The sequence below is a fragment of the Microbacterium hydrocarbonoxydans genome, assembly GCF_900105205.1.
Classification (GTDB): domain Bacteria; phylum Actinomycetota; class Actinomycetes; order Actinomycetales; family Microbacteriaceae; genus Microbacterium; species Microbacterium hydrocarbonoxydans.
Map to the genome: position 1 here is coordinate 56,699 of NZ_FNSQ01000005.1, position 114,292 is coordinate 170,990.

The following is a 114,292-nucleotide window of genomic DNA, read 5'->3' on the forward strand; positions in this document are numbered from 1 at the left end:
CCGTCGCCCTCATCGAACGGGCACAGCAGGACGACGGCTACCTCGACTCCGCCTACCTCGCGCGTGACGACCGCCGGCCATGGAGCGACTTCGCCCAGGGCCATGAGCTCTACTGCCTCGGCCACCTGATCCAGGCCGCCGTCGGTGCGCACCGCGCGATCGGCGATGACCGCCTGCTGCGGGTCGCCGAGCGGTTCGTCGAACACGCCATCGCTCGGCTCGGCGCCGACGACGCGGTCGAGTACTGCGGGCATCCGCTCATCGAGGCCGCGCTCGTCGAGCTGCACCGCACGACCGGAGCCGACGCGCCTCTCGCGCTCGCCGACGCGTTCGTGCGCCGACGCGGCGCGGGATTCCTCGGCGGAGTGATCTTCGGCGCGGAGTACTACCAGGACGAGCAGCCCGCCCTGGAGGCCACGAAGATGCGCGGCCATGCGGTGCGCGCCCTCTACCTGAACCAGGGCATCACCGACCTGTACCTCGAGACCGGCGACCCCACGATGCTCGATGCGATGCGCACCCAGTGGGACGACCTGATCTCGCGCCGCATGTACCTCACCGGGGGCACCGGCGCCCGCCACGAGGACGAGGCGTTCGGCGAGGCGTTCGAGCTGCCGCCCGACCGCGCGTACGCCGAGACCTGCGCGGGAGTCGCCCTCTTCGGCTGGGCCTGGCGCATGTACCTCGCGACCGGCGACGCCGCATGCATGGATGTCGCCGAGACCGCCCTCTACAACGTCGTCGCCGCAGGCATCTCGACCCGCGGAGACTCGTTCACCTACGTCAATCCGCTGCAGGTGCGCGACGAACGACCCTACGGCGGAGCGGAACCCGCCGGGCGACGACGCTGGTTCAGCTGCGCGTGCTGCCCGCCGAACCTCATGCGCACGTTCGCAGCCCTCGAGCACCACGTCGCGGCGGAGCGCCCGGACGGCCTCGACCTCGTTCTCTACGCTTCGGCAACCGTGCAGGCGCACGGCGCATCGGTCACGATCGACACCGCATACCCGGCTGAGGGCAGCATCCGCATCGTCGTGAGTGGAGACGCCGCCGCGGGGCGTCGACGACTGGCCCTTCGCGTGCCGGAATGGGTGTCAGGCCGCACGGTCACGCTGCTCCGCGACGGCGAGACCGTGGATGCGGTCGTCGACGACGGGTGGATCCTGATCGACGACGCGCTCGTCGACGGCGCCGAGATCGAGCTGCGGCTGCCGGTGGAAGTCGACGTCATCCACCCGCATCCGCTCATCGACGCCGTGCGGGGAACCGTCGCCGTCCGACGCGGACCGGTCGTCTACTGCGCGGTCGGTGACGCCGATGATCTGATGGTCGACGCGGACGCTCTGGCCGCCAGGCCTGTCGCGCGGACGGGAGGCGCTGCGGGTGGCCTTCTCGGACCGCGGATCACCGTCGCGGCGCACCGGGTGCGAACCGGCGGTGCGCAGGCGCTGTATGCACGCGGGGTCGACCGCGCAACATCCGACGAGATCGTGGTCGAGCTGCGGCCGTTCGCGGAGTTCGACGGCGGCACGGCAATGCGGGTGTGGATGCCGACGTCGGGGCGCTGAGCAGCCCGGCCGGGGGCGTGGCCGGGCCCGAGCGCGGGCGGGGTCAAAGACGCACCCGAAACCGGGCACGGGCGGGGTGCGGGGTCACAAACGCACCCGAAACGGGCGCCAGCGATGCGAAAGTGACCACCCACCGTGGGCACAAGCGGTGCAGGGCCAGGAACGCAGGGATGCGGAGCGGGGGCCGACCTGAGATCGGCCCCCGCTCCGTGCATCAGGGCTGGATGAGGATGCCATCGACCCGGCGCGCGATGCCGAGAGGGTTCGCCTCTTTGAGGGCATCCGGCAGCAGGCTCTCGGGAACGTTCTGGTAGGCAACGGGCCGCAGGAACCGGGTGATCGCCGCCATTCCCACCGAGGTCGAGCCGACGGCTGTCGTCGCCGGGTACGGGCCGCCGTGCTGCTGCGCCCAGGTCACCGACACTCCGGTGGGCCACTGGTTCCAGAGCACGCGTCCCGCCCGCTCCGACAGCTTGGGAAGAAGGTCGACGGCGATCTCGTCGTCGTCTTCGCCGATGATCGTGGCGGTCAGCTGCCCCTCGAGGCTGTCGGCGATGTCGAGCAGCTCGTTCTCGTCGTCGTAGGTCACCACCAGCGCCGCAGGACCGAACATCTCGCTCATGAGCGTGTGCATCTCGTCGCGCAGAGTCGCGATCGACGTCTCGAGCAGCACGGGAGACGGAGCACCGGCATCCGCATCCGCATCCGCCTCCGACCTCGCACCGGCGGAGAGCGTGCGCACGCCCGCGACTCCCCGGGTCGAGGCGAGCGAGTCGCGGAAGCCGCTCTCGATCCCACCGTTCAGCAGTGCGGATGCGGCCGGGAGCCGCTGGCCCTCGAGCTCCGCGACGATCGACGATCCCGCGGGCACGAACAGCACTCCTGGCTTGGTGCAGAGCTGTCCGGCGCTGCCGGTGACGGAGGCGACGAAGTCGCGGGCGATGCCGGCGGCATCCCTCTCGGCGGCCCGCCGCGTCACGAACGCGGGGTTCGTGCTGCCGAGCTCTCCGTAGAAGGGAATCGGCTCGGGGCGGCTCGACGCGATGTCGAACAGGGCGCGTCCGCCTCGCACCGATCCGGTGAACGCCGCGGCCTTGATGCCGGATGCTCGCAGCGCGCGCACTCCCGCCTCGGTGCCGTGGATCGTCTGGAAGAGGCCTTCGGGCGCCCCGGCCGAGGCGAGGGCATCGATCACGACGGCAGCCGTCGCGTCGGACAGCTCGGGGTGTCCGTGATGCGCCTTGAGCACCACGGCGTTGCCCGCGGCGAGCGCACTCGCGGTGTCTCCCCCTGCGACGGAGAACGCGAAGGGGAAGTTGCTCGCGGCGAAGACGAGCGTCGCGCCGATGGGCTCGAGCTGACGGCGCAGATCGGGGCGTGGGGCGCCCATCGGCCACTCGGCGTCGGCGTGGTCGATGCGGGCGTCGAGCCAGAGGCCCTCGGGCAGCATCTCGGCGAACATGCGCAGCTGGAAGCTCGTGCGACGCAGCTCGCCCCGCAGTCGCGGCTCGGCCAGATGCGTCTCGCGCTGCGCGATCGGGATCAGCTCGTCGGCATGCTGGTCGAGGGCATCCGCCACCGCGACGAGCGCACGGCTGCGCTCGTCGATGCCGGCGCGCTTCCACTGCTCGGATGCGCGCACCGCGCGATCGATGATCTGGTCGACGCTGTCGTCTGACGTGTCGTGCATGGTCATGACTCCTCCTGGTTCGGGTGGTGCGGCACGAGCGCGGCGAGGTCGCCGAGCGACACGGGCACGCCCACCTGTCGATTGGTCAAGGATTCGAGGGCGGGGGCGTCGACGACGCCTCCGGTGCCGGTGGCGACGAGCTTGGAGAGGGCGAATCCGCACACCCGCCCCTGGCAGAGCCCCATGCCGGGGCGGGCGGTGACCCGCACGTCTCTGGCGTCGTCGGCGCGGAGCCCGTCGACCGCGTCGGTCACCTCGGCCGCGGTCACCTCTTCGCAGCGGCAGATGTGGGTCTCGGGGGTCAGCCACTCATTCCACGCGTCGGGAACGGGGCTGGCTCGGTGCATGCCGATCGCGAAGCGCCGCCCCCGACGCAGACGCCGGCGATGCCGTGCCATCCGTCGGGCGTCGGTCGAGACGCCGAGATCCTGTGCGACCGCGGATCCCGCGAGCTCGCCCTCGGCGCACGATGCGATGGCTCCGCCGATGCCGGTGACCTCCCCCGCGGCGAAGACGAGCGGATCGGATGCGCGCAGGTCGTCGTCGACGTCGATCACGAGCGATCCGTCGACATCGATGCGGGTGCGCAGGCCCAGTCCGACGGCCAGCTCGAGCTGCGGGGTGAAGCCCCAGCCGAAGGCGACGAGGTCGGCGGCCACGGTGCGCGTCGAGCCGGGACGCACGCGCCCCTTGCCGTCGACGCGGGCCAGCTCGACCTCGGACGCCCGCCCGGTGCCGCGCACCGCCGTGACGACAGTCCGCGTGCGCAGGGGCACTCGGTGACGCAGGAAGGTGGTGGCGTACTGCACGCCCTCCCACAGCTTGCCCGGCTCCTGCAGCGCACGCAGCGGAGTGGCCGCCCAGCGCGACAGCGCATTGGCGTCGACGACCTCGACCACCTCGACCCCGGCCTCGGCGAGTCCCGCGGCGACCGACAGCAGGAAGGGCCCGGTGCCCGCCACCACGGCGCGACGCCCGGCTCGCACCTGGTTGGCCTTGAGCATCGCCTGCACGCCGCCGGCGGCCATGACCCCGGGCAGCGTCCATCCGGGCACGGGCAGCTGTCGGTCGTAGGCGCCGGTCGCGATCACGAGCCGTCGCGCCCACGTGGTGCGCTCGGCGAGGGGCAGAGCGTCGGCGCCGCTCACTGCGCTGGTGCGCAGCGCCACCCTGTCGTCGAAGCCGTCGGTGCGCCACACCTGGCGTCCGGCGAGATGGCGGATGCGACCTGATGCCACGGATGCCGCGAGCCGGTCGCGCAGGTCGGTGTAGTGGTTCCAGTGGTGGTGGCCGGTGCTCTCGGGCGCGACGAAGGCGTCACGATGACGCTCGTCGGGGTGACGCCAGTACTGTCCGCCGGTCTGGCGCCCCGCGTCGATCAACACGACCTGCAGGCCGTGTTCGGCGGCGACGACCGCCGCGCTCAGCCCCGCGGGGCCGGCGCCGACGACCGCGACGTCGGCGAGAGGCTGATCGGATGCCGGGATGCTCTGCTCAGACATGAGGCTCCTGTGCGCTCGGGCCGGCGGACTGCGTCGACTCGGACGCCTCGGACTGCTCGGACGCCCCGGACGACAGCTCCGACAGCGACAGCGGCTCGTCGGGGTCGGAGCTCTGCACGACCTGCCCCGCGCACGCCTCGACCAGGCAGGCGCGCTGGCTGCGCACGCCGTCGACGGTCACGAGGCAGTCGAAGCACACTCCGATGCCGCAGAAGAGTCCGCGTGGGGCGTGGTCGCGGCGGGTCGTGCGCCACGAGACGATGCCGGCCCCGGCGAGGGCACCGCCGATCGTCTGCCCCGGAGTGAACGGCACCGGTGTGCCGTCGAACTCGATGCCGGTGGCGGGTTCGATGTCGTCTGTGCGCGTGCGGGTCATGCGGCGACGAGTCCTTCGAGTCGTTCGGGGCGGAAGGGAGTCAGGTCGAGGTCGGTCGGCTGCGATCGCAGGGCCTGCGAGAGCAGCTTGCCGGTGCCGACCGAGAGGCCGACGCCCGCGCCCTCGTGCCCGGCGGCGTGCCAGAGCCCTGGCAGTCGAGCATCCTCTCCGATCGCCGGAAGGTGATCGGGGCAGTACGGGCGGAACCCCGAGTACGCGCGCTGCACCCCCACGTCGCGCAGGGCCGGGAACAGCCCCAGCCCGCTCGCGGCGATGCGCGCGACCGCCTCGGCCGAGAACGATCGGTCGAAGCCGACGCGCTCGCGGCTGGCGCCGAGCAGGATCGTGCCGCTCGGGGTCCCCTCGACGACCGGTGAGACCTGCAGACCGGCATCCGAGCTCGCGACATCTCCGACGTACTCGGCGGCGTAGACCTTGTGGTGCACCGTGATCGGCACCGGCTCGGTGACCAGCACGAAACCGCGTCGAGGCAGGACGGGCAGGTGCACTCCGGCGAGCGCCGCGACCTCGCCGCTCCAGGGACCCGCGCAGTTGACCACGGCACCGGCCGAGATGCGGCCGAGAGACGTGTCGACTCCGACCGCGCGGCCGTGGTCGGTGAGGATGCTGTGGACCGAGGTTCTGGTGTGCAGCTCGGCGCCATGCGCGATCGCGAGCTTCAGCAGGTGATGGGTGGCCAGCAGCGGCTGCACCTGCGCGTCGTCGGGGTAGAACGCGCCGCCGACGAGTGCGGGGTTGATGTACGGCTCGACCTCGCGCAGCCCGGCGTTGCCGTCGATCATCTCGGCACGGATGCCCAGCTCGCGCTGGTGCTCGACGAGTGCGGCCAGCCCCGCCATGCTGCCTGCGCTGCCGGCGACGACGAGACCGCCCTTGGATTCGAACTCCCACAGATGCGCGTGCTCGGCGAGATCCTCCCGCCACACGCGCTGCGAATAGAGCGACAGCTCGAGTTCGGGGCCCACCTCTTTGTCGGATACGAGGATGTTGCCTTCGCAGCGACTGCTCGTCCCCGAGGCGATCGACCCGCGCTCGACGACGATGGTGCGGAGCCCGGATGCCGCGGCGAAGTACGCCGTCGCGGCACCGACGACTCCCGCCCCGACGATCACGACGTCGGCGCGTGCTGTCGATCGAGCCACTAGCCGTTCGCCTCCGCGGGGTGGGGCTCGCCCACCGTGTGCCCCGACCAGTCGCCGCGCACGTGCTCGATGTGCGAGAACACGAGGTCGCGCGCCTTCACCGCGTCGCGCGCCTCGATCGCATCCATGATGGTGTGGTGCTCTTTGGCGGAGCTGGTGAGGTGACCCCGCTCATAGAGCTCGGCGAGCCCGAACAGACGGGTCTGCGAACGCAGCGACTGGATGAGCTGGGTGAGCCTGGCGTTGCCCGCATACTGCAGGATCGCGAGGTGGAAGTCGCTGTCGGCGCTGAGGTACTCCACGAGGTCGCCGCGGTCGGCGGCGATGACGATCTCCTCAGCCTTGCCGCGGAGATCGGCGAACGCGGATTCGGGGATCAACGGCGTCGCCTTCTCGACCGCGGGCGGCTCGAGGAAAAGGCGCAGCTCGGTGACCTCGGCCAGGTCGTGCGACGACACCTCGGTCACGCGGAAGCCGCGGTTGGGCATCGCGACGACGAGTCCTTCGCGCACCAGGTCGAGCATCGCCTCGCGGATCGGAGTGGCCGACGTGCCGAACTCCTCGCCCAGGCTCGGCGCCGAATACACGCGGCCCGGCTGCATCTCGCCGCTGATGATCGCCGATCGCAGGGCACGGGTGACCGTGTCCCGAACGCTGGGCTGCTTGCTGAGCCGTACGAGGCTGCGCGTGTCAGTTCCGGACATCTGTGTTCCCCCTCTGAGGCGATGCATCGACGCCGAGCGCCGACTTCAGGATCTGCGCCACCACAGCGAGATCCTCCCAGCTCATTCCGACGCCCGTATAGACAGCGGGTCGAGCCTCACGGCGCACGAACGCACCCGCCACCAACTCTCGCAGATTCGTCACGGACTGCGCACCTGCCTGCCAGTCGGCGAGACCTCGGGCCTGCAGCAGGTTGCCGTTCTCGCGCAAGGCCGATGCCCGCGCCTCGACGACCAGATCGGCATCGTTCACCAGGTCGGCGGCCAGCTCGCGATGCGCGGTGCCGTGCGAGCCGATCGCCGCGACCACGGCGTGATCGCCGACGTCGCCGCGGCTCAGCACCGGGGTGCTCGACGAGGTGGCGGTGATGACGACATCGCAGGCGCGCAGCGCGCCTGCGCCTGCGCTTGCCTCTGCCGCGACTGCCTCTGCCCGGATGCCGTCGGCGCGAAGCCGTTCGACGAGTTCGGCCGTGCGGCTCGGCGTGCGACCCACGATGCTCACCTCGCCCACCGGCATGAGGTCGACGAGCGTGCGCACATGCGCCTCGGCCTGCGGTCCCGAGCCGAGAACCGCGAGAGAGTCGATGCCCTGCCTGGCTCCCCGCGGATCGGCCTGCAGCATCCCCCTGATCGCGACCGCCGTGACCGCGGGCGTGCGCAGAGTGGTGAGGTGGGCGCCCTCGAGGATCGCGAGGGGGCTCAGCGTCTCGGCGTCGAAGACCAGATACCAGGCCTGGATCTTCGGCAGCCCCCGTTCGGTGTTGCGCGGCGCGATGGTGACGACCTTGATGCCCGCGTGCTCGGGCGACTGCGTCGGCATGAGCAGGAATTCGCCGCTGTCGAGCGGGCTGAACAGGCGCGGGGCGTCGGACTCGATGTCGACCCCGTCGCGCAGCGCCTGGGCGATGGCCTCGACCGCACCCCGCCGGTCGATCGCCGCGTCGATCTCGTCGACGCCGATCACGGGAACGGAAGGCACAGGAACCGTCGTCACAGCACGAAACCCTGCGGGAAGGGATCGCTCGGGTCGAGCATGTACTGCGCGGTTCCCGTCACCCAGGCCCGGCCGGTGATGGTCGGGATGACGGCGGGAATGCCGGCGACCTCGGTCGTCTCGACGAGGCGGCCGGTGAAGCTCGTGCCGATGAACGACTCGTTGATGAAGTCCTGGTCGAGCGGCAGCTCGCCGCGGGCGTGCAGCTGCGCCATGCGGGCGCTCGTACCGGTGCCGCACGGCGAGCGGTCGAACCATCCTGGGTAGATCGCCATGGCGTGCCGCGAGTGCAGCGCGGTGGATCCCGGCGCCTTCAGATACACGTGGTGGCACCCGCGGATCGTCGGGTCGACCGGATGCACCGGCTCGCCCTGCGCCTCGATCGCCTGCATGATCGCGAGTCCAGCCGAGAGCAGCTGATCCTTGTGCGCGCGGTCGAACGGCAGACCGATCTGCTCGAGAGAGACGATCGCATAGAAGTTGCCGCCGAAGGCGAGGTCGTACTCGACGGCGCCGAGCCCCGGCACGTCGACGATCTGATCGAGCGCCACGACGAACGAGGGCACGTTGCGCAGCGTGACGCTGTCGGCGTGCCCGTCCGAGACGTGCACCTCGGCGATCACGAGACCCGCAGGCGTGTCGAGACGGATCGTGGTGACCGGCTCGACGATCGGGACCATGCCCGTCTCGACGAGCACGGTCGCCACTCCGATCGTGCCGTGCCCGCACATGGGCAGGCATCCGGACACCTCTATGTAGAGCACGCCGAAGTCGGCATCCGGTCGCGTCGGCGGCTGCAGGATCGCTCCGCTCATGGCGCTGTGACCGCGGGGCTCGTTCATGAGCAGCAGACGAAGGTCATCGCTGTTGGCCATGAACCACTGCCGGCGCTCCTCCATGGTCGATCCCGGCATCACTCCGACGCCGCCGACGATCACGCGCGTCGGCATCCCCTCGGTATGGGAGTCGACGGCGTGGAAGATGCGTTGTGCTCGCATGGGTGTCTCCGGATCAGCGGTAGCCCTTGGCCAGAACGGCCTCGGTGTCGGCGATGATACGCGTGCGCACCTCGTCGGGAAGCGGCAGGCGGGGCGGGCGCGTCGTGATGCCTGCGGGGGCGACACCGGCGACCTCCTGCGAGAGCTTGATCGCCTGCACGAACCAGGTCTTCGAGTCCCAGCGCAGCAACGGGTGCAGGTCGCGGTACATCTCGTGCGCCTTGGCCCAGCTGGCGGGGTCGCCCGAGGTCGACAGGTTGTAGAGCTCGACGGTCGATGCCGGGATGGCGTTGGGGTAGCCGGCGACCCAGCCGACGGCGCCGTTGATGCCGAGCTCGAGCACGACGTCGTCGGAGCCGATCGAGATGTCGAGGCCCGGTGCGAGCTCGCGGATCGCGTAGGCGTTGCGCACGTCGCCCGAGAACTCCTTGACCGAGACGATGAGTCCCTCGTCGAACAGGCGCGCGAGCAGCTCGGGGCGCAGGTCGATCTTGGTGTCGATGGGGTTGTTGTACGCGAGGATCGGCAGGCCCACGGCGGCGACGCGACGGTAGTGGTCGACGACCTCGTCGTCGCTCGCCCGGTAGGCGTTCGGGGGAAGCAGCATCACGGCCGGCGCGCCGTGCTCGGCGGCGTGCTCGGTGAAGCGCACGCTCTCCATCGCGCCGTATGCACCCACTCCAGGGATCACGGCGACGCCCTCGGGCGACGCCTCGACGGCGGTGAGGTAGACCTGCTTGCGCTCCTCTTCGGTGAGCGTCTGGTACTCACCGAGCGAGCCGTTGGGGATGATGCCCGTCACGCCGTTGTCGGTGGTGAAGCGGATGTGCTCGGCATACGCGTCGTAGTTGACGGAGAGATCGGGATTGATCGGCAGGGTCGTGGCGAGGTTGACGCCGTGCCACGGCTTCTTTTCGGTCATGAGTCAGAACTCCTGTGCTGTCGGCGCCCCTCGGCACCAGAGTAGATGATGAGTACAATTGCAATGTTAGTCGGCGAAGCCGATCCTGTCCATGACCCGCCGGCATCCGTCACGAGACGTCTCCGCGAGCAGGCAGAATCAGCCGCTGACGGGGCTCTTCGTTGCCCGCCCTGTCGGTGGCCGCGAACTCGATGACCTGCTCGTCGTCGGAGAGCGCACGCACGAAGGCTTCCTGGAACGTCGCCCAGAACGTGCCTGGCCCCTCCCATTGGATGCGCTCGACACCCGACACCTCGTCGGTGGCGGTCAGCGTGATCTCGACGCTGGATCCGAGCCGCCGCACGGTCGCCTTCGAGACCGGTGCTCCCGTGTCGACAGCGATGTCGCGGGCTGCGTGACCCACAGCGCCCGAGGTATCGGTCGCCCGCGCCCGCACGCGATGCTCGCCGTCGCCCGGCAGCGGGAACGGCGCCGTGTACGGCATCCACTCCCCGTCGCCCAGCGACACCTCGACGTTCAGGCCGCCGACTCCCGAGAGGTCGTCGGCGGTCACGGCGATCGTGGGAACTTCGGTGAACCAGCCCGACGGAGCGGGCAGCATTCCGGTGGTGATCGCGACCGAGGGCGCGATCGGCGCATCGGCGAGTGCGCGGGGCACGAGCCACTCGACCAGGCGGATGCCTTCGGCGTCGGCGCTCTCGCGCCAGGTCACGGCCTGCGTCGCGGTCGCGGAGCCTGTCTCAACCTCGGCGTCGGCGTCGGTCTCGATGACCGTGCCGCCCGGATGCCGACCGAGGCCGTCGACGTCGGCCGTGGCCGCCGCGCGGAGCACCTCGACGAGCTCCCCGTGCGAGAGCAGTCCGTCGCGGCGGGCGGCGGACGCCGTCTGGCCGACGCGGTCGAGGAAGTCGGCCCGGGTCACGGGGGCGGGTTCGCGCCAGATGTCGTCGAGCAGTGAGGTGCCGTCGTGGCGCACACGCACCGGCACGCCGGTCTCGGCGCCGACGAATCCGATCTCGGCTCCGGATGCCCGCACGTACATGTGGTACCGCTCATCGCTGCCGGTCCAGACGGGTTCGAACCGCACTCCGGCGATGTGCACGGCGCCCTCGGATCGCAGAGCGGCCTCGACCGCCTCCGCCGCATCGGCGCCCCGAATGGAGCTGCTGCCGTCGGCGCGCACCGAGCCGTCGAGCCGGCGTCGCTGGGCGAGCGCGAGGTCGAGGGTGGTGGTCGCATCCGACCGGGCGACCAGTACCGACGGGCCGAACTCGATCGACTGCAGCGCGGGGTCGTCTGGCGTGGGCACGGCGCGCAGCGCGGCGCGGCTCTCGATGCGCAGCACCTCGCCGGCCGACCACGGCCGCCGCACGACCAGGTATCCGTCGTCGACCGGAGCGGTGATCGTCTCGGTCGTCCCGCCTGCCGTCTCGCTTCTCACACTGAGCGTCGGCGTCTCGACGGCCCAGTCCGGCACACGGATGCGCAGGGTCAGCGTGGCGCCGTCGATGAAGTCGTCGCCGTCGACGCGCAGCTCGGTGAGGCCGCCGAGCGGCTGCGTGCTCTGCATCCGCACCGTCGCGCGCTGCTCTCGCCAGTCGAGCGTCGCCGGCGTGAACAGGTTGACCCACAGCTCCGCATCCGCATCCGCATCCGCATCCGCATGCACCGACGTGAAGAAGATCGTGTCCTGGTATTTGACGTGGTTCTCGAGCCCCGTGCCCCCGCAGCAGGTGCCGATGTTGTCGTATTCGGCGACCGTGCCCGGGTTCACGGGGAACATGTAGGCGACCTCGGGACTCGTGTCGGAGTCGACGTCTCGTCGCGAGGCGAGGATGTGGTTCAGCACTCCCCGCTCGTAGTACGCCATGAACCGCGCATCGCGGGTGAGGGCGAACAGGTGCCGCGCGATCTTGAGCAGGTTGTAGGTGGCGCAGGTCTCAGCGTTGCGGTGTCCGATATCGCCCGCGACCGTGCCGGGAGGTCCCCAGAGCTCGCTCTCGCCCGTGCCGCCGTGTGCGAACGTGCGACCGGGCACGATCTGGTCCCACAGGCCCAGCACCGCGTCGAGGTATCGGCGCTCGCCCGTCAGGTCGTACTCGTGCAGGTAGCCGATCAGCTGCGGCAGATGCTGGTTGGCGTGCATGTCGGTGAGCACGTCGCGACGGTCGACGCCGGCCGCGATCAGGTCGTCCTGGTCGAAGAGCCGCGCGACCTCGAGGAAGAGCGGCTCGTCGGCGACGACGCTCAGCCGCGCCATCGTCTCGTTCATGCCGCCGTACTCGCCGGCGATGTACAGCGACCACATGCGCTGGTTGCGCTCGTGGTCGAGCCGGGTCAGGCGGTGGGCGACCCAGTGCCCCATCGACACCGCGATGTCGCGCGCCTCGACGCTGCCCGCCAGCTCGTAGGCGTCGAGCAGCCCGGCCATGATCTTGTGGGTCGTGTAATACGGCGCCCAGATCTCGCCGTAGGGCGCGAAGTGCTCGAGGCGCGAGAACTGCCACTCGCCATAGGCGGCGAGAAAACCGGGGTGCGAGTAGCGGCCGGTCGCGGCGAGCGCGCGCTGCACCTCGCCGAGCCCGGCGACGAACTCGTCGACCTTGGCGCGCAGCGCCTCGTCGCGCTCCCCTGCGTAGGCGAGCGAGAGCATCGACAGGAAATGACCGGCATAGTGGCCGCGCAGCAGGTTGGCCGTCTGCGCGTTCTCACGACCCGGGTAGTCGTGCTCGCCCCACGCCTGCTCGCGCGGGTGACCGAAGTCTTCCCAGTTGCCGGGAGCCAGAGCGCCCCGGGTGTCGAGTCCGGCGTTCGCGCGGAAGACCGCGAGCAGCCGATCGACCGGATACACGCGGGCGAGGTGCAGCATCTGGTTCTTCGCACGCGCGAAGACGCTGTCGTCGCCGATCTGCACGCGATCGAGCGGGAAGGGCCGCAGCTGAGCCGACGAGAGGATGCCGGAGGCTGACATCGTCGTCTCGCGCGCGGTCATCGTGCCTCACTCTGTGTCGCTGTCCACTGCCGCCGGGTCCACTCCTCGATGCCCGCGGCATCGATGGGGAGCGCGTCGGAGAGCACGTCGGATCCGGTCGGCGTGACGAGGATGTCGTCTTCGAGTCGCACGCCGATGCCGCGCAGCTCGGGCGGCAGGGTCAGGTCGTGGGCGTGGAAGTAGAGGCCCGGCTCGACCGTCATCACGACGCCCGGCTCGAGGTCGGCACCCATGTAGTCCTCGTAGTGCGCCTGACTGCAGTCGTGCACGTCGAGGCCGAGGTGGTGGCCGATGCCGCATGCGAGGTACCGGCGATGCTGCTGCCCCTCGGGTGACAGCGCCTCGTCGACCGACACCGGCAGCAGGCCCCAGTCGTGCAGCCCCTGCGCGACGACCTGCATCGAGGCGAAGTGGAAGTCGAGGTAGGGCGTGCCGGGGCGGATCTGCGCGAGGCCCGCGCGGTGCGCCTTCTCGACCAGGTCGTGCACCTCGCGCTGCGCCGCGCTGAACGTGCCCTCGGCGGGCACCGTGCGCGTGACGTCGGCGGTGTAGAGCGAGCGGGCCTCGACGCCCATGTCGAGCAGCAGCGCCTGGTCGGGGTGGATCGGGCCGTCGCAGCGCACCCAGTGCAGGATCGGCGCGTGCGAGCCCGAGCCGACGATCGTCGAATACCCGGGTCCGTTGCCGTGCGTGCGGGCATGCCGGTCGAACGTGCCCTGCAGCCAGCGCTCGCCCAGGCCGTCGGCGATGGCGCGCGGGATCTCGGCGGCCACGGCGGCGAAGCCCGAGACCGTCGCGTCGATCGCGAGCCGCAGCTGACCGATCTCCCACTCGTCCTTGATCATGCGCAGGCGTGACAGCGTGCGTTCGAGGTCGGCAGAGATCTCGAGGTCGTGCGCGGCGGCGAGCGCGGAGGCCGAACGGGCGGCGAGCGCACCGCGCAGGTCGGCGGCGCGGGCGGGAAGCGCCTCGATCGGCTCGACCGCGACTTGCAGCTCGTCGGCCCATTCCGCAAGGCCCGCCGAGGGACCGACCCACAGTTCGCCGTGCAGCGCGTTGCTGAAGAAGCCGTCGTCGCCGGGGCGGAACGGGGCAGGCATGTAGAGCACGGCGTCGTGGCCGCCGGGGCGCGCCCACATCACGAGGGTGGCGTCTTCGGTCTGGCATCCGGTCGCCCACACGAAGCTGCTGTCGGCACGGAAGCCGTACGACGAGTCGTCGTTGCGCACCGGGGCGATGCCCGAGCTCAGCACCAGGGTCTGACCGGGCATCGCTGCGCTCAGTCGCTCGCGGTGCGCGGCGGAGGCCTGCGCGGTGCCGACCGGCAGGTCGGGGCGCGTGGGCACGTCGTCCCAGCCCTGCGCGATGAACTCGCGGAAGGCGGGGATCTGCGCCAGTTTGGGGTAGCGGGTTCCCGCATAGGGCGGGCGTGCTCCGGTGGTCGTGTCGCTCATGCGCGCTCTCCTCCGCGGTCTCTGACGAGTTCTCTCAGGCGCGTCAGCGTGCGGCCCGATCCGATCCCGTCGTGTTCGTATTCGTTGGTCACCCAGTACTGCGAGTTGCCGACGCCCTTCAGCGTCTCGAGCTGCAGTCCGGCGTCGACGTACATGTCGTCGAAGTAGACGACCGCGGCCACCGGCACCTCGTTGCTCTGCAGAGCTGCGCGGTCGTAGAGCGGCGACCAGTCGGTCTTGGCGGCGAGCTGGTCGACCGCGGTGCGGAAGCCGCGCAGCAGTCGCACCTCGTCGAACATCCACGAGAACGCCATCTCGCCGGTGAACAGCAGCGGCCGGCGGGTCTCGTCGAACTGCGCACGCTGCTCGCGCTCGGCCTGCGCCGCCCACGCGGTCGGGCCGCTGTGCTCGTCGCCGTAGATGGATTCCTGCAGCGTCCAGAACAGCGGGTTGCCGGCGCTCGACGACAGGGTCATCACGTCCTGCAGGAACGCCGGCGACAGCCGATCGTTCTCGATGAAGGCCTTCTCGACGAGCCAGTGCAGGCGCTCGAAACCGGGCTTCATGCCGAAGTCGATGCCGAGGGACTGCCAGCGGCGCACCGTCAGCACGTCGCCGTCGGGGAGGCGCACGTCACCCGCAGCCAGCCGATCGGCGATGCGCGCGACCGCGGCCTCGTCGTCGGGATAGCGGCGGTAGAACTCGGCCGTCTTGGCCTCGACGCGGTCGAACGTGCGGCGGTAGACCTCGCTCGCGCGGGGCGGCATGCCTGGCACCCCGCCGCACACATAGCTCGCCGTCAGGCCCTCGGGCGCGAACGACAGATACGTCATGGTGATCCAGCCGCCGAAGCTCTGCGCGAGAGTCGCCCAGCGGCGGCCGTCATAGAGAGAGGTGCGGACGTGCTCGAGGTCGCGCACGATCGAGTCGGCACGGAAGCACGCGAGGAACTCGCCTCCCGTGTCGCCGCGCTCGGCGACGATCTCGGCATCCACCGGGGTGCTGCCGCCGGTGCCGCGCTGATCGACGAGCACCACGCGGTAGTCGCGCAGCGCCTCGTCGATCCAGCCGTCACGGCCGAGCGGACGCGGGTTCGCACCGCCCGGGCCGCCCTGCAGGTAGGTCAGCAACGGGCGCTCGGCGGTGTCGGATGCCGGGTCGACCAGCTCGCGCACGAACAGCTCGATGGTCTCGCCGTCGGGGGTGTGCCAGTCGAGCGGCACCGTGGTGCGGTACTCACGCACCCGGATGCCGGGCAGCATGTACTGCGCGGTCGGCGTACGGGTCGCCTCGGCGGTCATCGGCTCTCCTCCGTGCTCGACGCGGCGGCGACAGCATCCGGTGCAGTGTCAGCACCCGACGTGCCGGCATCCGACGCGGCATCCGGGTTCCGGCCCGCTCGCGCGGCCTCGGCCTTCTTGCGCTTGCGGTCCCACTCGGGGTTGATGCGCGGAACCGCCTGCAGCAGCGTCCTGGTGTATTCGTGCTCGGGGCGCTCGAAGATCTCGTCGCGCATGCCCGTCTCGACGATCGCGCCCTGCGACATCACGGCGACCCGGGTGGCGATCTGACGCACCACGGCCAGGTCGTGCGCGATGAAGAGGTAGCCGAAGCCCTCGTCGGACTGCAGGTCGCGCAGCAGGTTGATGACCTGCGCCTGCACCGAGACGTCGAGGGCCGAGACCGCTTCGTCGCAGATGACGAGCTTGGGCCGCACCGCCAGCGCCCTGGCGATGCCGATGCGCTGTGCCTGCCCGCCCGAGAACTGCGAGGCGTAGCGCTCGGAGTGCATCGGGTCGAGGCCGACGCGCTCCATGAGCTCGCGGGTGAACGCGCGTGCGCCGCCCGGGATCTTGCGCCCCTGATAGACCAGCGGCGCCGTCACCAGGCGTTCGACCGTGTGCTTCGGGTTCAGCGACGAGTACGGGTCCTGGAAGATCACCTGCACCGCGCCGCGGAACTCGCGCAGCTCCGAGCCCTTCGCACGGGTCACATCGGCGCCCTCGAACTCGAGTTTGCCGCTGGTGGCATCCATCAGTCGGGCGACGAGTCGTGCGGTGGTCGACTTGCCTGATCCCGACTCGCCCACCACGGCGAGCGTCTCACCGCGGTGCACCTCGAGAGAGACGTTGTCGACGGCTCGGAAGGTCTTCGACTTTCCGAGCACACCGGCAGAGCCCGTGGCGAACTCCTTGACCAGATCCGTGCCGCGGAACAGGGGCGTCTGAGTGTTCGGCGCGTTCATCGTGCGCTCCTCCCGTCGTTCGGCACAGTGATCTCGGTCGTGCGCAGCACGCCGATCTCGTCGTCGATGCGCGGCACCGCGTCGAGCAGGCGGCGGGTGTAGTCGGCCTGCGGGTCGCTGAAGACCTGCTCGACGTCGCCGCGCTCGACGGTCTCGCCCGCGCGCATGACGACGATCTGGTCGGTGACCTCGCTCACGACCGCGAGGTCGTGGGTGATGAGGATGAGGCCAGCGCCTGTCTCGCCGCGGATCTCGTCGAGCAGGTCGAGGATCTGCGCCTGCACCGTCACGTCGAGCGCGGTGGTCGGCTCGTCGGCGATGATCAGGTCGGGTTCCATGCTCAGCGCCATCGCGATCATGATGCGCTGGCGCATGCCGCCCGAGAACTGGTGCGGGTAGTGGTCGACGCGGCGGGCGGCGTCGCGGATGTGCACCCGCTCCATCGCCTCGATCGCGACCGCCCGAGCCTGCTTGCGCGAGACGCCGCTGCGGTGCGACAGATACGCCTCGGCGATCTGCGTGCCGACCTTGTAATAGGGGTTCAGCGACGACAGCGGGTCTTGGAAGATCATCGCGATGCGGTCGCCGCGCACGCGACGCTTCTCTCGCTCGGGCATGCCGAGCAGTTCGGCGCCGTCGAACATCACCGACCCCGTGGCCGTGCCACCCTTGGGCAGCAGGCCCATGATCGCCAGGCTCGTCATCGACTTGCCCGATCCCGATTCGCCGACGATGCCGAGCGCGCCGCCTCGCGGCACGTCGAACTCGAGGTTCTTCACGACGCTGACAGGGCCCTGGGCCGTGCGGAACGAGACGGTGAGGTCTCGCACCGACAGCAGGGGCGCCGCATCCGGCATCCTGCCCTCCGTGCTGTTCTCGGTGCCGCTCATGCGGTGGCCCCCGTTCTGACGCGCGGATCGATCGCGGTGTACAGCAGGTCGACCACCATGTTGCCGATGATCACGAAGAACGCCGACAGCAGGGTGACGGCCATGATGACGGGCTGGTCGTTGGCGGTGATCGAGTCGGCGGTGAGCTTGCCGACGCCGTTCAGGCCGAAGACCGTCTCGGTGATCACGGCGCCGCCGAGCAGGCCCGCGACATCCATCCCGAAGATCGTGACGATCGGGGTCAGCGCCGGGCGCAGCGCGTGGCGCCGCCAGACGAGACCCGGCTGCAGACCCTTCGCCCGCGCGGTGCGCACGAAGTTCTCCTGCAGGGTGTCGATCACGTTGGCGCGGGTGAGGCGCGTGTAGACCGCGGCATAGCCGACCGCCAGGACGATCCACGGGAGGATGAAGTTGAGGAACCACTGCACCGGATCGTCCGAGAACTTCACGGCCTGCGGGAACGGCAGCCAGCCGAGCGCCACCACGAAGATGAACTGCAGCGCCAGGGCGAGCACGTAGTTCGGGATCGACATCGAGCCGAGCGTGAGGCCCGCGAAGAAGCGATCGAGGAACTTGCCCTCCTTGACCGCGCTGAGCACACCGGCGAGGACGCCACCGAGCAGCCAGAGGATCGCCGCGCCGATCGCGATGGTCGCGGTGATGGGCAGCCGCTGCACGATCATGTCGCCCACGAGCTGGCTGGTCTGGAACGAGTAGCCCAGGCACGGAGCCGCGCACTCGACCGCAGCACCGGCGACCATGAAGGTGCGGCCGGTGAACAGCCCGCCGACGTAGCCCCAGAACTGGGTCCAGAACGGCTGGTCGAGGCCGAGGTTGAGACGGATCTGCTCGATGCGCTCGGGCGTGCAGTTCTTGCCGCAGATCTGCACGGCGGGGTCTGCCGAGAGCAGGAAGAAGATCGCATAGGTGAACAGCGTCACCAGGAACAGCACGACGAGCATGCCGAGCAGACGTGAGCCGACGATGCGGATCATGAGCGGGCCTCCCCACTGGTGGCGATGGTGCGGATGCGGTCACCCAGGGTCGTGAACGACAGCACCAGGAGGAAGAGGAACGCGCCGGGGATCACGAAGTACATCGGGTCGACCGCGTACCAGGGAGTCGCGGCGGCGATCATCTGACCCCAGCTGGGAGTCGGCGGAACCACGCCGACGCCGAGGAACGAGAGTCCCGCCTCGGTGCCGATGTAGCCCGGCACCGCGAGGGTCGCCATGACGATGATCGTGGATTGCAGGTTGGGCAGGATCTCGCGGAAGATGATGCGCACGCTGGTCGCTCCGGATGCCTTGGCGGCTTCGACGAACTCGCGCTCCTTGAGCGAGAGCGTCTGCGAGCGCACGATGCGGGCGAGGTAGGGCCAGCCGAACAGCGAGATCACGACCACGAGCAGGAAGACGCGGTTGTCGGCGGGGAGGGCCGAGAGGATCGCGATCATGAAGATGAGGGCGGGGAACGCCATCAGGAACTCCATGACGCGGGAGATCACGAGGTCGATGAGTCCGCCGAAGTAGCCGGCGAGCAGGCCCATCACGACGCCGATCACCGTGGTGAGCAGTGTCGCCGAGAGCGCGACCGTCATCGAGACGCGTGCACCGTAGGCGATGCGGGCGAAGATGTCGCGACCGCTCCCGGGCTCGACGCCGAACCAGTGCTCGGCGCTGATGCCGCCGAAGGGTCCGATCGGGATGGCGCCGAGGTTCGGGTCGATGGCCGACTGGTCGAACTGGTAGGGACCCCATCCGCTCAGCATCGTCAGCAGCGGCGCGAAGATCGCCATCAGGATGATGAGCAGGATGTAGGCGCTGGAGAGCATGGCTCCCCAGTCGGTCAGGAACGCGCGAAGCAGCCGCCGGCCAGAGGCCGGGGGTGACTCCAGTGTCGTTTCGAAACTGGAGTCACCCGCCGGCGTGGCTTCGGACTCGAGCGATGTCGAGCTGAAGGTCATGCTCAGCCCTTCGAGGGGTCCTTGAGACCGATGATCGTCAGGTCCGTCAGGTTGGTGCTCGGGTAGTAGCCGGCGATGTTCTCACCCGGCAGGAAGATGCCCTTGCTGAACACGAGCGGCGCGATGGGCGAGAGGCCCATGATCTGCTCGTCGAGGTCGCCCCACGCGGTCTTCGCCTCGTCGACGTCGGTCATCGCGGTGATCTCGTCGATGCGGTCGTTGATGGCCGGATCGTTGATCTGGGCGAGGTTGGAGTTGCCCTTCTCGAAGATGTTCCGACCGTCGAACAGCGGCGGGATGATCGTGCTGGCGCTCGAGGCCCAGTCCGGGCACCAGCCGGTGATCGCGGCGTCGTGCTGCTGCGAGGGGGTGCCGATCGTCTCGTAGTAGATCGAGGTGTCGATCACGTTGAGGTTGACCGTGACGCCGAGCGGCTCGAGAGCCTGCTGGATAGCCTCGGCCTGACCCTGCATGAGCGGCTGCGAGCGGATGTCGAGCGTGAACTCGAAGCCGTCGGAGAGACCGGCCTCGTCGAGCAGCTCCTGAGCCTTCTCGGTGTCGCCCTTGTCGCCCTCGGACTCCCACAGGTTGAAGTCCTTGAAGCTCGAGACCACCGGCGGGATGATCGTGTACGCCGGGTCGGCGAGCTGCGTGCCGCCCGAGGCGTTGACCAGGGCGGAGCGGTCGATGGCCCAGTTGATCGCGTCGCGCACCTTGGCGTCGTCGAACGGCGCCTTGGTGGTGTTCATCGACATGTAGGTGGTGCAGAAGGCATCCGCGGTGATCGCGCGATCCTTGAGCTGCGGGGTCTGCAGACGCGGCAGGGTGGCCGCGCTGACGGTGCCGGCGATCGCGTTCTGGTCGTCGCTCTGACCGGCGATCATGCGCTCGTCGATCGTGGCCGCGTCGATGCCGATCTCGAACTCCCAGCTGTCGGGGTAGGCCTTGCGCACGTCATCGGTCGATTCGTCCCAGTACTCGTTGCGCTCGAGCACGATCGAGCTGCCGGGGGTGTACTCGGCCAGCGTGTAGGGACCCGAGGCGATCACGTCTTTGATGAACTCGTCGCCGGCGCCGGTGCCCTCGGGGAACGGCACGGCGTTGGGCTGCGCGAGCACGTTGTCGAACTCGGGGAACGGCTTCTTCAGGTGGAAGACGATCGTCTTGTCGTCGGGCGTCTCGATCGTGGGCAGGTCGCCCGAGACGTAGGGGCCCTGGTAGTCGGCGGGAGCGTCGATCACCTGACGCAGGTAGGGCGAGCCGATGCCGACCTGGGGGTCCCACGAGCGCGAGATGCCGAACTTCATGGCCTCGGAGGTGATGGGGGTGCCGTCGTCGAAGAAGATGTCGTCCTTGAGCGTGTAGGTCCACGTCAGGCCGTCTTCCGACGCCTCACCGAGCTTCTCGGCCAGGTCGGGAACGATCTTGTTCGGGTCCTCGGCGTCGCCGGCTGCCTGCATGGTGAGGCCGCGGTAGATGAGGCGGTAGAACGCGTTGACGCCGCCGTCGAACCCACGGGAGGGATCGAGGTACGAGAAGTCGGCGTTCTGGAGCATGTGCACGGTGCCGCCCTTCTCGGGCGTGCCACCCGTGCCGGGCTGGGAGGCGTCGGGTGCGCCTCCGCCGGCAGAGCAGCCGGTGATGAGCAGAGCGGATGCGGCAGCCGCGGCGATGAATGCGGGGAGCCTCTTAGATGCGGTCACGAGACCAGACCTTTCTGTCGATTGCGCCATTGCGAATGGTTTCCATAGAACCCCATGACAGTGCAATGTACAACTGTACTGGTCAGACTTTTCTAGCCGAGGAAGCGACAGATCCGTGATCTCGTAACAAGATCGTCACTCGACGTGGTGACGCTCGTGGCGGTGCTTTTCAGATTTGACCAGCGATATCTTGCGTTTCGAGTGGTCAGGCGCTCGAGAGGAGACGTCCGACCGCACAGCGAGAACGATGAGGCGTGTGTCAGTCGATCGCGGCTTGGATCTGCTCCGCCAGCTTCTCGACGGCCTTGCGGTTCTTCTTGCCGTCGAGCAGCGCCGGCGGACGGTTGTGGTGCACGTCGAGCGACAGGTGCACGTCGGAACCGGATGCCGCGGGCGTGGTGATCGCGCGGCCGAGGAGCTCCCAGTTCAGCAGCGTCTTGCGGGTCTGGAAGTCGATCTGCGTGCCGTCGGGGCTCTGACCGATCACCTTCGCCTTGTTCTCGGCGAGGACGCGCTGCACCGCCGCGGCGGTCGTGGCGGCATCCGCGTTCGAGTGGAAAGTGGTGGTCGCTTCAGATGACATCGTGATCCCTCCAGGTCATGGTGTGTGTCGCCACCCTAGCGAAGCGCGCCTCGATGGGCGGAGACCTCCCCGATGGGCGGATGCTTCCGCGACGACGATCCGCCCAAGACGGAGAAGTCCGCCCGACACGGAGGACGCAAACCAACCAGCACTCGCCCCTCCATCGCAGGGGGACCGCACGCGGCCCGCCTCAGCGCCCGCCGTCGTCGCCAGGGCCGAGGATGGAGAGAAAACCCGCTTCCAGCGAGTCCGCCACCGCGGCGGAGTCGCCGAGATAGCCATTGACCATCGCGCCGTCGCGGAGAATCATGAGCTGCTGCGCCACCGATTCCACGTCGCTCGCTCCAGCCTGTGCGGCGATCTCGGCGAAGAACTCGAGGATCCAGGCGCGGTGCACGTCCACGGCGACCCGAACCGGGTCCTGCGTGTCGGGATACTCCGCCGCGGCGTTGATGAACGCACACCCGCGGAACCCCGGACTGCAGCTCGCCGCCCCGATGCCGGCAGCGATCGCGCGTGCCGTCTCGAGCGGGTCACCATCGTGAACGGTGCTCCTGATCCACCCCTGCTCGGCAGCCGACTGCTGCTGCAGGTAGGCGACCACGAGGTCGCTCTTCGTGCGGAAGTGCCGATAGAAGGTGACCTTGGTGAGACCGACCTGCTCGATGATCCGGTCGGCGCTCGTCGCGCGGATGCCGTGGTTGTAGAACAGCTCGTTGGCAGCGTCGAGAATCCGCTGCCGAGTCTGGGAACCGCCAGAGGCCTTCGCCACAGGGGCGGTCTTCTCGTCGTGCACTTCGGGCTCCGGTCGGGATGGGTCAGGTCGCATCAGCGCTTCCAGGATTTCATGGTTTCCCGCCCACTCCCGCGGCGGCGAGCGCGGCATCGACGTGGATCGCCGTCGTCGGGAAGACGGGGACCGTCGCATCCGCCGAGGAGACCAGCAGCTCGATCTCGGTGCAGCCGAGAATGACGCCTTCAGCGCCCTGAGACACGAGGTCCTCGATCACCTCGCGATAGAACGCCCGCGATTCGGGGCGGATGATGCCGTGCACCAGCTCGTCGTAGATGACCGTATGCACCCCGGCACGCTGTTCGGCGTTCGGGACGAGCACCTCGATCCCCTGGGTCTCGAGCCGTTCACGGTAGAAGGGCTTCTCCATCGTGAACGCCGTGCCCAGCAGTCCCACGGTGCGGACGCCGGCGTCGAGCACCGCCGCGGCCGTGGTGTCGGCGATGTGGAGGAACGGGATGCCGATCGCGTCTTCGATCCGAGCGGCGACGAGGTGCATCGTGTTGGTGCACAGCACGATGAGGTCTGCGCCTGCACGCTCGAGACCGCGGGCATGATCCGCGAGCAGTGCTCCCGCAGAATCCCAGTCGCCTCGGGCCTGCAGTTCTTCCACCTCGGCGAAGTCCAGCGAATCCAGGAGGATGCGCGCGGAATGGTGTCCACCCAGCTGATCTCGCACACGTTCGTTCGCCAGTCGGTACCACTCGAGCGAGGACTCCCAGCTCATCCCGCCGAGAACGCCGACCGTCTTCATGAGCGTCCCTCGACGCGAGCGTGGGTCGGAGAAGAAGCGGAGCGCATGCACCGAATGTACCTCCCTGGGTTGAGGATGCCGCTTGCGTTCAAGACGAAGGCGGGCTAGCGTCCATGTAGACGTACTAGTAACTCTACCAGTCTGAACCTCACCGAAAGAAATGTCGAGCATGTCTCTCACCACTTCCGCACCCGCCCTGGGCGCCGCATTGCGCCGCCTGTACTTCGTCCGCTTCGGCTTCACCGTGATCTGGGCAGCCCTGCTGTTCTTGACCGGCGGAGCTGCTGGCCCCTTCCTCACGATCCTGTTGATCGTGTACCCGCTGTTCGACGCAGTATCCGTGTACTGGCAGATCCGCTCCGAAGGTGACGGCCGTAGCGCGAAGGTCTCCGAATGGATCAACGTCATCGTCAGCGTGCTCGTGGCGATCGCCCTGGGCTGGGCGTCGACGGTGTCGGCATCCACTGCGCTGACCGTCTGGGGCGTGTGGGCGATCGCCGCAGGCCTTCCCCAGCTGATCACCGCCATCCGCAACCGTCGCACCGGCGGCCAGGTGCCGCAGATGCTCTCCGGCGGCATCTCCCTCTTCGCCGGCGGAGCATTCGTCGCGCAGGGCCTTCAGGGCAGCGGGATGATCGTGGGAGTGGCGGGCTACGCACTTCTGGGCGCGATCTTCTTCCTGGTCTCCGCCATCCGCCTGTCCATCGTGCTGCGCAAGAAGGTCGCAGCATGACCGCGCACGCCATTGCACACGACGTCACCGCACACGACACCCCGGCGTACGACTACGGCCTGATCGTCATCGGCGGCGGACCGGTCGGCGAGAACGTCGCCGACTATGCGACCAAGCGCGGCGTCCGCGTCGCGATCGTCGAGTCCGAGCTCGTGGGAGGCGAGTGCTCCTACTGGGCATGCATGCCCTCGAAGACCCTCCTGCGCAGCGGACACGCGATCCGTGCTGCGCGCCGCCTGGCGGGAGCGCGAGAGGCGGTCTCCGATCACCTCGATGCCGCCGCCGTGCTCGCTCGGCGCACGTCGTTCACGGACGACTGGAAGGACGACGGTCAGGTCTCCTGGCTCGACTCCGCCGGGATCGATCTGATCCGCGGGCACGGCCACATCACCGGCACCGGACAGGTCACCGTCGGCGATCGCGTCTACACGGCCAAGGCCGTCGCCATCGCGACCGGCTCCGTTCCTGTGCTACCTCCGATTGCCGGGCTCGCCGAGGCCGCACCGTGGGGCACCAGGGAGGCCACCTCGGCCGACCGCGTTCCTCCCCGGCTCGCGATCATCGGCGGCGGCGTCGCCGGCACCGAACTCGCCTTCGCGTTCTCGTCCCTCGGCTCGCAGGTCACACTGCTCTCCCGGGGCCGCCTGCTCGAGCGCGAAGAGCCGTTCGTGGGCGAGTACGTGGCCGCTGCGCTGATCGCCGAAGGCGTGACAGTCGACACCGCAGCAAGCCCCACCAGGGTCCACCGCGATGCAGACGGCACCGTCACGATCACGCTCGGCGATGGCACCACCGTCAGCGCGGACGAGCTCCTCGTATCGACGGGGCGACGGCCGGCCACCGACGACCTCGGTCTCGAAGCGCTGGGACTGGACGTCAGCCGCGGAATCTCCGTCGACGACACCATGCTCGTGGACGGCACCGATTGGCTGTACGCCGTCGGCGACGTGAACGGTCGTGCACTGCTCACCCATCAGGGCAAGTACCAGGCACGCGCCGCGGGCGAGGCGATCGCGGCTCGACTCGACGGATCGCCCGTCGCGACCGAGAAGTGGGGTCAGCACGTCGCCACGGCCGACCACTCCGCGGTGCCGCGCGTCGTGTTCACCGACCCCGAGGTCGCCGCTGTCGGACTCACCGAGGAAGGCGCCACGCAGAAGCAGCTCAACTACCGGGCGGTGGAATACGACCTCGGCTGGGTCGGCGGAGCAAAGCTCCATGCCGACGGGTACACCGGGCGGGCGAAGCTCATCGTCGACGAGGACCGGCAGGTGATCGTCGGCGCCACGTTCGTCGGGCAGGACGTCGCCGAGCTCGTGCACGCGGCGACCATCGCGATTGTCGGAGAGGTGCCGATGGAGCGGCTCTGGCACGCGATTCCCGCGTATCCGACCATCAGCGAGGTCTGGCTCCGGCTCCTCGAGACCTACGGCCGACCGGCCTGACCGCACGTTCCCATCAGCAAGAAGAGAGAGATCATGCCCACGAAGATCACCATCGTCATCGAGAACCCGGCCGACCCGGCCGAGTTCGAGAACGTCTATCCGGATATCGCCGACCTCGCCGCGCAGCTCCCCGGGCTGCAGCGGATCGAGTCAGCGAAGGTCTGGCCCAAGGAGGACGGAACCCCGACGCCCGCGCACCGCACGCTCGACCTGCACTTCGAGAGTTACGAAGCCGCCTCGGCGGCCGTCTCCACCCCGCCCGCGGGGGAGTTCTTCCAACGGTTGGTCGGCACCGGAGTGCCGTTCATCGGCCTGTTCTCAGACATCAAGAGGGTCTGACGGGTGTGGGCGGCGCAGAGATCGGACTGCGTCGCCCGCGCACACTTTCGGTCCGCTTCAGGGCCAGCACCGGATGCCCCAACGGGCGTATCCGATCATTCGAGCACACGCGCGGCGCGGAGCGCTGTGCGCAGACCGTCGACGCCGGTAAAGTGATGTGTCGGCATCCCGAGCGTCGCCGCGCCCGCCAGCTTGCTCGCGGAATCGTCGGTGAAGAACACCTCGGCGGGTGCGAGCTGCATCCGATCGAGTACGTGCTGGAACGCCCGCACGTCGGGTTTCGTCCAGCCGATCTCTGCAGAGTTGAAGACGGCTTCGAAGCGGTCGGTGAGGTCGAGCGAGGCGAGCTCGGCCGGAATCGTGTCGGTCCCGTTGGTGAGGATCGCGGTGCGGATGCCGTGGGCTCTCAGCTCGTCGACGAGGCCGAGGACCTGCTGGTCAGCGCGGAACGGTTGGCGACCCCAGTCCTCCGCGGCGTCGGCGTTGCCGATCTCGATTCCGATCAGGCGAACCCACTCATGGCGTGAGATGCGACCTGTCGTCACCTGTTCCAGGAGGTGGGGAGCGAAAGCGACGGACTCGATCGCACCGGCGGCCAGGCCGTGCTGGCGCTCGATGCGCGCGACGTTCTCGGGATCGAAGTGCCGGACGACGCCGTCGAGGTCGAAGAGGACTGCGCGGATCGGAGGCATCGGATCAGGGTAGCGAGGTGCTCGGACGCTACCCGAGCGAACGTCCGCGAGTCACGCGAGAAGCCCCGCCCAGCATGAGCTGAACGGGGCTTCTCGGCAGTGCGGACGGTGGGGTTACGGCTTGATGAAGACCTCGTCGGCGAGGATGCCGGGGGTCACGCGGATCAGGAAGGTCTCGCCGTCGGGGACGACGAACGCCTGCGATCCGGTGGCGGAGGCATCCTTGTAGAGCTCGTCGAGGCCGAAACCGTCGGTGAGCACGGCGAGGCTGTCGTATCCGTTGACGACGTTGCCCGACTCGGTCACGATGTCGACCGAGACCTCGGCGGCGTAGCTCGAGTCGCCGCCCTTGTAGGTGACGGTGGTGTTCACGATGACGTAGTGCGATCCGGCGGGCGCAGGCTCGTTGAACTGGTTGGCCTCAGAGACCACCGCGTTGCCGTCGGGGTTGACCGAGTTCACGACGACGGACCAGTTGCTGTTGCTGATCTCGGAGCCCAGCGGGTACGGGTTCTCGCGGGTGCCCTGGGCGTCGGCGGCGGGGGCTTCCTCCTCGGTCGCCTCCTCCTCATCGCCGGAGTCGCCGGAGTCGGACGGCTGCGACACGGTGGTGTCGCCATCGCCGAATGCATCATCGACCGACGTCGCGACGACGCCGATGAAGACCATGACACCGACGATGGTGCCGACGATGGAGAGGATGAGGCCGACGATGCCGAGCCACTTCTTGTCGCCCTTGAGGAACAGAGACACGATGCTGAGCACGAAGGCGATCGGCAGGAGGATCCAGCCGAGGATCAGTGCGCCAGGGATGCAGGCGAAGATGAAGCCGACGGCCGCGACGATCGCGGACACGAGGGCGAGCACGTTGAGCTTCTTCGGCGAAGCGGAGTCGGGGGATGCGGAGGTTGCGGTCGCCAGGGGAGCTGGTGCGTTGGCCTCATCGGCGAAGTTCCCCCACTGCTGACCGTCCCACCAGCGCTGCCGGCCGGAGCCGTCGTCATACCAGCCGGCGGGAGTGTCATTCGGTGTTGTCATGCGCTCATCCTGACAGAACGCTGGGAGCCGAAAGCCCGGTGTTGCAGGTTCGTTACGAGGGTGCCGTTCGCGGCTGGGACCTGGCGCGTTTTCTGGACTCTGACCAGTAGTTCGTGGGGAACGTCGTCGTCGCACAGGTGGCCTGTACGCCATGATCAGAGCATGGAAGCATCGCCGATTCTCACGTGGACCCTGCAACAGGAGATCCCCGTCCCGCCCGACGTCCACACACTCCTCGTGGAGGGCGAGCAGCCGATCACGTCGTTCAAGACATTCCGCGACTCCGCGACGTTCACGACGAAGCGGCTGATCGTCCGGGACGCTCAGGGCATCACCGGCAAGAAGGTCGAGATCTACTCGCTGCCGTACAGCGCGATCAACATGTGGTCGTCCGAGAACGCCGGCACCCTCGATTGGAACTCCGAGATCGAGCTCTGGACGCGGGCCGGGCACATCAAGGTCAAGCTCTCGAAGGGCGCGGATGTGCGGAGGATCGACAGCCTGATTGCCTGGGCTGTGCTGCAGGCGCACTGATCATCCGTCCGATACGAGCCAGGCCGCCCGGACCAGACGCTGCGGCGCTGCCCTCGGGCCGCCGTTGATCGCGCGATAGGCGTTCATCGGCGACGGGGTCCCGAACTTCGGTGACCTCGTCAGCACAACAGGTTGCCGGCCTCATCGTCGCGACCGGCGAGCATCACCGCCGCTATCGTCGATGCTCGCCGAGCCCGAAAGAGCGCCGACCAACGCCATGTCGTCGTCGAGCCTCGCCGCGAGGGGTGACACGTACGACCTAGTCACACGCATGACGCGGCTTCATCCCTCTGCGCCGTAAAGGTGTGATGGCTGACTCAAAAAAGCGATCCGGTTGGCGATCTCTAATGCGGCGCACTATCTATGTCCCCGGCGTGTTCGAACGCTTGACGAGGGCGGTTACGACATCAAGCAACTGAGTCGCTCCGACACTGTCGTCCGACGTGTTGCCTGATCTCTCAGGGGGCGCAGTCAGTACGCGGCGTGCGAGAAGCGCGTACATTTCAGCCTGCTGCTCGTACGCGAGTGGTTCGATGAACGCGGGAAAAGACTGAAGTTGGACCTCCATGCTTCGCGCCCAGTTGGCCATGCGACGGTGCTGTCCGGATTGGCGCGCTAGGTATGCGGCGATGCCTCCGATCCCAATCGCGCCGGCCGCTTTGAAGGCGAGCGCGGTCCATTCGTTCTCGAACGTGAGGACACTGTTCGCCCCGTTGCCGAAGATCAGCGCAAACGACAAGGCCGCAGCGAAGCCAACTAGCGCCGAAACGCGGAACATATTCGCAGCCCGCTCTTCGTCGTCAGCGTACCTACCGAAATGAGTCGCCAGCGAAGCTGCTCCGATGATGCCAGCGGCGTCTTTGGCTTTGGCTGCGGAATCCTGCAGTTCCGCATTGAGTTCGATCGTCGCCGCTCTCAAGGTTGCCTGGTCCTGCAGCGTCGAGGCTTGCTGGCTGAGGGCTCGCGACCTAGTCGCAATGAAGCTGGCTTCATCGTCCTCGGGGCCTGTTGTCGCCAGAAGATTAAAGTGCTGCGTAATATCGCGGCTAACCTGCTTCACCCAACTCAGGACACCCTCGTCAGATCCCTGGGCGAGCGCATCGCGCAGGCCATCGAGCACCTTGTCGCCGAGCGTCGACAACCCGCCGGAGAATGAGTGAGGGTCGCCGATCCGCGCGAGGTAGTCGTCAGTCGCCTCGAATACTGAAAGCTGTTCCAGAGCGAGTTCTTGAGTCGTCTCTGAGAATGAGTCCGCCTCGAGCAGATGCTTGGTGAACGTTTCGACGCGGTCCTCGAACATGGGCCTCCCTTGATTGAATTCACCCTAGCGGCCGGCCCAATGCTCGGTGGCGGTAGCGGAGACGAAGGCATCACTCCCCGCCGAAAGTCGTTCAGCAGAATGCGGCGCGTGACCTCCAGAGTGAGCGTTCCGCTGTCCACAAGCGAGACGAGCTCGGCGAGCTTCTCGGCGTCGCTCCGAACGAACACGACCAGTGAACGCACATCGCGGTCGGCATCATCAGTCGCCGCCATCCAGGCGGTGGTGCTCACGACGTCTCCCCCATCGCGCACGAGTCGCACCAGGGCGGTGAACTCGTCCGGCTCGATGGGAGCCAGGTTGAGCAGGAGGTCGACCTACTCGGTGACTGCATTCAGGACGTCGGTCTCGGTGGTGCCGCCGGACTCCATGTCGAAGGGGGCTTTCGTTTATCCGGGTAGGTCGACGAACCTAGATTTTCCAGATCACGTCGTGCGCCATGACTGCCATCGCGTCAGTATGCGACCGTACGGTGTCGGGATTCCATACCTCTGTATACGCTAGGGCCCGAGGAACGCTGTAGTGTCCTGCGGACAGAATATTCTTTTTCTCGGCGAACGACTTGTTGGCAAGCTCGCCATTCTTCTTCGGGTCGAGCAGGAATAGGTTGCCCAGTTGACCGACGTTTGCTTCGCTCCAAGAATCGGTTCCGATCAGAGCCTGGGGCGCGACGTGCTCGATGGTCAGATCATCCCAGTCGCCAGCAAACTTAAACTCGTCCTGCTCAGCGAACTTCCGCAGGATGTATCGCACGAGAGGCTTCTGCTTTGTCGTCGAGTTCGTGAAGATAACGTCGCGGAAGCCGAGAGTCACTTCCTCAACGGAAGGCCGTCGTTCTCTCAGCTTCTGAATGAAACTCTTTATCTCCATACCAGCTTGGTTCGAATCTTCGGCCTCAAACAGCTTCCGACCGAACGACGAGTACATCCCCGAGATTCCGCCAGACGATCGCGAGGACGTGATGGCAGTGAACGTGAAGTGGAATCGTTCGATCGCTTCCACCGCTTCGATCAGCTTGGCGAGCTTGATCTTTCCGTCCTTGTACGCGCGCACGAGCGACAGCAGCGCCGGGGTGGGCTGGACAACGCGAAACACCTGAATCGCGCGGAGCGAGGCGGCGACTCGCTTTTCGTTCTTAGTCCACATGAAAGACGGCTCATGAATGGCACGATAGAACTCAACATCACGAACGAGAGCGTCAAGATACGAACGCGCGTTCTTCGCATCGACTCGTTTCTTTACGACCGAGTACAGCTTCTTCACGGGAGAAGACTCGTGCCGTGAGGCCCAGAAGTGATATAGGAATGCATCTGAGGTGATATCCGCCGCCGACTCGTAGATTGACTCCAGGATTCCGCCCCACTTGAGCTTCACGGAGTCCACGGCGCCCTTACTTTTGAGCAATTTCGTGAAGTGGTTTTTCACGAGGTCCGTGACGGCTAGATCCTTGCCGCGGGTGTTCAGTGTCTCGAAGATGAGATAGGCGTCGTCCTCATTCTCAAGTTTGACGAAGATCACCTTCAAGTTCAGCACCGATTCACGGAGCTTGATTAATCGGTCGACCTTGACGCCATGTTTGTCGTCATCGGTGATCGAGGCGTCAATGTCGATCGCTTGGACAAGGGAACTCACTTTCTCAGTGAGCAGTTTCATCGCACGCTTCAGCGCCTGCTCTTCAACCAGTTCCGGGAGGGTCGAAATCTCCGGATCACCAAACTTGAGAATTTTCTCTTGCAGATACGGAAACGAAGTCTCCGTTCTCAGCACGTACTCGTTCTTGTTCGAGCGGTTCTTCCGCTCGACGAGCTGATGGATTCCCTCCGCGAGGTCGGTCTCCCCGAGGACGGCGAAAGCGTCTCGCATGGCGCAGAGAAGCAGAGTGATAGTGGTTAGGCGCTGTTGCCCGTCGACAACACTGAACTCCTGCTTGCCTTCTCGATACACCACCATCGAACCAATGAAGTAGTCCTCTCCCTTCGCGCCCATGACGTCGTCCCAGAGGTCTTGGATGTTCTCGTCATCCCACGAGTAGGGGCGCTGAAAACGAGGGATGTTGAAGAACCGGCCCGCGAGCAGGTTCTCGATGTCAATATCTTCAGACTCAATCTTCACGTTCTACCTCCAAACGCAGAGTCTGGCAGACAGTACGACGATCAGTCCATGGACGCGCTACCCCGGGTCGTTCGTACTCGCTCTCACGACGCTTCGCCTAGAGACTACAAATGGGCACCCTGACGTCGACAGACCTCGTCGAACTCCTCGGCGAGGTCCGTGATCGCTCCGAGGTCAGCCGGTGAGAGCAATCTGTGGAAACGTTGACGGCGCCGCGCCGTCAACGTCTAGAGCCCCGGCGAGCCTTGTCCGCTAGAGCCCGCCGTCCCAAGCGCGCGACTCCCGATCGCGTCTGTCGAGTACGCTCCGCCCAGAGTGCGCCGCCATCATTTCGGCTATCTACCAACCATGGCGCAACACAGCACCAAGAATCGGCGACACCTGCGGCGCGCCCACCGCCCGTGCTCAATGCCTAGGTTGATGCTCATTCAGTTTCGGCACACTCAGCACCAGCAACTGCTCGTCTAGTGACCGAGTTCTTCTATGGTGTCGCGCCACCTATCATCGACCTGTTGCTTCGTGGCGAGAAAGCCAGGGTACTTCGAGTGCTCAGTGAGTTGCGATGTTCGTACAAATTTGAACGTCCAACTGCCAGTCACAGAGAACAGGCATGCAGCAACGACGTCGAACGCGTCCACCCTGTACAACCGGGCGGTCGGATCGTTCTTGCTGTTACGAGTCCTTTGCGTTTCTACCTGCACAGTCCCGTCTGCAAGGAGGCTCGGACTCACGTTTTTGCACTCGACGACGTAGGCGCGGCCGTCCTTGAGCTGAACGTCGAAGTCCGCGCTGCGGTCGTCAGTTCGACGAGTGATGCGCTCGATCGATGGATGCACACTCATTTGCTCCTCGAGGTGAGCCTCTGCGACCCCGCCCTTCACGGCTGTCGTCAGCATCCGGCGCTCTGCGATCAGATCGAGAATCCTGGCTGCGTCCAGACCAAACTGCTCCTCGAGTGGATGCGTGCTTCTGGCGGCTCGATCTGCAAATGACCGGTCGCGGAACTGCTGACCTAGTTTCACGCGGAGCGCTGTATCTAGTCCCAGCTCGGAGGCACGTCGCTCAAAGCGAGCGAAGTCGAGGAACCGCTCCGGCGTGAAGGCGACGCGCGACTCGAATCCCTCCGGGGTCCGCGCCTCGTTTCGCGCCCCACCTCGAGTATCGACCTCCCACGCATGCCACCCCTCCGCTCCCATTTCGTGAAAGTCACCATCCGCTGCGTAAAACGAGACACCGAGAGGCATTGGGTTCCACAGCGCGGGGTCGAGTCCGACAAACCGCCGCTCGGTAGCGTTGATTCCAAGGAACAGGGTCGTGTCGACGCCCGCCACATCGAAGGCAATCGGGTGAACCTCGGATCTCCACTGCGACGGGTTACCAAATTTCACCTGGGCGTGGTGCTCCCCCTTGGGGCGGTTCTTCGTTGGGACGTTCGTAAGCCTGACTGGATAAATCAGAAGCCCGAGGCGCTCGCCCACGTTCGTCTGAACCCCAAAGAAGAACGGCACCCGGGTGTGAGGACTTTCGGACACAACTCGCCCCCCGCTTCGCGCGATCGCATCCTTGATCAGAGCGTGCAGGTCTCGGCGTCCGCTCGCTTTGTAGACCCGCGCGTAGACACGACCAGCGAGTTCCTCGTGAACATCCGTACTCAACGTCACTCCTAGGTCTCGGGACCGCCCCTGCCGTCAGCACGATCGCATGTCGGAGGCCTGTTCGAGAATGGTCTCGACGATACTTGTAGTTGGGCGAGCGGCGGATCCAAACCGCGCGCCATACACGAAGCAGAGGTGGCAGATGGGCGAACAGCTCCCAGTCGTGAGCTTGTTCTCAGGCGCAGGCGGGCTTGACCTCGCTGTAGAGCGCGCAGATGCAGACCCGCTTGCGACCGCAGACCTCGGCAGTGGCCTGCTTCGTGTCTCAGTCGCGACCGACTACAACGAGCCGGCACTCGAAACGCTGCGCGCGAACTTCGATGGAACGGCGACACTGTCCGGTGACATTCGCAGCGTTTCGACCGAACAGATCTTGTCAAGGGCTGGCCTGAACTCCTCCGAGCCCACGCTGGTTGTGGGCGGGCCACCGTGCACCCCGTTCAGTAAGTCAGGGTTTTGGCTTGAGCAGAAGCGAGAAAGCCGCGACCCGAACGCGTCTCTGCTCGACGAGTATGTACGCGTAGTGAGAGAGACACGGCCGGAAGCGTTCGTACTAGAAAACGTGCAGGGACTCACGTATCGAACGCATAAAGCCCAGTTCGATCGCCTCCTCAAAGCGCTGAGCGAACTCGGGTACAATCCGCAATGGAAAGTGCTGCTCGCTGCAGACTACGGAGTCCCTCAACTACGTCGACGCGTTTTCGTCGTCGGGAGAAGGGACGGGAAGAAGTTTGAGTTCCCAGAACCCACGCACTCTGGATGGAGTGAGCGTGATCGAAAGATTGACACTTCCAAGGTTCCCCACGTGAGTTCGGGACAAGCGTTCGCCGGTCTACCGCCGGTGTTGCACACAACTGCCGACGAGATCGTCGCGGGTCAATACGCTGATCTCGCCGCTGAAGTCCCGCCCGGCCAGAATTATCTTTGGCATACAGATCGATACGGCGGCCGGAATCACTTCGAGTGGCGCAGCCGATACTGGACGTTCCTTCTTCGCCTCGACCCCAATCGACCGTCGACGACGCTACAGGCACAGCCCGGCCCATGGGTGGGACCGTTCCACTGGGAGAACGTGAGAAATCTCGAAGGCATTGAGCGCGCCCGAAGGCTCCGGATTCCAGAGATGCTGAGGCTGATGTCGTTCCCCGACGACTTCAAGATCGCCGGAAGCCGAGCCGATGTGCAACGTCAGCTGGGCAACGCTGTACCGCTTGAACTTGGAAAAGCGGTGATTCGAGCACTGATGGAACAGCTCGGCTACATCAGGGTTCCCCCCGCACGACACTCGATCGCGATATAGCTTCCGGACAACCTGCTAGCGTCCTCGCATGCCGTCTCCGCAAGTATTAGCCAGCCTTCGTGCGTTTGTAGCAGAGCGCGACTGGGACCAGTTTCACTCGCCCGAGAACCTCGCGAAGAGCATCGCCATCGAAGCAGGCGAGTTGCTTGAGTGTTACCAGTGGAGCAGCGCTCCCGACCAGAATCGGGTCGAAGACGAACTCGCGGACGTCGTCACGTACTGCATCCACCTGGCGAACAAGCTCGGCGTCGACCTCGATGACATCGTGGTCCGCAAGCTCGAGAAGACGGCTGAGAAGTACCCCGTGCGGCTCGCGAAGGGGCGCATGACGAAGTACACAGAGCTGTGACCGACTTCAGTATCCAGCGCTTGCCGTTCGACCGCAAAGAGATCGATGCCTGGGCGCACGCCGATGATCGCCACACCAACTGGCCGGTTGTGTACCTGATCGACGGGTCACGCAAACTCTACGTAGGCGAGACGACCCGGGCTCAGAAGCGGATGCGGCAGCATCTCGATGGCCCCAAGGGCTCCGCTGGGCTGGACAGGGTCCGCGTCCTCATCGACCACACCTTCAACAAGTCCGTATGCCTTGATCTCGAATCTCATCTCATCCGATGGTTCTCCGGCGACGGACAGTACACCGTGCTCAACGGCAACGACGGCCTGACAGACGCTCAGTACTACGAGCGCGATCTCTATCGCGAGTCTTTCCACGATGTGTTCGAAGCCCTGCGCGCAGAGGGGTTATTCTCGCGCAGCATCCCGCAGATAGAGAACACCGACCTGTTTAAGCTCTCGCCGTTCAAGGCTCTTACCGACGATCAAGCCATCGCAGTCGGCGACATCGTCGAGGGCCTGCTCGAGGATCTCGCCCGGCCGGATGAGCGTTCGACTCTCGTCATCCAAGGCGATCCAGGAACGGGGAAGACAATCGTCGCTATCTTCCTCATGAAGCTCCTCGCGGATATACGAGACCACGCCGATGTCGATGGCGTGGAGCCCGACTCGATGTTCGCCGAGTTCTTCGTTCCCGAGAACCGTGCGGCACTTCGGGACCTGCGTATGGCACTCGTGATCCCTCAGCAGTCGCTCCGGGAGTCTGTGCAGCGGGTCTTTCGCAAGACCCCGAAGCTCGACCCGAGCATGGTGCTCACCGCGTTTCAGGTGGGGGAATCGGACACTGATTTCGACATCGTCTTCGTCGACGAGACGCACCGCCTCAATCAGCGGTCCAACCAGCCATCCGGCCCCCAGAACAAGAAGTTCCATGACATCAATGTGCGGCTGTTCGGGTCGGATAGGCCGAGCCTGACCCAGCTCGACTGGATCCAGGCGCGCTCGCGACATCAGATTCTCCTCGTCGATGGCGCTCAGAGTGTACGTCCGCACGACCTCTCACCCAAAACGTTGAGTGAAGTTCTAGACCAAGCCAAGGATGCTCACCGCTATTTCCGGCTCACTACTCAGATGAGAGTTCAGGCAGGGGCCGACTACGTCGAGTTCATTCGCTCGATTCTGCGCGGTGAGCCTGCAACACGTCCCGATCTAGGGGACTACGACCTGAAGTTCTTTGACAACGTCGGCAAGATGCGAGCGGCGATCCGAGCCAAGGACGCAGAAGTTGGACTATCGAGGATGGTCGCCGGATATGCCTGGGAGTGGCGCTCTCACCCGAACCGCGATCCGTCGGCATTCGACATCGAGATCGATGGCGAGCAGATGCGATGGAACAAGGCACAGAAGGATTGGATCAACTCGCCTGGATCCCTAGAAGAGGTCGGCTCTATCCACACGGTTCAGGGCTATGACCTGAACTATGCCGGCGTAATCATCGGGCCAGACATTCGCGCGGATGTTTCAGGTGCTGTGTTCGCTAGCCGTGACGACTATCAAGACAAGATGGGGAAGCTTCGCACAGGTAGCTTCAGCGGTGGTTTTAGCGATGACGATCTGCTGGTGTTCATTCGGAACATCTACGGCGTACTTCTCACACGCGGGATGCTCGGCACATACGTTTATGTCTGTGACCCGACCCTGCGCGAGCGGTTGAGGATGCTCCTGGCCCCTCGCTAGACCGTCGTGGTTGCACCGTAAATCTCGGCGGTTTGGTTGAGAATCCGGCTGATGGGCGCCAGCGCTACAAACCATCGGCCGATGCCGGACTTGGGCGTACACTTGTCAATAAGTAGACGCACCGTTGCGAAACCCAAGCCCTAAGGAGTTCCCCCATGGCCCTCACCGCACACTCCACCATCGGCGACTGGATGGACGACCTGACCGGCGGGCCACTCATCCGCGGACTCTTCGAGCAGACGGGCGCCGACCCCGAGCTCCTCACCCCCGTGCTCGGATTGCCGCTGCAGCAGCTCGTCGCGATGAGCCAGGGCGCACTCCCGCAGTCGGTCGTCGATGACCTCGTGCGCGCAGCCAACGGCGGCGAGATCCCCGAAGCCGACGAGTCCGAGGGCTGGACCGAGAAGCCCACCACCGGACGCTTCGCAGGCAAGACCGTGATCGTCACGGGCGCGGCATCCGGAATCGGCAAGGCCACGGCATCCCGCATCGCCCGCGAAGGCGGACGCGTCATCGCCTCCGACATCGCCGCCGAGAAGCTCGACGCCCTGAAGGCCGAACTGCCGGATGCCGCCATCACCACCGTCGCCGGCGACCTCACGAAGCAGGACGCGATCGACGCCGTCATCGCCACCGCGGGCGACCGCATCGACGCCCTCGCGAACGTCGCCGGCATCAACGACGACTTCTCCCCCGCAGGCGAGACGACGGATGCCGTCTGGGACCGCGTCATCGCCATCAACCTCACCGCCCCGTTCAAGCTCATGCGCGCGGTGCTGCCGATCATGGAGAAGGCCGGCCGCGGCTCGATCCTCAACGTCTCGAGCGAAGCGGGCCTGCGCGGCAACTCCTCGGGCAACGCCTACACGGCCAGCAAGCACGGCATCATCGGCGTCACGAAGTCGGCGGCGTTCATGTACGGGCCGAAGGGCATCCGCGTGAACTCCGTCGCCCCGGGCGGCGTCGCCACCGGCATCCCGATGCCCTCGAACATGTCGGAGTACGGCTCGGGTCGCCTGGCCCCGTTCCAGCAGGCGATCCCGACGGTCGCGACCGCCGAGCACCTCGCCGCGTCGATCACGTTCCTGCTGTCGGATGACGCCGTGAACATCAACGGCGCGATCCTGGCCTCCGATGGAGGATGGTCGGTGCAGTAAGCACCCCGATGACCACGCCCCTGCCGACCCGAACGGCAGGGGCGTTCTTCGTTCATCATCGCTTTCACATCGGGTGAGAGACTGACTCCGTGCCCGAGCGTCCCGAGATCGTCTGCATCTGCGGATCCATGAGATTCACCGATGACATGCGGGCCGTGAGCCAGTCCTTGACGCTCGCCGGCGTCATCGTCCTCATGCCTGCCGAGATCGACGTCCCGATCACCGACGACCAGAAGGCTGCTTTGGGAGAGCTGCACCTGCGCAGGATCGACGTGGCCGATCGCGTCGTGGTGGTGAACCGCGGCGAGCACTTCGGCGAGTCCACGATGCGGGAGATCGCTTACGCGCGAGCGGCGGGCAAGCCTGTGACCTTTGCCAGCCCCGCCTGGGGCTCGTTGTAGACCTCACATGGAGAGGATTGGCCGCGGCTCGATCCTCAACGACTCCGCCGCAACGTAGGTGCAACGCAAGAATGACATCATCGGCGTCACGAAGTCGCCGTGTGCATGTACGGGTGAAAGGGCCCGCGTGAACTCAGTCGCTCTGGGCGGGGTTCATCGCATCCCGATGCCCCGAACGTTTCGGAGTACAGCTCCGGCTGCCTGACTCCGTTCCACCACGTGATCCCGTGGTTCGTGACCGCCGAGAGCCTCGCGTTTCTGCTTTCGGACGACGGCCTCAATATCAACGGGCACCGTGCTGGTAGCCGACGGAGGATGGTTGGTGCAGCGGCCGCCCCGCGAGGACCAGCGTGTCGGGTACCGTCGTGTCATGCCGTATCAATGGGATCCACTCGACCTCGGGGAGAGCGACCTCGACGCTGACGACCCCGAAGAACAGATGGGCTCGAAAGAAAAGAACTGGGTTCGGGTCTCGGGCGACGACCGACGTTGGCTAGTCAAGGTTGCGCGAGTAGACGACCGCGACGGCACAGTCAGCGGCGAAGACTGGGCGGAGTGGCTCGTACAGCACATCGCGAACAGCGTAGGTGTACCCACCGCTCACGTCCGGCCGGCCTTCTTCGAAGGACAAAGGTCCACGGCATCGCGGTCAATGCTGCGGGATGATTCCGAGCGCCTGATCCACGGCAATGAGCTTCTCAGCGCGCGCTTCCCGGACTATGACCAGAGCATCCGGGGCGAGAATCCCGGCTACACACTGAGCGCCATTCAGGGTGCGGTCGCGGGGATTCCTGGTCCGCCTGAGTTGAAGACTCGCCTGGACGCTTTCGACACGATCGCTGGCTACCTGATGTGCGATGCGCTCGTTGCAGGTCGAGACCGACACCACGAAAACTGGGGAGTCATCCGTCACGAGGATGAGCGTTGGATGGCCCCCTCCTTCGATCACGGCAACGCACTCGGTTTTCAGGAACGTGACGGCAAGCGGTCGCGCCTTCTCGGTGACTACGAGCTCTTCGATCGATGGGTGAATCGAGGCACGAGCCAGCACTTCGTCGGACGACCGAAGCTCGTCGACCTGGCGATCGATGCACTGCGCATGTCTTCACCGGATGCTCGTGACTACTGGTTGGACCACCTACAGAGTTTCCGGGCTCGCGAGGTGGAGGCTGAGCTGGGGTCAACACCCCATGAAGTAATGTCGGAGGTGTCCCGTAGGTTTGTGATCTCCCTACTAGACACGAATCGAAGGAGGTTGCTCGATGGCTACTCAGCTACTCCCGCTTGACCAGATTGACCTCCGCGTCAGTGAACGCGCTTTGATCCTTGTGTGGCAGAACCCGGCGAGCCGTCGATTCACGAAGGTCGGCCAGCTCGACTCCCTCCCCGAGAATCGATTCGCTTTTCACTACTTTCCCGAGATCGCTGAAGTCGAGGACTTCGTTCCCCTCGACGAGTTTCCTAGCTTGAGCCATGCGTACGTGTCGGACGAGGTTCCCGCGTTCTTCGCAAACCGCATCCTTTCCGCTGAGCGCCGAGGCTATAGCAAGTACCTGACATGGCTTGGCATCGATCAACTGGACGGCTCTGCGATCCCCTTCGAGTTTCTCGCGCGATCGGGTGGAGGACGAGCGACCGACACTTTCCACATCGTGGATCTGCCGGTCCAAGGAAGCACCACATTTACCAGTCGCTTTTTCATTTCCGGCATCCGTTATATGCCGGACGCAACCCGTGTACTCGGCGAGATTCACGACGGGTCCGTACTAGCGCTCGAACTTGATGAGGCAAACCAAGCCAATCCGAAGGCGGTGCTGATTGATACACTCGATGGCTCGAAGATCGGATACGTCCCGGATTGGCTCTGCCACGACATTCATGCTCTGATCAAGGACGGATGGTCGCTGACCGCGGTCGCGGAGCGAGTCAATCCTGACGCGCCGGCACACGTCCGAGTCTTGTGTCGGATCGACGCCAATCGGAAAGCGACCGCGTAAGCGCTGCACTCCTCACATCTCGCGTCGGTACCCTGGCCGGCATGAAGAAGCTCCCCGCTCTCGCGTCGCTGGCCGTCGGCATCCTCCTGCTCTCCGGATGCTCGCAGGCGTCCACCATCGCCGCGTGCGGACAGGTCGCAGCTCAGGCCGCACAGGTGGCCGGCGTGATCGACAGCGTCAGCTCCCCGACACCGGAGGCCGCGCAGGCGGCGCTCGACGAGGTCCGTAGCGTGGCCGAGAAGATCCGCGGAGTCGACGGACCCGAGGAGTTCGTCACGCTCCGCGACGCCTGGACCACGAGCATCGACGCGTTCGTCACCGAGGGCGAGAAGGCGATCACCGGTGATGTCGCCGGCCTGGATGCAGCATCCACGAACATGCGCACCGCGACGGACGAGATGGTCGCCTACTGCACGCCGTGACGCTGGCCCGCGCCTAGTTACAGCGCAATCCCCCGCAGCAGCCGCGTCACCGTCTCCTCGACGCGCGCAGCACTCAACGGCTGTCCGATCAGCGCGGCATACGACGCCATGGCGATGAGCTGGTCGGCGATCGCGTCAGCATCCACGTCTTCCCGGATCTCGCCGGCCGCCTGTCCGCGTGCGATCCGTTCGGCCACCCACGAGCGGATCGGCGCCGCGAGCCGCTCGTTCAGCGCGAGTCCGAGCTCGTGGTCGGTGGCGGTCACCGCGATCAGCGCCCGTGCGAGCGCGACGCCCTCGGGCCGCGCGAGTCCGGCAGACATCGTCGAGAACCAGGCATGCAAGTCAGCACGGATGTCGTCGCTCATCGCGACAGCCGGATCCGCGCCCGGCAAGTCTCCCTCGAGCAGCGCCTCGCCGAGAATCGCCGCCTTCGACGGCCACCACCGATAGATCGTCTGCTTCGAGACTCCGGCCGTCTCGGCGAGCCCCTCGATCGTCACCGCCTCGTACTGACCGGCCACGACGGCGGCGCGCATCGCCTCCAGCACGGACTGGCGCGCAGCTTCACTTCGAGGACGGGGCACCTGAACAGGCTACTCAGGTGCGGGCATCCGATTCGCGCACCGTCGACCCTTCTATCGGATGACCAGCTCCCACGGCGCCGGATCCACGTCGGTCGCGAGTCCCGCGGCGACACGAGCGCACGCCGCGCCCTGATCGAACAGCGACTGACGCACGCTCGAGAACCCGAGAGTCTGTGCCAGCTCGCTGTCGTCCCATCCGCTGACCGGCGTGGAGTCGCCGAGCACGTCGATCGCACCCGCCGCGAGCTGATCGCTCATCGCGATGACGGCATCCGGTCGGAACTCCTCGAGCGCTGCAGTGACCGCCGCTCGTGCGTCGTCTCGCGTGTTGCGGCTGACGATCGCGACCGGAACATCAGCCCAGTCCCTCTCCGAGTCGAGGACAGCGCGTCGATATCCCGCGAGGCGATTGCGGGTGACGGGGAAGGGCACGTCGGGGTCCGGCCCTCGGACCAGTCGGGCCACGCGATCAGCATCCGTCGGCTCGGACAGCACCAGCGGCGATCGAGCGGTGCGCAGCATGTGGGAGGCGATCGCGTACGCGGCCGCCTCATCGTCGGCGGTCACGAGGGTGATGCCTTCCCTGGCGGGACCCCCCTGCACGGCAGCGGGCCGCCCCGTCGATGCCACCGCATCGAGCACGGGGTCGTCGGCAGTAGTGGTCCAGACCACGAAGCCGTCGACGGCCGACTCCCGCACGCGCTCGATGTCGTCGGGGTCACCAGTGGTGGGAATGAGCGTCAGCCCCAGCCGTTCGGCCACGCACACACTCGACACGCCTGCCAGGAATCGTGCGGCCTGCGGATCCTCGAATGCGTAGGTCAGGTGCTCGCCGAAGACCACTCCGAGGTTCCGCGTCGCGCCGCGGCGCAACGACCTCGCAACCGGATCCGGCCCCCGGTATCCGAGTCGTGCCGCCGCCTCGAGCACCCGTTCACGGGTCGACGCCGCGACGCGGTCGGGCCGCGTGTACGTGTAGCTCACCGTCATCATGCCGACGCCGGCCTCGGCTGCGACCTGGCGCATCGTCACATGATCTGACTTCACATCCTCATCCTACTTGTGTATCGTTACACAGATGCGAGGAGCAACATCTGCGTACCTGGGCTTCGCCGCCTACGGGCTGTTCTGGGGAACCTGGGGAGCCGCGTTGCCGGCGCTCCGTGATTCCGCTGCCGTCGACGAGTCCGGGCTCGGTATCGCGCTGCTGTTCGTCGGCGCCGGAGCCCTTCCCGCGATGCTGCTGGTCGGGCGGGCCGTCGATCGTTTCGGCAGCCGGATCGGCGGCATCCTGCTGATCCTGTTGGCCGTCTCGGGGATGACGATCGCGGCGATCGCCCACGACCTGCTCGGCCTGATCATCGGGATGACTCTGGTCGGCGCCTCATCGGGAGCAGCCGACGTGGCGATCAATGCTCAGGCGGGCCTCGTCGAGCAGCGTTCAGGACGGAGAGTGATCACGGTTGCCCATGGGGTCTTCTCGGCCTCCGTTGTGCTCGGCAGCGCAGGAGCCGGCGGACTGCGCTCCCTCGGGTTCGGGCCCGAGGTGGTGTTCCTCATCGCCGGCGGCGCGCTCGCGATCGCCGGAGTCGTCGTCATGATGACCGGCGACCGCGCGCATCGCGACCCCTCGGAGGCGCCAACGCACTCTCACGTGAGGCCGCTCTGGTGGATCCCGTTCGTCGGCGTCGGCCTCGTGGGTGCGCTCGGCTTCGCCATCGAGAACGCACACCAGAGCTGGAGCGCCATCTTCGTCGGCGACGTGCTCGGTGCGGATCCCGCCGTGACGGCCCTCGCCCCGGCCACCTTCGCCCTGTTCGCGGCCGTGACCAGGTTCACGGTCGGCGCCCTCCCGCGTCTCTCCCCACGGATGCTGCTGATCGGCGGCGCGGCTCTGGCTGCAGCGGGCACTCTCCTCGTCAGCACGGCGAGCACCGTACCGATGGCGATCGGTGGCCTCGCCCTGGCCGCGATCGGCACAGCCGTGCTCTATCCGACGCTGCTCAGCGAGGCGACCCGCGACGTCGCTCCGGCGCAACGCGGCCGAGCCACCTCGGCGATGACGGCGATCTCGTACATCGGCTTCATCCTCGGACCGGTCTACGTCGGGCTGCTCTCGGCTTTCACCGGGATGCGGGGCTCCATGGTCGGCGTCGCGGCGCTCGCGGTCATCTTCGCGGTGCTCGCGCCGCTGCTGCTCGCTCGGCGGAACCGTGCGTCGAGCGCGCGGCTTGAGTCCGCAGGGGTTATGCGGCGCTGAGCCGACGAGGCTGGCGAGCTGGACCGGACCGCGGCGTCACAGCACCCGGTACGTCTGCGCCACCGCCCCCGATCCGAACTCCCGCCGGCTCACCAACTCGAGCCGAAGACTCTCCTGCAGCCCATCGAGCAACCGGGGTCCGTGCCCGGCGATGACCGGATGCACGACGAAGGTGTATTCGTCGATCAGTCCGAGGGCGGCGAGCGCCAGCGGCAGAGTCACCCCACCCACCGACAGCCCTTCGCCGGGCTGCTGCTTCAGCTGCCGGACCGCTTCGCCGAGATCGCCCTGGACCAGCTCTGCATTCCAGTCGACCTCCCTGAGCGTGCTCGAGACGACGTGCTTCGGGATGCGGTCGAGAGCATCGGCGAACGGCGTCTCCCACTCCTGCATCCAGTCCGGCCACACGCCGGATTCCGGACGCCGCCACGCGGACTGCATCATCTCGTAGGTCGTCCGCCCGTAGAGCACGGCATTCGCCCGCTGCATCTCGACGGTCCAGTACCCCATCAGCTCCTCGTCCGGAGCGACGCCCGCCTCATGATGCACGCAGCCGTCGAGCGTGACGTTGATCGAGTAGCGCAGTGGTCTCATCTCGCCGATCTCCTTCGATGCGGGCGGTGCCTGTACAACGGGATCAGGGTATCTCGCCGCTCACCGAAGCGTTGCAAGACCGAGCACCAGCTCGACGAGCTCGCCGGGTTCCCGCCGCAGTCCCGACACATACTCCGTCCGCCACTCTGCCTCGGTCAGACCTTCGCGCACCCTGCGCCGATACAGCTCGAAGTCGGCCGGTTCGTTGGCGCGCGGATCGAAGCCGTAGCGTCGTCCGATGGCGTCGACTGCGCCGATGATCTGCGCGCCCGTCGCATCGGCACCGAGCGCTGCGGCAGCACCCGCGGCGACCGACACGGCGATCAGAAGCGACACCGGATCGTCATGCGCGGCCGCTCGACGGATCACCGGCAGCAACGTCGCCACCGCGGGCGCTCCGTGCCGAAGATCGAGATGCACCTTCGCGGCGATGACCGGAGCCATCAGCGCCACCCACTCGTGCCCGCACCGCGATGCGAGAGCACCCGCACGTTCGAGGAGGTCGACCGCCGCCTGCGAGCGCCCGGATGCTCGTTGCACCTGCCCCGTGATGAGCAGGACCACGGCCGCGGCGGCATCGGGCATACGATCGATGCCCTCGAGCGCCGCCTCCACCTCATGCGTCGGGTGGCGTGACGGCGTCGGGCTGAGAGTGAGCAGATACGCCGAGAACGCCGCAGCGAGCCCCCTGAGTGCGTGGTCTTCCGAACGCTCCGCGCGCTCGCGTGCAGCCGAGATCCATTCCTCTGCCTCGTCCATCGACCCGAGTTGGTAGGCGAGGAAGCCTCTGGTCGAGAAGAGTCCGGCCTCGAGCGCGACGTCGACCGCACCGGGCAGGGCGCACGCCTGACGGGTCATCGCGATCAGCTCCTGCTGACGCCCCGCGCGCACCCCGAACCACAGGAGTCCTCCGGAGATCGTCGCAGCCGTCTCTTTGTCGCCATCAGAGACGGAGCAGTCGAACGCAGCAGTGATGTCGGGCCATTCGGTGCGTAGACGCAGCATCTCAGTGGACGATCCGCGAGCAGTGAGAGCGACCGATGCGAGGGCCGCTCTGGCGCCGAACCATGCGCGGTGGCGTCGACGCCATGCTGCGTCTGGCGCGGCGTCGCCCAGGGCAGCACGACGGATCAGCTCTGCCACGTGGAACACAGGTTCGCCCGCCCGCTCCTCGGCGGACACGAGCGAGTAGGCGACGAGACGGTCGAGATCGACATCCCGCGAGCGTCCTCCGCACACCGCGGCGACGGCCTCGCGTGTGAACGGCGCCCGGAACCCGGCGACGCTGTGCAGTGTGTCGCGCTGGTCCGCCGACAGAAGGTCGAGCGACGACCGCAGCGCCCCCGCCAACGGCAGCTCCCCCACCTGCGCAGACCGTCCGATGTCTCGGAGCAGCGAGCTCCCGACTTCCTCGAGCGGCATCGACGCCGCTCGCGCCGCCGCGAACTCGATCGCCAAGGGCAACCGGCCCAGCACGTCGACGAGTAGAGTGACCGCTGCACTGTCGACAGCTCGAGCCTCCGGCACCAGCCTCGCCTCGAAGAGCTCACACGCCTCCGACACCGACAGCGGATCGAGGCGCATCACGCTCTCGCCGGGCACGCCGAGCTCGCGTCGCGACGTCGACAGGATCGCAATGCCCCTCGCACGGGCGAGCACCGCGCTCGCGACCGAAGCGACGGCGTCGCTCGTGGCATCCACTCCGTCGATCACCAGGATGCCGCTGCGATCCGCCAGGTGCTCGGCGACCCCCTCAACCGATGCGTGCGGGGCGCCGGTCGCGGACGCGATCACCTCGGCGGTCGCCTCCACGGTCGCCGCAGCTCCACCCAGACCGACGAACCAGACGTGCTCTTCGCGCGAGGCGGCGCCGCCGCCCAGCCAATCGACGACGAGCCGCGTCTTGCCCACACCGGCCGCACCCGTGAGCGTCACCAGTCGCGCCACGTCGAGCGCCGCAGTCAGAGCCGCGCGCTCGTCTCGTCGACCCACCATCTTCGCGATCGGTGCCGGCACGCCGTACACGCGACCCTGCCTGCCCGGTCCGCGATCGGGGTCTCGGCGAGGCACTCGCGCCGAACCGAAGACTTGTCCTGCACGCACTCGCACGACAGCGCGCTCGCCCATGTCGGCGCGTGCCTCCGCGACCCGGACGAGCGCCAGCAGATCCTCGTCGTCAGGATGCTCTCGCCGCAACTCGAGCAAAGCGACCAGTGCGTCCGCATGACGCTCCGCATCGAGGTCGAGCCGGGCGCCCTCCAATCGCACAGCATCGACGCCCCGCCGCATCCGGTCTCGAGCCGCACCGACGAAAGGCGGCTCTCCGATTCCCCCGAGCGGTGCGCCCCGCCATCGACTCAGCAGCGACCGCACCTGAACAAGATCGGAGGAGAGCGGCGATCTCACCGCATCCTCCAGTTTCCACAGGTCCACGTGCACCGCCGAGTCGTCGACCAGGCGATAACCCGAGCGACCTCCGTGGAGCCACGGCCCCAGCGCGGTTGCTCGAAGACGCGACATGTAGGCGCGCAAGGTGGCCGTCGCCTGCGCCGGCGGATCGACCCACAGGTCGACGAGCAGGTCGGCGACGGCCACCGGGGCCCCTCGCTCGAGCGCGAGCCTGGCCAGCAGCGCCCGTGGAAGCCTGCCGCCCAGCTCGACGACAACCCCGTCGACGTCGGCGTCGACCCTGTCGAGAAGCTGCACGTGCGCGGTGGCCACAGCTGATCATTGCACGAACGTTGCATTCGATCGAGACCCACGGAAACGCCGGATGCCGAGCCTCAGGCTGGAGCGATGACGCACACCGAGAACACGATCAAGACCAGTTTCCGCACATCCCTCGGCGATATCTCCGCGACCGTCCTCGGCACAGGGCCCATCGCGCTCCTGTGGCACGGCATGTTCGTCGACGGCGAGTCCTGGGGAGGCACCATCGAGCGGTTGGCTCCGCACCGCACGCTCGTCGTCATCGACGGCCCCGGCTATGGAGACAGTGCGCCGTTGACACGCCTCTCGTCCATCGAGGAGTGTGCCGAGGTCGGCGCGCAGATCATCGATCATCTGGCGCCTGCGGGCAGCGTGGACTGGGTGGGCGGCGCGTGGGGCGGTCACGTCGGCATGACGCTGGCTGCGCTCTCCCCTGACCTGATCCGCTCCCTGGTCGCGGTGGGCTCGCCCGTCGAGCCGATCGACCCTGTCTTCCGCATCAAGCTGATCATCGCGAACCAGATCCTCGCTCGATTCGGCCCGATCGCGCACCTCCGGCACGTGATCCACGACGCCCAGCTCATACCGGCGCACGCCAAGCTCCGCCCGATGACCGATGTCATCGACCGCGCTCTGACGAGAGTGCACCGCGAGAGCATCGCGAAGACGGTCACCTCGTTCATCATCAATCGCGCTGACGCCACCCACCGTCTGCCGCGGATCGCGGCACCCACCCTTCTGATCACCGGTGACGACCGCGGCGAGTGGACCCCCGCGGAGATGCGCGCGGCAGCAGCGGAGATCCCCGACGCCCGGTCACTTGTGATCGCGGGTGCCCGCACCCTGGTGGCGGTCGAGCAGCCCGATGCGCTCGCGGAGGCGATCGTCGCGTTCTGGAGCGAGCTCGACGCGCAGTGAGCGCATCACCTCATCCGAGATCCGCTCGACGGTCACCCCGCGGCCGAGTTCATGCGTGAGGATCGCCGCCACCTGCGACCAGCCCAGATCCTCCGGGCCGTGCACGGCCTGCACGCGGCATCCGGTCCACCTGCCCCTCCCTTTTACCTCCCGACAGCAGGGTCGGATATGGCTTCACGCGCGGCGGGCTCGCACGGTCCGGTCAGCCCGTGCCACCGTCTCGAGGGGACGAACGCGGGCGTCGCGAAACCACAAAGATGATTCGCTGCCCGAAGGACTCGTCCCGCATCACTGGATCCGCGCCGAGCGACTTCGCAGAGGCGAGAACTCCGGTCAACGCAGCGACAACCGCGAAGATCGGCCCGATCCAGGGAGTTGCCACGCCGAGAATGAACCCGGCTGCCACCGCCACTCCGATCATGAGGAGGCTCGCGATATACATAGCCGCTCGATATCGACTCCCCTGGGCGAATGCGAGTATCAGGCCGACGCTCACCGCCTGCATGACGGCGAGCACGTAGACAGTGATTTCGCTGATGCCTCCGATAGTCACAAGACTCCCTCCATCTGTCAGCACTTGAGCCGGAAGATCACACCTGGAACCGGCGCTGCCGTGAGGAACAGGCATGTACGTTGCGGCTTGTCTCCCTGCGCGAGGTTCGCCTGAGCGACGATGTACGACGCGAACGCCGCGCATACAATACTGGCCCGCTTCGCGAGCAGAACACACATGCCGACCGCTGATCCGTGGTCTATCGCTTGAGCAAGTAAAGCAGACATATGACTACATATCGGCATACAGTGGATCTCTGGACTGCGCTGAACGGCGTGCGATCCGAAGCCGCAGCACGCAGCTCATCTTGAGCCCGGGGCACAAGCCCCTGTCCGGCACCGCAGCCTCGACCTACGCTGACCGGCATGCTGAAGATCGTGTCGATCGTGATCCGCGTGAATGACCTCGCCGCGCAGTCCCGCTTCTGGCAGGCGGCGCTGGACTATGTCGAGCGGGACCCCGCATCCGACGACTGGGGCGTGCTGAAGCCTCGCGACGCGGACACTCCCTGCATCGCCCTGGACGCGCACCATTCAGAGCGGGTGCTGCCGCCGCGCATCCACCTCGACATCTACGCCGAGGATCAGGCCGCCGAAGTCCGCCGCCTGGCCGAACTCGGTGCGCGCGAGGTGCATTGGGACAAGCTGCCCGAGGATGCCGACTACGTCATCATGGAAGACCCCGAGGGCAACCGGTTCTGCGTCGTCGATCGCCCGGACTGGTCGGGGTGGGAGAGTCCGCCGGGAGGGTGAGTCCAGCGCGTCGGTTGCGGGCTACTGCTGCGCGAGGCGCACGGTCACCGTGGTGCCGAGCGCGGTCACCTCGTACGAGATCTCGCCGTCCGCGTAGGTGAAGGTCTTGGTCGGGTCGCTGGAGGCGAGCATGGCCGAGTCGGTCTTCGTCGTATCGTTCACCGAGTCCCAGGTGAACGAGGTGGAACCGTCTTCAGGCACCTCGATCGTCCCGGCCCAGTAGAGCGACTTCGTGTCGGTGGCGTTCCAGTAGACCTCGATCGTGTCCGCCGTGATGGTCGCGGACTGGAAGCTCTCGGGATCGTTGGGGTTCGACTGCTTCCACTCGCCGGTCAGGTCGACGGGCTCCGGCGCCTCTTCGACCTCTTCCGGCGCTGCGGACGGGGAGTCGGACTTCGAATCCGACGACGTCGTCGAATCGGACGGGGCGGAGCAGGAGACCGTCCCCAGCCCGAGAAGGGCGAGCAGAGCGATCGCGGCGACGGGCTTGGCTGCAGCAGTGTTCATGGTGACTCTCGTGTGATCAGATCAGGCGACGGATGTGAACCTAGCACCGGTTCATCACGTTTCAGATTCGGTCGTTGTCGGGCGCGCCGCCCAACCGATATACAGGTTGAGGCGCTGTGGGAGCGCTGGCGATTCGTCGCCTCATCGCCGAGGGGAACACTCATGTCACAGCCACCTGCCGCCTGGCATCCCGATCCGGAGAATCCGAGCCAGCTGCGCTGGTGGGATGGACATCGCTGGACGGATGCCACGTCGCCGTCGCCGGCAGCGGCGGTGACGACGCAGAGCGCGGCGCTCGCGGATGCTGCAGCGCCCACTCCTGCGAAGCGTCGGACCGGATGGCGAATCGCCGGGATCATCGTCGGCGCGCTCGTCGTCGGCGGTCTACTGGCCCGGCTGTCTCCGATCGCGATCGTCCTGGTGGCGACAGCGGTGGTCGGCATCGCGCTCTACGTTCTGCTGGCGCGCCCGCTACCTGCCCTCGGACTCCGCTCGAGGCCGTCCGGCCTGATCGCGCTGGGTATGGCCGCGCTGCTCGTGACCGGCGGAGGCATCGCGAGCGCGAGCACCGGCGGCACACCGACGGCATCCGACCCGCAGCCGTTCGTGGGCGCGTCGACAGCTACCCCCGAACCCAGCCCGACGCCCACCCCGACGCCGACGACGTTCGAGACCGCGACAGAGGAAGTAGCGATCCCGTTCGAGAAGACCACTGTCGACGATGCGCTGCGCGATCAGGGCACGACTGCGATCGTCACCGCCGGAGTGAATGGCGTGAAGATCATCACCTACCGCGTGACCATGGTCGACGGTGTCGAGACGGCCCGCGAAGTGGTCAGCGAGACGGTGCAGACGGCGCCGGTGAACGAGGTCACGGCGCGCGGAACCAAGGCACCGGCCCCCGTCGCAGCGCCCGTTCCGCTGGTGCAACAGGGCGGCGGCGGATGCGATCCGAACTACTCCGGAGCGTGCGTTCCGATCAGCAGCGACGTCGACTGCGCAGGCGGCAGCGGAGACGGGCCCGGGTACACGGAAGGTCCAGTCACGATCGTCGGCAGCGACATCTACGACCTCGACCGAGACGGTGACGGGATCGCCTGCGACCGCTAGTCGTCGGCGTCTCTACTCAGCGCGTCCGCTCGCTCGTCATCACCGCGGTCGCGATGGCTGTGCCGATGAGTCCGAGCGCGCCGACCGCGAGGAGAACGAGGCCCGCCGGCCAGACGGCGAGCAGCGTCACGTCGTAGGTGTCGTCGCCGAGCGGAGTCCACACCTCGCTCGTTCCCGAAGCCGTCAGCGCGATGCCGACGGCAAGAGCGACCACGGGAATGACCCAGGCGATCGCCCAAGAGAGGCGGCGGACGGCGGTCCGGCTCAGGAACGGCGGCATCGGGTCGACGGCGCTGTCGGTGCGAACCTGCTCGGTGGCGCCGTCGCGCGCGGCATCCTGCGTTCCGTCCATGCCTGCACCATATCGGTCGCGCGGTGGCTGAAGAAGGAGGCTCTCGCCGGCCCGGTCAGGCGCCGGGCCCAAGCGCGCGATAGAAGAAGAACGCCCGCTCGCCGGTGTCGGGGTCGACGCCGCTGAACCCGTGCCGCTCGTAGAAGCGCATCGCGTCGGCATCCGATTCGTCGACGTTGATCTCGATCGCCGCGGCACCGAGGTCCCGGCAGATCTCGACCATGTGCGCCAGGATCGCGCCTCCGATGCCGGTTCCGCGCTGCGACGGCTCGACATACATCTCGTCGAGCAGGGCCACCGGCCCGTCCGACCACACGTTCGGGCGCAGCGTCACGAGTGCGAGACCGACCGCAGGATCACCGCCGAGCACCGCAAAGGTCGAGGTTCCGCCCAGCAACGTGCGCAACCGCTCCGCGAGCACCTCGACCCCCGGCGTCGCGGTGTCGAACTCCGTGTTGAATGCGTGCAGGAGTTCGGCGAGACGGGCGGCGTCGTGCGGGGTGGCTCGACGCGTGGCGGCGGTCATCGGATGCCTTTCTGGGGTCGGGGGCTTCGGCTCGGGCGGACGGCGGCGGTTCTGCCGGTTCACAACTCAGCAAGAACGGGTCGGGCGACGCTTCGGTTCCTCGGGATTTCGGGGCCGGGCCGGCGGATACACGCGATTCATGCTGAGTTGTGAACGCGCGCCTCCGCTGACCTCGCTCGACGAACCGAGAGAACTCGCTCAGGCGCTGTCGGAGTCCGCCTTGCGCGACCCGGCTTCGAGCACGTCGCCCGCCGGCAGCTCCTGATGCCCGCCGAACTGCAACCGCATCGCCGACAGCACCTGGTTGGCGAAGTGGTCTTCACCGCGAGAGGCGAAGCGCTCGAACAGCGACGCCGCGAGCACCGGCACGGGCACGCCCACATCGACCGCGGCCTTGACCGTCCAGCGGCCTTCACCCGAGTCGGAGACGCGACCTGCCAGCCCGTCGAGCGTCGGATTCTCGGCGAGCGCCGCGGCGGTGAGGTCGAGCAGCCACGAGGAGATCACCGATCCCCGCCGCCACAGCTCGGCGACCTTCGACGTGTCGATCGGGAACTGGTAGTACTCGGGTTCCTCGAGCGGGGCGATCTCGGCGGAATGCTCGGCCTCGCGCACTCCGGCATCCGCGTTCTCGAGCAGGTTGAGGCCCTCGGCGATCGACGCCATGATGCCGTACTCGATGCCGTTGTGGACCATCTTCACGAAGTGCCCGGCACCCGTCGGGCCACAGTGCAGATACCCCTGCTCCTCGGGGGTGAGGTCGCCGGTGCGGCCGGGGGTCCGCTCGATCTCGCCGACGCCCGGGGCGATCGTGCGCAGCACGGGCTCGATCCGCTCGACGGCCTCATCGGACCCGCCGACCATCAGGCAGTACCCGCGGTCGAGACCGAAGACGCCGCCACTCGTGCCGACATCGACGTAATGGATGCCGCGCTCGCGGAACGTCTTCGCGCGCCGCACGTCGTCACGGTAGTTCGAGTTGCCGCCGTCGATCAGAATGTCGCCCTCGTCGAGCACGGCCGCCACCTGGTCGGCCACCATGCCGGTCAGCGACGCCGGAACCATCATCCACACAGCCCGCGGCGCCTCGAGCTTCGACGCCAGATCAGCCATGCTGTCGGCACCGGTGGCTCCCTCGGCGACGAGCGCCTGCACAGCATCCGCGTTCACGTCGTAGACCACGCATTCGTGCCCCGCCCGCATGAGGCGGCGCACGATGTTGGCGCCCATCCGGCCGAGTCCGATCATCGCCAGCTGCATGAGAAATCCCTTCGTCCCAGCCCCGGTGAGCCGAGTCGGGGCCATCCTGGCACGCGTGCCCACTGTGCTCAATGGTGTTGCGGGCGTGGCGGGGTGTTGGTGGCGTGGTCAGAAACGCATCCGTATGGCCGGTTTCCGATGCAGAAGTGGCCCCGCACCCGTGGGCGGGGTTGGGCGGGGGCATGCCACCTAGACAGTTGCATGCTCAGATGACGGATGCAGGTCGAATCCGGCTGTTCCGGCCTGCATCCGTGATGTGGGCATGCAGGTGTGGTGACTCGCGCCCGGATTCCGCAAGACCCCGGGCCCGGTGTCGCCGGCGGGTGGAAGGATTGATCCATGACCTCCGCCACGTTCGACCGGATCACGTACGACGACCTGCGAGCCGCGGGCAGTATGAAATGGACGACGTTCCCCGACACCATCGGCGCCTTCGTGGCCGAGATGGACTACGGCCTCGCCCCCGCCATCACCGATGCCGTGAAGGACGCCCTCGATCTGGGCGTCACCGGATATCTGCCGGCGAAGCTCGCGACCGACCTGTCCGAGGCGACCGCGCGCTGGTATGCCGACTCCTACGGGTGGCAGATCTCGCCGGATCGGGTCCATCACGTGCCGGATGTGATCGCCGCGTTCGAGCTGGCCATCGAGCACTTCACGACTCCCGGGTCCGCGGTGATCGTGCCGACTCCTGCGTACATGCCGTTCCTCCTCGTGCCGCCGATGCATGGCCGCCGGGTCATCGAAGTGCCGAGCATCGAGGTCGACGGACGCTGGGTGATGGATCTCGACGGCGTCGCCCAGGCCTTCCGCGACGGCGGCGAGATGCTGGTGCTGTGCAACCCGCACAATCCGCTCGGCACCGTCGCCACGCGCGAGGAACTGCTCGCGATCGCGGACGTGGTCACGGCGGCCGGCGGTCGGGTGTTCTCCGACGAGATCCATGCGCCCATCGTCTATGCCCAGGGTCGGCACATCCCTTATGCGTCGGTATCGGACGCCGCCGCCTCTCACACGCTGACCGCGACCTCCGCGTCGAAGGCCTGGAACCTCGCCGGCCTCAAGTGCGCGCAGATCATCCTCTCGAACGACGCCGACGCCGAGCTCTGGGAACGGCTCGGGTTCTGGCCGGGGCACGGAACCTCGACGCTCGGCGTGGTGGCGAACATCGCCGCGTACACCGGCGGGCGAGAATGGCTCGACGGAGTGGTCGAGTACCTCGACGGCAACCGGCGGATGCTCGCGCAACTCGTCGATGAGAAGCTGCCCGGTGTGCGGATGATCGTTCCCGAGGGCAGCTACATCGCGCTGCTCGACTTCCGGGAGACCGGTCTGACAGGCGACCTCGGCGAGTGGTTCCGGGAGCACGCCGGTGTCGCGATGACGGATGGCGCGGCCTGCGGCGAGGCCGCCATCGGATACACGCGCTTCGTCTTCGCGCTGCCGAGGCCGCTGCTGGTCGAGGCGGTCGAGCGGATCGCCGTCGCCCTGCGCGAGCGGGCCGCGGGGGAGGCCGGCTAGAGGCATCCGGTGGTGGGGTGAACCCGGACCGCTGCGGTGGCGAGGACGCTGGCGAAGGCGAAGGCGAGGGCGCTGGCGAGGTCAGCGGGGTCGATTTCGCATCTCCCGCCGCCAGCGAGGTCAAAACCGCACCGAAAACGGCCTCCTGCGGTGCGTTATTGACCTTCCACCGGGCGCAGGCGCGGGAACCGGCGTTCGGCTCGCCAGCTACCGGCTCGGCGGATGCTGGAACGAACGCTGCCAGGTCGATTTCGCATCTCCCGCCGCCACGGTGGTCAAAACCGCACCGGAAACGGCCTCCTGCGGTGCGTTATCGACCATCCACCGGGCGTAGGCGCGGGAACCGGCGTTCGGCTCGGCGAGCTACCGGCTCGCCAGCTACTGGCTCGGCGGATGCTGGAACGAACGCTGCCAGGTCGATTTCGCATCTCCCGCCGCCACCGTGGTCAAAACCGCACCGGAAACGGCCTCCAGCGGTGCGCTATTGACCATCCACCTGGCGCAGAGCGCAGGGCGCAGAGCGCAGGGCGCAGAGCGCAGAGCGCAGAGCGGGACGACGCAAGTACCCGGTCCCAGGCCCGGACTCCGCATCAGCGCGCGCGGGCCGCCGCACCCATGGCGGCGAGCGCCTCGCTCAGCACCGGCCGCGGCGTCGCGAAGACGATCCGCACGAACCGCTCATACCCATGCCCGAGCAGTGCCCCGTCTGTCAGCACGACACCCGCATGTTCGCGGAAGAACGCGGCCGGTGAGCCGTCGATCCCCAGCGCCGCGGTGTCGATCCAGCCGATGTACGTCGCCTCCGGCGCGCGATACACCGCGCCCGGAAGGTGCTCGGCCACGAGCGACGCGAGCGCATTCCGGGAGCCCGAGAGGTATGCCAGCACGTCGTCGAGCCAGGGCTTGCCCTCCCGATACGCGGCAGTCGACGCGACCACTCCGAGCGTCGCGGCACCGTGCTGCACCGAGAAGCCGAACCGACGGTACAGCTGCTGATCGGCCTCGTTCGACGTGATGAGCTGCGCGGTCTTGAGGCCCGGGATGTTCCACGCCTTCGACGCGCTCGTGCCGGTGATGGTGTGGGCGGCCGTCGCCTCCGACACCGACGCATACGGGATGAACGGTCGCCCGTCGAAGCGCAGCGGCGCGTGGATCTCATCCGCGAAGACGCGGCCACCGTGCCGCTCGACCACCTCCGCGAGCGCCTCGAGCTCGTCGCGCTCGATCACGGTGCCGGTCGGATTGTGCGGATTGCAGAGCACGAGCGTGCGCGCCCCCGCGGCGAACGCCTCGTCGATGCGCTGCAGGTCGTGATGCCACCGTCCGTCGACCTCGACGCCCGGGACCTCGATCACCGGATGCCCAATCGCCGGAAGATATGTGAGGAACGGCATATATGCAGGAGTCGGCACTATCACCGGCGAACCGGCCGGCGCGTACTCCTCTACCGCGACGCGCAGAGCCGCCATGACGTCCGACACGGGATGCACCCGCTCCGGATCGATTTCCCAGCCGTATTCGCTCTGCATCCATCCGGCCGTCGCCTCACCCAGGCGCTCCGCGAGTGGCGGCGACAGGTAGCCGAGGTTCTCCTCGTCTATCGCCCGGTGCATCGCGTCGGCGATCACAGGTGCGACGCCGAAATCCATCTCAGCGACCCATGCCCCGATGTGCCCGGGGTGCAGGCTCCACTTACGGCTCTCGGGTCGGTCGAGATCGAACCGCGTACGCGCGTCGAACGGATGCGGACAGCGGGTGGTCGCGTCAGACATCGTGTGCAGCTCTCAGTCCGCGAATCGACATCGCACGGTCGCCGTGGGGCGGCGGCCGCTGGCCACGATCCGGACTTCGGACATCGGATGCTCCTTCTCGACGAGAAGCCTCCAGCCTAAGGAAGGGTCGACGACCGGCGCGAGTCAGGTTTCCGCGAGTGTCGCCGATGGTGCGGGTCCCGCGTCCGCGGCCGTCACGAACGCGGCGGCGGAGCGCACGAGCGCGGCATTGTCGGGAGCGGTCCGCCCGTCGGGAAGCGTGAGCGTGTCTTCGAGCCCGATGCGGGAATCCAGGCCGAGCTCGACTGCGAGCGTGAACGCCGGCCATGCCGAGCGCTGCTCTCCGTGCAACAGGATCGGGATGCCGGGGTCATCGAGCCGCACGTGGGCGATCAGCCCCTCGGCATGGCGGCGGACCATGTCGGCAGCCTCGTCGGGCATCTCGACGAGCACCCGCATCGTGTCGGCGTGCACCGGCGAGCGCCGCCAGGCGTCGAGCCCCGTGGCATCCCAGATCCCAGCCTCGATCCGGACGCCGCGGCGCAGAAGCAACGCGGCGACCTCGTCGGCGCCCGCCTCATGCCAGTTGACGGAGGCGAAGTCGGGCAGCACAGACCATTCCGAGATCGCCGCCAGACGCCGCTCGACGTCGGGCTCGATCCAGGCTCCGGTCGTGACGCCGATCGGCACGCCGGGGCATGCCTCGCGCAACGCGACCAGCCACCGCTCGACGTCGCGGGAGGCGAGACTGTCATCGCCCTCGGCATCCTTCGGATGCACATGGATCTCTCGTGCGCCCGCCGCGACCGCCCTGGCGGCATCGGCTGCGGCGAGGGTGACGTCTGCGGTCAACGCCGGATGCTGCGCCACAGCGCGTGCGCCGTTGAGGCACACCTGCAGCAGCATCCGCTGTTCTCGTGCGTGATCGATCACCCGCGGCTCAGTTCATGAGGTCGCGCGGGTGCCAGTCGTAGAGGTTGCCCGTCCCTGAGGGCCCCTCTTCGGCGCGCACGGTGTGCTTGACCTGGCGTGCCGTCGCCGCTCCGCGCCCGACCTTGATCGCCTCGGATCGACTCTCGAAACTGGTGCCCAAGGTGCGGGACTCGCCCTCGATGCGGTTGAACCAGATCCCGTCTCGCTGGAATGTCTCGATGTCACCTGCGGCCATGCCACATCCTCTCTGTGTGCCTCATTTCTACGCGGGGGTTCGGACATCGAGGAGGGCCTTGACACGCTCCTGACGGCCGCCGCGCTCGCCGAGCTCGCGGTGCGGAGTCAATAGATCACCGAGCTCGCGGTGCGGGGTCAAAAGCGCACCCCGAACGGCAGTATCCGATGCGTTTCTGGCCCCGCTCACCATCGCGGATTCGTTTTCGCCTCCGCACGCCGCGCTTCACCGCATGCCGTCACCGTGACCGCATGCCGTCACCGTGACCGCATCCACTGATTCGCGCGCACGTCAACCCCGATGACGGACGAATCGCGCCGTGCCTATCCTCCAGGGATGCATGACCCGAATGCATCTGCAAGGAGCACGCGATGACGCTGGAAGTGATGTCGCCGACGGCGGCACTGCTCGATGGACGCTACATACTGCACGATCGCGTCGGGCGCGGTGGGATGGCGACCGTCTATCGCGCCGATGACACGCATCTCGAGCGCACCGTGGCGATCAAGATGATCCATGAGGGCGACGGCCCGGTGTCGTCGATCGAACGTGCGCACACCGAAAAGGCGCTGCTCGCGTCGCTCAGCCACCCCTCGCTCGTCACGCTGCACGATGCGCAGCTCGAACCGCGCCGCCCGCAGTATCTGGTGATGGAGTTCGTCGACGGCCCGACGCTCGCGCAGCGGATGGCCGCAGGACCCCTGCCGCCCCGGGAGGTAGCCCGCTTCACCCGCGACCTCGCCGAAGGACTGACCGCCGTGCATGCGGCGGGGATCGTGCACCGAGACGTCAAACCGTCGAATGTGCTGCTCGCTCGCGGGCGCGCCGGCCGCCCGTTCGCCGCCAAGCTCGCCGACTTCGGCATCGCCTGCTCGATCGAGAACACGCGTCTCACGACCCCGGGAATCGTCCTCGGCACACTCACCTATATGGCACCGGAGCAGCTGCGCGACGCCGACCCCGGCACACCGGTCGACATCTTCTCGCTCGGACTCGTCGCGCTGGAGGCTCTCACCGGATCGCCCGGCTACGCGACTCTCGCCTCCGGCAGGGCGGCGGCGATCGCGCGGCTGATGAACCCGCCCACGATCTCCGAGACCGTGCCGGAGGAGTGGCGCGATCTGCTCACCCGCATGACGCGGCTCGAGCCGGAGGAGCGCCCGACGGCCGTCGAGGTCGCCCGCGCCGCACGCGGGTTGCTGCGCGACTATGCCTCGGACAGCGGAGCGGCTGTGCCCGCGGCGGTCGCCTCCGTGGTCGCGGCGGACGGAGACGGCGCCGCGTCGGCCGATTCGGTCGGCTCGGTGATGCCGGTCGGCTCGGCCGCCCCGGCTGTCTCGGCCAGTCCGGCCGGCGCAGGTGACGAAGCGACGGATGCCGCCGCGAGCACCCCGCGGACCGACCGGACCGCCGTCCTCCCGGCCGTCGATGCCGACGACCGCGCACCGCGCAGCAACCGCCGCCGGATGCTCTTCGGAGCCGCCGGTCTCGCGGCGACCGGCGCGCTCGTCGTCGGACTCGCCGCTTTCACCTCTCCTGGCGCCGCAGACTTGAGCCGGGTCTCGACCGCCGTCGTCCGGGCGCCCGAGGTGTCTGCGGACACGACGGAGGATGCTCCGGCAGCCCCTGTCGAAGTGGTGACCGAGCCCGTCGACAACCCGGGCAACTCCGACAAGTCCGGCAAGGGCAATCCCGGCTCCGGCAACTCTGGCAAGGGCAATCCCGACTCCGGCAACTCCGGCAACTCCGGCAAGGGCAACCCCGACAAGGGCAACTCAGGCAACGGCAAGGGCGATAAGGGCAAGGGCTAGCGGGCGTCCGACCCTCATCGCTCCGACGGGAGTCGGGACCGGACGCGCCACGTGACGGCGACCCCGATGATCGCGATCAGCGCCGCCACGCCCTGCGCTGCCGCCCCCACCACCGGCTGCAGGTCGCCCACCGCCTCGGGCCGGAACTGTCCGACGAAGTAGAACACTCCTTCGCCGGTGAGCGGGATCATGTTCCGAGGGTCTGCGGCCCCGAGCATCGGTGCGAGGAAGTAGGCGAGCACGAAGACCGCCACCGTGAAGGTGCGATCTCTCGTGATCGTGGCCACGAGCAGGCCCAGCAGTGCGGCCGTCGTGCCCGCCGATGCCGCGAGCACGCCGATGAGGACGGTGCGTCCGATGTCGGGGCCTGGCACGGCGAACGATGAGAGTTCCTCTGCCCGCGCAGCCACGATCGGCCCGGTGATCCAAGAGCCCACCACGCTCGCCAGCGCAGTCGCCGTGGTGAGGGCGACCATCGTGAACGCCAACGCGAGGGACTTGCTCACCGCGAGTCGACCCGCACCGCTCTCCGGCCGCCGCCAGGCGATCGACCCGGAAGCCGTGTCGTGGGTCGCCAGGTACACGGCGACGACGAATCCGACCACGGGCAGAAGGATGAACGCGCTCAGGCTCAGCGTCGACGCCACTGCGCCCGTGCCGTGCGTCTGCGTCAGCGCCTGCACGGCCTGATCGAGGTCGTACCGGAGCGGGTTCCTGATGTTCTGCTGCGAGGCGTCTCCCGAGACACCGGCCGGCGCGGCCAGCGCCGCGGAGATGTCCTCACCGTTCTCGTTGTACAGACGCAGCGTGGCCTCGAACTGCGCGACGAGCGCGATCGCGGAGGATGCGCCGGCGAGCGCGCCCCACGCCGCCATCACGACCGCGCTGCCGATGAGTGCGAGGAGGAGCCTGCTGCTGACGATCCACCGGAACTCACGTCTGGTTTCGCGGGCGATGCTGCGCATAGGCACGGGCGAGATCCTTGTCGGTCAGGTAGTCGGCGGTGATGTCGTGCAGCGTTCGATCATGAAGAAGCAGCACACGGGTGGGGAGGGACCCGAAGGCGGAGAGATCACGCGGGACACCTTCACGCCGCCCACGGGGTGGATTGCATCGGCTCTCCTCTCTCACTGCGGTCGTGACCTCATACAACTACGAGTCGGCTTCGTTTGGTTGCGAGATGCTGAAGTACCGGGATTCGTCGTCGGCCCGCAAGGGAGGTGACGGACGCCGCGCAGCCACAACTCCGGAGAATCCCGCGCGATCGGCCGCGAACGCGGGTTCACAGCCGATCCGGCGCCCGCTTCTCCGGAGTTGTGGACGGCGACCGACTCAGCGCGCGTACGCGGCGCGCACGTCGAGCACCCAGGTCACGCCGAAGCGGTCGGTGAGCATGCCGAAGCCGGGCGACCACGCCGAGGCTGCGAGAGACTCGACGATCGTGGCCCCCTCGGCGAGCGCATCCCAGTAGCCGGTGAGCTCGTCGAGCGAGTCGGCGCGCAGCGACTGGAAGAAGGTGCGGTCGGTGAGCGTGATTCCGTTCTCGCGGGTGGTCGTCCCCGCCGTCGCGGCGCTGTCCTCCGCGGCGCCGTCCTCCGTGGCGCCGGGCACGTCGTACGCCATGAGGCGCAGTCCCTCGGCGTTCTCGACCTGACCGAAGACGACCTTGTCGGCGCCGGGGGCATCCGTCGGCATCCCGAAGTCGCCGTAGGTGGCGAGCGTCACGTCACCGCCGAACACGCTCCCGTAGAACTCGAGAGCCTGGCGTGCGGTACCGCGGAAGTTGAGGTGGGTGGTGGTGGTGATGGACATGGGAGCTCCTCGGATCGTCAGCAGCGGCGGATGCCGCTGACACCACAGTCACACCAGTAGAGGTCAGATTCGGTCCTCTACCTGGCGCAGAATGGATGCCATGACCGGCAGTCCGTCCCGCATGCTCGCCCTGCTGTCGCTGCTGCAGGCGCGGCGCGACTGGCCGGGCCAGGTGCTCGCCGACCGCCTCGACGTCACGACCCGCACCGTGCGGAGAGATGTCGAGCGGCTGCGCGACCTCGGCTACCGGATCACCGCGGTCAAGGGTCCGGATGGCGGATACCGTCTCGCCGCGGGCTCCGAGCTGCCGCCGCTGCTCTTCGACGACGAGCAGGCCGTCGCGATCGCCGTGGCACTGCAGAGCGTTCCCACCACCGGGATCGACATCGACGAGGGGGCCGCGCGCGCACTCGCGACGGTGCGGCAGGTCATGCCGTCTCGCCTGCGGCATCGGGTCGACGGCATCCGCTTCACCGGCGTCGAGAACGAGACGCGAGTGGATCCGGCGGTGCTCGAGGCGGTGAGCGCGGCCGTGCGCGACCGGCGGATGCTGCGCTTCGACTACGGTGCCGACCGCGAACGCCCGGCCCGCCGGACCGAGCCGCACGCCGTCGTCGCCCGCGAGGGCCGCTGGTATCTGCTCGCGTGGGATCTCGATGCGGACGACTGGCGCACCTTCCGACTCGATCGGATGTCGCCGCGCATCCCGACCGGCCCCGAGTTCACGCCGCGCCCGCTGCCCGCGACCGACGCCGAAACCTACCTCGCCGCGCGAGCGAAGGGCTCGGAGGCCGAGGACCGCTGGCCCTGCGTCGGCGAGCTGATCATCGAGCTGCCGGTCCTCGACGTCGCACCATGGATCGGGCGGGACGGCGCCGTCGAACCGATCGACGATGCGTCCTGCCTGGTCACCGTCGGATCGTGGTCGTGGGTCGGCATCCTCGCCTCGATCGCCCGGTTCGATGCCCCGTTCCGCGTCGTCGGCCCACCCACCCTCGCCGAGGCCGCGAGCACCCTCGCCGCGCGGTTCGCCGCCGCATCCGCACCGACCGACCGCCCCCGCGTCCCCCGGTAGACTGGCCATGCCCCGCCGGCCCCTCATCTAGGAGTGCGCGTGACCACCGCCCCTGCACCTGCCCACAAGCACGTCCCCGACTCCGTCGAGAACGCCACCGCGACTCCCGAGAAGGAGCAGCCGTACGCAGCGCTGGGCCTCAAGGACGACGAGTACGCCCGCATCAAGGAGATCCTGGGCCGCCGCCCGACCTCCGGCGAGCTGGCCATGTACTCCGTCATGTGGTCGGAGCACTGCTCGTACAAGTCGTCGAAGAACTACCTGCGCCGCTTCGGCCAGAAGGTCTCGGACGAGATGAAGGAACGCCTCATGGTGGGCATGGGCCAGAACGCGGGCGTCATCGACGTCGGCGAGGGCTGGGCCGTCACCTTCAAGGCCGAGAGCCACAACCACCCGAGCTTCATCGAGCCGTTCCAGGGTGCGGCGACCGGCGTCGGCGGCATCGTCCGCGACATCATCTCGATGGGCGCACGTCCGGTCGCGGTCATGGACGCCCTGCGCTTCGGCGCGATCGACCACCCCGATACCGCCCGCGTCGTGCACGGCGTCACCAGCGGCATCAGCTTCTACGGCAACTGCCTGGGTCTGCCGAACATCGGCGGCGAGACGGTCTTCGACTCCGTCTACCAGGCCAACCCGCTCGTCAACGCGCTCGCGGTCGGAGTGCTGCGCCACGAAGACCTCAAGCTCGCCAACGCCACCGGCGTCGGCAACAAGGTCGTGCTGTTCGGCGCCCGCACGGGTGGCGACGGCATCGGCGGCGCCAGCATCCTGGCATCCGATTCGTTCGACAGCACCGGACCCACCAAGCGCCCCGCCGTGCAGGTCGGCGACCCGTTCGCCGAGAAGGTGCTCATCGAGTGCTGCCTCGAGCTGTACCGCGACGAGCTCGTCGAGGCGATTCAGGACCTCGGCGCGGCCGGCATCTCCTGCGCCACGAGCGAGCTGGCCGCCAACGGCAACAGCGGCATGAAGGTCTCGCTCGACAACGTGCTCCTGCGCGACCCCTCGCTCACGGCCGAGGAGATCCTCATGTCGGAGTCGCAGGAGCGCATGATGGCGATCGTCGCGCCCGAGAAGCTCGACGCCTTCCTCGCGGTCGTGAAGAAGTGGGACGTCGAGACGTCCGTCCTCGGTGAGGTCACCGGAGACGGCCGCCTCATCATCGACTGGCAGGGCGAGCGCATCGTCGACGTCGACCCCTCGACCGTCGCGGTCGACGGCCCGGTCTACGACCGCCCGGTCGCGTACCCGACGTGGATCGACGCACTGCAGGCGGATGCCGCCGAGAAGCTGCCCCGCTCGAACGACCCCGAGGTGCTGCGCGAGCAGTTCCTCGACCTGGTCGCCTCGCCGAACCTCGCCGACACGCGCTGGATCACCAACCAGTACGACTACTACGTGCTCGGCAACACCGCCCTCGCCTTCCCGGATGACGCCGGCATGATCCGCGTCGACGAGGAGTCGGGACTCGGCTTCGCGATCTCGACCGACGCCAACGGCCGCTACTGCCAGCTCGACCCGTATGCGGGCGCGCAGCTGGCCCTCGCCGAGGCGTACCGCAACGTCGCCGTCACCGGCGCCGTCCCCACCGCGATCACCGACTGCCTGAACTTCGGATCCCCAGAGAACCCCGAGGTCATGTGGCAGTTCGGGCAGACGGTCGACGGTCTGGCGGACGGATGCTACGAACTCGGCACCCCGGTCACCGGCGGCAACGTCTCGTTCTACAACCAGACCGGCGACGTGCCGATCCACCCGACCCCGCTCGTCGGCGTGCTCGGCATCATCGACGACGTCTCGCGCCGCATCCCCTCCGGATGGCAGGACGAGGGCCAGAACATCTACCTGCTCGGCACCACCTCGACCGAGCTGTCGGGCTCGGCATGGGCCGAGACGGTGCACCAGCACCTCGGCGGACTCCCCCCGAAGGTCGACCTCGCAGGCGAGAAGCGCCTCGCCGGCCTGCTGGCGGCAGCCCGTGACGAGTGGCTCATCTCGTCGGCGCACGACGTGTCGGAGGGTGGCCTCGCGCAGGCTCTCGCCGAGGGCGTCTCGCGCTTCGGCGTCGGCGCACGCGTCTGGCTGAACGAGATCCTCGAGCGTGACGGTGTGGATGCCGCATCCGCCCTGTTCTCGGAGTCCACCGGCCGTGTCATCGTGACCGTGCCGCGGGAGGACGACGTGAAGTTCCGCGGACTCTGCGAAGGCCGCGGCTACCCGGTGATGCGCATCGGCGTGACCGACTCCGAGGGTGCACAGCTGCAGGTGCAGGATGTGTTCACGGTGCCGATCGCCGAGATCCGCGAGCGCTCGCAGGCGACCCTGCCTGCCGCCTTCGGCCCGACGGTCGCCGAGCCGGTCGGCACATGAGCGGCGACGGACTGAGCGAGGACTACGGCGACCTCGGCGAGAAGCGCAACCGTCGCATCCGGATCATCGCGTGGACCGTGATCGTCGCCCTCATCCTCGGCGGTGGCGGCGCGACCGTGATCACGCTCATCCTGGGCTGAACCGGGTTCTGTTCGTCCCCCGCCGCCCCCTTTGTTGCCGTTCATCTGCATGCTCAGATCACAGATGCATGCCCGAACGGCTCGGTTTCGGCATGCATCCGTGATCTGAGCATGCATCCGGCTTCGGCACTCCGTCTGCACACGCGCGCCGCTTCACAGGCTCATCCACAATCCCCGCGCGCGGACGCCCGAATGTAGGCACCCCCGCGAAGGATCACGGCATACCGAACCAGGGGGATGCCATGACCGAAGCCAAACTCGACCTGATCGCCAAGCTGCTGGCGAAGGCTGAGAGCACGACGCCTGAAGAAGCCGAGGCGCTCACCGAACACGCCGAGCGGCTGATCGTGAAGTACGGGATCGAACAGGCGCAGATCGACGAGCGACGAGGGTTGCAGGGTCAGACACAGGAGCAGATCGTCACCGAGCGGATGCTGTTCCGCGGTGTCTACGCGAAGGATCTCCGCGAGGTCGGGATCGGCGTGGCCAGGGGACTCGGTGCCGTTCGTCCGGTCCTCGCCGAGTATCCACCGATCGCCGGCTTGCTGCTGGTCGGCCATGCGTCGGATGTGTCGCAGGTGCAGACCTTGACCGCCAGCCTGCAGGTGCAGGGCATGGTCGCGATGCGCAGCTGGTGGCTCGCTCATCGTCACCACTATGTCGAGCAGCGCGAGGGCGTGAAGCGGCGCGCGCGCAGCGGCTTCCTGCGAGGGTTCGCCGTCGGTGCCATGAGCCGCATCCGCGAGAGCCGTCGGGTCGTCGTCGACGAGAGCGGAACGGGCACGGAGCTCGTGCTCGCTTCCCGTCGCAGCCGAGTGGATGCCGCGGTCGATGGGATGCGCACGTCGCACGCGCGGCAGCGTCGGCACGCGGATGCGGGTTCATTCGCGTACGGGCACCGATCGGGCCTCGATGCGCAGACCGGCGGGCAGGCGGTGTCGACGCTATGACCGTGGTGAGAAGAGGAAGCGGGTCAGGTGGACGATGGATTCGGAGTCGTGGTGCTCGCGGCCGAGGGACTCGACGATGATCGCCCCGAGGATGGCGCGACCGAGCTGCTCGACCGGGGCGTCGGTGGGGAGCTGTCCGTCGCGGATGCCGCCACGGATGCGCTCGGTGAGGTACTTCTCCACGCCGAGGCTCTCGCCGAGGTGCGCTCCGACGCCGGCGTCCTCGGTCGCCGCCGCGACCAGCGAACGGAGAAGGGCCCCGCCCTCCGGGGCCTCGAGGATCGAGAGGACGCTGCGCAACCAGGTCTCGACGTCCGCGGCGAGGTCGCCGGTATCCGGCACGACGAAGTCGACGGGGATGAGGCGGCCTTCAGCGAGGCATTCGCCGATGAGCGCCCCGCGAGAGGGCCACCATCTGTAGATGGTCTGCTTTCCGACCCCGGCTTCCTTCGCGATCCCCTGGATCGTGAGCCGGTCGTACCCCTGATTGTGGAAGAGCCGCGCGGTCGCATCGAGGATCGCCTCGCGGGCAGCCGTGCTGCGCACTGGCCCGCTTCGATGCTCGTTCACCACACGTTCAGGATAACCACAGATCCCTAGACGAGACGCCCCGTATGATCTATCTGTCTGAAGGAGATGTCGTGGCTTCACTGCTATTCCGCCTGGGTTCGTTCGCTGCACGCAAGGCATGGACGGTGATCGTCTCGTGGGTCATCATCCTCGGCCTGGGAGTCGGCGCGTTCCTCACGCTCGGCGGCACTCTGAGCAACAGCTTCGACATCCCCGGCACGGCCTCGGGCGAGGTGACAGACCAGCTCGCGAAGAAGCTGCCGGACACCGCCGGCGGCACCGGCACGGTCGTCTACCGCACCGCTGACGGCTCCGCGTTCACCGAGCAGCAGAAGCAGGAGATCGCGAAGCTCGCCGCGAACGCCGAAGATCTCGACGGCGTGGCGTCGGTCATCGACCCGTTCGACGCGCAGCAGCAGCAGGCGGTGCAGGCGCGGGATCTCGCCGACGGCAAGGACCAGATCGAGGGTGGCACGGCGCAGCTCGATGCCGGACAGACCCAGCTCGACGACGGGCGCACCCAGCTCGAAGCCGGACTCGAGCAGCTCACGGCCGCGCGGTCGCAGGCCGAGACCGGCGGGGCCTCCGACCAGGTCGCAGCCCTGGACGCGCAGATCGCGGCGCTCAACGCGCAGCTCGCCGAACTCGATGCACAGCAGAAGACGATCGACGAGTCACGGGCAGAGCTCGAGGCCAATGCCGAAAAGGTCGACCTCGGATCGACTCTGCTCGAGCTCGCCGACGGCATCGGCGTCGTCTCGGAAGACGGGTCGACGGCGATCGTCAACGTGTCGTTCGAGGACCCGCGTCTCGAACTGTCCGAAGAGGTCAAGCAGGGCACGATCGACCACTTCGAGTCATCTCCCATCGACGGCGTCGAGGTCGACTTCGGCACCGACATCGCACAGGGAGTCCCCGAGATCTTCGGCGTCGGCGAGGCGATCGGTCTCGCGTTCGCCGCCGTGGTCCTGATCGTCATGCTCGGGACGCTCATCGGCGCCGCCCTGCCGATCGTCACGGCGGTCGCGGGAGTGGGGGTCGGTGTGACGGCATCCCTCGCCTTCTCGGGCGTCGTCGATATGGCATCCGTCACTCCCGTCCTCGGGGTGATGCTCGGTCTCGCGGTGGGCATCGACTACTCGCTGTTCATCGTCAACAGGCATCGCAAGCAGCTGCTCAACGGCGTGCCCGTCAGGGAGTCGATCGGCCTCGCGACCGGCACCTCCGGCACCGCAGTGGTCTTCGCCGGCGCCACGGTGATCGTCGCCCTGCTCGCACTGAACGTGACGGGCGTCCCGTTCCTCGGGCTCATGGGCACGGTCGGTGCGGTCTGCGTCGCGGTCGCCGTGCTGGTCGCGATCACACTGGCTCCCGCCATCCTCGGCCTGATCGGCACGCGCCTGCTCAGCGCCAAGGCTCGCGCCACGATCGGCCAGCCGCACGCCGCAGGCAAGCCCGTCACGCGGATGTCGACGCTGCGCGCGATCGTCACGGCGCTGGTCAGCGTCATCGTGCTGCTGGTCGTCGCCATTCCGTCGATGTCGATGCGCCTCGGTCTGCCCGATGGCGCCAGCGAACCGTCCGATTCCACGAGTTACCGCGCGTTCCACGCCGTCGACGACCAGTTCGGAGAAGGTGCGAACGGGCCACTGCTAGTCACGGCGACCCTCGACGACGCCGTGAGCGACGACGATCTGCTCGCCACACAGGTCGAGATCGCCCAGACGCTGTCCGACCAGGATGACGTCGACGCTGTCGCACCCATCGCGACGTCGGACGACAACACCCTCCTCGCGTTCCAGGTGCTCCCCGCAGAGGGCCCGAACAGCGCCTCGACCGAGAAGCTCGTGCAGGACATCCGGTCGCTGCCGCAGCTCGACGGGGGCATCACACTCGGCGTGGCGGGCCAGGCGGCGACCAACATCGACATCTCCGAGGCACTGGCCGGCGTCCTGCCGCTCTACCTCGTGGTCGTCGTCGGGCTCTCGCTGCTGATCATGATCGTCGTGTTCCGTTCGCTGCTGGTCCCGATCATCGCGACCGGAGGGTTCGTCCTGTCGCTCTTCGCGACCTACGGACTCATCGTCGCCGTGTTCCAGTGGGGCTGGGGCGCCGAGATCATCGGCCTGCACAGCACGGGTCCCATCCTGAGCTTCCTCCCGGTCATCCTCGTCGGCATCCTGTTCGGGCTCGCGATGGACTATCAACTGTTCCTCGCCTCGGGCATGCGAGAGGCGTACGTGCACGGCGCCTCGGCGCGCGACGCCGTGGCCCAGGGATTCCGGGCCGGGCGCTCGGTCGTCGTCGCGGCCGCACTGATCATGGTGTCGGTCTTCGGAGGGTTCATCTTCTCGGAGTCGACGATCATCCGATCGATCGGCTTCGGGCTCGCCTTCGGGGTGCTGCTCGACGCCTTCGTCGTGCGGATGCTCCTCATGCCGGCGCTCATGCACCTGCTCGGTCGATCGGCCTGGTGGCTGCCGCGGTGGCTCGACCGCATCCTCCCCAACGTCGACATGGAGGGCGCGGCTCTCGAGCGCGACCACCCCGGGGTGCGGACCGACACGGTCACCGTCGTGACACCCGGCGAGAAGTCGGAGGGGAAGACCGCCGTCAGCTGAGCCGTCCGGCTCTTCGGGCAGGCTCTGGCTGCGGTGTCGTTGGCCCCGTTCCGTATGCCTGCCCGTCCGCCGGTGCCCCAGCTACACATGCATGCCCAGATCACAGATGCAGGCCGGATCCCGGCCCCTGGGCCTGCATTGGTTGTCCGAGCATGCAACTGTCCTCACGTCCGCGACCGGGCCCGGTGCCCCCGTTTCACATGCATGCCCAGATCACAGATGCAGGCCGGATCCCGGGGGTTCTCGGCCTGCATGTGTGATCTGGGCATGCAGCTGTCAAGCCGCGGGCTCGATGTCGGCACCTCGGCCTACAGTGAGCGGATGACCCAGGATGCCCGCACACGACTCGAGCTGCTGCGCACGCAGGCGGCCGAGCGGGTCGAGACGACGGCGGCCACGCTCGCCGAGCTGATGCACGACAGGGAGGGCTCGAACGACGACGACGAGCACGACCCCGAGGGCGTCACGCTCTCGTCGGAGTGGTCACGGCTGACCGGGCTCGCGGAGGCGGCAGCATCCGAACTCCGACAGGTCGACGACGCACTCGCCCGACTGGACGCCGACACCTACGGCGTGTGCGCGAACTGCGGCCGACCGATTCCCGGAGCGCGACTCGAGGTCCGCCCATTCGCCACCCACTGCGTCGCCTGCGCGGAGAAGCTCGGCCTCTGAAACTCGGCCTCTGAACTCGGCCTCTGAACTCGGCCGCGCGCCCCGCACCGGCGCCCACGAACCTCGCGCCGCGCGAACCTCAGGCGAGGACGGTCGGCCAGGAGGCCACGCGGATCCCCTGCCACAACCGGGCGAGCCGGTCGGCCATGACGATCGACGGGTCGAGAAGCCACTGCACCTGGAGTCCGTCTGCAGCGGCGATGACGAGATCCGCGACGTAGGGGACGTCGACGTCAGGGCCCATCCGCTCCGCAGCCTGGTCGTGGGCGACCGCGTCGGCGATGAGCCTGCGCACCCACGCGAAGCGCTCCTCGAAGAAGACCCTCGCCGGGTGACCTTCGATCGTCGCCTCGGCCGAGTACTCGACATACAGCCGCACGAGTCCAGGGACGGAGGCGTTGTGCGCGATCACGTCGAGGAACCCGTCGATGCCCCGCCCTGGAGGCGAGAACTGCTCGTGGTCACGTTCGTCGCGCGCTCGCAGCACTTCGAGGAACAGCTCTTCCCTTGTGCTGAAGTAGTGCATCAATCCGGCCTGGGTCAGCCCGACCCTCGTGGCGATCTCGCGGTTCGACGCCTTGCGGGTGCCGAGTTCGGCGACGACGTCGAGCGCCACGGCGAGGATCTCGGCACGTCTTGCAACCCCTTTGGCGTAGGAGCCACGACCCATGATGCCCCTTCGCCGAAGCTCCGGCCGCCTTAGGTGGCGTGCCTCAACCGGTGATTCCGCTCAGAGTCTACGCGATGCTCCAATGGGATCGCGCGAAGAGAGGGGATGACAGGCGCGTTCGTCATCCCCTCTCTTCGATCACGATCGGTCACTTGTAACAGAAGGTGTAATGCCCCCCATTGTTGATCCACGTCCTGCCGGCCACGTCCAGAGTCGACGCGGAGGACGGGCGGCGAGGGGCGTGGAACGGGCGGCGAGCGAAGCGGTGACTCATCCGGCGGGACCGGATCGACAGTCCGCCCCTGCCGCACCACGAGCGAGAAGTAGGCTGAGGCATCATGGACGAGTTCATCCGGGGTTTCTGGATCTTTGCGGGCAGTTACTGGTGGCTCGTCTTCCCGATCCTGGGTATGGCCGGCGGAGCTGCGAAGGCCTGGGAGCGCAGCGCGAAGCGCCGACACGAGCGCCGACTCGAGACGCTGCGCGTCAAGGCCGACCTCAAGCGCGCGCAGCTCGAAGCACGGGGACAGACACGGCGCACCGAGCCCGAGATCCTCGACACGACGGCATCCGTCGCACCGAACCACCTGCTCGAGCGCCTGTTCTCCGAGCACGACGAGATCACCGCCCGCTGGCTCGACTATGAGCTCGACGTGGCGAAGCTCATCGCCTTCCCCGCCATGAGCGACGGACGCCAGCCGCTGGTCGCCGCGTTCCTGCGGGCCAAGAAGACCGCGGATGCCCTGCGCCCTGACGCTGCGGACGCGAGAGTGACCGAGCAGCAGGTGTCGGAGTACCTGGATGCGGTCGGAGCCTACGCCGTCGCCTTCGAGATCGCCGAACGGGATGCGCGGCGGCTGCGTGATTCCACCTTCACCGAGCCCGAGCGCAAGCGTCTCGACCGCGCCCAGCAGCTGCTCAAGGTCGCCGTCGACGAGTCGGCCACCCAGGCCGAGCGCAACGTCGCCTATCGGCGGGTGCGCGACGAGCTCGAAGGGCTGATCCTGCTCAGCGACGAGGCCGTGCAGGTGCTGGAGAAGCAGGTCGCCCGCGAACTCCCGGCCTCGAGCGCCGCCACGACGCCCGAACCCGAGTCGACCCCCTCCGCGTCAGCACCCGAGTCCCCGTCAGCGCCCGCGCCGGAACCGGAGCCGGAGCGGATGCCGCTCGCCGACCGTCCACCCGCTCCGCGTTCCACCCCTCCGCGCACATTCCCCGGCGCTGACGCATGACGCCGAAGACGGTCGTCCTGACCGGCGCCTCGGACGGCATCGGTGCGGCCGCCGCACGACAGCTGGCGGCATCCGGTCACCGGCTCATTCTCGTCGGCCGTTCCGTCGACAAGATGCGCGCGGTCGGCGAGGAGACCGGTGCCGAGTGGTTCACCGCCGACTTCGCCCGGCTCGACGACGTGCGCGAACTCGCGACGACGATCGCCGGGGTCGTCGGCGATACCGGCATCCAGGTGCTCGCGAACAATGCCGGAGGCATCTTCGGAGACCGCACTCCGACCGTCGACGGCTTCGAGAAGACGATGCAGGTGAACCATCTCGCGCCGTTCCTGCTGACGAACCTGCTGCTCCCGCAGCTGCGCGCCGGCGGCGCCGCGATCATCAACACGTCGAGCGTGGCCCACCGCCTGTTCGGACGTATCGACATCGACGACCTCGATAACGAGAAGGACTTCAGTGCGAACCGCGCCTACGGCGACGCCAAGCTCGCCAACGTGCTCTTCACGAAGAGCCTGCACGCCAAGTTCCACGATGAGGGCCTCACCTCGGTGGCGTTCCACCCCGGCACCGTGCAGACCAACTTCGCCTCGGACTCGAACACGGTGATGCGGTTCGTCTACCGCACCCCGCTCAAGCATCTGCTCCTCATCAACAGCGAGAAGGGCGGCGACACCCTCAGCTGGTTCATCGAGGGAACCCCCGACGAGACCTGGGTCTCCGGCGCTTACTATGACGAGCGGGTGCTGACCAGACGCGTCAATCCGCGGATCGAAGGCGCCGCGCTGGCGGAGTCCTTGTGGCAGAAGAGCGCGGAACTCGTCGGTATCGACGCGAGCTGAGCATCCGCGCCCCCACGGCGCGGATGCCCAGCCCGAATCACCTGCGATCCCGGATGCGGTCCCGGATGCTCAGCTGCGCCGCGGGCGACGCACGGTGATCAACGCGGCTCCGAGCAGCGCCGCGACGGATGCGATGCCCGCAAGCGTCCAGGCCGCCGCAGCGTCCGCACCGGTCACGGCCAGCGCGGGCGCCACCGTGAGCTCGTTGACCAGGGAGAGCTCTGCCGTCGTGCCGGGCTCACCGGTGACGGTGACGACCGCTCTGACGCTTCCGGCATCCGTGCTCACCGACACGTTGTCGGCGTCACTGCTCCAGTCCGCACCGCTCCACCGGATCTGATCGGGCAGCGCAGCGGCGTGCTCTTCGACCTGCACCTCGGTCCCCAGAGGAAGGTCGTCGATGACGGCCGGCTCTCCCGGGGTGAGGTCGAGATCGCGCGTCTGCGACTCTCCGAGAAGGTCGGTCCACGACACGGTCACCGGGAACACCGTCGAGGCCGAGCGGCTCGCTCCCTCTCCCGTCACCGACTTCGTGATCGTGAGCTCTCCGAGCGAGGCCACCGCCGTGTTGACCAGGGCCACCTCGGCCGTGTCCGCCGCGCCGATGGTGACGACTGCGGTGGTGTCCTCAGCAGCGGTCACCCGGTCCCCGCTCCACGCGGGATCTGCCCAGGTGAACCGAGCGCTCGCTTCCGAGGGCGTCTCCACCAGCGTCACCTCGGTGCCGTGCGGCAGCTCCCGCGGGAACACCGCAGGCGAGCCGTCGGTCGGGACCTGGATCTCCTCGGACCGCTCCCCGTCCCCGTCGATCCACGACGCCGTCACGGTCACCGACTCCGGAACCTCCGCGTCGCCCTCGGCGATGCCGGCGATGCTCTTGGTGATCGAGAACGAGCCCGGTGCCCAGGTCGCCTCATTCACCACCGTGACGAGCGCTTCCGCGCCCTGCTGATCGGAGACCGTGACCGTGGCGGAGCCGTCTCCGGCATCCGCGACTCCGCTCCCCGAGATGGTGATCGAACCCCACACCACCGTGTCGAAGTCGGGCCGCGCGCCTTCGGTGATCGTCACGACGGTGCCCGCCGGCAGATCGATCCCCAGAGGCGTCGGCTCGAGGGCGTTGATGGTCAGATCCCGAGACTGCTCATCACCGTCCTCGTCGACCCAGGTCGCGGTCACCGGGAACTCGGTCGACGGCTGGACCTCGGTCGAGGCCTCCCCGGCGATGCCCTTCAACAGGCTGATGCCGGCGGTGGAGGTCGCGGCGTGGTTCTCCAGAGTCACCGTCGCGTCGGCGGTACGTCCGACGGCCACGACCGCGGAGAGCCCATCGACGCTCACGCCCGTCCCCGACCAGGTCGGAGCGCCCCAGGCGATGCTCGACCCGTCCGACAGAGGAGTCTCCGTCAGGGTGACCTCGGTCCCGATCAAGAGGTCCTCCCCGAGCGGCACGGGGGTGCCGTCCGTGGGAACCGTCAGGGTCTTCGACCCCGGCGTCCCCTCCTGATCCCAGCTAGCCGTGACCGTCACCGCGTCCGGCACGGCCGGGTTGTCGGCCTGCGCTCCGGTGACCGTCTTCACGATCGAGAACGTGCCGACCGTCCGCGAGACGGTGTTCGTCAGTGTGACCGTCGCCGGCGTCACCGCGTGAGCCGCCGTGACCGTCACGCTTCCCGGTGCGAAGACGGGCTCTCCCCAGGTGAACCGGTCATCGTTCGCGGGGCGCGCCTCACTGAACCGGACCGTCGCGCCGATCGGCAGATCGGCGAGCACGACCGGCTCGCCGGCGACCACATCGACCGTGCGTGCAGGCTGCGAGGGGAAGCCCGCACCGAGCGCACTCGTGTCGATCTGAGCCGTCACGCGGTACGTGCGGTCGGCGTCGACGAGACCGGCAGCCGGCCCCCCGAGCGCCTTCACGAGACTGATGGACCCCAGTCGAGCCTCGTTGGTGAGGGCGACCGACACGTTCGTCCCCGGAGTGATGGATGCCGTCGCCACGGTGCCGTCCTGGCTCACCGTCAGACCCGCTCCGGGTGCGAACACCGGCGTGCCGAAGGTGACACCCGGGATCGACGGGAACGTGGGCTCGGTGAGCTGGACGGTCCATCCGGTGCCGCGGGCATTGAGTCCGCTCACCGGTGCGCCGGTCAGCGGCACGCGCAGGTCGTACTCGTTCTGAGTGGTCCCCGCCGGGTCGATCTCCCTGACGTGCACGGTGAAGGCGGCGTCGTCGGGCACGAACTCGGCGCCGGGGGTGTCGGCCAGGATCTTGTCGATCGAGACGGACCCGCGGGTGACGCCCTGACCGGTTCCGCTGCCGGAGTTGCTCTGGGTCGAGGTGGTCGTGAAGTTGATGCCGGAGCCGGTGAGCGTGTTGCTGTACTCGGTGCCCCTGGCATCCATTCCGCCGCTGGCCGTGCAGGTCGTATACGTGATGACGTACTGGTACTCCCGCGAGAAGCCGTCGCTCGTGCCCGTCGGGATCGGCAGGTCGGTGGGATCGATGTCGAACGTGATCACGTTGCCGTCGACCGTCGCCTCGGTGTCGGCGGCGAGGTCGACGGTGCTGAGACCGCCGTTCTGGATCTGGTCGCGTGCTTCGACCTTGAGGTTCATCCGCGCAGCCGTTCCCCCCGAAGGGTCGCCGGCCTCGCAGATCATCTGGGACGCCGAGAACGTGTCGGTCAGCGTGAGGGGGCCGTCGATGTCCTCGATCATCTGGCCGGGGATGCGGACGGCCCAGTTCAGGGTCGTCTGCGGCATGTGCTGCACGCCGTCGAGCGTGACGGCGGACGTGTTGATCTGGCCGCTCTTACCCTGGCTGCGGGCGGGGACGGATGCCGTGGTGCCGGCGACCTGTCCGTCGATGTCGACCCGGTTCGTGTATCCGGTGCCGCCGGCGGGGAGGTCGGTGGACGTGACGCAGGTCGTGTAGGTGATGACGTATCGGTAGTCGGAGGCCCGGAACTCGAGGTCCTCGTCATCGATGTCGAACCGGACCTGGAAGCCCTGCGCCGTGGAGAACACGGTGGTCGCGGTCAGTCGGGAGGTGATGTTCTGCTGCAGCCGGTTGCTCGGGCCGTAGCGCTCCGTCACCTGGAGGCCGCTGATCGTGTCGGTGCAGAGCTGGTGCCCCACTCCGAGCGCTTCCGTCATCGTGAAGCCATCCTTGCCGAGCAGCTGATCGCCCGGGATCGTCACGGTCCACGCGACCTTGCCGTTGCGGTCGGCGCCGCCCAGCACGCTTCCGGACTTCGTCAGGTTCTGCTGCCACGGGAGGTTGCGCACCTCGCCGACGCCCGCGCCCGCGCTGCCCCAGCCCTCGACCTGGGCGGCGTTCTCGTACGTCGTGCCGGCGGGGTCGATCTGGCCGTCGGGCGTGCAGGTCTGGTAGGTCGCGCGATAGGTGACGTTCGCGTCGAATCCGGACGTGGGTGCGGTCAGCACCACGTCGAACTCGGTGGCGCCCGCGGCCGGGACCGTCGTCGCGAGTCCCGTGACGTTCACGACCGTCGAGCCTCGGACGGTTTCGACCTTGAGCCCGGTGGGCGTGCAGAGTTCGTGTCCGGCACCGAGGGTGTCGTGCAGGGTCACTGTGTTCTGACCGACCATGTTCGCGCCGGGGATGTCGACCGTCCAGGTCATCGACCAGTTGTCCTGGTTCATGACTCCGGACTTGGACACCTCGCCCGGCAGCTCGATGCCGTCGTCGATGCCGCCGGTACCGGGCAGGTCGACGATCACCGTCGCACCGTTGAGATCGAACTCGACGCCCTCCGCAGTCGTCGCGTTCGCGGCCTTCACCTCGAACTGCCACGCACCCTGCACGAGCTCCGGCGTGGCCTCGACCGCGTCCGTCAGCTCGCAGGTGGCGATGCTCGTGGCCGGGTCGGTGAGGCAGTTGCCCCACACGACTGAGTTGCCCTCGTCGTCGGAGCCCAGCAGGGGGAACGGCACCGCCTGCGGGAAGGCGAGCTCCGGCGGCAGTCCGATCGTGAATGTGTCACCGGCGTGCGGGTCGGCAGCGCTGGCATCCCACGAGCCAGACACGGTCAGCCGGTCGCCCACCGTGGCCTGCGCATCTACAGGGGCGATGGCGACGGCGCCCACGACGATCGCCGCGTTCGGTGCAGCGGCGGCCATCGACGGCATCGCCACCAGGCCGATCAGAGCGATTCCGACGGCGCTCAGCCCGGCGACGGTACGACGCAGCAGCGACGGTGTTCCTGTTTTCGTGCGCGACACAGCGAAGCTTTCCTCTCCCCAGAGCGTCACCAGCAGCAGGCCAGAGGCCTGGGGATGAACTGCGGACGCTCCCCGATGCGCTGCGGTCCATGCCAGCAACGCCTCAGATATCCTGAGGGACGCCCGCCCGGGACTCTGACCGGATGCCGTTTTTTCACCCCGTGTTTTCACCCCTTCCCGTCGAAGCGAGGACCCGCATGATCGTCGAGGAAGCCGGAGAGCGCATCGCGGTGAGCACCCGCATCCAGGAGGACGGACAGCTCGTCTACGACTTCCTCTGGATCGACGGCCCTGGGGAGTCGGACTACGGCTTCACGCTCGGGCTGTCGACGCACCCTGCCGGCGCCCCGCAGCCGACGCTGACGGACGACGAGCTCGAACAACATGCGCGCCAGTTCGTCCGCGCGTTCTTCGCCCCGGACGGCATCGGCCCGTCGGACTTCCCGGACTTCGTGGCGGCCCGCCGGGACGACGGGCGCTGACCGGCGGCGTGAGCGAGTGCGCGGTGCGACCGGGTCGGGCGGGTCGCCGGGTTCGGACTGTGGTGCGGGCGGGGTCGCGCTCGGTGTGATCGCGTCGCTTATAGGATCGACGAATACTTGCCTGCCGCTCGGGAGAAGCGCTTCGAGAGGTGTGGCACCACTCAGGGGAGACCATGTCCTTTCTTCGTCCTTCCAGCCGAGTCCGCAATTCGGAGGGAACCCGAGCTCGGAGACTCGGTACCCGTGGCGTCGCGATCGCCCTGGCAGCTGCCCTTCTCGCCAGCTCGGCACTACTGAGCGCGCCATCCGCCGCTGTCGCGGATGTCTCTCCCGATGAACAGTGGTTGACGGGCGCGACTGGCGCGTCGACGGCCCCGGCGACGCTGTCCTTCGGAGCGAGTGCCGTCACTGCCACGCTCAGCGCTGCGAGCAACCGTTGCGGGAGCACCACGAACGTGGTGCCCAACACGACGCTGGTCAGCCGCAACGCGCAGAGCTACTACTCCCCGCAAGCCCCGTCGACTGCGGTGGGGGTCACCGAGTGCCTGATCGGGACCGGGCTGAATGTGCGGACCGTGACGTTGAACAAACCGATCCTGGGATTGACCCTTCACATCAACAACCTCGATGCGTCCTACGTCGATATCGTTCAGCAGTTCCCTGGCGGGTACCGGCTGGACAAGGTGAAGTCGAACGTCTCACTCCAGCTCCAGAACAGCGGCACCCGCATTCGAAACGCGGTTCCCATGGGAACCGCGACCTGCTCCGACGACGCTGCGGCCACCAACAACCCCGGCTGCGGCTCCTTCCGGCTGTCGCAGAACGATGGGCCGGTCAGCCGCTTCACGTTCCGGAACACCCCTGTCGGCGCGGGCAACGACGGCTGGTACTGGTCATTGTCGTTCCACGAGGCTTCCCTGACGAAAGCGTTCACACCGTCGACCGTGACGGCCGGCGCTACGTCTGCATTGAGCATCACGGTCACCAACCCCGGCACCGAGGGGGCGATCCCTCTCAGCGGGGTCAGCTTCGCAGATTCCCTGCCGACCGGATTGACGTTGGCAGACTCCGCGGTGACGACCACGGGATGCGGTGCAGCAGCAGTGAACGGCGGCGAACCCGTGGCAGGCCAGACTTCTGTGGATGTCACCGATGCCACGATCGCCGCCGGTGGTACCTGCGTGGTCACCGTCAACGTCACGTCGGCTCAGCCGGGGACGTACACGAACAACAACAGCAACATCACCACGTCCGTCGGCAACATCGTGCCGAACGCAGACGCAACGCTCGAGGTCGTGCCGCGCGCCGCACTCGGGCTGCAGAAGCGGGCTTCGACCCCCGTAGACGTCAACGGCAACGGCATCACCGATGCCGGCGACACCATCCGATACTCCTTCGACCTCACCAACACCGGCGACGCCACCCTCTCGGATCTGGCGGTCAACGACCCCAAGGCCGGCGCGGTGGCCTGTCCTGCATCGGTGCTGTCTGCCGGTACTTCACAGACATGTACCGCGAACGAGCCCTACACGGTGACGGTCGCTGACGTCGAGAACGGCTCGGTGGACAACGACGCAACCGCAACGGGAACCAGCCCTACCGGCCAGACGGTCACTTCTCTCGTCTCGTCCACCTCGACGCCGACGACAGCACCCGCCCCGGCGCTGTCCGTGATCAAGACCGCGAACGTCCAGCAGATCACCTCGGTCGGTCAGGTCGTCACGTACTCGTTCGTCGTCTCCAACGCCGGTAATCTCACCCTGACGAACCCGAAGGTCAACGAGGGCGCGTTCACCGGCAACGGCGAGCTGTCACCCGTCGAGTGTCCGGCCGGCGTTCTGACGCCGGGGGCGAGCATCACCTGCACGGCGACCTACACCGTCGTCACGGCCGATCTCTCCGGTGGCGGTGAGCTGTCCAACACCGCCATGGCCTCGGCGACCACGCCCGCGGGCGATTCGATCATCTCGACCACGTCCACAGCGGCGGTGGACGTGGCACCCCCGGCTCCCGCGCCCGCTGGAGGTCTCGCCGTCACCGGCGGCACCGTCGCGTGGTCGGCCGCAGGCCTGGCCCTGATGCTCATCGTGGCCGGAGGCGTGATCGCCATCTCCCGCCGCCGCAGTGACTCCATCACCGAAGTGTGACCCGGGAGTGCCGACACTCTCGGGTCGGCTTCCGCCCAGCGACCAGGAGTATGCTGGCACATCGGGTCACGTGACCCCTTCAGAGCGCGAGAGGCGGTGATGGCGATGTCCGGTGATAGTTGCGACGCCGCCTTCGTTGCGTCGCGTCTGACGGCATCTGTGCGTTGAGCTCCGGCTCCGCACCTGCACGTCCTGCTCCGCAGCCGTCGGCGGCGTCTTCCGCCCCCTGACGAATACTGCGCACGCCCGCTCTGATCCGGCGTGCGCCTGCGAGAACGGAGCCTGCTCATGGCCCTCATCGACAACGGCGTGTACGTCCACGGACGTCGCGTGGAGACCCCGAAGAACCTGGACGAGACCTACCGGTCGCTCGACGCCCATGGCGGCATCGCCTGGATCGGCCTCTACCGGCCGAGCCCGCAGGAGGTCGCCTCGGTGGCGCGCGAATTCGACCTGCATCCGCTCGCCGTCGAAGACGCGCTCTCGGGTCACCAGCGCTCGAAGGTCGAGCGCTACGGCGACACGCTCTTCGCCGTCCTTCGCCCGGCTCGCTATCGCGACGAGCAGGAATCGATCGAGTTCGGCGAGCTGCACCTGTTCGTCGGCCCCGACTTCGTCGTGACGATCCGGCACGCCGAGTCCCCGAACCTCGCGGGTGTGCGCCGGCGCATGGAGGCACTGCCCGAGCTGCTGTCGATGGGACCTGAGGCCGTCTTCTACGCGATCCTCGACGAGGTCGTCGACGGCTACGAGCCCATCGTCGCCGGACTCCTGAACGACATCGACGAGATCGAGGACCAGCTGTTCGGCGACAGCGACGACGACGCCCTCTCCCGCCGCATCTACGAGCTCTCCCGCGAGGTGATCAACTTCCAGCGGGCGGTGCATCCGCTCGCCGGGATGCTGGAATGGCTGCGGCGCGGATCCGAGAAGTACCGCATCGACGAGGAGCTGCAGCGGTCGCTGCGCGACGTCCTCGATCACGTAATCCGTGTGAACGAGCGGGTCGACTCGTTCCGCGCGATCCTCGAGAACGCGCTCACCGTGCAGTCGGCCCTCGTCGCCCGCCGTCAGTCGGACGCGAGCCTGGCCCAGAACGACGAGATCAAGAAGATCTCGTCGTGGGCGGCCATCATCTTCGCCCCGACGCTCGTCGGCACCGTCTACGGCATGAACTTCGACGTCATGCCGGAGCTGCACTGGGTGCACGGATATCCGATGGCGATCGGCGCGATGGCGGCGTTCGCGGTCGCCCTCTACGGCGTCTTCAAGTACAAGAGGTGGCTCTGACAGCGGCCGGAGTCAGCGCTCGTCGGCGCGGCTGATCTCGTCGAGCAGGTCGTCGAGGCTGTCGAAATCGACAGTCTCGACGGCCCCGCCCTCGGCGCCGTCACGATCGCGCACCTCGATGTTGGCGATCTCGAGATCCTCATCGAGCTGCACCAGGATCCGCGAATCCGGGAACTGCTTCGGCGCGTCGAACGCCACCAGCACGGCATCCGCGAAGACCACCACCGACGTGGCCTCGAGGTCGTCGCGCAGGTCGATCTGCTCGAGGACCGGCTCGTCGTCGACCGCCTCGTCGATATCGTCGGCGACCTCGTCGATCACCGCACGCCACCGCGTCTCGGATACGGAGAGGATGCGCGTGATCGCCGCGAGCAGCGCGTCATCGTCGAGGGTGTCGTCGTCGTCCTCCAGCTCCGGATCGACGTTCACCGTCACGACGGTCCCCGCGGCGTCGATCGTCGCCCGTCCGTAGACGAGGCCGTTCTCGGCGACCGGTTCATCGAGCAGGCCTGAGTCGACGATGCGGGCGAGAAGGTGGTCGAGCAGTGCCGAGGTCATGCATCCAGTCTTTCACTGTCGCGACCCGATCTCCTCGATCGGACGCGTGCGCATCGCCGCACCCGTCGCCGCCCACAGCGACAGCAGCGCGAGGGCGCCCATCGACCCGATGATGAGCAGCGACGGCAGCACCGGGAGAGCGGGCATCGGCTGTCCCGAGATGCCGATGCTCATGCCGATCAGCGGCGGGATGGCGACGACGACCCCGAAGACCACCGCGATGGCCGCGACCATCATCGCCTCGACGCGCATCATGGCGCGCACCTGTCGGCGCGACGAGCCGATCAGCTGCAGCAGCGCGAGTTCGCGCGAGCGCTCGCCCGTCGCCATCACGAGCGTGTTGATCACGGCGATCGCGATGTATCCGAGGATCACGATCAGCGCCACGAGGTTCACCCACCCCTGCTGCGATTGCGCATCGGCTCCTGCGGCCTTCTGGCCTCGCGCCTCCGAGGCCTGCAGACCGGCCGCAGCGACCGCCTCACGGACCTGGTCGAGAGCGCCGTCATCGACGGACACCAGAGCGAAGGCATCCAGTGCTGCGGTGGTGTGGGCGCGCACGATCTCGAGGTCCATCGTCAGATCGCCGAAGCCGAGTCCGCGCTCGTAGATCGCCACCACCGTCGCCTCCAGCGGCGCGCCGTCGCCGAACATGCCGGTGACCTGGTCGCCGAGCTCCAGGCCCAGGGTCTGCACGGCATCCGTGCTCACGGCCACGGTCGCACCGCGCGCGCCGTCGCCCGAGCCGCCGCCGTCGAGCGCGGCAAGGCTCCCCTCCTGCACCTGCAGGTCGAGAGTCCCCTCGACGGATGCGGGGTCCACGCCCTGCAGCACGTGCTCGCCGCGCAGGAGCTTGCCCTCGAAGTCGCGGGAGTCGATGATCGCACTGCTCAGGGCGATGCCCGATACGTCCGAGACCCCGTCGATCGCCGCGATCCGATCTGCGGCGTCGGCCGAGAGCCCGCCGGGCGCAGTCACGCGCAGTTCGGCTGTGACACCGGCCTGCGCCTGCACGGCCGCCTCGTTGGCGATGATCGCCGGTGCACCGATCTGGACGAGACCCAACCCGATTCCGAGCGCGATGGGCAGGATCGCCGCAGCCAGACGGCGGCTGTTCGCCGAGGCGTTGGCGGCGGCGAGGAAGCCGGCTGCCGACATCCGCCGCAGCACCGCACCGAGCAGGCGCACGCTCAGAGCGACCAGCCAGGGGCCCAGCAACGCCAGCGCGACGATGAGCATCATGGCCGCTCCGGCCGACGCCCCGGCGGCGTACTCGCCGCGCACGACCAGCGGCACGGTCGAGACCGAGATCCCGGCGGTCGCGAAGACGATCCCGGTGATGATGCGGGGCAGGCCGATGCCCGCCGGTCCCGTCGACGACTCGCGCAGAGCCTCGATCGGGTCGAGCTTCGCCGGGCGCCTCGCCGCGATGCGTGCCGCACCCCAGGCCGCCGAGAGCACGAGGGCGACGGCGCCGATCGCGGGGAGGGGTCCCAGCGCGAGCGCGAAGTCGCCAGGGATGACACCGCCGGAGACGAAGGCCGACTGCAGAGCGGTCGACAGCAGGTAGCCGGGCGCGATTCCCAGGAGAGCGGCGATCACCGCGATCGAGAGCACCTCGCGGGCGACGAGCGCGTGAACCTGCTTCGGGCTGGCGCCGACCGCTCGGAGCAGAGCGTAGTCACGCCGACGCGACTGCACCGACAGCGAGAGCGTGCCGGCGACGATGAACATCGCCACGAGGATGCAGGTTCCGACGAAAGCACTGCCGATCGCGATCAGGGTCGCGCGCGCCGCACCGGAGTCGAGGAACTCGATGTCTCCTCGCCCGTCTCCGGTCTGGGCGACGACCTCGGGAAGAGCCTCGCGGATGGCCGCGGCCGCGCTCTCCGCCTGACCAGGCGCGGTGAAGACCCCGAGCACCTGCGGCGTACCACCGTGCGGGTCGAGCTCGGCGATGCGCGCCTGGCTCAGGAAGACATGCGTGGCGCGCTCCGATGCGGCGGCATGGGCGTCGGCGTCGACGATCCCGACGACGCGGTAGGGCGCCGGGTCGCCGCCATGCGCGAGGGTCAGCAGGTCACCGACCGCTCCGCCCGTGCCCGCGGTGACGACGACCTCGTCGGCGGATGCCGGTTCCCGGCCCTCGCGGAGCGCGAAACCGGTCAACGCGGTCGCCGCCCATGGGTGCGCCTCGACGAGCTCCGACGCGGTGCTTCCGTCGGTCGCGGCGGCGCCCGCCGACGCTCCGGCGGTGGGGGGAACCGCGACGAGGGGCACCGTGACGTCGGCCACGACGCTCTCGACCCCGGGGATCTCCGCGATGTCGCGGGCAGCATCCGCAGGGAGCGGCGCGCGCTCGGGGAGCGTGAGGGGGAGATCCTCCGGCACGTCGACGTACTGGGGCGAACCCACCACCACATCGACCGCGGTGTACCGTTCGGGCGCGAGGCCGCCGCGGATGCCGGACTCGACGAGCACCCCGAGGCCGGTGACGAGTGCGCTCGCGACGAAGATCGCCACCGCGACCCCGGCGAAGCTGGCGCTGTTGTGACGCAGATCGGCCCGCACGAGGCGGCCGAAGCTCAGACGCTGTCCTGTCATGATCACCACTCCCCGAGGGCGCTCATGCGGTCGGTGATCTGGGCGGGCGTGCCTCCGTCGAGGTGCCCGGCGAAGGCGCCGTCGGCGAGGAAGATCACCCGATCCGCGTGCGAGGCGACCACCGGGTCGTGGGTCACCACGACGACCGTCTGGTCGAGCTCCTTCGCGGTGTGGGCGAGCAGATCGAGCACCTGCTTGCCCGAGCGGGAATCGAGTGCCCCGGTCGGCTCGTCACCGAACACGACGTAGGGCCGGGTGATGAGCGCGCGGGCGATGGCGACGCGCTGCTGCTGTCCACCCGACAGCTCGGCGGGGCGACGATGACGCCGATCGGCGAGTCCGACGGCGTCGAGCAGGGAGTCGAGCCAGCGCGGGTCGAGCCGGCGCCCGGCGAGGCGCAGCGGCAGGGTGATGTTCTCCTCGACATCGAGCGCGGGAAGCAGGTTGTACGCCTGGAACACGAAGCCGACATGATCGCGACGGAACGCGGTGAGCTGCGAGGCGCGCAGGCCCGAGATCTCGGTGCCGCCCAGGTGCACCGACCCGCTGGTCGGCTTGTCGAGGCCGGCGGCGCTGTGCAGCAGGGTGCTCTTGCCCGATCCGGAGGGCCCCATGATGGCGGTGACCGAGCCCTTCGCGAGGACGAGATCGACGCCCCGCAGAGCGGAGACGGCGTTCGCACCGGAGCCGTAGGTCTTCACGACGGACTGCAGTCGCAGCGCCTCGACGGGGCGCGCATCGACGGCGGGGAGAAGTGGTGTGGAGGTCATGTCTCGACGCTACGAGCGGGCGCAGGGCGGCCCCATCCCGCAGACCACCGCACCGATGGTGGGGCTGGCTATACCGCGTCGGCATCCGCTCTCCGGCAGACTTGCAGGATGACGGACGGACGGATGCGACGCTGGCTGCGCGCCTGGCGGTATCTGGTCGTCGAGTGCGGGGCATCCGTCGTCTCGCTCCTGCTCTTCTGCGTCGGACTCGTGCTCCTGCCGCTCATGGTGATCACCGGCGGCGTGCTGCTGCTGCCCGCAGCGGTGCGCGTGCTGCATTCCTGGAGCGACCTGAATCGGCGCCGCGTCGGCGCATTCCGCGGCGACGAGCTGCCGACGATCGGGCGTGCGCTGCCGCCGGGGTCCACTCTCGACGACCGGCTGCGCTTCGCGTTCTCCCGGCCGACGGGCCGTGACCTCCTGTGGCTCGCCGTGCACGCGCTGCCCGTGATGTGGGTGTCGCTGCTCACCGCCGTCCTCCCCGTGGCCGCCGTCAACGCTCTCGCCGTGACCTATTACTGGCAGTTCGCACCGGCCGACGATCCGGTCGGCTCCCCCTATCCGGTCACGTCGTGGGAGCTCGCGGCCACGATGCCGCTGGTCGCCGTCGGATACGCCGTCATCTCGTGGTGGCTGATCCCCGCGATGGCCCGGCTGCTGTCGTGGGTCTCGGCTCGACTGCTCGCGACGCCGAAGAAGTCGCGCCTGGCCGCCAGGGTCGATGCGCTGACGCTCAGTCGCGCCGCCGCGCTCGACGCACACGGTGCGGAGCTGCGCCGCATCGAACGCGACCTGCACGACGGCGCGCAGAACCGGCTGGTGAACGTCGTGATGATGCTCGGCATCGCCGAACGCGCCCTGGAGACCGATCCGGACGGCGTGCTCGAACCACTGCGACGGGCACAGGATGCCGCGACCGATGCGCTCGCGGGACTCCGCCGTACCGTGCATGACATCTACCCGCCGATCCTCGACGAACTCGGCCTCGAGGGCGCATTGGCCTCGCTCGCCGGCCGCAGTGTGGTGCCGTGCACGATCGAGGCTGTCGCCGTCGGACGCGTGCCGGCGGCCGTCGAGTCGGCCAGCTACTTCGTCGTCGCCGAAGCCCTGACGAACGTGAACAAGTACAGTCAGGCGACGCAGGCGCAGGTGCGGGTGATCCGCGAGGGCGAGCGCCTCATCATCACGGTGCAGGACGACGGGGTCGGCGGAGCGCAGGAGCGCACGGGCGGCGGTCTCGCTGGCATCCGCCGCCGTGTCGAGGCCTTCGAGGGGTCCTGCACACTGACGAGCCCGGTCGGCGGTCCGACCATCCTGAGGACGGAGCTGCCATGCGGATCGTGATCGCCGAAGACGACACCCTGCTGCGCGAGGGGCTCGCGCTGCTGCTGCGCAGCGAGGGGTTCGACGTGGTCGCGGCGGTCGACAACGCCGACGACTTCCTGCTGCGACTCGACGAGGCGGATGCCGCGGTCGTCGACGTGCGGATGCCGCCCACCTTCACCAGCGAGGGACTGAAGGCCGCAGCCGAGGCACGCGCCCGCCGCCCCGGGTTCCCGGTGCTCGTGCTGTCGGCCTATGTCGAGGACCGCTACGCCGGAGAACTGCTCGCCGCGGGAGCGGACGGGCTCGGCTACCTGCTGAAGGAGCGCGTCGGCAAGGTCGCGTCGTTCGTCGACGCCCTGCGCCGGGTCGCCGCCGGCGGCACCGTCATGGACCCCGAGGTGATCTCGCAGCTCATGAGCCGGCGCCGCGCCGACGACCCGGTGCAGTCGCTCACCCCGCGCGAGCGCGAGGTGCTGGGGCTGATGGCCGAAGGCCTCGACAACACCACCATCGCCGCACGACTGTTCGTGACCGAGACGGCGGTGAGCAAGCACATCGGCAACATCTTCGCCAAGCTCGGCCTGGCGACCAGCGACAGCGGACACCGTCGGGTGCTCGCCGTACTCGCCTACCTCCGCGGCTGAGCGGCGGCGCCCGAGGCGCCGGTCAGCCGGATCGCGATCGCAGCGATGAGCGCGGCGAGCCCGGTCGCGACCGAGGCCGCAGCGGGCGCCGCCACTAGGCTCGTGGGCGTGTCGAACGCCGCATCCCCCGCATCCGCCGCACCCGCATCCGCCGCCGCCGATCTCCGTCGCCTCGCCGCCCTCCTCACCGGCGCCGAGCCGCTGAACTGGGTGATCACCGGCGACTCGATCACGCACGGACTGGTGCACACACAGGGCGAGCGCAGCTACCCCGAGCATCTGCACGAGCTGATCCGCGGCGAGCTGGGGCGCACGCGCGACGTCGTCGTCAACACCGCGATCAGCGGACACCGGCTGACCGACATCCTCGACGACTGGGAGCGGCGCATCGACTCGTGGCGTCCCGATGTGGTCACCCTCATGATCGGCACGAATGACGTCGCCACGGGTCCGGGGAGCGACACCGTCGAGCCGGGAGCCTTCGCCGCCTCGCTCCGGGAGTTCGTGGCGCGAGTGCGGGCCACCGGCGCCATTCCGGTGCTGCAGACGCCGCCCTCGATCGACATCCCCAATGCCCCAGGCCGCGAGCGGATCGCGGAGTTCGTCGACGCGGTGCGCGAGGTGGCAGCGGCCGAGGGCGTCGTGCTCGTCGACCAGCACGCGCGCTTCACCGAGTGGGGCCACGGCGGGGTGCCGTGGGGGGCTGATGGGCGACCCCTTCCACCCGAACGCCGCCGGCCACGCCGCGCTCGCGCTCGAACTCGCGAATGCACTGGGCATCTGCCCGCAAGCCGGCGTCGGCCGGACGCTGCCCCTGCTCGAGGCGCGCGTCGCCATGGCGCGCCTCGGCGCCTGACGCTTCTCCGCTCCTCCTCCCGCCGCCGCCGCCGCCGCCGAGCCAGCCTCCCGCCGCCGCCGCCGAGCCGGCCTTCCGCCGCCACAACTCCGGAGACAGCAGCCGGATCGGCGTGAATCGCGGGGGTACCGCGGCATCCGCACGTGATCTCCGGAGTTGTGGCGCACAGCCTCACCGAACCCCATCGAAAAAGTTCGGTATTCGGTGTTGCTAAGTACCGGTACTCAGTGTTACTTTGTACCGGTATCCAGCAACACTGAGTACCAACGAAACGAAGGGAGGACCTGATGGGCAAGCAGATGACCGAGATGCTCAAGGGCACTCTGGAGGGCATCGTTCTGGCCCTCCTCGCCGAGCAGCCGGCATACGGGTACGAGATCACCACACGCATCCGAGACCACGGGTTCATCGACATCGCCGAGGGCACGATCTACGCCCTGCTGGTGCGCATCGAGCAGAAGCACCTCGTCGACGTCGAGAAGGTCCCAAGCGAGAAGGGTCCGCCCCGCAAGGTGTACACCCTGAACGCGACGGGCCGGCAGGAGCTCGAAGAGTTCTGGAAGACCTGGAGCTTCCTCGTGCAGCACATCGAACGGCTCAACACGAGCACGACCACCCCCACGAAGACCGAGGAGAACTGACAATGGCCGCCAAGTGGATCGAAGCGATCACCGGATCGCTCGAAGAGAAGAAGCAGTACAAGCAGGCTCAGGCCCGCATCAACGCCCTTCCGGAGCCGTACCGCGAGATGGCGAAGGCGCAGCAGCGCTACAACATGTACTACGGCGGGGTCACCGACGGCGACGTCATCGTGAAGATGTTCCTCGACATCGCCGACCTGTGGGAGCGCGCTGCGATCGACGGCACCCCGGTCAGCGCGATCGTCGGCGACGACCCTGTCGAGTTCGCCGAGAACTACGCCGCGGCGTACGGCGGCCGACAGTGGATCGACAAGGAGCGCGCCCGCCTCATCAAGGCGTTCGACGACGCGAAGAAGAAGGAGGAATCATGACGGATGCAGCCATCTCGGTGCGCGGCATCGAGAAGTCCTACAAAGACCTGCACGTGCTGCGAGGAGTCGACTTCGAGGTCCAGAAGGGCTCGATCTTCGCCCTCCTCGGCTCGAACGGCGCGGGGAAGACCACCATGGTCCGCATCCTCTCGACGCTCCTGAAGTCGGATGCCGGCACCGCCACCGTGCAGGGTGTCGACGTTGCGGCCGATCCGCTCGCCGTGCGCCAGCGGATCAGCCTCACCGGGCAGTTCGCCGCCGTCGACGAGATCCTCACCGGGCGCGAGAACCTGGTGCTCGTCGCGAAGCTGCGCCACCTTCCTGACGCAGATCGGGTGGCTGACCTTCTGCTGGCGACGTTCCGCCTGACGGATGCCGGCGCACGCAAGGTCGGCACGTACTCCGGAGGGATGCGGCGCCGTCTCGACATCGCCATGAGCCTGGTCGGACATCCCGAGGTCATCTACCTCGACGAGCCCACCACGGGCCTCGACCCCGAGGCGCGCATCGAGGTGTGGAGCGTCATCAAGGAACTCGCCCAGACCGGAACCACCGTGCTGCTGACCACGCAGTACCTCGACGAGGCGGAGCAGCTGGCCGACCGCATCGCGATCCTCCACGAGGGCCGGATCATCGCGAACGGCACCCTCGCCGAGCTCAAGCGGCTGCTGCCGGCCGCGAAGGTCGAGTACGTCGAGAAGCAGCCCACCCTCGAGGAGATCTTCCTCACTCTCATCGGCCCGCAGGCGGGGTCGTCCACCGGAAAGGAGAACGCAGCATGAGCACGCACTTCGTCGCAGACACCGCGACGCTCACCGGCCGGTCGATGCGGCACATCTTCCGCAGCGCCGACACCATCATCACCACGGCGGTCACCCCGATCGCGCTGATGTTGCTGTTCGTGTTCGTCTTCGGAGGGGCGCTCAAACAGAGCATCGGCTCCGAGAACTACGTCAACTACCTGCTCCCCGGCATCCTGCTGATCGCGGTCGCATCCGGCATCGCCTACACGGCGTTCCGCCTGTTCAACGATCTGCAGAGCGGCATCTTCGAGCGGTTCCACTCCATGCCGATCGCCCGATCGAGCGTGCTGTGGGCTCACGTGCTCACCTCGCTCGTCGCGAACGCGATCACCCTGGCGATCATCTTCGCGGTCGGGTTCCTGATGGGATTCCGCACCGGAGCCGGTCCCCTGGCGTGGCTGGCCGTCATCGGCATCCTGCTGCTGTTCACCCTGGCGCTCACCTGGTTGGCGATCATCGCCGGCCTCAGCGCCAAGACGATCGACGGAGCCACGGCGTTCTCGTACCCGCTGATCTTCCTCCCGTTCATCAGCTCGGCGTTCGTGCCGACCGAGACGATGCCGGGGCCGGTACGGTGGTTCGCCGAGAACCAGCCGGTCACCTCGATCGTGAACAGCATCCAGGCGCTGTTCGCCGAGAAGCCGGTCGGCAACGACATCTGGGTGGCACTCGCATGGTGCGTCGGCATCCTCGTCGTCGCCTACGTGTTCGCGATCATCGCCTACCGCAAGAAGGTCAGTTGAACGTCTGCAGTGAGACGGAACGCTCCGTCCGGGCCCCGCGCCCGGCCGGGGCGTTTCGCCGCGCTCGGCGTCGGCCTGAGCTCCGGCCGGTTGGCACCCTTCCCACCTTCGTGATCTACCGCAGCCCGAGAGGGCCGAGCACCACGGCCTGCCGTGTGCGCACCCAGACCCCGGCGCCCTCCCGGCGCTCTGCCCTGGTCGCGAAGCGGTAGCGGTACGACACCGCGCGCACCCAGCGGGGCGGCTCGCCCTCGAACGGATCGGTGCGCAGCAGCGCGAGGGTCGGAGCATCCGCCTCGAGCAGCCGCAGCAGGAACACCGTGAACCAGTCGTCGAGTGAGCGCCCGAGCGGCAGGAACCACATCAGCCAGTCGAGGCGCAGATGGTACGGGGCGAACTGGCGGGGGATGCGGCGCACATCACCGGGCTTGCCCTTGAACTCGTACTCCCGCCACAGCAGGCCGTCGTCATCGACCGACCCCTCGACGACGATCTCGACACGCTCCTTCGTCACGGTGCCGAAGGCCCCATACGCATTGCCGATCTGCCAGCGGTTGAAGCTCGCGTTCATCAGCTGGCGGCGCGCGAACAGATTCCGCAGCGCGGGCCAGCTGAGAGCCACGACGAGCAGACCGACGGCACTCGTGATCACGAGCCAGTACAGCGGGATGCCGGGCCAGAGCGGCCACTCCGCGCCACCCTGTGGGGGTCCGGCCCGCTTCTCCGTCGCCTCCACGGCGCCGATTCCCGGCATCCCGATCGCCGAGAAGGCGATCACGATCGTCACCCAGTTCAGCCAGGCGAAGTTGCCGGTGGCGACCAGCCACACCTGGGTCGCGATCATGATCGCCGCGGCGACCGCCCCGATGATCTGCGGCACAGGGCCCGGTATCCAGATCGAGAGCAGCGGCGCGAACACGAAGAACGGCACGACCAGCTGCGCGAAGTGATTGCCCACGACCTCGATCCGGTGGAACCATCGCGGCAGCAGATGCGCCTGACGACTGAGCGGGCCGGGCATCGGCTGCGTCTCGTGGTGGTAGTTCAGCGCTGTGAGGTCGCGCCACTCCCGACCGCCGCGGATCTTGATCATCCCGGCACCGAACTCGACACGGAACAGCAGCCACCAGAACAGCACGATCACGACCGTGGGAGGCGGCTGGTCGGCCGAACCGAGGAAGGCGGCCAGGAAGCCGGCCTCGAGCAGCAGCATCTCCCATCCGAAGGAGTAGAACGTCTGCCCGATGCTCACCACGGACATGTATCCGAGCCACAGCACGATGGAGCACAGCATCGGCACCCACGGCGGGCCGAGCTGCGGGATGCCGACGACGAGCGCCGCCGCGACCACGATGCCCGCCGCACAGAGCAGCAGGAGGCGCCGATCCGAGTAGCGCAGATACAGGAAGACGGTGGGATGCAGCATCCGCCGTCTCGATTTCTTCGTCCCGACCCAGTCGAGCAGCATCGGCGCCGGGAGGAGCCCCCGCTCGCCGAGGAGCGGCCGGAACTGGTTCAGCGTCGAGACGAAGGCGACGAGGTAGAGCGCCGCGATCCCCCGCTGCAGCACCTCACGGGCGAACCCGAAGTCGACCGCCGCGAACCCCTCCATAGGCACAGGCTACGCCCCGACCCACTCGGCGAAAGAGGGGCTTGTGCATCGCCCTGACAGGCTGCGAACGCCGCGATGGGCGGAGGATCCGTGACAGATCCTCCGCCCATCGGGGAGAAGTCCGCCCAGCGCGTGGGCGGTTCACAGGGGTCAGGTCAGCTGACGACCCAGTCGAAGTCGTCGCCGTGCTCCTCGAGCCAGGCGTCGACGGCATCCGCTTCCTTGCCCTCGCCGTACTCGTTGACGACCAGGTCCTCGAGCGAGCCGTACTGCTCGTCGTCGAGCTTGATCTGCTCGATCAGCTCAGCGGCCTCGGGGAACTCCTCGGCGAAGCCCTTCGTGCCGAGGAAGTGCAGCCGCTCGGCCTCGCCCATCGCGCCCTTGGGGTCTTCGAGATCCTTCAGCGGGAAGGCGTCGTTGGCCCAGAACGGACGCCACAGCGTCACGACGATGTCCTCTTCCTTGTCGGTCGCGGACTTCAGCTCGGTGAGCATCGCCGCGGTCGACGAGGTGACGAGCTCGTACTCGGAGTCGAGGCCGTACTCGGGCATCATCTTCTGGGTCTGGGCGGTGAGACCGGCACCGGGCTCGATGCCGAAGATCTTGCCGTCGAACTCGGCACCCTTCCCCGCGAGGTCCTCGATCGAGGTCAGGTCGGAGTACTCGGGGACGGCGAGCGTCAGCTTGGCGTTGTCGTAGTACGCGCCGAGATCCTCGATGTCGTCGCCGTACTGGTCCATGTAGGACTTGTGGGTCAGCTCGGGCCAGGCCGACGGGTAGATGTCGACGTCGCCCTGCGCGAGACCGGTGTACAGCGGACCCGCCTCGGTGAGCGTCTTCATCTCGACCGTGTAGCCGATCTTCTCGAGCTGGTCCTGCAGCAGGTAGGCGGTGCTCAGGCCGTCGGTCCACGACGGCAGGAAGCCGAGCGTGATCGTGCCCTTGTCGCCGGAGCCGGAGTCGGAGCCGGCGTCGCCGCCGCCGGTGCCGCCCATGCCGTCGCCGCTGCAGCCGGCGAGGGTGAGGGTCGCTGCGGCGCCGATCGCCGCGATGGTCAGGAGCTTCTTCTTCATGTGTGTCTCTCTCGTTCCGTATATGTGTGCTGTGTTGCTGTGTACTGCGTGTTCTCTTGTGCGGAAGGGATGAGTCAGTGCACGCCGCCGCCGACGGCGGTACGCGTGGATGCCTCGGCCTCGGCCTCGGCGGACGCGTCCTGCGCGGGGGCTGCTGCGGTCTGGGTCGCTGCCGGCGTCGGCGCGGATGCCGAAGCGGATGCCGCGGCGAGGCGTCGCTGCGTGCGGCGACGCGCCAGCATCCCGAGCAGCGACGAGCGGTTGCTGCCCAGGTCGCCCAGCGCCGCGGTGACGCGGTCGAGGAAGACGGCGATGAGCACGACGCCCAGCCCCGCCTCGACGCCCTTGGCGATGTTGATGGTCGAGATCGCCTCGACGACGATCTTACCGAGGCCGTCGGCGCCTGCCATGCCGGCGATGACCGCCATCGACAGGGCCAGCATGATGACCTGGTTGACCCCGGCGAGGATCGTGGGCATCGCGAGCGGAAGCTGGATGCCGCGCAGGATCTGCCCCGGCTTGGCACCGAACGCCTGACCCGCTTCGACGGTCTCGGAGTCGACACCGCGGATGCCGAGCTCGGTCAGTCGCACACCGGGAGGCAGCGCGAAGATCACCGTGGCGACGAGGCCCGGCACGACGCCGATGCTGAAGAACACGATGGCCGGGATCAGGTAGACGAAGGCGGGCATCGTCTGCATGAAGTCGAGCACGGGCTTCAACACCGCGCGGACCGTGGCGTTGCGCGCCGACCAGATGCCCAGGGGCACGGCGATCAGCACGGCGATCACCGCGGCGACGAGCACGAGGGCGAGGGTCTGCATCGCCGGCACCCACAGGTTCATGGCGACGATCAGGGCGAACGAGACGACCGTCCCGATCGCGAGCTGCCACGAGCGGACGAGCCAGGCGATCAGCGCAGCCACCACGATGATCACGATGAAGTGCGGGCTGAGCAGGGCTCGGGTGAGGCCGTCGACGAGGAAGCTGACGACGAAGGAGATGACGTCGAGCAGACCGTCGAGGTTCGTCTTGATCCAGTCGACGCCCGTGGCGACCCAGGTGCCGAGGGGGATGCGGAAGCCGTCCATCAGCGCACCTCCCCTGCCGTCGCGGCGTCCGCCGGGTCGGCGGTCCACCCGTCGTCGAGCACCGCATCGATCTCGGCCTGCGGCATGGGCAGCAGCGGCAGAGTGAGCTCGCCGGTGGCACCGGGGCCCGGGCCCAGGGCCGCGAGCAGGGTGATGCGCGGGATGACGCCCACGAGTCGGTTCTCCGCGTCGACCACCGCGAGCGGCAGCGGCGACTCGACCGAGGGGATGAACAGGTTCATGAGGACCTCGTCCTTGCTGACGCTCTGCGGCACCGGCTTGATGATCGACTCGAGGGTCGACACGCCCTGACGCACGAGCTTGACGGCATCCCGGTCGGTGACGATGCCGAGCAGTCGGCGATCACGTCCGGTCACGTAGGTGGCCGACATGAAGGCGTCGCGCATCTGACGCAGCGCCGTGCGGGGTCCGGCACTCTCCGGGACGACGGGGCGCGGGCGCTCCATGACGTTCGCGGCGGTGAGCACGCGGGCGCGGTCGACATCCTGCACGAACTGCTCGACGTAGTCGTTCGCGGGGTCGGTGAGGATGTCCTCCGGCGTGCCGATCTGCACGATGCGGCCATCGCGCATCACGGCGATCCGGTCGCCGAGGAACATCGCCTCGTTGAGGTCGTGGGTGATGAAGACGATGGTCTTCTGCAGCTTCTCCTGCAGTTCGAGGAGCTGCTCCTGCATCTCGCGGCGGATCAGCGGATCGAGGGCGCTGAACGCCTCATCCATGAGCAGGATGTCGGAGTCGGCGGCGAGGGCGCGGGCGATGCCGACACGCTGCTGCATCCCGCCGGAGAGCTCGGACGGGAGCTTCTCGGCCTGGCCCTCCAGCCCCACGAGGGAGAGGATCTCCTCAGCCTTCGCCAGGCGCTCCTCCTTGCCCACGCCCTTGAGCTCGAGCGGATAGGCGACGTTCGCGGCGACCGTGCGGTGCGGCAGCAGCGCGAAGTGCTGGAACACCATCGAGATGCGGTCTCGGCGGATTTCCCGCAGTCGAGAAGAGGGGATGCCGGTGATGGGGTCGCCGTTCACGACGACGGATCCGTCTGTCGCCTCATGCAGACCGTTGAGCATGCGGATGATGGTGGACTTGCCGGAGCCGGAGAGGCCCATGATCACGAAGATCTCGCCCCGGTTGACGGTGAAACTGGCGTCGATGACAGCGGCGGTTCCTGCATCGCCGACCTGGGATCTGCTCTCACCGGCCTTCAGTCGACGGACGGCACTGCTCGGATTCTTCCCGAACACCTTGTACAGATTGCGCGCTTCAAGAGCGATATCGGACACGTTTCCCCTGCGGCTCGCCGAGTGCGGCTGAGCCTGCTTCGGTTACGCCCGGGTGATCCTCCCGGCCGTTTCGACGTGGTGCTGTGGCGGCGCGGACGGCGGATTTCGGATCCACCGCGATAGAGCATCGACCGTACGTCCACGCCTCTTCGCAGCACAGCACATTCGAAAGAAGGACGTGGTCGCGGACTGGTCTTCGGGCCGTCAGGCCCACCAACCAACGTAACGAAATGGCCGGTCACGGGCAAATCCGCTGTTCCCGATGCCGTTCAGTTTCGTATGCTGACCGGGGGATTGCGCGGGTTTCGGACGTGGGCGTCCCGCGCTTCTCCGACGCCTGCCGAGCGCTTGGGAAGGCCATGTGCGCCTCCGAAGTCCGGATGCCAGGGAGACGGACTTCCGGGGCGCATTCGGACTTCCGAGGCGCACACGATCAGCGGCGGATGCTGCGCGTGACCGTGAACTTGGAGGTGCGTCCGAGCTGCGCGGTCGGGCCGATCAGTCTGGTCAACTCACCGCGATACCCGAGGGACGAGTTGAACACCGTGACGAGCTCCCCGCCGGGACGCAGGATGCGGGCGGCGGCCTCGAACAGCCGGGTCGCGGCTCCCGTATGGACGCTGCTGCCGAGGTGGAAGGGTGGGTTGAGCAGCACCAGATCGGCGCTCGCGTCGGCGAGCTCGGACGCGGCGTCGTCGTGCATCACGGTGACCCGATCCGCGACGTCGTTCGCCGCCATGGTCGCGCGAGCGGATGCCGCGGCTGCCGCCGACCGATCGGTGGCGATCACGCGGGCTTCGGGGTGTGCGAGGGCATAGGAGGCGGCGAGCGCGCCGGTGCCGCAGCCCAGATCGACGACGGTGAGCGCCGGGCTCGACTCGGTGTCGTTCACAACGCAGCATGGATCGGCCGGAGTGGCCGATTCCGCGGCGTTCCGGGGAGAAGCAGATACATCTGTGCTGAGTTGTGAACCGTCGAGGCCGAGCATGTCGAGCAGCACCCGCGTTCCGATGTCGAGACGCGCCCCCGCGAAGGCGCCGCCATGCGCCACCAGCACCAGTCCGTCGTGCTGCGCGGTCACCGGGTACGGAGGCTCAGAACGAACCGGCCGCGGGTCAGAGGCCACGACGAGACGGGACTTGCGATCCGCCCGCTCGGCCTGCACCTGCGCGAAGCTGCGCGCCAGCACCTCGTTCTGCGTGATCGTCATGTGCTTCACGCGTCCACCGGCGACGAGCACGACATCAGGAGCCGCCCAGCGGGCCACCGCATCCGCGATCTCCTCGAGCTCGGCGAGCGCCTTCGGCAGCTGCACCAGCACCAGACGCGCACCGTCGAGCAGGGTCGCGTCGAGTTCGTGGGACGAGAACCCCTCGATGCCCAGCTCGCCTGCATTCCGGGCGAGCGCCCGTCGGCCGGTCGCCAGATCCTGGTGCACACGCACACCGTCCAGCCCGGCGTGGGTGAGCGCCAGCGTGATCGCGCCGTACTCGTCGCCGATGACCGCGACCTCCCGACCCGAGACACCGGAGGTCAGCGCCCGGCCGACGAGCAGCAGGTCGGTTGCGTCGTGCGCCTGCAGGTTGTCGGCCTCGACGTCGGGCCATCGACGCAGGCTGCTGAAGGGGAAGTCCACCGCTCCAGCCTAGGAGCGCACCCTCTTGACCCAGACTGAACGGTCGTTTAGCATACTGTACATGCGTTCAGCACCCGATGACCTCACCGCCCGTGCCCGAATCCGGGACACCGCCATTGCCGCGTTCGCGCGCGACGGCTACGACGGGGCGAGCCTGCGCCGCATCGCGCAGGAGGCGGGGGTCAGCCCCGCCCTGATCGTCCATCACTTCGGAGACAAGAACGCCCTCCGCGCCGAATGCGACGACTACGTGGTCTCCGTCTTCATCAACGAGGAGCACGACCTCATCGTCGCGCCGACCCGCGATCGCATCCGCACCGCACTGAACGATCTCGAGCGCTACGGACCGTATCTCGACTACCTCGCCCGCATGCTCGCCGACGGCTCGGCCGCCGCCGATCGTCTGTTCGACAGCTTCCTGGCCAACACCCGCGACGTGCTCGACGAGCAGAAGGCCGCTGGCATGCTCGAGCCGATGAGCGATCCCGAGATGACGATCATGCTGCTGACCCTGATGGGGCTCGCCCCCGTCGTGATGCGCGCACAGATCGCTCGCGCACTGGGCACCGACCAGCTGAGCCCGGCAGGACTGCTGCGCACGACGCTGCCCACACTCGAACTTCTCACGCACGGCATCTACTCGACCACCGCGCTGCTCGACGGCGCCCGAGAGGCTCTCGCCTCACCGGGCGGCGCGAAGGGAGCACCCTCATGACCTCCACCATCGAGATCGACCGACTGCACAAGCGCTACGGCACTCGCATCGCTCTCCACGAACTCGACCTCGCCGTACGGCCGGGGACCGTGTTCGGCCTCATCGGCCCGAACGGAGCGGGCAAGACGACAACGCTGCGCACGCTCGTCGACGTCATCCGTCCGTCCTCGGGTTCCGTGCGGGTCCTCGGGGTCGAGCCGCGGCTGGGAGGTGCAGCCCTGCGACGCCGCATCGGATACGTGCCGGGCGAACTGCACCTCGAGGGCCGCTCGAGCGGACATCGGATGCTGGCGTTCTACGCGCAGGTGTCGGGCGAGCGTGACTCCGCCGCCACGCTGCGCACCGCGCGCGAGCTCGCCGATCGTCTCGGCGTCGATCTGTCGCGCTCGGTACGCACGCTCTCGAAGGGCAACAAGCAGAAGATCGGGCTCATCCAGGCCTTCATGCACCGGCCGGAGCTGCTGATCCTCGATGAGCCGACGAGCGGCCTCGACCCCCTCGTGCAGCGCGAGTTCCTGCAGATGGTGCGCGAGGCGAAGGATGCGGGGCAGACCGTGCTGCTGAGTTCACACGTGCTGAGCGAGATCCAGCAGACCGCCGACGAGGTCGCCGTGCTCGCGAACGGCAGGGTCGTCGCCGAAGGCGATGTCGCCTCGCTGCGGCTCGGCTCGATCCGCCGGATACGGGCAGAGATCGCCATCCCGGATGCCGCGGCCGCAGCGGCCGCATTCGATCGTGTACCGGGGCTCACCGGACTCGAGGTGCACCCGGGCGACGGCACGCTGCAGCTCGCCGGCACGATCGAGGGCGCGATCGACCCGTTCATCAAGGCGCTCGCGCCCTTCGAGGTGCGCGACCTCACGGTCGAGGAGCCCGACCTCGAGGAGTCGGTGCTGCGCCTGTACGGAAGTGCCGCGGCGAGCCCGGCTCCCGACGCAGAGTCCGGCGCGGCTCGCGGCGCGGCGTCCGACGTCGAGCCTGGCGCCGCGGCCGGTGCAGAGTCGGGCGTCGCGTCGCGGTCCGCCTCCCGCACGGACCCGGCCACCGTCCAGGACGCCCCGCCGAGCAGACGAGCCCGACGCGCGAGGGGGGATCGGCGGTGAACGGCATCCTTCCCGTGTTCCGTCGCAGCCTGCGCGAGTCCTGGCGCGGCCTGCTGGGCTGGACCGTGGGCCTCGCGGCCGTGCTGTTCCTCTACCTGCCCCTGTTCCCCAGTCTCGGCGGGGGCGGACAGCTCGAGGCGATGATCTCGTCGCTGCCGAAGGAGCTCGTCGACACGCTCGGCTACGACCAGATCGCGACGGGCGCCGGATACGCGCAGAGCACGTTCTTCGGCCTGATCGGATTCCTGCTGCTCACGATCGCGGCCGTCCTGTGGGGATCCGCAGCGCTCGCCGGCGCGGAGGAGAGCGGACGCGCCGAGCTCGATCTCGCGCACGGCATCGGCCGCGCGCAGTACGCGCTCGAGTCGGCGCTGGCCGTGCTCGTCCGGCTGGTGTGGCTCGGTGTATTCGCGGGGCTCGTCGTCTGGGCGCTGAACGGCCCCTCCGAACTCGGCATCGACGACGGGAACATCGTCGGGGCGAGTGCGGCGCTCACCGGCCTCGCGTTCCTCACGGCATCCGCCGCCCTGTTCGCCGGCGCCGCGACGGGTCGCCGCATATGGGCGACCGGCGTCGGCGCGGGGGTCGCCGTGCTCGGGTACATCCTGCAGGCGCTCGCCAGGCAGTCGGCAGATCTGGAGTGGCTCAACGCCCTGTCGCCGTACGCATGGGTGTACCACCGGCCGCCTCTCGCCGACGGCGTCGACCCCGGAGGACTCGCGCTGACCTGGGGCCTCGCGCTCGCCCTCGTGGCCGCGGCCGCTGTCGCGCTGCGCGTCCGGGATCTGCGCGGCTGACGCCCCACATAGTTGCCCGCATCCGGGCACGACTTCGGAGCGCGGAGGCGACACCCTGCGTCGACCGCTCCCCGCTCGGCGTGTCGTCCGCCGTCTCCGAAGTTGTGCCCGCGCGAGCGGCGAGCGACCAGCGCCGCTCCGCCTGCGTGGTCAATAACGCACCCGAACCGCGGCTTTCCGGTGTTCTTTCGACCCCGCACCAGCTGATCGAGCTCTCTCGGATGCCGAATCGACCCCGCACCGGCCGGAGAGTGCGGCAGCACACCGGTTGACACGATCCAGGTTCGGTGGTTACCTAGTCTAGTAACTAACCCACAAACCACGCGGAGGACTCGTGATCGAAGAAGGCAAGCCGCTCTTCCTCCAGATCGCCGAGCAGATCGAGGACTCGATCCTCGACGGCTCGCTGCCGGAGGAGACTCAGGCGCCCTCGACGAACGAGCTCGCCGGCTTCTATCGGATCAACCCCGCCACCGCAGCGAAGGGAGTCGCCATGCTCACCGACAAGGGCGTGCTGTACAAGCGCCGCGGCATCGGCATGTTCGTCGCCGCCGGCGCGAAGGATCTGCTCCTCGGCGAGCGCCGCGCCGCGTTCGCCGACCGCTACATCGACCCGCTTCTCGCCGAAGCTCGCACCCTGGGCCTCGGCGCCGACGACCTCGCCGCGCTGCTCCGTGAGCGCGCGGCGCACACTGCACAGTCAGCACAACCAGCACAGCCAGCACAAGCCACCCAGACAGAAGGGAAGAACCCCGCATGACCGCCGTCATCGAGGTGCAGGACCTCACGAAGAGATACAAAGACAAGCGCGCACTCGACAACGTCTCGCTGAGCCTCGAGGGCGGAGCGATCTACGGACTGCTCGGCCGCAACGGGGCGGGCAAGACCACACTCATGTCGATCCTGACCGCGCAGAACTTCGAGTCATCCGGAACCGTCAGGGTCTTCGGGGAGCATCCGTACGAGAACGCGCGTGTCCTCAACCGCATCTGCTTCGTGCGTGAGAGCCAGAAGTACCCGGATGACGCCTACCCGCGTCACGCTTTCAAGGCGGCGAGCCTCTTCTTCCACAACTGGAACCAGGAGCTCGCCGACGAACTCGTCGAGCAGTTCCAGCTGCCGATGAAGCAGACGATCAAGAAGCTCTCCCGCGGTCAGCTCTCGGCAGTCGGCGTGATCATCGGACTCGCCTCGCGCGCCGAGCTGACGTTCTTCGACGAGCCCTACCTCGGTCTCGATGCGGTTGCCAGACAGATCTTCTACGATCGCCTGCTCGAGGACTACGCCGAGCATCCGCGCACGATCATCCTCTCGTCGCACCTGATCGACGAGGTCTCGAACCTCATCGAGAAGGTCATCGTGATCGACAACGGCCGCATCCTCCTCAACGAGGACACGGATGCCGTCCGCGACCGCGCCGTCACGGTCGTCGGCGACGCCGCCAAGGTCGACGCCTGGGCGTCCGACCGCGAGGTGCTGCACCGGGAGGCGCTCGGACGCGTGGCATCCGTCACCGTGCTCGGCGCGCTGTCTCCCGCCGAGCGGGCCGAGGTCACGGCATCCGGTCTGGATCTCGCCCCGGTGTCACTGCAGCAGCTGATCGTCCGACTCACCCAGAAGACCGAGGCGGACTCGGCCACGAGAGGTTCACTCGCGAAGGAGGAGGTGCGCTGATGCGACGCACACTCAACGTCATCCGGCTGCAGCTGATCAACCGCCAGACCTTCATCTGGGTCCCGCTGATCATCCTCGGCTCCGCCGTGGTGATCTCGGTGCTCATCTACGCGATGATCCCGGTCGACACCCCGAAGTACGGCGGCGGCGGACAGGCCCCGCTCTGGTACTTCTTCGCCATCGGGATCTCGGCGATGACCCTGACGTTCCCGTTCTCGCAGGCCATGAGCATCACCCGTCGGGACTTCTTCTTCGGGACGCTGCTGACCGCCATCCTCGGCAGCGCGTTCATGGGCGTGGTGTTCCTGATCGGCGGCGGCATCGAGATGCTGACCGACGGGTACGGGGTGAACGGCTACGTCTTCTACCTGCCGTGGCTGTGGGAGGCGGGCCCGGGCGGCGCGTTCATCGTCTACTTCACCCTCGCGCTGTTCCTGTTCGTCGTCGGCTTCACCGGGGCGACGATCTACAAGAGCTGGGGTCCCACCGCGCTCACCATCGTCGGAGTCGGACTCGCCCTGATCCTCGTGGGTCTCGCGTTCCTCGCGACGAGGCTCGAGCTGTGGGACGAGGTGTGGACGGGCATCCTCGACGCGGGCGCAGTCGGCCTCGCGCTGTGGGGACTCGTGGGCGTGGTGGTGCTCAGCGCCGTCTCGTTCCTCGCCTTCCGCCGCGCCACCCCCTGATCCTCTCGTCGCCCGACGCCGGTCGCCCCACGGGGTGGCCGGCGTCGTCGCGTCCGCTACCCGTCGTCGGCGCCGGAATCAACCCGGTGCTGCTCGCGAGGCAGAACGGCTAGCGTCACCCTGCGAGGGAGGATGACGAAAGGATGCCGTGACGAACCTGATCACCCGCCTCGGTCCTCGGCGCACGGGGATCGTGCGCGCTCTGCATGACGCCGTCAGACCGGCGCGCCTGCTCCTGGTGGCGAAGACCGCTCTCGCCGTCGGCCTCGCCTGGACCCTCGCGCCCCACATGCCGGGGGTCACCGACGAGTACCCGTACTACGCGCCGCTCGGCGCCCTCGTCAGCATGTATCCCACGCTGATGGGGTCGGTGCGGTCCGGCCTGCAGACGCTGCTCGGCCTCGCGACAGGCATCGCGCTCGCGGCGATCGTGGTGCTCACGGTCGGCCCGACGTGGTGGACGATCCCGGCCGTCGTCGGCATCGGCGTGCTCGTCTCGGGAACCGGCTGGTTCGGCGTCGGCCGCGAGTACGTGCCGATGGCGGCGCTCTTCGTACTCATCATCGGCGGCGAGAACGCCGACGAGTACTCGCTGGGATACCTCGTGCAGATGGGGGTCGGCGTGGTCGTCGGGCTCGTCGTGAACGTGGTGATCGCCCCCGCACCGCTCACGCTGGCCGCCGCGGCCAGGGTCGAGGCGTTCCGGCTGCAACTGAGCGAGCACCTGCACGACATCGGCGCAGCCGTCTCGGAGTCCTGGCCCCCTGAGCATCAGCAGTGGGCCGAGGATGCCGCCTCGCTCGCCGACACGACGGCCGAGTTGCGCGCTGCGCTGTCGGAGGCCGACGACAGCCGACGCGGCAATCCGAGGGCGCGCGGACGCCGGGGCGAGACTCAGCACATCCACGAGGAGCTGAGTCGACTCGACCGAATCGCGCACCTCATCCGGGACATCTCGGACGAGATCGCCGACACGATCTGGGATCGGCCGGGCGCTCTCGTGCTCGACCCTGCACTGCCGGACCCTCTGTCGGCCGCGTGCCATGCGGTCGCCGAGGTCATCGCACAGGACGACCCTGCGACGTCGGAGGATCATCGCGAGCGCGCCGAGGCTGCCAGAGCCATCCGACTGCTGCTCGAGACGGTCGACGACCGCACGCTCGCCGCGCGTCGCTCGATGGGCCCAGGAGTGCTCACCGCCATGCACCTGCGCCGCATCCTGATCGTCAGCGGGCACCGAGAGCCAGACGAGGAGGCGGGCGTCGAGGAGGATCAGGAGCGCGAGGACGAACCGAGGGGCGAGGACGAACCGGAGTCGCGGTGACCCGCCCTCCTCCGACCCGCACTCCTGCGAGGCGAGCGCGCAGTGCCGCGGCGTCAGATCAGGTCGTCGGCGGCGAGGATGTCGATCTGCCACGGGCGACCGGCCGGGTCTGACGAGTCGTGCGCGTCGACGGCCTCGGTGATGACCTCGTGGATCCGCTCCATCACCGCATCGAACTCGACCTCGGTGAGTCTGACCATGCGCTGCGAGAAGGTGGCGTGAACCTCCGTCGTGCGGCCCGAGAGGTATTCCGGCGTCCAGGCGACCACCCGTGCCATCATCTGCTGGTGATCGTCGGCCAGCGAGCGCACCATGGCTGTGCCGAGCGCCTCGTCGGGAACCGGATGCTCGGGTCCGCCCACGTTGATCGCGCCCTTGCGGGCTTTCCACACACGATCACGACGATCCCGTGCATGCTCCGGGGCCTCTTCGATGAGGCCGGCGTCGGCGAGAACCCGCAGGTGGAAGCTCGCGCTGTTGGCCGGGACGTCGAGGTCGGCGGCGACGTCGGCGGCGCGGAGGTACTCACGGCGGGAGAACAGCCGGATCATCTGACGCCGCAGCGGATGCGCGTAGGCCTTCAGCATCGCCGACGTCATCCAGACCTGTTCGGCATCCTGCTGCGGCTCACCCATGTGTCGAGTGTATCCGCACCGGAACTTGCGCAATAAGTATTGCGCAATTGTTCTTGCGCAATTATGGTGGTGACCATGACGACCGTGACAGCACCGCATCGGCTGTGGCAGAACCCCCGCTACCTGACCTGGCTCGTGAGCGACACGAGCAAGGGACTAGCCGCCGCTCTGTTCGCGTTCGCGATCCCGCTGCTCGCGCTGATCGTGACGAACGACCCCGCGCAGGCGGGCATCATCGGCGGTGCGGGGATGGCTGCGCGTCTCGTGTTCACGCTCGCAGGCGGGGTGCTCGCCGACCGGCATCCGCGTATCGTCCTGATGCTGATCGGGGCGCTCGCCGGCATCCTGCTCTCCGGCGCCTTCACCGTGCTGGCACTCCTGGATGCGCTGACCTTCGGCACGCTGCTGGCCGCGAACATCTTGCTCGCCGCCCGCGGCGGACTCTTCGACGTCGCGGGCGAGAGCGCCATCAAGGAGATCGTCCCCGATGACGCGATGGGACGGGCGCAGGCGGCGAATCAGGGGCGCGACGCCGCACTGCAGCTCGCCGGCGGGCCGCTGGGCGGGCTGCTGCTGGGCGCCGGCGGGTGGCTCGTCGGAGTCGCGATGACGCTCTGCCACGGGATCGCCGCAGCAACCGCATGGATGCTGCATCGCCAGGCCCGCCGCGCGGGGATCGTCGACACGGGGGCGGATGCCGACGAGCCTCGCGTGGGCGCCTCGTCGGAGAACCCAGCGGCGGATGCAGAGGCCGAGGCGGATGCAGTGGCCGCAGCGCCCGCCGGGAGCAGCGCATGGGCAGAGTTGCGTGAGGGATTCGGATGGCTGCTCTCGCGACCCGACCTCGGCGGCGTGCTGCTGATCATCACCATCATCAACCTCGGCTTCAATGCCGCGATCACGACCGTCATCTACGCCCTGCAGCAAGCCGGATACTCGGAACTTCTGATCGGCAGCCTCAGCGCAGCCGTCGGAGCCGTGATGCTCGTCGGAGCGGTGGTCGCCCCGCTCCTCGTGCCACGGATCAGAGCAGGAGTACTGGCGATCAGCGGGCTCTCAGTCGTGGCGATCGGCGCGATCGTGCTTTCCATGGTCACGAAACCTTGGGCGATCGTCGTGGTGCTCGGCGCATCCGTGCTGCTGCTCCCCTCCCTCAATGCCGGGATGATGGGCTACTTCATGGTCGCGACTCCGACCCGGCTGCTCGGGCGGGCGAACAGCGCGGCGGGCGTGCTGGGCATGGGCGCGCTGCCCCTCGCGCCGCTGATCGCCGGCTTCGGGCTCAGCTGGATCGGCCGCGAATGGACCATGCTCGTCTGCGCAGCCCTGTGCGTCCTCGCCGTCGCGCTCGCGCTGGGCAACCGTGCTCTGCGCGCCCTGCCGGTCGAAGCGCGGTGGGCCGAGCACGCCAGGCAGTACGAGACCGCCTGAGCGATCGCTCGGCGATCGCCTCACAGGATCGCGGTGAGCACTCCGCCGTCCGCGCGCACGGCGGCACCGTTCGTCGCCGAGGAGAGCGGGCTCGAGAGGAAGGCGACCAGATTCGCGATCTCCGTCGGGTCGATGAAGCGCTCCAGGAGAGTCGTCCGGTTCTGGCCGATGATGGCGTCCTTCATCTCCTCCACAGGCAGCGCCTGAGCATCCGCCACCGCCGCCACGGATGCGGCCACTCCGTCGGAGAACGTGGGTCCGCCGAGGACGGTGTTGACAGTCACCGAGGTCCCGCGGGTGAGCTTGGCCAGCCCGTTCCCGACGGCGAGCATGGCCGCCTTCGTCATCCCGTAGTGCACCATGTCCGCCGGCACGTTGACACCGGACTCGCTGCTGATGAAGATGATCCGGCCGGACCCTCGTGCGAGCATCCCGCCGAGCACTGCCCGGGACAGCCGCACACCGCTCATCACGTTGACCTCGAAGTATCGCGTCCACTCGTCATCGGCGATCGACGCGAAGTCGGCGAGACCGAAGAGACCGACGTTGTTCACCAGGATGTCCACCTCACCCAGCGCCTCGGTGAGCGCGGTCACCTCTGCCGCCTGCGAGAAGTCCGCCACGAGACCCGACACTCGCGCACCCGGCTGCTCGTCGCGCAGCCGCTCCACCGCCCGATCGAGGCGCCCCGCGTCGCGCCCGTTCAGCACCACCTCCACGCCTTCGGCCGCCAGGGCGGATGCCACGGCATACCCGATCCCCTGACTCGAGCCACTGATGAACGCCCTCTTGCCCTGCAGTACCAGATCCATCACCGCTCCTCTTCAGCGCCGTTCGTCGGCACGTCTTCACTTGCTTGAGCAAGTCACGGTACAGGGGATGACTTGCGTGAGCAAGTGAAAAGCCACTGGTGGAGTATGCTCGCACCATGTCTGAGAATCCGATCGCCGGTCCACTGAGCGCGGACGAACTGGACATCTGGGCACCCGTCGCGACGCTGCTCGAGCGACTCCCGACCGCACTCGACGCCCAGCTCCAGCGCGACAGCGGGCTGACCCACTTCGAGCACGGCATCCTGTACGCGCTCGATTCCGCCCCCGATCGCACACTGCGCCTCAGCATCCTCGCCGGCTACGCCAGCTGCACCCTCTCGCGGCTCTCCCGGGCGGTCTCCCGACTGGAGGCCAAAGGATGGGTCCGCCGCGCGACCGACCCCACCGACGGGCGGTTCACCCTGGGCATCCTCACCCCGAGCGGGCACGACAAGGTGGCCGAGTCGACCCCTGCGCATCATGCGCTGGTGCGCGAACTGGTCTTCGAGAGCCTGACCGCGGCTCAGCGTCGCCAGCTGCGCATGATCAGCCAGAGGATCTCGGCCGCGATCGGCCCTGACGAGTCGTGGCGGCCGCCGACGCTCGAGCGCCCGTGACGGATGTCGGGCCCCGCGCGTAGGATCAGCGGCACGCGCCGACGACCCGAGGAGACGACGATGTCCGCCCTGCAGATCACACAGAAACCGCTCCCTTACGTCCGCCTCGCTGCGCTGACCGAGACCGTCGCGTCCCAACCCGAGGTCGCGGCCGTCGTGGGTCCGCTGTTCGATCGGGTGGCCGATGCGATCATCGCCTCCGGCGGCGAGCCGGGGCTGCCGATCGCGGAGTACGACATGAACAAGCACGGTGTGCGGATCACAGCCGGTTTCGTCTACGACGGTCCCGCCGTCGATGGGATCGTCATCGTCGAGCTGCCGGCCGTCGACGCGGCGTTCACCGCCACTCACCTCGGCACGATGGCGAGGATCGATGACAGCTGGCACGCGGTGAACCAGGCCATCCTGGCGAATGGCTCGACGGCCGTGGGGGCATGCCGCGAGGTCTATCTGCAGTCGGAATCCGAAGACCAGGCCGACTGGGTCACCGAGCTGCAGCAGCCGGTGGCGAGTTCCTGACCCGTCAGAGCGCTCCGGCGAGCGCGGCGACGCCGACGATCACCGAGACGAGGGCGAGCACCAGGGCGACCGCGATCAACACGGCGTGGACCTTGAGGAATGCGGTGGCCTTGCCGTCGGCATCCCGAGCCCGAGGGTCCGTCGAGACGCGCTTGTAGAAGCGCGGCCACACGAGCACGTTGAAGGCGGCGTTGAGGAAGAGCACGACGGCGAGAGCGATCACCCCTCCACGCTACTGCCCGGCCCGTCTCGTGCCTGGCGCCGTCGGTCGATGCCTACCGTCTGCAGGACTCCCGAAAAACTGACCGAGTCCATGTATCAGGAACCCCTTGCCGCGCTCCTGATCAGTGTGATCACAATGGGACTCATGATCGACGGCGCACCCGATGGCGCCGCCCTCGATCCTGCACCGGACGACGGCGCGGCACGCTGGAGGCGTGCCGCCGACTTCTTCGACGCATGGCGGGACGGCGACAGCCGCGCGATGGACGACCTCGTGCGGTTGATGACGCCTGTCCTCTGGCATGTCGTGCGCGCGTACGGACTCGAACGCACCCTGGCCGAGGATGTCATCCAGACGACCTGGCTGCAGTTGGTCCGAGGGCACCGCTCGATCTCCGATCCGCGTGCGGTGTCGGCCTGGCTCACCACCACCGCTCGCCGCGAGGCATGGCGCGCCGGCAAGGCCCACGGTCGCATCGACACCACCGAAGCGGATGCTCTCGATGCTCTGCTGCCCGCACAGCAGTCCGCCGAGGACCACGCCGCGACCGGCGATGAGAACAGGCGGCTCTGGTCCGCCGTGCAGCGCCTCGCCGAGCGATGCCAGCGACTGCTGCGAGTCATCGCCTTCGAGGAGCGCCCGGACTACGCGCGACTGGCAGCCGACCTGGCGATGCCGGTGGGCAGCATCGGACCGACGCGACAGCGCTGCCTCGCGAAGCTGCGGGACCTGCTCGACGCGCCCTCACCACGGACGGAGGGCCACTGATGAGCGAGAACGACCGCGTCAACGGCGGCGACAACCACGAGGATGCCGAGCTGTTCGCCCAGCTGCGCTCACTGTGGCGCGACGTCGACCCGATGCCCGCCGCGCTGATCGATCGGATGATCGCGGCCGTCGCCTCCGAGGGCCTCTCGGACGAGTACGCACTGCTCACCCTCGTGGAGGATCCGCTCGGAGCGGTGCGCGGCGACGCCGATGCGCTGACGCTGCAGTTCAGCGACGGCACCACCAGCATCCTGCTCCATGTGACTCGTTCCGCGACCGGCGCGCACCGCATCGACGGCTGGGTGGATACGGTGACCGGCGAGATCGAGCTCGCCCAGGGCGATCGCATCCGCACGACGTCGCCGAACGACACGGGTCGATTCGTCTTCGATGACGTGCCGGATGGTCTGACGCGCGTTCGCCTCACCGCCACCGTCGGCGACGAGGAGCGCACGCTTTCGACACCGCAGTTCGAGTTGTGATCGACCGTGCGGTGACCGCGCACACGAGGGGAATCCGCCACGACGCGGCCGACCCGCCCATGCACACCCGAGGCGGGTCCGCCCGCACACCACACTGCGGGTCAGCCCGCACACGACGCGGGTCCGCCCGCATGGAGAGGACCGACGATGGAACAGCCCCAGGGGTGGAGTTGGCAGGACCGCGCAGAGGGGTCGATCAGGCGGGGAACCGCACTCGACCCGTCGATCGAGCAGGTCGACGGAGTGCGGGCGTTCCCGACCGCGTACCTGCAGGAGCGGCTGCTGATCACACAGGATCAAGAGAACGACCAGGAGGCCTACGATCGAGAGATCCGGGAGCTGCGCGAGGCGGCCGGCTCCTTCGGATGGAACCTCGAGATCGAGAGTCCGGATGCTGCGCGCTCCGCCGCTCCGCTGCTCCCCGGCGTCCCCGGCTTCCTGCGGGCACGACTCACGACGCCCGACGAGCCCACCCGCGGTGAGTCCCCCGTGCCCCCGGATGCCTGGCGCGTACTGCAGCGCGCCCGCCGCAGCTCGGGCACCCCCATGCCGCGCACCAGCCTTGAGCACGTGCTGTCGATCGACCCGGTGGGCCTCAACCCGTTCAGCCGCACGAACCCCTTCAGTCGCACGAACCCCTTCAGCCGAACCAATCCGGTCCGCGGTGCGGGAGGAGGAGCAGGCGGCAGCGACGACTACCTCGAACCCGGGCGCGGAGCTCGGCAGCCGGTGACCTGGGTCGGCCCGGCACCGCGGCGCACCGCCGCTCCGAAGCGCGGCCGTCGCCCGGTGGTCGCGGTGCTCGACACGGGCTGCGGGGTGCACGACTGGCTGCCGGATGACATCGTCACCCGGCACATCGAACTCGACGGGGTGCCCGTCGGCCTCACCGATGACGCCGATCCCGAGCGGTACCCCGATCTGTACGGTCAGCTCGACGGCGAGATCGACGCGGTCGCGGGGCACGGCACGTTCATCTCAGGCATCATCCGGCAGACGGCGCCCGAGGCTGACATCCTGTCGATCCGGATGGCTGGGGCGCTCGGGGTGATCGATGAGAGCACGTTCCTCACCACGGTCGCCCAGGTCGTCGAGCTGCTGCGCCGACACCGCGAAGACCCCTCGACCGGGCATCCGATCGACGTGCTCAACCTGTCGCTCGGGTACTACCACGAGACGCCGGTCGACGGTCAGTTCAGCATGACGCTCCACGCGCTGCTCACGGCGGCACGCGAGCTCGGATGCGTGGTGGTCTGCTCCGCCGGAAACGACGCCATCGACCGACCGTCGTTCCCGGCATCCCTCTGGCCCTGGCCCGGGGCGGACAACGGCATCCCGCGCGATGACGACGCACCGCATGTCTCGGTCGGAGCGCTCAACCCGTCGGCCCGCTCCGTCGCACTGTTCTCGAACGTCGGACCGTGGGTGCAGGTCTACGCGCCCGGTGCGGCCGTCGTCAGCACCTCTCCTGCGTTCATCGGCGGAGAGCAGGCGTCGACGAGAGCGGATGTCGACGGACTGCGCCGCGAGACGATCGACCCCGACGACTACCGGGGCGGCTTCGCGATCTGGAGCGGCACGTCGTTCGCAGCTCCGTACGTCGCCGGCCGGATCGCCGCGCAGCTGGGCACGGTTCCGGCACGGGGTGTCGCATCGGATGCTGCAGCCAGGGCCGTAGCGGCCGTGCTCAAGAACCTGCCCTCGCCGGTGGAGAGGCGGTAGCCCCGGCATCCGTCGCTCCGCCCGCCCCCGTCCCGCCTCTTCGCACACCTCCGTCCACTTGCATGCCCAGATCACACCTGCATGCCCGAAACCCCTGATTCGGGCCTGCACCTGTCTTCTCGGCATGCATTCGTGCGGGGCACGGGGCCGAGCACCGGAAGCGGACCCCGGGCGAGCCGGGAATCGGATGCGGCCGCACACCTTCCCTGCAACCGACCTGACCGGCATTCTGGTGAGATGCCACTGTCTGCCGTCGAGCTGCACCAGCGCGGCGTCGATGCGGCCAACTCCCGGAGGTTCGCTCAGGCGCGACGCGCGCTCACCGCGGCATCCACTCGCACCGAGGATGCCGACCTGCGGGCGCGCATCGACGGCACCATGGCATACGTCTTGGCCCAGACCGGCCAGCCTTCCGACGCCGAGGCGCTGTCGCGGGAGGCCCTGCGACGACCGGGGCTCAGCGCCGAGACGATCGCGCTCGTGCAGGGGCAGCTCGGCACCCTCCTCATGCACGGCGGACGGCTCGACGAGGCGCTGGCACTGCTCACTGCCGCGATCGACGGTCTCGACGACGGCTCGATCGAACGGGCGAACTGCCTGATGAGCCGGTCGATCGTCGCCATGCAGCGCCACCGGCTCGACGACTGCACCACCGATCTGCAGCATGCGATCACCGCCTACGAGGCGCACGGCGCTGACGAGCCGCTCGCCGAGGCCCGCCACAACCTCGGCTACGCCGCACTGCTCGGCGGCGATCTCGTCACCGCTCTCGCGCTCATGACGCAGTCCCGGCCCATCCTCGCCGCGACGAGCGACCTGGCCGCCGCGATCAGCGATCTCGACCGTGCAGAAGTGCTGCGCGACGCCGGTCTGACCACCGAAGCGGAGGAGCTGCTCGGCGCGGTGGCCGTGCAGTTCGGCGTGCAGCGGATGCGGCAGGCGCGCGGCGAAGCCGAGTTCCACCTTGCCCGGTCGCTGCTGAGGCATGACGTCGCGGCCGCCGAACGCGCAGCGGCGCGGGCATCCCGTCGCTTCGCCGCGCTCGGCAGCGAGGGGTGGGCCGCCCGCGCCGAAGCCGTGCGCCTCGAGGCCCGACTGCGCGCCCGCCCGAAGACGCCGCCCGTGGCTGAGGACTTCATGCGCACCGCCGCAGCGCTCACTCGGGGCGGCTTCCGCACCGAGGCTGCCGCACTGTCGTTGACGGCACGACTGAGCGACGGCGGACGGATGCCGCGGCTCACCGCCGACGCCCCGACGCCGCTGCGACTGCGCGCCCAGGAGGTGCGCGCCGCCCGGGCCTTCGCGGCGGGCCGGGATGCCGAGGCCCGCCGCTTCGCTGCGGAAGGTCTCGACCTCCTCACCGCCTGGCAGCAGTCCTTCGGCGCGCTCGACCTGCAGGCGTCCGTGGCGATGCACGGCACCGAGCTGGTCTTCACTGGTCTCGCAGCGGCGGCCCGCTCGCGCGTCCCCGAGGTGCTGTTCGAGTGGTCGGAGCGCGCACGGCACCTGAGCCAGCAGGTCGCTCCGGTCCGCCCCCCGCACGACGCCGAGCTCTCGGCCGACCTGGCGGAGTTGCGGATGCTGCGTGCCGACCTCGCGGGCTCGGACTGGACGACGGATGCCCGCGTGCGCGAGCTGCGCGACCGAGTGCGCGACCGCCAATGGTCGATGACCGGAGCGGGGGGCAGCCGTGAGCGCCTCGGCCTCGCCGAGACGCAGTCCCAGCTCCACGAGGACACCGCCGTCCTCGCCTACGTGTACACGCGCACGGCGCTGCTGTGCGTGGTCGTGACCCGCTCGACCGCATCGATCGTGGAGCTGTCGTGGCCGCGCATCCAGTCGGCGCTCGACGGGCTCCGCGCCGACCTCGACGTCTCCGCCCTCACCCGCGGCGGTCCGATGGCGCAGGTCGTGGTGCGGTCGCTCGACGAGAGATTGCGCGTGCTGGACGAGGCGCTGCTGTCCCCGGCCGTCGCGGCGGCGGGCGGCGCGACGCGCTTCGCGGTGACAGCGCCCGGCATCCTCGCCGGCATCCCCTGGGCGATGCTTCCCGGCATGACGGGCACGCCGTTCACCCTTGCGACGTCGGTGTCACGTTGGCTCGGCGACACCACCCCGGCGCGCAGGACTCGCACCGCGGGGTTCGCCGCCGGACCCCGTGTGGCGCGGGCCGGCGAGGAGGTGCAGCGCGCAGCGGATGCCTGGACCGGTGCGACAATCCTCGACGGCGAGGAAGCGCGCGTGTCGGAGGTCACCGGCCTCGCCGAGCGCGTCGACGTGCTGCACATCGCCGCACACGGACGCCACGCGGTCGACAATCCCCTGTTCTCGGGGTTCGAACTGGTCGACGGCACGCTGTTCGGCTACGACGTCGACCTGATCTCCCGGGCGCCGGACACCGTGGTGCTGTCGGCCTGCGAGCTCGGCCGCTCCTCGGTGCGGTGGGGCGAGGAGGCGTTGGGCATGACCAGGGTCTGGCTGCACGCGGGCACCCGCTGCGTCATCGCGGCGCCGGTGGTGGTGGCGGATGACGTCGCCTGCGAACTCCTCGGCGCCGTGCACGCCGAGCTCGCGGCAGGCACCCTGCCCGCAGAAGCACTGGCCTCTGCAGCCGTGAGCACCGGCCTCACCGCGCCGTTCCAGTGCCACGGCAGCGGGCTCTGAACCAGAGTGCCGGAGCAGGTACAGCACTGTGAAGCGAAGAGTCAGGGCTCGGTGGGTGATGTGGCGTAGACCGCGGCCTGAGTGCGGCGTTCCATGCCCAGCTTGGCGAGGAGGCTGGAGACGTAGTTCTTCACCGTCTTCTCGGCGAGACCGAGGCGATCCCCGATCTGCCTGTTGGTCATGCCGTCGCCGATGCAGGTCAGTACCTGCCGTTCACGCAGAGTCAGGTCCGTTGCGGGGAACCTGCTGTCAGCGTTCGGCTGCGCGGGCGCCGCGGACATCGCCTGCACGACGCGGTCGGCGACGTGGCGGGACACCAGTGATTCGCCTCGGGCGGTGCGCCGGATCGCATCCGCGAGGTTGCGCCCGCGGATGTTCTTGAGCTCGTACCCGGACGCACCAGCCAACACCGCGGCCACACTGGCTTCGTCGTCGTCGTGGGCGGTGAGCATGAGGCAGCGGATCCGGGGTTGGGCCGAGCGGATGGCGCGGCAGAGCTGAATTCCGTCGCCGTCCGGAAGGCGCAGATCCAGGACCACGACGTCGGGCGATGTCGCGGGGATGCGCGCCAGCGCGTCTCGGACGGTGCCCGCTTCGCCGACGACGCTGAGGTCGGGCTGTACCTCGAGGAGAGCCGCGACGCCGTGCCGGACGATCTCATGGTCGTCGACGAGGAACACGCGAGTCATACCCTGCTCCTCTCCTCGACGAGCCGCGCCCGCCAGATCGCCCGCGTTCCTCCTTCTTCCGCGCAGCCGAGAGTGAAGTCGCCTCCGCGCCGTCGAGCACGGTCAGTGAGATTGCCCGTGCCGCTGCGGCGTACGGCATCCGGCGACACTCCGACGCCGTCGTCGGTCACCACCACTTCCACCGAGCGCTGATCGACGCTGACCGTCACCGTCGTCACGTCGGAACCGGCATGCCGGGCGACGTTTGCGAGGCATTCCCGGACGACGGCGATGACGTCGTCTGCCACGGTGCCGGTCAGCATCAGGTCCACCGGGCCGCGGAAGGTGAGCTGCGGGCTCACGCGCAGCGAATCGCTCATCTCGCTCACCACATCGAGAATGCGGTGCCGCGCCGACCCGGTGGATGCGCGCCGTCGAGAGGTCAGCGCGAACACCGCGGTGCGGATCTCGTCGATCGCCCCGTCGATGGCGTCGACCTGTTCGATGAGGGCGCCCTCCGCCTGCGGAAAGCGGGCGGCTATCGCCTGGAGCGACAGCCCGGTGCCGAAGAGGCGCTGGATGACGTGGTCGTGCAGATCGCGAGCGATCCGACTGCGCTCCTCGGCCAGCTCCACTCGGTGCCGGTCGCCGCGGGCTCGGATGAGTTCGATCGCCAGCCCGACCTGGGTGGCGAACTCGGCGGCCATGTCGACGTCGTCGGCGGTGAATGAAGGGGTCCCGCGGGATCGCGAGAGCGCGAGCGCGCAGATCGACTCGCCGGCGACCACGACGGGCAGCACCATGCTGGGCCCCATCTCGGCTTCCACTGAGATCGAAGCCGTGCCTGCGGGAGACAGAACCACGCGTCCGCTGCGCAGCGCGCGGTCGACGAGACTGCCGCGACGCTCGTACCGACGCCCCTCGAATCGCTCCGCGCCGCTGCCGCGTGCGGTGTGGATGAGCAGCAGGTCAGAGTCCGGGTCGGGGACCACGACGCTGATGACGGCAGCGGCGACCACAGTGCCCACACGAGCGAGGACCACGCCGACGGCGTCGGAGACATCCTCAGACAACAGTGCCGATGACACCTCGGTCAGCGCCGTGCTCCAGCGGAGCTGACGTCGGAGCTCCTCGTAAAGCCGACTGTTCTCCAGCGCCACCGCGGCCGTTCCCGCCAGCGCGACGATCATCTCCTCGTCGTCGGGTGTGAAGGGTGCGGCGGAACTCCCCGTCAGGTAAAGCGCTCCATACGCCTCACCGTGGGAGCGAAGGGGAACGGCAAGGAACTCGGGAACGTCGTCCGCAGAGATGCCGGCGCGTCGATGCTCCCGCTCGACCCCCGTGAGCGGCGTCAGATCGGAACTG

104 protein-coding genes and 1 pseudogene (2 of these 105 cut by a window edge) are annotated in these 114,292 nt (G+C 68.1%); 51 read left to right on the plus strand and 54 right to left on the minus strand.

What is annotated here, in order from left to right; translation table 11 throughout:
* On the plus strand, window positions 1-1,568 hold the 3' portion of the coding sequence (locus BLW44_RS00510; protein ID WP_074731968.1) for a glycoside hydrolase family 127 protein. It extends 325 nt beyond the left edge of the window; only the last 1,568 of its 1,893 coding nucleotides appear in the window; its start codon lies beyond the left edge, outside the window; the stop codon is at window positions 1,566-1,568.
* Window positions 1,569-1,782: 214 nt separating this feature from the next.
* Here BLW44_RS00510 and BLW44_RS00515 read toward each other — a convergent pair whose 3' ends face one another.
* The 19 genes from BLW44_RS00515 to BLW44_RS00605 all read right to left on the minus strand — a co-directional run bounded on the left by BLW44_RS00515 (window position 1,783) and on the right by BLW44_RS00605 (window position 23,318).
* The gene (locus tag BLW44_RS00515) at window positions 1,783-3,264 is read right to left on the minus strand and encodes an aldehyde dehydrogenase (NADP(+)) (RefSeq protein ID WP_217632036.1); all 1,482 of its coding nucleotides are present in this window, start codon (window positions 3,262-3,264) and stop codon (window positions 1,783-1,785) included.
* Window positions 3,261-4,760 (minus strand): NAD(P)/FAD-dependent oxidoreductase, encoded by a 1,500-nt coding sequence (locus BLW44_RS00520; protein ID WP_060927921.1) that lies wholly within the window; start codon window positions 4,758-4,760, stop codon window positions 3,261-3,263. The genes BLW44_RS00515 and BLW44_RS00520 overlap by 4 nt, the downstream gene beginning before the upstream one ends.
* A complete protein-coding gene (locus BLW44_RS18145; protein WP_082724600.1) occupies window positions 4,753-5,136 on the minus strand; it encodes a (2Fe-2S)-binding protein in 384 nt (127 codons plus the stop codon). The genes BLW44_RS00520 and BLW44_RS18145 overlap by 8 nt, the downstream gene beginning before the upstream one ends.
* On the minus strand, window positions 5,133-6,299 hold the full coding sequence (locus BLW44_RS00530) for an NAD(P)/FAD-dependent oxidoreductase (RefSeq protein WP_060927920.1): 1,167 nt from the start codon (window positions 6,297-6,299) through the stop codon (window positions 5,133-5,135). Before BLW44_RS00530 ends, BLW44_RS18145 begins: the two co-directional genes overlap by 4 nt.
* Window positions 6,299-7,003, minus strand: coding sequence for a GntR family transcriptional regulator (locus BLW44_RS00535; protein WP_139305207.1), 705 nt, complete (start codon window positions 7,001-7,003; stop codon window positions 6,299-6,301). Before BLW44_RS00535 ends, BLW44_RS00530 begins: the two co-directional genes overlap by 1 nt.
* Window positions 6,990-8,018, minus strand: coding sequence for an ornithine cyclodeaminase family protein (locus tag BLW44_RS00540; RefSeq protein WP_167347487.1), 1,029 nt, complete (start codon window positions 8,016-8,018; stop codon window positions 6,990-6,992). The genes BLW44_RS00535 and BLW44_RS00540 overlap by 14 nt, the downstream gene beginning before the upstream one ends.
* Window positions 8,015-9,016, minus strand: coding sequence for a proline racemase family protein (locus tag BLW44_RS00545; RefSeq protein WP_060927917.1), 1,002 nt, complete (start codon window positions 9,014-9,016; stop codon window positions 8,015-8,017). Before BLW44_RS00545 ends, BLW44_RS00540 begins: the two co-directional genes overlap by 4 nt.
* A gap of 13 nt (window positions 9,017-9,029) precedes the next feature.
* Window positions 9,030-9,938, minus strand: a complete 909-nt coding sequence (locus BLW44_RS00550) for a dihydrodipicolinate synthase family protein (protein WP_060927916.1) — start codon at window positions 9,936-9,938, stop codon at window positions 9,030-9,032.
* A gap of 109 nt (window positions 9,939-10,047) precedes the next feature.
* The gene (locus BLW44_RS00555; protein WP_245647458.1) at window positions 10,048-12,930 is read right to left on the minus strand and encodes a beta-L-arabinofuranosidase domain-containing protein; all 2,883 of its coding nucleotides are present in this window, start codon (window positions 12,928-12,930) and stop codon (window positions 10,048-10,050) included.
* On the minus strand, window positions 12,927-14,384 hold the full coding sequence (locus tag BLW44_RS00560; protein ID WP_074731494.1) for an aminopeptidase P family protein: 1,458 nt from the start codon (window positions 14,382-14,384) through the stop codon (window positions 12,927-12,929). The genes BLW44_RS00555 and BLW44_RS00560 overlap by 4 nt, the downstream gene beginning before the upstream one ends.
* Window positions 14,381-15,685, minus strand: coding sequence for an alpha/beta fold hydrolase (locus BLW44_RS00565; protein WP_060927760.1), 1,305 nt, complete (start codon window positions 15,683-15,685; stop codon window positions 14,381-14,383). Before BLW44_RS00565 ends, BLW44_RS00560 begins: the two co-directional genes overlap by 4 nt.
* Complete coding sequence (locus tag BLW44_RS00570; protein ID WP_074731496.1) at window positions 15,682-16,629, minus strand: ATP-binding cassette domain-containing protein; 948 nt, start codon at window positions 16,627-16,629, stop codon at window positions 15,682-15,684. Before BLW44_RS00570 ends, BLW44_RS00565 begins: the two co-directional genes overlap by 4 nt.
* The gene (locus BLW44_RS00575) at window positions 16,626-17,519 is read right to left on the minus strand and encodes an ABC transporter ATP-binding protein (protein WP_060927759.1); all 894 of its coding nucleotides are present in this window, start codon (window positions 17,517-17,519) and stop codon (window positions 16,626-16,628) included. Before BLW44_RS00575 ends, BLW44_RS00570 begins: the two co-directional genes overlap by 4 nt.
* Complete coding sequence (locus tag BLW44_RS00580; protein ID WP_060927758.1) at window positions 17,516-18,514, minus strand: ABC transporter permease; 999 nt, start codon at window positions 18,512-18,514, stop codon at window positions 17,516-17,518. The genes BLW44_RS00575 and BLW44_RS00580 overlap by 4 nt, the downstream gene beginning before the upstream one ends.
* Window positions 18,511-19,485 carry an ABC transporter permease gene (locus BLW44_RS00585; RefSeq protein ID WP_060927757.1) on the minus strand — a complete coding sequence of 325 codons (975 nt, stop codon included), beginning with the start codon at window positions 19,483-19,485 and terminating at the stop codon, window positions 18,511-18,513. The genes BLW44_RS00580 and BLW44_RS00585 overlap by 4 nt, the downstream gene beginning before the upstream one ends.
* Before the next feature lie 2 nt (window positions 19,486-19,487).
* Window positions 19,488-21,188: an ABC transporter substrate-binding protein gene (locus BLW44_RS00590; protein ID WP_245647446.1), complete on the minus strand. Its 1,701-nt coding sequence runs from the start codon at window positions 21,186-21,188 to the stop codon at window positions 19,488-19,490.
* A gap of 259 nt (window positions 21,189-21,447) precedes the next feature.
* A complete protein-coding gene (locus BLW44_RS00595) occupies window positions 21,448-21,771 on the minus strand; it encodes a hypothetical protein (RefSeq protein WP_060927755.1) in 324 nt (107 codons plus the stop codon).
* Between the two features lie 190 nt (window positions 21,772-21,961).
* Window positions 21,962-22,600: a TetR/AcrR family transcriptional regulator gene (locus tag BLW44_RS00600; RefSeq protein ID WP_082724587.1), complete on the minus strand. Its 639-nt coding sequence runs from the start codon at window positions 22,598-22,600 to the stop codon at window positions 21,962-21,964.
* Window positions 22,601-22,616: 16 nt separating this feature from the next.
* Window positions 22,617-23,318, minus strand: coding sequence for an aspartate/glutamate racemase family protein (locus BLW44_RS00605; protein ID WP_060927754.1), 702 nt, complete (start codon window positions 23,316-23,318; stop codon window positions 22,617-22,619).
* Window positions 23,319-23,487: 169 nt separating this feature from the next.
* Here BLW44_RS00605 and BLW44_RS00610 point away from each other — a divergent pair, with 169 nt between their 5' ends.
* The 3 genes from BLW44_RS00610 to BLW44_RS00620 are packed head-to-tail and all read left to right on the plus strand — an operon-like array spanning window position 23,488 to window position 25,835.
* The gene (locus tag BLW44_RS00610) at window positions 23,488-24,051 is read left to right on the plus strand and encodes a hypothetical protein (RefSeq protein WP_082724588.1); all 564 of its coding nucleotides are present in this window, start codon (window positions 23,488-23,490) and stop codon (window positions 24,049-24,051) included.
* Window positions 24,048-25,496, plus strand: coding sequence for a dihydrolipoyl dehydrogenase family protein (locus BLW44_RS00615; RefSeq protein ID WP_060927752.1), 1,449 nt, complete (start codon window positions 24,048-24,050; stop codon window positions 25,494-25,496). The genes BLW44_RS00610 and BLW44_RS00615 overlap by 4 nt, the downstream gene beginning before the upstream one ends.
* A gap of 33 nt (window positions 25,497-25,529) precedes the next feature.
* A complete protein-coding gene (locus BLW44_RS00620) occupies window positions 25,530-25,835 on the plus strand; it encodes an EthD domain-containing protein (protein ID WP_060927751.1) in 306 nt (101 codons plus the stop codon).
* 95 nt (window positions 25,836-25,930) lie between these two features.
* Here the strand turns inward: BLW44_RS00620 and BLW44_RS00625 are convergent, their stop codons facing one another.
* Together BLW44_RS00625 and BLW44_RS00630 are read right to left on the minus strand one after the other, a co-directional pair.
* Window positions 25,931-26,527 (minus strand): HAD family hydrolase, encoded by a 597-nt coding sequence (locus BLW44_RS00625; protein ID WP_060927750.1) that lies wholly within the window; start codon window positions 26,525-26,527, stop codon window positions 25,931-25,933.
* 114 nt (window positions 26,528-26,641) lie between these two features.
* A complete protein-coding gene (locus BLW44_RS00630; protein ID WP_139305208.1) occupies window positions 26,642-27,565 on the minus strand; it encodes a DUF2510 domain-containing protein in 924 nt (307 codons plus the stop codon).
* Window positions 27,566-27,727: 162 nt separating this feature from the next.
* On the opposite strand from BLW44_RS00630, the gene BLW44_RS00635 reads away from it, so the two are divergent.
* A complete protein-coding gene (locus tag BLW44_RS00635) occupies window positions 27,728-28,099 on the plus strand; it encodes a PH domain-containing protein (protein WP_060927749.1) in 372 nt (123 codons plus the stop codon).
* 361 nt (window positions 28,100-28,460) lie between these two features.
* Here BLW44_RS00635 and BLW44_RS00640 read toward each other — a convergent pair whose 3' ends face one another.
* The 4 genes and pseudogenes from BLW44_RS00640 to BLW44_RS17875 form a co-directional block, all read right to left on the minus strand.
* Complete coding sequence (locus tag BLW44_RS00640; RefSeq protein WP_060927748.1) at window positions 28,461-29,399, minus strand: hypothetical protein; 939 nt, start codon at window positions 29,397-29,399, stop codon at window positions 28,461-28,463.
* Between the two features lie 95 nt (window positions 29,400-29,494).
* A pseudogene (locus tag BLW44_RS18505) lies at window positions 29,495-29,725 on the minus strand (NADP-dependent oxidoreductase); the annotation flags it as partial.
* A 103-nt stretch (window positions 29,726-29,828) separates the two neighbouring features.
* The gene (locus BLW44_RS00650) at window positions 29,829-31,529 is read right to left on the minus strand and encodes a DUF262 domain-containing protein (RefSeq protein WP_060927747.1); all 1,701 of its coding nucleotides are present in this window, start codon (window positions 31,527-31,529) and stop codon (window positions 29,829-29,831) included.
* A 464-nt stretch (window positions 31,530-31,993) separates the two neighbouring features.
* Window positions 31,994-33,184, minus strand: a complete 1,191-nt coding sequence (locus BLW44_RS17875) for a hypothetical protein (protein WP_074731976.1) — start codon at window positions 33,182-33,184, stop codon at window positions 31,994-31,996.
* A gap of 142 nt (window positions 33,185-33,326) precedes the next feature.
* Here BLW44_RS17875 and BLW44_RS00660 point away from each other — a divergent pair, with 142 nt between their 5' ends.
* The 8 genes from BLW44_RS00660 to BLW44_RS00695 all read left to right on the plus strand — a co-directional run bounded on the left by BLW44_RS00660 (window position 33,327) and on the right by BLW44_RS00695 (window position 40,537).
* Entirely contained in the window at window positions 33,327-34,484 is a 1,158-nt protein-coding gene (locus BLW44_RS00660; protein WP_074731501.1) for a DNA cytosine methyltransferase, read from the plus strand.
* 28 nt (window positions 34,485-34,512) lie between these two features.
* Window positions 34,513-34,833, plus strand: coding sequence for a nucleotide pyrophosphohydrolase (locus BLW44_RS00665; RefSeq protein ID WP_060927745.1), 321 nt, complete (start codon window positions 34,513-34,515; stop codon window positions 34,831-34,833).
* Window positions 34,830-36,560 (plus strand): DUF2075 domain-containing protein, encoded by a 1,731-nt coding sequence (locus BLW44_RS00670; protein WP_060927744.1) that lies wholly within the window; start codon window positions 34,830-34,832, stop codon window positions 36,558-36,560. Before BLW44_RS00665 ends, BLW44_RS00670 begins: the two co-directional genes overlap by 4 nt.
* Before the next feature lie 155 nt (window positions 36,561-36,715).
* Entirely contained in the window at window positions 36,716-37,717 is a 1,002-nt protein-coding gene (locus BLW44_RS00675; RefSeq protein WP_060927743.1) for an SDR family NAD(P)-dependent oxidoreductase, read from the plus strand.
* Between the two features lie 89 nt (window positions 37,718-37,806).
* Entirely contained in the window at window positions 37,807-38,118 is a 312-nt protein-coding gene (locus BLW44_RS00680) for a hypothetical protein (protein ID WP_060927742.1), read from the plus strand.
* Window positions 38,119-38,488: 370 nt separating this feature from the next.
* Window positions 38,489-39,406, plus strand: coding sequence for a HipA domain-containing protein (locus tag BLW44_RS00685; RefSeq protein WP_139305209.1), 918 nt, complete (start codon window positions 38,489-38,491; stop codon window positions 39,404-39,406).
* Window positions 39,381-40,115, plus strand: a complete 735-nt coding sequence (locus tag BLW44_RS00690; RefSeq protein WP_060927740.1) for an HIRAN domain-containing protein — start codon at window positions 39,381-39,383, stop codon at window positions 40,113-40,115. The genes BLW44_RS00685 and BLW44_RS00690 overlap by 26 nt, the downstream gene beginning before the upstream one ends.
* A gap of 41 nt (window positions 40,116-40,156) precedes the next feature.
* Complete coding sequence (locus BLW44_RS00695; protein WP_060927739.1) at window positions 40,157-40,537, plus strand: hypothetical protein; 381 nt, start codon at window positions 40,157-40,159, stop codon at window positions 40,535-40,537.
* Between the two features lie 17 nt (window positions 40,538-40,554).
* Here the strand turns inward: BLW44_RS00695 and BLW44_RS00700 are convergent, their stop codons facing one another.
* A complete protein-coding gene (locus BLW44_RS00700) occupies window positions 40,555-41,124 on the minus strand; it encodes a TetR/AcrR family transcriptional regulator (RefSeq protein WP_245647445.1) in 570 nt (189 codons plus the stop codon).
* Window positions 41,125-41,175: 51 nt separating this feature from the next.
* Window positions 41,176-42,171 (minus strand): LacI family DNA-binding transcriptional regulator, encoded by a 996-nt coding sequence (locus BLW44_RS00705; RefSeq protein ID WP_139305210.1) that lies wholly within the window; start codon window positions 42,169-42,171, stop codon window positions 41,176-41,178.
* 31 nt (window positions 42,172-42,202) lie between these two features.
* Between BLW44_RS00705 and BLW44_RS00710 the strand changes: the two genes are divergently transcribed.
* Window positions 42,203-43,384, plus strand: coding sequence for an MFS transporter (locus tag BLW44_RS00710; RefSeq protein WP_060927737.1), 1,182 nt, complete (start codon window positions 42,203-42,205; stop codon window positions 43,382-43,384).
* Window positions 43,385-43,420: 36 nt separating this feature from the next.
* Here the strand turns inward: BLW44_RS00710 and BLW44_RS00715 are convergent, their stop codons facing one another.
* A complete protein-coding gene (locus BLW44_RS00715; protein WP_060927736.1) occupies window positions 43,421-43,978 on the minus strand; it encodes a dihydrofolate reductase family protein in 558 nt (185 codons plus the stop codon).
* A gap of 60 nt (window positions 43,979-44,038) precedes the next feature.
* Window positions 44,039-46,699, minus strand: a complete 2,661-nt coding sequence (locus BLW44_RS00720; protein ID WP_060927735.1) for an ATP-binding protein — start codon at window positions 46,697-46,699, stop codon at window positions 44,039-44,041.
* 75 nt (window positions 46,700-46,774) lie between these two features.
* On the opposite strand from BLW44_RS00720, the gene BLW44_RS00725 reads away from it, so the two are divergent.
* Both BLW44_RS00725 and BLW44_RS00740 read left to right on the plus strand, forming a co-directional pair.
* The gene (locus tag BLW44_RS00725; protein WP_060927734.1) at window positions 46,775-47,605 is read left to right on the plus strand and encodes an alpha/beta fold hydrolase; all 831 of its coding nucleotides are present in this window, start codon (window positions 46,775-46,777) and stop codon (window positions 47,603-47,605) included.
* 918 nt (window positions 47,606-48,523) lie between these two features.
* Window positions 48,524-48,910, plus strand: coding sequence for a VOC family protein (locus tag BLW44_RS00740; protein ID WP_060927732.1), 387 nt, complete (start codon window positions 48,524-48,526; stop codon window positions 48,908-48,910).
* Between the two features lie 21 nt (window positions 48,911-48,931).
* On the opposite strand, the gene BLW44_RS00745 is transcribed toward BLW44_RS00740, so the two are convergent.
* Window positions 48,932-49,417 (minus strand): hypothetical protein, encoded by a 486-nt coding sequence (locus BLW44_RS00745; RefSeq protein ID WP_060927731.1) that lies wholly within the window; start codon window positions 49,415-49,417, stop codon window positions 48,932-48,934.
* Between the two features lie 162 nt (window positions 49,418-49,579).
* Here BLW44_RS00745 and BLW44_RS18055 point away from each other — a divergent pair, with 162 nt between their 5' ends.
* A complete protein-coding gene (locus BLW44_RS18055; protein WP_082724586.1) occupies window positions 49,580-50,527 on the plus strand; it encodes a G5 domain-containing protein in 948 nt (315 codons plus the stop codon).
* A gap of 16 nt (window positions 50,528-50,543) precedes the next feature.
* Here BLW44_RS18055 and BLW44_RS00760 read toward each other — a convergent pair whose 3' ends face one another.
* The 3 genes from BLW44_RS00760 to gnd all read right to left on the minus strand — a co-directional run bounded on the left by BLW44_RS00760 (window position 50,544) and on the right by gnd (window position 52,665).
* Window positions 50,544-50,879, minus strand: coding sequence for a hypothetical protein (locus BLW44_RS00760; RefSeq protein WP_060927730.1), 336 nt, complete (start codon window positions 50,877-50,879; stop codon window positions 50,544-50,546).
* Window positions 50,880-50,934: 55 nt separating this feature from the next.
* Window positions 50,935-51,405, minus strand: coding sequence for a GNAT family N-acetyltransferase (locus BLW44_RS00765; RefSeq protein ID WP_060927729.1), 471 nt, complete (start codon window positions 51,403-51,405; stop codon window positions 50,935-50,937).
* A 198-nt stretch (window positions 51,406-51,603) separates the two neighbouring features.
* Window positions 51,604-52,665, minus strand: coding sequence for a phosphogluconate dehydrogenase (NAD(+)-dependent, decarboxylating) (gene gnd, locus BLW44_RS00770; RefSeq protein ID WP_060927728.1), 1,062 nt, complete (start codon window positions 52,663-52,665; stop codon window positions 51,604-51,606).
* Window positions 52,666-53,004: 339 nt separating this feature from the next.
* Here gnd and BLW44_RS00775 point away from each other — a divergent pair, with 339 nt between their 5' ends.
* Window positions 53,005-54,186, plus strand: coding sequence for a MalY/PatB family protein (locus tag BLW44_RS00775; RefSeq protein ID WP_060927727.1), 1,182 nt, complete (start codon window positions 53,005-53,007; stop codon window positions 54,184-54,186).
* Between the two features lie 590 nt (window positions 54,187-54,776).
* On the opposite strand, the gene BLW44_RS00780 is transcribed toward BLW44_RS00775, so the two are convergent.
* The 3 genes from BLW44_RS00780 to BLW44_RS00790 all read right to left on the minus strand — a co-directional run bounded on the left by BLW44_RS00780 (window position 54,777) and on the right by BLW44_RS00790 (window position 57,126).
* Window positions 54,777-55,958 (minus strand): MalY/PatB family protein, encoded by a 1,182-nt coding sequence (locus BLW44_RS00780; protein WP_060927962.1) that lies wholly within the window; start codon window positions 55,956-55,958, stop codon window positions 54,777-54,779.
* Between the two features lie 144 nt (window positions 55,959-56,102).
* A complete protein-coding gene (locus BLW44_RS00785; RefSeq protein ID WP_245647462.1) occupies window positions 56,103-56,891 on the minus strand; it encodes a 3-keto-5-aminohexanoate cleavage protein in 789 nt (262 codons plus the stop codon).
* Between the two features lie 7 nt (window positions 56,892-56,898).
* Complete coding sequence (locus BLW44_RS00790; protein WP_060927961.1) at window positions 56,899-57,126, minus strand: DUF2188 domain-containing protein; 228 nt, start codon at window positions 57,124-57,126, stop codon at window positions 56,899-56,901.
* A 371-nt stretch (window positions 57,127-57,497) separates the two neighbouring features.
* Between BLW44_RS00790 and BLW44_RS18410 the strand changes: the two genes are divergently transcribed.
* Entirely contained in the window at window positions 57,498-58,937 is a 1,440-nt protein-coding gene (locus tag BLW44_RS18410; RefSeq protein WP_060927960.1) for a serine/threonine-protein kinase, read from the plus strand.
* A 14-nt stretch (window positions 58,938-58,951) separates the two neighbouring features.
* Here BLW44_RS18410 and BLW44_RS00800 read toward each other — a convergent pair whose 3' ends face one another.
* Complete coding sequence (locus tag BLW44_RS00800) at window positions 58,952-59,908, minus strand: hypothetical protein (protein ID WP_139305211.1); 957 nt, start codon at window positions 59,906-59,908, stop codon at window positions 58,952-58,954.
* Window positions 59,909-60,269: 361 nt separating this feature from the next.
* Complete coding sequence (locus BLW44_RS00805; RefSeq protein ID WP_060927958.1) at window positions 60,270-60,749, minus strand: VOC family protein; 480 nt, start codon at window positions 60,747-60,749, stop codon at window positions 60,270-60,272.
* Between the two features lie 100 nt (window positions 60,750-60,849).
* Here BLW44_RS00805 and BLW44_RS00810 point away from each other — a divergent pair, with 100 nt between their 5' ends.
* The 4 genes from BLW44_RS00810 to BLW44_RS00820 all read left to right on the plus strand — a co-directional run bounded on the left by BLW44_RS00810 (window position 60,850) and on the right by BLW44_RS00820 (window position 65,287).
* The gene (locus BLW44_RS00810; RefSeq protein ID WP_060927957.1) at window positions 60,850-61,824 is read left to right on the plus strand and encodes a helix-turn-helix transcriptional regulator; all 975 of its coding nucleotides are present in this window, start codon (window positions 60,850-60,852) and stop codon (window positions 61,822-61,824) included.
* Between the two features lie 39 nt (window positions 61,825-61,863).
* Complete coding sequence (gene purL / locus BLW44_RS00815) at window positions 61,864-64,197, plus strand: phosphoribosylformylglycinamidine synthase subunit PurL (RefSeq protein ID WP_060927956.1); 2,334 nt, start codon at window positions 61,864-61,866, stop codon at window positions 64,195-64,197.
* The gene (locus BLW44_RS17890; RefSeq protein ID WP_157519610.1) at window positions 64,194-64,337 is read left to right on the plus strand and encodes a hypothetical protein; all 144 of its coding nucleotides are present in this window, start codon (window positions 64,194-64,196) and stop codon (window positions 64,335-64,337) included. Before purL ends, BLW44_RS17890 begins: the two co-directional genes overlap by 4 nt.
* Window positions 64,338-64,579: 242 nt before the next feature.
* On the plus strand, window positions 64,580-65,287 hold the full coding sequence (locus BLW44_RS00820) for a DUF2786 domain-containing protein (protein ID WP_060927955.1): 708 nt from the start codon (window positions 64,580-64,582) through the stop codon (window positions 65,285-65,287).
* On the opposite strand, the gene BLW44_RS00825 is transcribed toward BLW44_RS00820, so the two are convergent.
* Complete coding sequence (locus BLW44_RS00825; protein WP_245647461.1) at window positions 65,282-65,857, minus strand: TetR/AcrR family transcriptional regulator; 576 nt, start codon at window positions 65,855-65,857, stop codon at window positions 65,282-65,284. The two genes, BLW44_RS00820 and BLW44_RS00825, sit on opposite strands and share 6 nt — an antisense overlap.
* Window positions 65,858-65,928: 71 nt before the next feature.
* On the opposite strand from BLW44_RS00825, the gene BLW44_RS00830 reads away from it, so the two are divergent.
* Both BLW44_RS00830 and BLW44_RS00835 read left to right on the plus strand, forming a co-directional pair.
* Window positions 65,929-68,478: an MMPL family transporter gene (locus tag BLW44_RS00830; RefSeq protein ID WP_082724605.1), complete on the plus strand. Its 2,550-nt coding sequence runs from the start codon at window positions 65,929-65,931 to the stop codon at window positions 68,476-68,478.
* Between the two features lie 321 nt (window positions 68,479-68,799).
* On the plus strand, window positions 68,800-69,150 hold the full coding sequence (locus BLW44_RS00835) for a TraR/DksA family transcriptional regulator (RefSeq protein ID WP_060927963.1): 351 nt from the start codon (window positions 68,800-68,802) through the stop codon (window positions 69,148-69,150).
* A 79-nt stretch (window positions 69,151-69,229) separates the two neighbouring features.
* Here BLW44_RS00835 and BLW44_RS00840 read toward each other — a convergent pair whose 3' ends face one another.
* A complete protein-coding gene (locus BLW44_RS00840; RefSeq protein ID WP_060927953.1) occupies window positions 69,230-69,820 on the minus strand; it encodes a TetR/AcrR family transcriptional regulator in 591 nt (196 codons plus the stop codon).
* Between the two features lie 338 nt (window positions 69,821-70,158).
* Here BLW44_RS00840 and BLW44_RS00845 point away from each other — a divergent pair, with 338 nt between their 5' ends.
* Window positions 70,159-71,052, plus strand: a complete 894-nt coding sequence (locus BLW44_RS00845) for a hypothetical protein (protein ID WP_060927952.1) — start codon at window positions 70,159-70,161, stop codon at window positions 71,050-71,052.
* Window positions 71,049-71,891, plus strand: a complete 843-nt coding sequence (locus tag BLW44_RS00850; RefSeq protein ID WP_060927951.1) for an SDR family NAD(P)-dependent oxidoreductase — start codon at window positions 71,049-71,051, stop codon at window positions 71,889-71,891. The genes BLW44_RS00845 and BLW44_RS00850 overlap by 4 nt, the downstream gene beginning before the upstream one ends.
* A 69-nt stretch (window positions 71,892-71,960) precedes the next feature.
* Here BLW44_RS00850 and BLW44_RS00855 read toward each other — a convergent pair whose 3' ends face one another.
* Window positions 71,961-76,139: a DUF5979 domain-containing protein gene (locus BLW44_RS00855; protein ID WP_060927950.1), complete on the minus strand. Its 4,179-nt coding sequence runs from the start codon at window positions 76,137-76,139 to the stop codon at window positions 71,961-71,963.
* A 197-nt stretch (window positions 76,140-76,336) separates the two neighbouring features.
* Here BLW44_RS00855 and BLW44_RS00860 point away from each other — a divergent pair, with 197 nt between their 5' ends.
* The 3 genes from BLW44_RS00860 to BLW44_RS00870 all read left to right on the plus strand — a co-directional run bounded on the left by BLW44_RS00860 (window position 76,337) and on the right by BLW44_RS00870 (window position 80,058).
* A complete protein-coding gene (locus BLW44_RS00860; protein WP_060927949.1) occupies window positions 76,337-76,621 on the plus strand; it encodes a hypothetical protein in 285 nt (94 codons plus the stop codon).
* 344 nt (window positions 76,622-76,965) lie between these two features.
* Window positions 76,966-78,768 (plus strand): DUF7507 domain-containing protein, encoded by a 1,803-nt coding sequence (locus tag BLW44_RS00865; RefSeq protein ID WP_060927948.1) that lies wholly within the window; start codon window positions 76,966-76,968, stop codon window positions 78,766-78,768.
* Window positions 78,769-79,056: 288 nt separating this feature from the next.
* Window positions 79,057-80,058: a magnesium and cobalt transport protein CorA gene (locus BLW44_RS00870; protein ID WP_060927947.1), complete on the plus strand. Its 1,002-nt coding sequence runs from the start codon at window positions 79,057-79,059 to the stop codon at window positions 80,056-80,058.
* Window positions 80,059-80,070: 12 nt separating this feature from the next.
* On the opposite strand, the gene BLW44_RS00875 is transcribed toward BLW44_RS00870, so the two are convergent.
* From BLW44_RS00875 to BLW44_RS00885, 3 genes are read right to left on the minus strand one after another with little or no spacing between them, the layout of a single operon-like run.
* On the minus strand, window positions 80,071-80,616 hold the full coding sequence (locus BLW44_RS00875) for a hypothetical protein (protein ID WP_060927946.1): 546 nt from the start codon (window positions 80,614-80,616) through the stop codon (window positions 80,071-80,073).
* Window positions 80,617-80,628: 12 nt separating this feature from the next.
* The gene (locus BLW44_RS00880; protein WP_082724604.1) at window positions 80,629-83,220 is read right to left on the minus strand and encodes an ABC transporter permease; all 2,592 of its coding nucleotides are present in this window, start codon (window positions 83,218-83,220) and stop codon (window positions 80,629-80,631) included.
* A 2-nt stretch (window positions 83,221-83,222) separates the two neighbouring features.
* Window positions 83,223-83,990, minus strand: a complete 768-nt coding sequence (locus BLW44_RS00885; RefSeq protein WP_060927944.1) for an ABC transporter ATP-binding protein — start codon at window positions 83,988-83,990, stop codon at window positions 83,223-83,225.
* Window positions 83,991-84,098: 108 nt separating this feature from the next.
* On the opposite strand from BLW44_RS00885, the gene BLW44_RS00890 reads away from it, so the two are divergent.
* The 7 genes from BLW44_RS00890 to BLW44_RS00920 all read left to right on the plus strand — a co-directional run bounded on the left by BLW44_RS00890 (window position 84,099) and on the right by BLW44_RS00920 (window position 89,374).
* A complete protein-coding gene (locus BLW44_RS00890; protein ID WP_060927943.1) occupies window positions 84,099-85,334 on the plus strand; it encodes a sensor histidine kinase in 1,236 nt (411 codons plus the stop codon).
* Window positions 85,322-85,960, plus strand: coding sequence for a LuxR C-terminal-related transcriptional regulator (locus BLW44_RS00895; RefSeq protein WP_060927942.1), 639 nt, complete (start codon window positions 85,322-85,324; stop codon window positions 85,958-85,960). Before BLW44_RS00890 ends, BLW44_RS00895 begins: the two co-directional genes overlap by 13 nt.
* A gap of 45 nt (window positions 85,961-86,005) precedes the next feature.
* The gene (locus BLW44_RS00900; protein WP_083389562.1) at window positions 86,006-86,932 is read left to right on the plus strand and encodes an SGNH/GDSL hydrolase family protein; all 927 of its coding nucleotides are present in this window, start codon (window positions 86,006-86,008) and stop codon (window positions 86,930-86,932) included.
* A 171-nt stretch (window positions 86,933-87,103) separates the two neighbouring features.
* Complete coding sequence (locus tag BLW44_RS00905; RefSeq protein ID WP_060928268.1) at window positions 87,104-87,457, plus strand: PadR family transcriptional regulator; 354 nt, start codon at window positions 87,104-87,106, stop codon at window positions 87,455-87,457.
* A gap of 2 nt (window positions 87,458-87,459) precedes the next feature.
* Window positions 87,460-87,828: a DUF1048 domain-containing protein gene (locus BLW44_RS00910; protein WP_060928267.1), complete on the plus strand. Its 369-nt coding sequence runs from the start codon at window positions 87,460-87,462 to the stop codon at window positions 87,826-87,828.
* Window positions 87,825-88,610: an ABC transporter ATP-binding protein gene (locus tag BLW44_RS00915; protein WP_060928266.1), complete on the plus strand. Its 786-nt coding sequence runs from the start codon at window positions 87,825-87,827 to the stop codon at window positions 88,608-88,610. The genes BLW44_RS00910 and BLW44_RS00915 overlap by 4 nt, the downstream gene beginning before the upstream one ends.
* Entirely contained in the window at window positions 88,607-89,374 is a 768-nt protein-coding gene (locus BLW44_RS00920) for an ABC transporter permease (RefSeq protein WP_060928265.1), read from the plus strand. Before BLW44_RS00915 ends, BLW44_RS00920 begins: the two co-directional genes overlap by 4 nt.
* Before the next feature lie 115 nt (window positions 89,375-89,489).
* On the opposite strand, the gene BLW44_RS00925 is transcribed toward BLW44_RS00920, so the two are convergent.
* The 5 genes from BLW44_RS00925 to BLW44_RS17895 all read right to left on the minus strand — a co-directional run bounded on the left by BLW44_RS00925 (window position 89,490) and on the right by BLW44_RS17895 (window position 96,087).
* Window positions 89,490-90,986: a lipase maturation factor family protein gene (locus tag BLW44_RS00925; RefSeq protein ID WP_060928264.1), complete on the minus strand. Its 1,497-nt coding sequence runs from the start codon at window positions 90,984-90,986 to the stop codon at window positions 89,490-89,492.
* A gap of 155 nt (window positions 90,987-91,141) precedes the next feature.
* Window positions 91,142-92,059: a glycine betaine ABC transporter substrate-binding protein gene (locus tag BLW44_RS00930; protein WP_060928263.1), complete on the minus strand. Its 918-nt coding sequence runs from the start codon at window positions 92,057-92,059 to the stop codon at window positions 91,142-91,144.
* A 74-nt stretch (window positions 92,060-92,133) separates the two neighbouring features.
* Window positions 92,134-93,150, minus strand: a complete 1,017-nt coding sequence (locus BLW44_RS00935) for an ABC transporter permease (RefSeq protein ID WP_060928270.1) — start codon at window positions 93,148-93,150, stop codon at window positions 92,134-92,136.
* Entirely contained in the window at window positions 93,150-94,451 is a 1,302-nt protein-coding gene (locus BLW44_RS00940) for a quaternary amine ABC transporter ATP-binding protein (RefSeq protein WP_060928262.1), read from the minus strand. The genes BLW44_RS00935 and BLW44_RS00940 overlap by 1 nt, the downstream gene beginning before the upstream one ends.
* A 433-nt stretch (window positions 94,452-94,884) precedes the next feature.
* Entirely contained in the window at window positions 94,885-96,087 is a 1,203-nt protein-coding gene (locus BLW44_RS17895) for a class I SAM-dependent methyltransferase (RefSeq protein WP_060928261.1), read from the minus strand.
* 61 nt (window positions 96,088-96,148) lie between these two features.
* Between BLW44_RS17895 and BLW44_RS00950 the strand changes: the two genes are divergently transcribed.
* The 7 genes from BLW44_RS00950 to BLW44_RS00980 all read left to right on the plus strand — a co-directional run bounded on the left by BLW44_RS00950 (window position 96,149) and on the right by BLW44_RS00980 (window position 102,386).
* Window positions 96,149-96,802: a TetR/AcrR family transcriptional regulator gene (locus tag BLW44_RS00950; RefSeq protein ID WP_060928260.1), complete on the plus strand. Its 654-nt coding sequence runs from the start codon at window positions 96,149-96,151 to the stop codon at window positions 96,800-96,802.
* Window positions 96,799-97,905, plus strand: coding sequence for an ABC transporter ATP-binding protein (locus tag BLW44_RS00955; RefSeq protein WP_074731507.1), 1,107 nt, complete (start codon window positions 96,799-96,801; stop codon window positions 97,903-97,905). The genes BLW44_RS00950 and BLW44_RS00955 overlap by 4 nt, the downstream gene beginning before the upstream one ends.
* Window positions 97,902-98,702 (plus strand): ABC transporter permease subunit, encoded by an 801-nt coding sequence (locus BLW44_RS00960; protein WP_060928259.1) that lies wholly within the window; start codon window positions 97,902-97,904, stop codon window positions 98,700-98,702. Before BLW44_RS00955 ends, BLW44_RS00960 begins: the two co-directional genes overlap by 4 nt.
* 334 nt (window positions 98,703-99,036) lie before the next feature.
* The gene (locus BLW44_RS00965) at window positions 99,037-99,462 is read left to right on the plus strand and encodes a GntR family transcriptional regulator (protein WP_060928258.1); all 426 of its coding nucleotides are present in this window, start codon (window positions 99,037-99,039) and stop codon (window positions 99,460-99,462) included.
* Window positions 99,459-100,376, plus strand: coding sequence for an ABC transporter ATP-binding protein (locus BLW44_RS00970; protein WP_060928257.1), 918 nt, complete (start codon window positions 99,459-99,461; stop codon window positions 100,374-100,376). Before BLW44_RS00965 ends, BLW44_RS00970 begins: the two co-directional genes overlap by 4 nt.
* Window positions 100,376-101,062, plus strand: a complete 687-nt coding sequence (locus BLW44_RS00975) for a hypothetical protein (protein WP_060928256.1) — start codon at window positions 100,376-100,378, stop codon at window positions 101,060-101,062. Before BLW44_RS00970 ends, BLW44_RS00975 begins: the two co-directional genes overlap by 1 nt.
* 148 nt (window positions 101,063-101,210) lie before the next feature.
* Window positions 101,211-102,386 (plus strand): FUSC family protein, encoded by a 1,176-nt coding sequence (locus tag BLW44_RS00980; RefSeq protein ID WP_082724630.1) that lies wholly within the window; start codon window positions 101,211-101,213, stop codon window positions 102,384-102,386.
* Between the two features lie 53 nt (window positions 102,387-102,439).
* Here BLW44_RS00980 and BLW44_RS00985 read toward each other — a convergent pair whose 3' ends face one another.
* A complete protein-coding gene (locus BLW44_RS00985) occupies window positions 102,440-103,021 on the minus strand; it encodes a winged helix-turn-helix domain-containing protein (RefSeq protein WP_060928255.1) in 582 nt (193 codons plus the stop codon).
* A 75-nt stretch (window positions 103,022-103,096) separates the two neighbouring features.
* On the opposite strand from BLW44_RS00985, the gene BLW44_RS00990 reads away from it, so the two are divergent.
* Entirely contained in the window at window positions 103,097-104,452 is a 1,356-nt protein-coding gene (locus BLW44_RS00990) for an MFS transporter (RefSeq protein ID WP_060928269.1), read from the plus strand.
* A 20-nt stretch (window positions 104,453-104,472) separates the two neighbouring features.
* On the opposite strand, the gene BLW44_RS00995 is transcribed toward BLW44_RS00990, so the two are convergent.
* Window positions 104,473-105,264, minus strand: coding sequence for an SDR family NAD(P)-dependent oxidoreductase (locus BLW44_RS00995; protein ID WP_060928254.1), 792 nt, complete (start codon window positions 105,262-105,264; stop codon window positions 104,473-104,475).
* A gap of 116 nt (window positions 105,265-105,380) precedes the next feature.
* Here BLW44_RS00995 and BLW44_RS01000 point away from each other — a divergent pair, with 116 nt between their 5' ends.
* Together BLW44_RS01000 and BLW44_RS01005 are read left to right on the plus strand one after the other, a co-directional pair.
* On the plus strand, window positions 105,381-105,881 hold the full coding sequence (locus tag BLW44_RS01000; RefSeq protein WP_060928253.1) for a MarR family winged helix-turn-helix transcriptional regulator: 501 nt from the start codon (window positions 105,381-105,383) through the stop codon (window positions 105,879-105,881).
* A 60-nt stretch (window positions 105,882-105,941) separates the two neighbouring features.
* Window positions 105,942-106,400, plus strand: coding sequence for a GyrI-like domain-containing protein (locus BLW44_RS01005; protein WP_060928252.1), 459 nt, complete (start codon window positions 105,942-105,944; stop codon window positions 106,398-106,400).
* 4 nt (window positions 106,401-106,404) lie between these two features.
* Here the strand turns inward: BLW44_RS01005 and BLW44_RS01010 are convergent, their stop codons facing one another.
* On the minus strand, window positions 106,405-106,623 hold the full coding sequence (locus tag BLW44_RS01010; RefSeq protein ID WP_060928251.1) for an SCO4848 family membrane protein: 219 nt from the start codon (window positions 106,621-106,623) through the stop codon (window positions 106,405-106,407).
* A 135-nt stretch (window positions 106,624-106,758) separates the two neighbouring features.
* On the opposite strand from BLW44_RS01010, the gene BLW44_RS01015 reads away from it, so the two are divergent.
* The 4 genes from BLW44_RS01015 (at window position 106,759) to BLW44_RS01030 (ending at window position 112,259) form a co-directional block, all read left to right on the plus strand.
* On the plus strand, window positions 106,759-107,391 hold the full coding sequence (locus BLW44_RS01015; protein WP_060928250.1) for an RNA polymerase sigma factor: 633 nt from the start codon (window positions 106,759-106,761) through the stop codon (window positions 107,389-107,391).
* Window positions 107,391-107,873 (plus strand): hypothetical protein, encoded by a 483-nt coding sequence (locus tag BLW44_RS01020; protein WP_060928249.1) that lies wholly within the window; start codon window positions 107,391-107,393, stop codon window positions 107,871-107,873. The genes BLW44_RS01015 and BLW44_RS01020 overlap by 1 nt, the downstream gene beginning before the upstream one ends.
* Before the next feature lie 147 nt (window positions 107,874-108,020).
* The gene (locus tag BLW44_RS01025; protein WP_060928248.1) at window positions 108,021-109,595 is read left to right on the plus strand and encodes a S8 family peptidase; all 1,575 of its coding nucleotides are present in this window, start codon (window positions 108,021-108,023) and stop codon (window positions 109,593-109,595) included.
* A gap of 237 nt (window positions 109,596-109,832) precedes the next feature.
* Window positions 109,833-112,259, plus strand: coding sequence for a CHAT domain-containing protein (locus BLW44_RS01030; protein ID WP_074731509.1), 2,427 nt, complete (start codon window positions 109,833-109,835; stop codon window positions 112,257-112,259).
* Between the two features lie 41 nt (window positions 112,260-112,300).
* Here the strand turns inward: BLW44_RS01030 and BLW44_RS01035 are convergent, their stop codons facing one another.
* Together BLW44_RS01035 and BLW44_RS01040 are read right to left on the minus strand one after the other, a co-directional pair.
* Entirely contained in the window at window positions 112,301-112,948 is a 648-nt protein-coding gene (locus tag BLW44_RS01035; RefSeq protein ID WP_060928707.1) for a response regulator, read from the minus strand.
* Window positions 112,945-114,292: the 3' portion of a sensor histidine kinase gene (locus BLW44_RS01040; protein ID WP_139305213.1), read on the minus strand. It continues 170 nt past the right edge of the window; only the last 1,348 of its 1,518 coding nucleotides appear in the window; its start codon lies off the right edge, out of view; the stop codon is at window positions 112,945-112,947. The genes BLW44_RS01035 and BLW44_RS01040 overlap by 4 nt, the downstream gene beginning before the upstream one ends.

Bases quoted from the DNA above. Each gene is read 5' to 3' on its own strand.
- BLW44_RS00515 (WP_217632036.1), bottom strand. From the start codon at position 3,264: ATGACCATGCACGACACGTCAGACGACAGCGTCGACCAGATCATCGAT.
- BLW44_RS00520 (WP_060927921.1), bottom strand. From the start codon at position 4,760: ATGTCTGAGCAGAGCATCCCGGCATCCGATCAGCCTCTCGCCGACGTC.
- BLW44_RS18145 (WP_082724600.1), bottom strand. From the start codon at position 5,136: ATGACCCGCACGCGCACAGACGACATCGAACCCGCCACCGGCATCGAG.
- BLW44_RS00535 (WP_139305207.1), bottom strand. From the start codon at position 7,003: ATGTCCGGAACTGACACGCGCAGCCTCGTACGGCTCAGCAAGCAGCCC.
- BLW44_RS00545 (WP_060927917.1), bottom strand. From the start codon at position 9,016: ATGCGAGCACAACGCATCTTCCACGCCGTCGACTCCCATACCGAGGGG.
- BLW44_RS00550 (WP_060927916.1), bottom strand. From the start codon at position 9,938: ATGACCGAAAAGAAGCCGTGGCACGGCGTCAACCTCGCCACGACCCTG.
- BLW44_RS00555 (WP_245647458.1), bottom strand. From the start codon at position 12,930: ATGACCGCGCGCGAGACGACGATGTCAGCCTCCGGCATCCTCTCGTCG.
- BLW44_RS00560 (WP_074731494.1), bottom strand. From the start codon at position 14,384: ATGAGCGACACGACCACCGGAGCACGCCCGCCCTATGCGGGAACCCGC.
- BLW44_RS00565 (WP_060927760.1), bottom strand. From the start codon at position 15,685: ATGACCGCCGAGGCGACCCGTACGCCGACCGCGCAGTACATGCTGCCC.
- BLW44_RS00570 (WP_074731496.1), bottom strand. From the start codon at position 16,629: ATGAACGCGCCGAACACTCAGACGCCCCTGTTCCGCGGCACGGATCTG.
- BLW44_RS00575 (WP_060927759.1), bottom strand. From the start codon at position 17,519: ATGAGCGGCACCGAGAACAGCACGGAGGGCAGGATGCCGGATGCGGCG.
- BLW44_RS00580 (WP_060927758.1), bottom strand. From the start codon at position 18,514: ATGATCCGCATCGTCGGCTCACGTCTGCTCGGCATGCTCGTCGTGCTG.
- BLW44_RS00585 (WP_060927757.1), bottom strand. From the start codon at position 19,485: ATGACCTTCAGCTCGACATCGCTCGAGTCCGAAGCCACGCCGGCGGGT.
- BLW44_RS00595 (WP_060927755.1), bottom strand. From the start codon at position 21,771: ATGTCATCTGAAGCGACCACCACTTTCCACTCGAACGCGGATGCCGCC.
- BLW44_RS00600 (WP_082724587.1), bottom strand. From the start codon at position 22,600: ATGCGACCTGACCCATCCCGACCGGAGCCCGAAGTGCACGACGAGAAG.
- BLW44_RS00605 (WP_060927754.1), bottom strand. From the start codon at position 23,318: ATGAAGACGGTCGGCGTTCTCGGCGGGATGAGCTGGGAGTCCTCGCTC.
- BLW44_RS00610 (WP_082724588.1), top strand. From the start codon at position 23,488: ATGTCTCTCACCACTTCCGCACCCGCCCTGGGCGCCGCATTGCGCCGC.
- BLW44_RS00615 (WP_060927752.1), top strand. From the start codon at position 24,048: ATGACCGCGCACGCCATTGCACACGACGTCACCGCACACGACACCCCG.
- BLW44_RS00620 (WP_060927751.1), top strand. From the start codon at position 25,530: ATGCCCACGAAGATCACCATCGTCATCGAGAACCCGGCCGACCCGGCC.
- BLW44_RS00625 (WP_060927750.1), bottom strand. From the start codon at position 26,527: ATGCCTCCGATCCGCGCAGTCCTCTTCGACCTCGACGGCGTCGTCCGG.
- BLW44_RS00630 (WP_139305208.1), bottom strand. From the start codon at position 27,565: ATGACAACACCGAATGACACTCCCGCCGGCTGGTATGACGACGGCTCC.
- BLW44_RS00635 (WP_060927749.1), top strand. From the start codon at position 27,728: ATGGAAGCATCGCCGATTCTCACGTGGACCCTGCAACAGGAGATCCCC.
- BLW44_RS00640 (WP_060927748.1), bottom strand. From the start codon at position 29,399: ATGTTCGAGGACCGCGTCGAAACGTTCACCAAGCATCTGCTCGAGGCG.
- BLW44_RS00660 (WP_074731501.1), top strand. From the start codon at position 33,327: ATGGGCGAACAGCTCCCAGTCGTGAGCTTGTTCTCAGGCGCAGGCGGG.
- BLW44_RS00665 (WP_060927745.1), top strand. From the start codon at position 34,513: ATGCCGTCTCCGCAAGTATTAGCCAGCCTTCGTGCGTTTGTAGCAGAG.
- BLW44_RS00675 (WP_060927743.1), top strand. From the start codon at position 36,716: ATGGCCCTCACCGCACACTCCACCATCGGCGACTGGATGGACGACCTG.
- BLW44_RS00685 (WP_139305209.1), top strand. From the start codon at position 38,489: ATGCCGTATCAATGGGATCCACTCGACCTCGGGGAGAGCGACCTCGAC.
- BLW44_RS00690 (WP_060927740.1), top strand. From the start codon at position 39,381: ATGGCTACTCAGCTACTCCCGCTTGACCAGATTGACCTCCGCGTCAGT.
- BLW44_RS00695 (WP_060927739.1), top strand. From the start codon at position 40,157: ATGAAGAAGCTCCCCGCTCTCGCGTCGCTGGCCGTCGGCATCCTCCTG.
- BLW44_RS00710 (WP_060927737.1), top strand. From the start codon at position 42,203: ATGCGAGGAGCAACATCTGCGTACCTGGGCTTCGCCGCCTACGGGCTG.
- BLW44_RS00715 (WP_060927736.1), bottom strand. From the start codon at position 43,978: ATGAGACCACTGCGCTACTCGATCAACGTCACGCTCGACGGCTGCGTG.
- BLW44_RS00725 (WP_060927734.1), top strand. From the start codon at position 46,775: ATGACGCACACCGAGAACACGATCAAGACCAGTTTCCGCACATCCCTC.
- BLW44_RS00740 (WP_060927732.1), top strand. From the start codon at position 48,524: ATGCTGAAGATCGTGTCGATCGTGATCCGCGTGAATGACCTCGCCGCG.
- BLW44_RS00745 (WP_060927731.1), bottom strand. From the start codon at position 49,417: ATGAACACTGCTGCAGCCAAGCCCGTCGCCGCGATCGCTCTGCTCGCC.
- BLW44_RS18055 (WP_082724586.1), top strand. From the start codon at position 49,580: ATGTCACAGCCACCTGCCGCCTGGCATCCCGATCCGGAGAATCCGAGC.
- BLW44_RS00760 (WP_060927730.1), bottom strand. From the start codon at position 50,879: ATGGACGGAACGCAGGATGCCGCGCGCGACGGCGCCACCGAGCAGGTT.
- BLW44_RS00765 (WP_060927729.1), bottom strand. From the start codon at position 51,405: ATGACCGCCGCCACGCGTCGAGCCACCCCGCACGACGCCGCCCGTCTC.
- gnd (WP_060927728.1), bottom strand. From the start codon at position 52,665: ATGCAGCTGGCGATGATCGGACTCGGCCGGATGGGCGCCAACATCGTG.
- BLW44_RS00775 (WP_060927727.1), top strand. From the start codon at position 53,005: ATGACCTCCGCCACGTTCGACCGGATCACGTACGACGACCTGCGAGCC.
- BLW44_RS00780 (WP_060927962.1), bottom strand. From the start codon at position 55,958: ATGTCTGACGCGACCACCCGCTGTCCGCATCCGTTCGACGCGCGTACG.
- BLW44_RS00790 (WP_060927961.1), bottom strand. From the start codon at position 57,126: ATGGCCGCAGGTGACATCGAGACATTCCAGCGAGACGGGATCTGGTTC.
- BLW44_RS18410 (WP_060927960.1), top strand. From the start codon at position 57,498: ATGACGCTGGAAGTGATGTCGCCGACGGCGGCACTGCTCGATGGACGC.
- BLW44_RS00805 (WP_060927958.1), bottom strand. From the start codon at position 60,749: ATGTCCATCACCACCACCACCCACCTCAACTTCCGCGGTACCGCACGC.
- BLW44_RS00810 (WP_060927957.1), top strand. From the start codon at position 60,850: ATGACCGGCAGTCCGTCCCGCATGCTCGCCCTGCTGTCGCTGCTGCAG.
- BLW44_RS17890 (WP_157519610.1), top strand. From the start codon at position 64,194: ATGAGCGGCGACGGACTGAGCGAGGACTACGGCGACCTCGGCGAGAAG.
- BLW44_RS00820 (WP_060927955.1), top strand. From the start codon at position 64,580: ATGACCGAAGCCAAACTCGACCTGATCGCCAAGCTGCTGGCGAAGGCT.
- BLW44_RS00835 (WP_060927963.1), top strand. From the start codon at position 68,800: ATGACCCAGGATGCCCGCACACGACTCGAGCTGCTGCGCACGCAGGCG.
- BLW44_RS00840 (WP_060927953.1), bottom strand. From the start codon at position 69,820: ATGGGTCGTGGCTCCTACGCCAAAGGGGTTGCAAGACGTGCCGAGATC.
- BLW44_RS00845 (WP_060927952.1), top strand. From the start codon at position 70,159: ATGGACGAGTTCATCCGGGGTTTCTGGATCTTTGCGGGCAGTTACTGG.
- BLW44_RS00850 (WP_060927951.1), top strand. From the start codon at position 71,049: ATGACGCCGAAGACGGTCGTCCTGACCGGCGCCTCGGACGGCATCGGT.
- BLW44_RS00860 (WP_060927949.1), top strand. From the start codon at position 76,337: ATGATCGTCGAGGAAGCCGGAGAGCGCATCGCGGTGAGCACCCGCATC.
- BLW44_RS00870 (WP_060927947.1), top strand. From the start codon at position 79,057: ATGGCCCTCATCGACAACGGCGTGTACGTCCACGGACGTCGCGTGGAG.
- BLW44_RS00875 (WP_060927946.1), bottom strand. From the start codon at position 80,616: ATGACCTCGGCACTGCTCGACCACCTTCTCGCCCGCATCGTCGACTCA.
- BLW44_RS00880 (WP_082724604.1), bottom strand. From the start codon at position 83,220: ATGACAGGACAGCGTCTGAGCTTCGGCCGCCTCGTGCGGGCCGATCTG.
- BLW44_RS00885 (WP_060927944.1), bottom strand. From the start codon at position 83,990: ATGACCTCCACACCACTTCTCCCCGCCGTCGATGCGCGCCCCGTCGAG.
- BLW44_RS00890 (WP_060927943.1), top strand. From the start codon at position 84,099: ATGACGGACGGACGGATGCGACGCTGGCTGCGCGCCTGGCGGTATCTG.
- BLW44_RS00895 (WP_060927942.1), top strand. From the start codon at position 85,322: ATGCGGATCGTGATCGCCGAAGACGACACCCTGCTGCGCGAGGGGCTC.
- BLW44_RS00900 (WP_083389562.1), top strand. From the start codon at position 86,006: ATGAGCGCGGCGAGCCCGGTCGCGACCGAGGCCGCAGCGGGCGCCGCC.
- BLW44_RS00905 (WP_060928268.1), top strand. From the start codon at position 87,104: ATGGGCAAGCAGATGACCGAGATGCTCAAGGGCACTCTGGAGGGCATC.
- BLW44_RS00910 (WP_060928267.1), top strand. From the start codon at position 87,460: ATGGCCGCCAAGTGGATCGAAGCGATCACCGGATCGCTCGAAGAGAAG.
- BLW44_RS00915 (WP_060928266.1), top strand. From the start codon at position 87,825: ATGACGGATGCAGCCATCTCGGTGCGCGGCATCGAGAAGTCCTACAAA.
- BLW44_RS00920 (WP_060928265.1), top strand. From the start codon at position 88,607: ATGAGCACGCACTTCGTCGCAGACACCGCGACGCTCACCGGCCGGTCG.
- BLW44_RS00925 (WP_060928264.1), bottom strand. From the start codon at position 90,986: ATGGAGGGGTTCGCGGCGGTCGACTTCGGGTTCGCCCGTGAGGTGCTG.
- BLW44_RS00930 (WP_060928263.1), bottom strand. From the start codon at position 92,059: ATGAAGAAGAAGCTCCTGACCATCGCGGCGATCGGCGCCGCAGCGACC.
- BLW44_RS00935 (WP_060928270.1), bottom strand. From the start codon at position 93,150: ATGGACGGCTTCCGCATCCCCCTCGGCACCTGGGTCGCCACGGGCGTC.
- BLW44_RS00950 (WP_060928260.1), top strand. From the start codon at position 96,149: ATGCGTTCAGCACCCGATGACCTCACCGCCCGTGCCCGAATCCGGGAC.
- BLW44_RS00955 (WP_074731507.1), top strand. From the start codon at position 96,799: ATGACCTCCACCATCGAGATCGACCGACTGCACAAGCGCTACGGCACT.
- BLW44_RS00970 (WP_060928257.1), top strand. From the start codon at position 99,459: ATGACCGCCGTCATCGAGGTGCAGGACCTCACGAAGAGATACAAAGAC.
- BLW44_RS00975 (WP_060928256.1), top strand. From the start codon at position 100,376: ATGCGACGCACACTCAACGTCATCCGGCTGCAGCTGATCAACCGCCAG.
- BLW44_RS00985 (WP_060928255.1), bottom strand. From the start codon at position 103,021: ATGGGTGAGCCGCAGCAGGATGCCGAACAGGTCTGGATGACGTCGGCG.
- BLW44_RS00990 (WP_060928269.1), top strand. From the start codon at position 103,097: ATGACGACCGTGACAGCACCGCATCGGCTGTGGCAGAACCCCCGCTAC.
- BLW44_RS00995 (WP_060928254.1), bottom strand. From the start codon at position 105,264: ATGGATCTGGTACTGCAGGGCAAGAGGGCGTTCATCAGTGGCTCGAGT.
- BLW44_RS01000 (WP_060928253.1), top strand. From the start codon at position 105,381: ATGTCTGAGAATCCGATCGCCGGTCCACTGAGCGCGGACGAACTGGAC.
- BLW44_RS01005 (WP_060928252.1), top strand. From the start codon at position 105,942: ATGTCCGCCCTGCAGATCACACAGAAACCGCTCCCTTACGTCCGCCTC.
- BLW44_RS01015 (WP_060928250.1), top strand. From the start codon at position 106,759: ATGGGACTCATGATCGACGGCGCACCCGATGGCGCCGCCCTCGATCCT.
- BLW44_RS01020 (WP_060928249.1), top strand. From the start codon at position 107,391: ATGAGCGAGAACGACCGCGTCAACGGCGGCGACAACCACGAGGATGCC.
- BLW44_RS01025 (WP_060928248.1), top strand. From the start codon at position 108,021: ATGGAACAGCCCCAGGGGTGGAGTTGGCAGGACCGCGCAGAGGGGTCG.
- BLW44_RS01030 (WP_074731509.1), top strand. From the start codon at position 109,833: ATGCCACTGTCTGCCGTCGAGCTGCACCAGCGCGGCGTCGATGCGGCC.
- BLW44_RS01035 (WP_060928707.1), bottom strand. From the start codon at position 112,948: ATGACTCGCGTGTTCCTCGTCGACGACCATGAGATCGTCCGGCACGGC.